Source organism: Pseudomonas laurylsulfativorans, assembly GCF_002906155.1.
In the GTDB taxonomy this organism is placed as follows: Bacteria; Pseudomonadota; Gammaproteobacteria; order Pseudomonadales; family Pseudomonadaceae; genus Aquipseudomonas; species Aquipseudomonas laurylsulfativorans.
In genome coordinates this window covers 1-113,283 of record NZ_MUJK01000010.1, presented here as the reverse complement: position 1 = coordinate 113,283, position 113,283 = coordinate 1, and the positions used below count along the sequence as shown (strand labels likewise).

The window sequence follows — 113,283 nt, the reverse complement described above, 5'->3', positions numbered from 1 at the left end:
TGGCCACATACAACGCGCTGTCTGCCCGTCGCAACAGGCTGTCGGCAGACTCGCCGGGCAACAGGGTCGAACAGCCGAGGCTGACCGTCAGCAAGATCGTATGACCATCGGCCAGGTACTCTTCAGACTGGACTGCAAATCGCAGTCGCTCACCGACCATGGCCGCGGCCTCGCGACAGGTATTCGACAGCAGGATCAGGAATTCTTCACCGCCATAGCGGAACACCATGTCGACGTTACGCAGCTGGTTTTTGATCGAAGCAGCGACTGCCTGGAGCACGTCATCGCCAGTGCTGTGGCCATGAGTGTCATTGACTTGCTTGAAATGATCGATGTCCAGCATCAGCACCGATAACGGTTGCAGGTGGCGCCGGGACAGTTCGATTTCCCTTTGCAGCGTCTGGTCCATGGCAATGCGGTTACCGGTGCCCGTCAGTGGGTCGCGCAGTGCACTTTGGGTGGCGGTACGGTAAAGCAGCGCGTTGCGCATCGGGAACAGCAGCGCGGCCAGCAGTGATTCGAGATTGCCCTGTTCCTGTTCGCTGAAACGCTGATTGCGGCGGAAAATCAACTCACCCAGGTGTTCGCCTTCGTGGCTGAGGCTGTAACTGATGGAATGGTGGCCGCGCTGGCCGAACTCCAGGCGCAGATCACTGCTCTTGTGCAGGTAGCACAAGGCGTCCAACGGCACCATTCGCTGAATCTCGCGATAGAACGTCCCAAGAATGCGTTGCGGCTCCAGACTGGTTTGCAGCTGCAGGCTCAGTTGCTGGCGCAATTGCGCAAGACTGACAGGCCTTTCCAGAAGGGGAGGCTGCTGACCAAAGCCCAGGCGCTGCAATTTGGCGCTATCGAAGTCAATTGCGTTGGTCTGGGAAGGTGGTTTCATTAGGCGTGCGCCCCTAAGCAGTAAGGCTGTCTTACAAGCAGGGTGAGAGCGGCTTAGGGCTGCGCGTCGTACTGGTCCGTCAGTCCCGTAGGACATTTCGTACAAGTTTAATCTGCTTTGTAGAAGATGAGTAATTACTGTACTCGAGCTTCACCCGGTCTGCTTTCACGCCTGCGTGTCTGAGCAAACTTAGAGCGAAAGTCATGCCATTCGGTTCATATGATAAAAAACAGAGCTAAATCAATGGGTTGTTGTTTGTCTGCTACCTGCAGGGCACAGCGTGTGACGTTTGTTTGACAGGTGTCTGTTGCGAATTGGAGTGCCGCGGCGGGAAGCCGGCGCGGCACGGAAAAAGCGACGTACGGTCGTTACTGCGCGTTGAACGCTTGGCCATTGATACCGGTGCTGTCCGGGCCCATCAGGTAAAGGTAGACCGGCATGATCTCCTCGGGCGTCGGGTTGTTCAGTGGATTTTCACCCGGGTAAGCCTGGGCGCGCATGCTGGTGCGGGTGGCACCCGGGTTGATGCTGTTGGAGCGTACCGGGGCCACGGTATCGACTTCGTCAGCCAGGGTTTGCATCAGGCCTTCAGTGGCGAATTTGGAGACGCCGTAGGCGCCCCAGTACGCACGACCCTTGCGGCCGACGCTGCTGGAAGTGAAGACCACCGAGGCGTCCTGCGACAGCTTGAGCAGCGGCAACAGGGTGCTGGTGAGCATGAACATGGCGTTGACGTTGACTTGCATGACCCGCATGAAGTTTTCGCCGGAAAGCTGCTCGATCGGCGTGCGTGGGCCGATGATCGACGCATTGTGCAGCAGGCCGTCGAGATGCCCGAATTCGGTTTCGATCATCGCCGCCAGCTCATCGTATTGATGGGGTAGGGCGGTTTCGAGGTTGAACGGAATCACCGCCGGTTGTGGATGGCCGGCGGCTTCGATTTCGTCGTAGACCTGGGACAGGTTGGCTTCTGTCTTGCCCAGCAGCAGCACGGTTGCGCCGTGGGCCGCGTAGGTTTTCGCCGCGGCGGCGCCGATGCCGCGTCCTGCGCCGGTAACCAGAATGACCCGATCCTTGAGCAGTTCGGGGCGGGCGGAATAATCAAACATAAAAAACCTCAACAAATCAGAAGACAGGCGCTGCCCCTGTTGGAGCGAGTTCGCTCGCGATGGTCGTCAACGATTACACGTAAAGCCTGGCACCCAGCGGAGTTCTCAGGTTTTTCGCGAGCAAGTTCGCTCCCACAAAAAAGCGATTCGACTTAGCAACTGCAAAGCGCGCTATCGAGCACCTTGCGCAACTCCAACGGATGGTCGACCACCACATCCGCGCCCCAATGCCGCGGGTTATCGTCCGGGTGGATGTAGCCAAAGGTCACCGCAGCCGTCTTGGTGCCGGCATCGCGGCCCGATTCGATGTCGCGCAAGTCATCGCCTACGAACAGCACGCTGGCTGGATCCAGGTCGAGCATCTTGCAGGCCAGGATCAGCGGCTCCGGATCCGGTTTGCTGTTTTTTACATGATCCGGGCAGATCAGCAGCGCCGAACGCTCGGCCAGCCCCAACTGTTGCATGATCGGTTCGGCGAAGCGCAGCGGCTTGTTGGTGACCACGCCCCAGATCAGGTTGGCTTTTTCGATATCGGCAAGCAATTCAGCCATGCCGTCGAACAGCTTGCTGTGAACCGCGCAACCGACGAGGTAGCGCTCCAGGAATTCCAGGCGCAACTCCTCGAACCCAGGCGATTCCGGGTCCATGGCGAAGGTCACTGCGACCATTGCCCGGGCGCCGCCGGAAATTTCGTCGCGGATGTGTTTGTCGTTCATCGGTGGCAAGCCGCGGTCGGCACGCATCGCCTGACAGATCGCAATGAAGTCCGGCGCGGTGTCGAGCAGGGTGCCGTCCATGTCGAAAAGAACTGCTCTGATTGGCATCGGCTTACTCCTCGCGCAGGGTCTGGATCATGTAGTTGACGTCCACGTCGCTGGCCAGCTTGTAGTGCTTGGTCAGCGGGTTGTAGGTCAGGCCGATGATGTCCTTGACGGTCAGGCCGGCCATGCGGCTCCAGGCGCCGAGTTCGGAAGGGCGGATGAATTTCTTGAAGTCGTGGGTGCCGCGCGGCAGCAGCTTCATGATGTATTCGGCGCCGACGATGGCGAACAGGTACGCCTTCGGGTTGCGGTTGATGGTCGATAAGAACACCTGGCCGCCGGGCTTGACCATGCGGAAGCAGGCACGGATGACCGACGACGGGTCCGGCACGTGTTCAAGCATTTCCAGGCAGGTGACCACGTCGAACTGCTCGGGCATTTCCTCGGCCAGGGCTTCGGCGGTGATCTGCCGGTATTCGACGCTCACGCCCGACTCCAACTGATGCAACTGGGCAACCGCCAGCGGCGCTTCGCCCATGTCGATACCCATGACGGTCGCGCCGCGTTGGGCCATGGCTTCGCTGAGGATGCCGCCGCCGCAACCGACGTCGAGGACCTTTTTGCCTGCCAGGTTGACCCGTTCGTCAATCCAGTTGACCCGCAGCGGGTTGATGTCGTGCAGCGGTTTGAATTCGCTTTCGCGGTCCCACCAGCGATGGGCCAGGGCCTCGAATTTGGCGATTTCGGCGTAGTCGACGTTGCTCATGGTTTTAAGTCCTCTAAAACTTGAAAAATCCTGTTGCCCCGGAATGCGTTCCAGGGTGCTTACGATTCGGTACGGCCGCTGATGCGCTGGCCCCAAGCCCTCGCGACAGTGCCAAGCTGTTGTTCATCCAGGCGTGTCAGGCGGCGGTCGTCGAGCAGTTGCTTGCCAGCAACCCAAAGGTGTTTCACGCAGTCCCGGCCGGTGGCGTATATAAGCTGCGAAACCGGGTCGTAGACCGGTTGCTGGGCCAGGCCGGAAAGGTCGAAAGCCACCATGTCCGCCGCCTTGCCGATTTCCAGTGAGCCGACGTCGGCCTCGATACCCAGCGCCCGGGCCCCGTTGAGGGTGGCCATGCGCAAGGCGCGATGGGCATCCAGCGCGGTGGCCGAGCCGGCGACGGCTTTTGCCAGCAAGGCCGCGGTGCGGGTTTCGCCCAGCAGGTCCAGGTCATTGTTGCTGGCCGCGCCATCGGTGCCGACTGCGACATTGACCCCGGCCTCCCACAAGCGCTCGACCGGGCAGAACCCGCTGGCCAACTTCAGATTCGATTCCGGGCAATGAATCACATTGCTGTTGCTTTCTACCAGCAGTGCCAGGTCTTCCTCGCTGATCTGGGTCATGTGAACCGCCTGGAAGCGCGGCCCCAGCAAGCCCAGGCGCGCCAGGCGGGCCAGCGGGCGTTCACCGCGCTGTTCGACCGATTGCTGCACTTCGAAGGCGGTTTCATGCACATGCATGTGGATCGAGGCGTCCAGTTCCTCGGCGATCACCCGGATTTTTTCCAGGTTTTCGTCGCCTACGGTATAGGGTGCATGGGGGCCGAAGGTGATTTTGATGCGCTCGTGGTGCTTGAGATCGCCAAACAGCTCAACGCCCTGACGAATGGCTTCGTCCGCAGTGGCGGCCCCCGGAATAGGAAAATCGAGGATCGGAATCGCGATCTGCGCACGAATACCGCTGTTGTGCACGCGCTCGCTGGCAACCTTCGGGAAGAAGTACATGTCAGAGAAGCAGGTGATGCCGCCTTTGATTTGCTCGGCAATCGCAAGGTCAGTGCCGTCGCGCACGAAGTCCTCGTCGACCCACTTGGCTTCGGCGGGCCAGATGTGGTTTTCCAGCCAGGTCATCAATGGCAGATCGTCGGCCAGGCCACGGAACAGAGTCATTGCCGCATGTCCGTGGGCATTGATCAGGCCAGGACTGAGCAGCATGTCGGGCAGTTCGCGGATTTCGGTTGCGTTAAGCTTCAGCGCGGCGGAACGTGGCCCGATAAACACGATGCGTCCATCACGGATGCCCACGCCATGTTCTTTGAGGACAACACCAGCGGGTTCGACGGGTACCAGCCAGGTCGGCAGCAATAACAGGTCGAGCGCAGCGGCAGTGTTCGGCATCGAGGGTTGGTTCCAGTGCTTTTGTAAAGGATGGCGAAGTATACCCGAGCGTCTTCGCGGGGGGATCGCTATAATCGACGGCTTTTGTTCATGAGTGCGGGGTGTGGGATGCGCGATCGACTGTTGGCTGCGGAGAAGGTGAAGGCCATCGATTGGCGTGATGGTGCTCTCCATCTGCTGGATCAGCGTGTTTTGCCATTCGAGGAAACCTGGATTGCCTACACCAGCGCTGCTGGCGTGGCCGAGGCCATTCGCTCAATGGTGGTGCGTGGCGCGCCGGCCATCGGCATCAGCGCCGCTTATGGCATCGTGCTCGCGGCCCGTGCCCGGATTGCCGAAGGTGGTGACTGGTACGCTGCGCTGGAAGAGGATTTCATGCTGTTGGCCGACTCCCGTCCTACCGCGGTCAACCTGTTCTGGGCGCTGGGCCGAATGCACGACCGGCTTGATCGCCTGAAAGACAATGCCGATCCGCTGGAAGTGCTGGAGGCCGAGGCCATCGCCATTCACGAAAGTGATCGCGAGGCCAACCTGACCATGGCGCAGTTGGGTGTCGACCTGATCCGCAAACATCAGGGCAACGCCCAGGCGATCCTGACCCACTGCAACACCGGCGCGCTGGCTACGGGCGGCTTCGGTACGGCGCTGGGAGTGATTCGTGGCGCATTCATCGAGGGCATGGTCGAGCGGGTCTATGTCGACGAAACCCGCCCATGGCTGCAGGGCTCGCGACTGACCGCGTGGGAGCTGGCCAATGAAGGCATTCCCGTGACCCTCAATGTCGATTCCGCCGCGGCGCATATCATGAAGACCAAGGGCCCTACCTGGGTCATCGTCGGCGCGGACCGCATCACCGCCAATGGCGACGTGGCCAACAAGATCGGTACCTATCAACTGGCAGTCAACGCCATGCACCACGGCGTGCGCTTCATGGTGGTGGCGCCGAGTTCGACCATCGACATGAACCTGGCCAGTGGCGATGACATTCCGATTGAAGAGCGCGATGGTCGCGAGTTGCTGGAGGTTGGTGGCAAGCGCGTCGGGGCCGACGTCGATGCTTTCAACCCGGTGTTCGACGTGACGCCGGCGGACCTTATCGATGCGATCGTCACCGAAAAAGGCATCGTCGAGCGCCCGGACACGGCGAAGATGGCGCAGTTGATGTGCCGCAAGCGCCTGCATTGACGGTCACTGGCGCCTACCAGATTGCCTTCGCGGGCAAGCCCGCTCCCACAGGTTTTGTGAACACCCTAAAACCCTGTGGGAGCGGGCTTGCCCGCGAAGAGGCCCTGAAAGCCAATGAATCAGCCAGATCCTGCCCCAAATTCCTCATTCAAAACGGCTCTAAGCCCCTCTCGTCCCCTTCAAGCCTGTCATCGGTCAACTAACTACTCTCCATGCGCATCTGGGGGATAGGTGCGTGGCGGCTCTTGTGATAACATCCGGCGGTTTCCAGGGTTGCCCGAAGTGGTGACCCGTACTGCGCAGATCCATGGCATAACTTGTTGATTTGTCGTAAGTCGGTGCATGGCACTCAGCCTGTATCGGCGAGCTTCGTTGGTCCCATATGGATATGACGAAGTTTCACCAGAAAAAGGAATCAGGCTTCTCATGGGCGAACTGGCCAAAGAAATCCTCCCGGTCAATATCGAAGACGAGCTGAAGCAGTCCTACCTCGACTACGCGATGAGCGTAATTGTCGGGCGGGCACTGCCGGATGCGCGCGATGGCCTCAAGCCCGTGCACCGTCGCGTACTGTTCGCGATGAGCGAGCTGGGCAACGACTTCAACAAGCCGTACAAGAAATCTGCCCGTGTTGTCGGCGACGTGATCGGTAAGTATCACCCGCACGGTGATACCGCGGTGTACGACACCATCGTCCGCATGGCTCAGCCTTTCTCCCTGCGCTACCTGTTGGTAGACGGTCAGGGCAACTTCGGTTCGGTCGACGGCGACAACGCTGCGGCCATGCGATACACCGAAGTGCGCATGACCAAGCTGGCGCACGAGCTGCTGGCTGACCTGCACAAAGAAACCGTGGACTGGGTGCCGAACTACGACGGCACCGAAATGATCCCGGCGGTCATGCCGACCCGCATCCCGAACCTGCTGGTCAACGGCTCCAGCGGTATCGCCGTGGGCATGGCGACCAACATTCCGCCGCACAACCTCGGTGAAGTCATCGACGGTTGCCTGGCGCTCATCGACAACCCTGAGCTGACCGTCGATGAACTGATGCAATACATCCCTGGTCCGGACTTCCCGACGGCGGCGATCATCAATGGTCGCGCCGGCATCATCGAAGCCTACCGCACCGGTCGTGGCCGCATTTACATGCGCGCCCGCTCGATGATCGAAGACATCGACAAGGTCGGTGGTCGTCAGCAGATCGTCATTACCGAACTCCCTTATCAGCTGAACAAGGCGCGTCTGATCGAGAAGATCGCCGAACTGGTCAAGGAGAAGAAGCTCGAAGGCATCACCGAACTGCGCGACGAGTCCGACAAGGACGGTATGCGCGTGGTGATCGAGTTGCGTCGCGGCGAAGTGCCTGAGGTGATCCTCAACAACCTCTACGCCCAGACCCAGCTGCAAGCAGTATTCGGTATCAACATCGTCGCGCTGATCGACGGCCGTCCGCGGATCCTGAACCTCAAGGACCTGCTGGAAGCCTTCGTTCGTCACCGTCGCGAAGTGGTAACCCGTCGTACCGTGTTCGAACTGCGCAAGGCGCGCGAGCGTGGTCATATCCTTGAAGGTCAAGCGGTTGCCCTGTCGAACATCGACCCGGTCATCGCCCTGATCAAGGCCTCGCCAACGCCGTCGGAAGCCAAGGAAGCGCTGGTCAGCACCCCTTGGGAATCCTCCGCTGTGGTAGCGATGGTGGAGCGTGCCGGCGCCGATTCGTGCCGCCCGGAAAACCTCGATCCGCAATACGGTCTGCGCGACGGCAAGTACTTCCTGTCGCCAGAACAGGCGCAAGCCATTCTGGAATTGCGTCTGCACCGTCTGACTGGTCTGGAACACGAAAAACTGCTGGCTGAGTATCAAGAGATCCTCAACCAGATCGGCGAGCTGATCCGCATCCTCAACAGCGCCACGCGCCTGATGGAAGTGATCCGCGAAGAGCTGGAAGTGATCCGTGCCGAGTACGGTGACGTGCGTCGTACCGAGATCCTCGATGCCCGTCTCGACCTGACCCTGGGCGACATGATCCCGGAAGAAGAGCGTGTCGTGACCATTTCCCACGGTGGCTACGCCAAGACCCAGCCGCTGGCTGCGTACCAGGCTCAGCGTCGTGGCGGTAAAGGCAAGTCGGCGACTGGCGTCAAGGATGAGGACTACATCGCTCACCTGCTGGTTGCCAACAGCCACACCACGCTGCTGCTGTTCTCCAGCAAGGGCAAGGTGTACTGGCTGAAAACCTACGAAATCCCTGAAGCGTCCCGCGCTGCCCGTGGTCGTCCGCTGGTCAACCTGCTACCGCTGGATGACGGTGAGTACATCACCACCATGCTGCCGGTCGAGGAATACACCGAAGGTCACTACATCTTCATGGCCACCGCCAACGGCACCGTGAAGAAGACCCCGCTGGAATCCTTCAGTCGTCAACGCAGCGTCGGCCTGATCGCGCTGGAGCTGGACGAAGGCGACGTGCTGATTTCCGCGGCCATCACCGATGGCGAGCGTGAAGTCATGCTGTTCTCCGATGGCGGCAAGGTTACCCGCTTCAAGGAATCCGACGTTCGCGCCATGGGCCGTACCGCCCGCGGTGTGCGCGGCATGCGTCTGCCAGAAGGCCAGAAGCTGATTTCCATGCTGATCCCGGAGGAAGGCAGCCAGATCCTCACCGCTTCCGAGCGTGGTTTCGGCAAGCGCACGGCGATCACCGAGTTTCCTGAGTACAAGCGTGGCGGTCAGGGCGTTATCGCCATGGTCAGCAACGAGCGTAACGGCCGTCTGGTCGGTGCGGTTCAGGTGCTCGACGGCGAGGAGATCATGCTGATTTCCGACCAGGGTACCCTGGTGCGTACTCGTGTCGACGAAGTGTCCAGTCTGGGTCGTAACACCCAGGGCGTGACCCTGATCAAACTGGCCAACGATGAAACGCTGGTCGGGCTGGAGCGGGTTCAGGAGCCTTCGGAAGTCGAGGGTGAAGAGCTGGAAGGCGAAGAAGGGGCTGAGTTCGAGGCGCACGTCGTGAACGACGATGCTGTCGAAGACCAGCAACTCGACGCTGCCGCTGACGAAGAACCACAAGAGTAAGTGGACAAACAGGGGGCGGATGAAAATTCGCCCCCTTGTTATTTGTCCCTTTGGAAATAACGATGCACCCCCCTGTAGGAGCGAGCCTGCTCGCGATGGTCGTCAACGATAACGCGGGAAGTCTGGTATCCCGGGGCGTTCTCGGGTTTTTCGCGAGCAGGCTCGCTCCTACAGGATATTGATCGATTTTGCGTTATTGCGTGATACCACCAAATCAGAGCGAGATTGGATGTGAGCAAGAGAGCCTATAACTTCTGTGCCGGTCCTGCGGCGCTTCCCGAAGCTGTCCTGCAGCGCGCCCAGGGTGAACTCCTCGACTGGCACGGCAAGGGTCTGTCGGTCATGGAAATGAGCCATCGCAGTGATGAGTTCGTGTCCATCGCCACCAAGGCCGAGCAGGATCTGCGTGATCTGCTGAATATCCCCTCGAACTATAAAGTGCTGTTTCTGCAAGGTGGCGCCAGCCAGCAATTTGCTCAGATTCCTCTGAACCTGTTGCCGGAAAACGGCTCGGCCGACTATATCGACACCGGTATCTGGTCGCAGAAAGCCATCGAAGAAGCTTCGCGTTACGGCCACGTCAACGTTGCCGGCACCGCCAAGCCTTATGACTATTTCGCCATTCCCGGCCAGAACGAATGGAAGCTGTCGAAAGACGCGGCCTACGTCCACTACGCGCCGAACGAAACCATTGGCGGCCTGGAATTCCAATGGATTCCCGAGACCGGTGATGTTCCGCTGGTCGCCGATATGTCCTCGGACATCCTGTCGCGCCCGGTGGATGTTTCCCGCTTCGGAATGATCTACGCCGGTGCCCAGAAAAACATCGGCCCGAGTGGTATCGTCGTCAACATCGTTCGCGAAGACCTGTTGGGCAAGGCCCGTTCCCTGTGCCCGACCATGCTTGACTACAAGGTCGCGGCCGATAACGGTTCGATGTACAACACCCCGCCGACCCTGGCCTGGTACTTGTCCGGCCTGGTGTTCGAGTGGCTGAAAGAGCAGGGCGGCGTCGAGGCCATCGGCAAGCTCAACGAAGTCAAGCAGCGCACACTGTACAGCTTCATCGATGCCAGCGGCCTGTACAGCAACCCGATCAACAAGTCGGACCGCTCGTGGATGAACGTGCCATTCCGCCTGGCGGATGATCGTCTGGACAAGCCGTTCCTGGCCGGTGCCGACGAGCGTGGCCTGTTGAACCTCAAGGGGCACCGTTCCGTGGGCGGCATGCGCGCCTCCATCTATAACGCCGTCGACATCAACGCCGTCAATGCGCTGATTTCGTACATGGCAGAGTTCGAGAAGGAACACGGCTAATGTCTGAGCAAGAACTCAAGGCACTGCGCCTGCGCATTGATGCCCTGGACGAAAAGGTCCTGGAGCTGATCAGTGAGCGTGCGCGCTGCGCCCAGGAAGTCGCGCGAGTAAAGATGGCCTCGCTGGCCGAAGGCGAAGTGCCGGTGTTCTATCGTCCTGAGCGCGAAGCTCAGGTGCTCAAGCGTGTGATGGAGCGTAACCAGGGGCCATTGGGCAACGAAGAGATGGCGCGGTTGTTCCGCGAAATCATGTCCTCGTGCCTGGCGCTCGAGCAGCCACTGAAAGTGGCTTATCTCGGCCCTGAAGGTACCTTCACTCAGGCGGCGGCCATGAAGCACTTCGGCCACGCGGTGATCAGCAAGCCGATGGCAGCGATCGACGAAGTGTTCCGTGAAGTGGCGGCGGGGGCGGTGAATTTTGGCGTGGTGCCGGTGGAGAACTCTACCGAAGGCGCGGTCAACCACACCCTCGACAGCTTCCTCGAGCACGACATGGTGATCTGCGGTGAAGTCGAGCTGCGTATCCACCATCACCTGTTGGTCGGTGAAAACACCAAGACCGACAGCATCAGCCGCATCTATTCCCACGCCCAGTCACTGGCCCAGTGCCGCAAGTGGCTGGACGCCCATTACCCGAATGTCGAGCGCGTGGCGGTGTCCAGCAACGCCGAAGCGGCCAAACGGGTCAAGGGTGAGTGGAATTCGGCGGCGATTGCCGGCGATATGGCGGCCGGCCTGTACGGCCTGACCCGATTGGCCGAGAAGATCGAGGACCGCCCGGATAACTCCACGCGATTCCTGATGATCGGTAATCAGGAAGTGCCGCCGACCGGCGACGACAAGACTTCGATCATCGTCTCGATGAGCAACAAGCCGGGTGCGCTTCATGAACTGTTGGTGCCGTTCCACGACAATGGCATCGACCTGACGCGGATCGAGACTCGCCCGTCGCGCAGCGGTAAATGGACCTATGTGTTCTTCATCGACTTCGTCGGCCACCACCGCGACCCGCTGGTCAAAGGTGTGCTGGAAAAGATCAGTCAGGAAGCAGTGGCACTCAAAGTGCTGGGTTCCTACCCGAAAGCAGTTCTCTAAGGGGCGGTAGCAAATGAGTGGCAATTTCCTCGCTCTGGCACAGCCGGGCGTGCAACAACTTTCGCCTTACGTTCCGGGCAAGCCCGTGGACGAACTGGCGCGTGAGCTGGATCTCGATCCAGCCAGCATCATCAAGCTGGCGAGCAACGAAAACCCGCTGGGTCCTGGTCCCAAGGCGCTGGCGGCCATTCGCGATGCGCTGGCCGAGCTGACCCGCTATCCGGACGGCAACGGCTTTGCGCTCAAGTCGCTGCTGGCCGAGCAGTGCCGTGTCGAGCTGAATCAAGTGACGCTGGGCAATGGTTCCAACGACATCCTGGAACTGGTCGCGCGTGCCTATCTGGCGCCAGGCCTGAATGCCGTGTTCAGTGAGCATGCATTCGCTGTCTACCCGATTGCCACTCAGGCCGTGGGTGCGCAGGCCAAGGTAGTGCCAGCCAAGGATTGGGGGCATGACCTGCCCGCCATGCTGGCAGCCATCGATGCCAATACCCGTGTGGTCTTCATCGCGAACCCGAACAACCCTACCGGTACCTGGTTCAATGCCGAGGCATTGGACGAATTCCTGCAGGATGTTCCGGAGCATGTGCTGGTCGTGCTGGATGAGGCCTACATCGAATATGCCGAAGGCAGCGACCTTCCGGATGGCCTGGACTTCCTGGCGGCTTATCCAAACCTGCTGGTGTCGCGTACCTTCTCCAAGGCTTATGGCCTGGCATCGTTGCGTGTCGGTTACGGTCTGTCGACTCCGGTGGTCGCAGACGTGCTGAACCGCGTACGCCAGCCATTCAACGTCAACAGCCTGGCCCTGGCCGCTGCCTGTGCGGCGTTGAAGGACGAAGAGTACCTGGCGCAAAGCCGGCAGTTGAACGAGTCCGGCATGCAGCAGCTGGAAGCCGGTTTCCGTGCGCTGGGACTGGGCTGGATTGCGTCCAAGGGCAATTTCATCTGCGTCGATCTCGGTCAGGTTGCAGCCCCGGTGTTCCAGGGCTTGCTGCGCGAAGGTGTGATCGTGCGTCCGGTGGCCAACTACGGCATGCCGAATCACCTGCGCGTCACCATCGGTCTGCCGGCGGAGAACAGCCGCTTCCTTGAGGCGCTGACCAAGGTTCTGGCTCGTGGTTGATGTCACTGCACTGCAATCTGCTGAACCTATGATCGGTCGCCTGGTGGTGGTCGGTCTCGGGTTGATCGGCGGTTCGTTTGCCAAGGGCTTGCGTGAAAGCGGCGTGTGCCGCGAAGTGGTCGGAGTCGATCTCGATCCACAATCGCGCAAGCTGGCGGTTGAGTTGGGTGTGGTGGATCGCTGTGAAGACGACTTGGTGGCTGCATGTCAGGGCGCTGACGTGATTCAGCTGGCCGTGCCGATTCTGGCCATGGAGAAAGTGCTCGCGCGTTTGGCGAGCATGGATCTGGGGCAAGCGATCCTGACCGATGTCGGCAGCGCCAAAGGCAATGTGGTACGTGCGGCAACCGAGGCGTTCGGCGGCATGCCGGCGCGATTTGTGCCGGGTCATCCGATTGCCGGTTCCGAGCAGAGTGGCGTGGAAGCCTCCAACGCCGAGCTGTTCCGTCGCCACAAAGTGATCCTCACGCCGCTGGATCAGACCGATCCGGCAGCTCTCGCGGTGGTCGACCGTTTGTGGCGCGAATTGGGCGCCGATGTGGAGCACATGCAGGTCGAGCGTCACGACGAAGTATTGGCGGCGACCAGTCATCTGCCGCACTTGCTGGCGTTCGGTTTGGTCGATTCTCTGGCCAAGCGCAATGAAAATCTTGAGATCTTCCGTTACGCTGCGGGCGGTTTCCGCGATTTCACAAGAATCGCCGGTAGCGACCCGGTCATGTGGCACGACATCTTCCTCGCCAACCGCGAAGCTGTCCTGCGCACACTCGATACATTTCGCAGCGATCTCGACGCCTTGCGCGACGCGGTCGATGCAGGGGATGGGCACCAATTGTTGGGCGTTTTCACTCGCGCCCGGGTTGCCCGCGAGCATTTCAGTAAAATCCTGGCCCGCAGGGCCTATGTGGACGCTATGAATTCCAACGATCTGATTTTCCTGGCTCAACCTGGTGGCCGCCTGTCCGGTCGGATTCGCGTACCGGGTGACAAATCGATTTCCCACCGTTCGATCATGCTCGGCTCCCTGGCTGAAGGCGTTACCGAAGTCGAAGGCTTCCTCGAGGGTGAAGATGCCCTGGCGACCTTGCAGGCTTTCCGTGACATGGGCGTCGTGATCGAAGGTCCGCACCACGGTCGCGTGACCATTCACGGCGTTGGCCTGCATGGCCTGAAGCCGGCGCCGGGCCCAATCTATCTGGGCAACTCCGGTACTTCGATGCGTCTGCTGTCCGGCCTTTTGGCGGCGCAGGACTTCGACAGCACCTTGACCGGCGACGCCTCGCTGTCCAAGCGTCCGATGAATCGCGTGGCCAATCCATTGCGTGAAATGGGTGCCGTGATCGAAACCGCCGCTGAAGGCCGTCCACCGATGACCATTCGTGGTGGTCACAAGCTCAAGGGGCTGACCTACACCATGCCGATGGCCAGTGCTCAGGTTAAGTCCTGCCTGCTGTTGGCCGGCCTGTATGCCGAAGGCAAGACCACGGTTACCGAGCCTGCTCCGACCCGCGACCATACCGAGCGCATGCTGCGCGGCTTCGGCTACCCGGTAGCGGTCAACGGCGCAACCGCATCGGTCGAGTCTGGCAGCAAGCTGACTGCAACCCACATTGAAGTCCCGGGTGATATTTCGTCTTCGGCGTTCTTCCTGGTGGCGGCTTCGATCGCCGAAGGTTCGGAGCTGGTGCTGGAGCACGTCGGCATCAACCCGACTCGTACCGGTGTGATCGATATCCTGCGCCTGATGGGTGCCGACATCACTCTGGAAAACCAGCGTGAAGTGGGTGGCGAGCCAGTGGCTGATCTGCGCGTACGGGCAGCTAAACTCAAAGGTATCGAGATTCCGCAAGAGCTGGTTCCGCTGGCCATTGACGAATTCCCGGTGCTGTTCGTGGCAGCTGCCTGCGCCGAAGGGCGCACCGTGCTGACCGGCGCCGAAGAGCTGCGGGTCAAGGAGTCGGATCGTATCCAGGTCATGGCTGACGGTCTGCTGGCGCTGGGCGTCAAGTGTGAGCCAACCCCGGATGGCATCATCATCGACGGCGGCCAGATCGGCGGCGGTGAAGTGCACGGTCATGGTGATCACCGTATCGCCATGGCGTTCAGCGTTGCTTCGCTGCGCGCCAGTGCGCCGATCCGCATTCATGATTGCGCCAACGTCGCGACGTCGTTCCCGAACTTCCTGGCGCTGTGCGCGCAGGTCGGCATTCGTGTGGCACAAGAGGCACAGTCGTGAACAACATTGCACCGGTCATCACCATCGATGGGCCAAGCGGTTCGGGCAAGGGCACGGTAGCCGGGATTCTGGCTAGGCGCCTGGGCTGGAACCTGCTCGATTCCGGTGCGTTGTACCGATTGCTGGCCTTCGCCGCGCATAACCACGGTGTCGACCTGACCAATGAAGAGCTGCTGAAGAAACTCGCCGCTCATCTGGATGTGCAGTTCATCGCGGCGACGGACGGTCAGTTGCAGCGCATCATCCTGGAAGGTGATGAAGTCAGCGATGTCATTCGCACCGAAAGCGTCGGTTCCGGCGCTTCCCAGGTGGCTGCATTGCCCGCTGTACGCGAGGCGCTACTGCAGCGCCAGCGAGCCTTTCAGGAAGCGCCGGGACTTGTGGCGGATGGTCGCGACATGGGCACGGTGGTTTTCCCTGACGCGCCGCTGAAGATTTTTCTGACCGCCAGCGCCGAGGAACGGGCACGCCGTCGATATTTGCAGTTGAAGGGCAAAGTCGAGGGTGTTAGTCTGTCGAGTCTGCTAGATGAGATACGTGCGCGCGATGAGCGTGACACCCAGCGAGCGGTAGCCCCGCTCAAACCGGCGGCTGACGCCATACAGCTGGATTCCACGGAATTATCCATCGAGCAGGTGCTCGAACGCATCATGAGCGAGATCGCCATTCGCGATATCGCCGGGTGACCAAGAAGGCCGCAGGGGACCAGTCATAGTCCTGCGGTGGCTTCTTTTAAATGAAACTAACCCACACCGTCTGGGGTGTGGAGATGGGCGTTTTCTTCGCCCTCATCAACAGGAATTAAAATGAGCGAAAGCTTTGCGGAACTCTTTGAAGAAAGCCTAAAAACCCTGAATCTTCAGGCAGGCTCCATCATCACCGGTGTTATCGTTGATATCGATTACCAAGCTCGCTGGGTAACCGTTCACGCTGGCCTGAAGTCTGAAGCACTCATCCCGCTTGAGCAGTTCTACAACGACGCTGGCGAACTGAACATCAACGTCGGTGACGAAGTTCACGTTGCTCTGGACTCGGTTGAAGACGGCTTTGGTGAAACCAAGCTGTCCCGTGAAAAAGCCAAGCGCGCTGAATGCTGGATTGTTCTGGAAGCAGCCTTCGCAGCCGAAGAAGTGGTCAAGGGCGTTATCAACGGTAAGGTTAAAGGCGGCTTCACTGTCGACGTTAACGGCATCCGTGCGTTCCTGCCAGGTTCTCTGGTTGACGTCCGTCCAGTGCGCGACACCACGCACCTGGAAGGCAAAGAGCTGGAATTCAAGGTCATCAAGCTGGACCAGAAGCGCAACAACGTTGTCGTTTCCCGTCGTAGCGTCCTGGAAGCCGAGAACTCCGCCGAGCGCGAAGCTCTGCTGGAATCCCTGCAGGAAGGCCAACAAGTCAAAGGTATCGTCAAGAACCTCACCGATTACGGCGCATTCGTCGATCTGGGTGGCGTCGATGGCCTGCTGCACATTACCGACATGGCTTGGAAGCGTATCAAGCATCCTTCCGAAATCGTCAACGTTGGCGACGAGATCGATGTCAAGGTTCTGAAGTACGATCGCGAGCGCAATCGTGTTTCCCTGGGCCTGAAGCAACTGGGTGAAGATCCATGGGTTGCTATCAAAGCCCGTTACCCAGAAAGCACTCGCGTTACCGCTCGTGTAACCAACCTGACCGACTACGGCTGCTTCGCTGAGCTGGAAGAAGGCGTTGAAGGTCTGGTACACGTTTCCGAAATGGACTGGACCAACAAGAACATCCACCCTTCGAAAGTCGTACAAGTCGGCGACGAAGTGGAAGTTATGGTTCTGGACATCGACGAAGAGCGTCGTCGTATCTCCCTGGGCATCAAGCAGTGCAAATCTAACCCATGGGAAGATTTCTCTGGCCAGTTCAACAAGGGCGATAAAATCTCCGGCACCATCAAGTCGATCACCGATTTCGGTATCTTCATTGGTCTGGACGGCGGCATCGACGGTCTGGTTCACCTGTCCGACATCTCCTGGAACGAAGTGGGCGAAGAAGCCGTTCGCCGCTTCAAGAAGGGCGACGAGCTGGACACCGTTATCCTGTCGGTTGACCCAGAGCGCGAGCGCATCTCCCTGGGTATCAAGCAACTGGAAAGCGATCCGTTCTCCGAATACGTTCAAGAGAACGACAAAGGCGCCATCGTTAAAGGCATCGTGAAGGAAGTTGACGCTAAAGGCGCCATCATCACTCTGGCCGACGATATCGAAGCGACTCTGAAAGCCTCCGAAATCAGCCGTGATCGCGTTGAAGACGCGCGCAACGTTCTGAAAGAAGGCGAAGAAGTAGAAGCCAAGATCATCAGCGTTGACCGCAAGAGCCGTGTAATTCAGCTCTCGATCAAGTCGAAAGACGTTGAAGACGAGAAAGAAGCAATTCAGAGCCTGCGCGACAAGCCAGTAGCTACTGATGCTCCTGTGGCCACCACTCTGGGTGACCTGCTGCGTGCACAAATGGAAAAACAGAACTAAGTTCTGATTTTCTGTAAAAAAGGGCGACTTCGGTCGCCCTTTTTTGTGCCTGGAATTTGGTGTGTGAGGCGCGCTCGGGTTTGCTTGCTCGGGTCGTGAACCAAAAACGCCGAAAAAATGTCTGATTGTTTAATCGGATCAAACGCTTATTTGCAGCTAGTCTTTAGACTGAGACAAATGATCGCCCGGTAGGCTTTCTGGCAAAAGGAAGTGAATGAACAAGCTCATTGTCGTAGTAGCAGTATTGGCACTAGCGGGTTGTACCACCAACGCCAAAACTCACGCCGTACGCGGGGTCAATGGCATAGAGGTCGATTGTTCGGGCCTCGGTTCGAAATGGGATAAGTGTTATAAGCGCGCGGCTAAGGAGTGTAGGGGGGCGAGCTACAAAGTTGTGGCGAGATCTGATGATGTCAAGGAAGAAGAGGAAAGCTACCTTTTTGGATTCAATCCGGCGGGTTTCCTGACGCGCACTATGTTGGTGGTTTGCCGATGAGATTGTGATCGCTCAGATGCCTGTCGCCTTCCAGGAATCAAGCATTCTGGTGTGGTGGAATAGATGGTAAAACTCGGGCTGTTCAAAATCGCGCCGGCGTGCTAAAACCTTGGAAGCGCTGACCTAGCTGCTTGAAAAAGAAGGGAAAAATATGACGAAGTCGGAGTTGATCGAACGAATTGTCACCCATCAAGGGCTGCTCTCATCCAAGGATGTTGAGCTGGCCATCAAGACCATGCTTGAGCAAATGTCCCAATGTCTGGCTACCGGGGATCGTATCGAGATCCGGGGGTTTGGCAGCTTCTCTCTGCATTACCGCGCTCCAAGGGTTGGGCGTAACCCGAAAACCGGCCAGTCTGTCAGTCTCGACGGCAAATTCGTCCCGCATTTCAAGCCGGGTAAAGAACTGCGTGACCGTGTAAATGAGGATGAGGAGGGTGTAGGTGGCGATGAGTTGGCTAGATAAGAGTCGCATCAAGCGAATCATGATCACTGGGCTTGTCTTGTTAATTTCAATTACATGCCTGCTCTTCGTGCTGGAAAACCAACAGCTTGTCGTCGTTTCCTTCTTCGGTTTTTCGTCACCCCAGCTACACATTTCGATGTTCGGAGTTGCTTCGTTTCTGGTGGGAATGATCTTTGGTGGGGGGATTGTGCTGGCTTATTTCTTGGGGAAGAGGCGCGGGCGATAGGCTGGGCATTGGTTTTCGCCTGGGGTTTTCAATGTACGCGTCCGAGGAAGTAGTTAAGTATTTTGTGTGAGTTGAGAAAGGAGTGTTGTCGTTTCCTCCTTATCTGCCTGGATCTACATTGATTATTCTCAAGTAGTCTAGCTTATGGGTTGGCATAACCGCTGAAGTGAAAAAGGCTAACAATATATGCGTGTTGATTCAAAAAAAGATAACGGGCTAGAAGATTTTGAGTTTCAAAGGTTCGTTCGTGCGATTTTTCGTCAAAAACTTATTGTTATCGGTTTTACTGTTTTAGGTGCTGCTCTCGCAGCGAGCTATGCTTTCCTTACTTCTCCCGTGTATGAGGCGAAGGTGTTTGTGATACCGCCGTCTCAGAGTGATATATCAAACTTCAACTACGGTCGAATGAAAGATTCAGAGTTGGTTCCTTACACAGTTAAGGATGTCTACGATATTTACACGCGATATTTGCAGGCGGAGTCACTCCGTCTAGACTTTTTTAGCAAGATTTATGTGCCGAGTTTGTCCTCGGAAGAGCAAAAAAAATCCAGGGATGCCCTGTATTCGCATTTTTCTGAGGTGCTGCGTGTGGTTCCGCCACTTAAGGAGGGCTCTGACAGGTATTCGGTTGTCGTACAGGCTACCAATCCTGGGAAGGCTAAAGAGTGGGTTACTGAATATGTTATCCAGGCTGGTCAATTGGCCAAGAATGAAATGATCAAGAACGTTTCAATTGAGTCTGAGGTCCGGGCTCGTAATTTGGAACAGCAAATAAGTTCCGCCAGGGAGAAAAGCACCAAGGCCAGAGAGGATTCGATTGTCAGATTGAGTGAGGCGCTGCGGATCGCTGAGTCAATCGGACTGGAGAAGCCGCCTGCGATCACGGTGAGTCAGTCAGTCATTGCGGGTGGGGAGGCTGGTCAGCTTACGTACATGCGTGGCTCGAAAGCGCTAAAGGCTGAAATTGAAAGTCTGCAGGCTCGTGAGTCCGATGACCCTTTTACGGATCGCTTGCGTGATCTTCAAGATCGATTCAATTTCTTCAAGGGCCTGAAAACAGAGCCGGCGTTGGTGTCCGTCTATCGGCAAGACGGGGTGGTGGAGTTGCCGGATAATCCAGTGAAACCTAACAAGGCCCTGGTCCTTGTATTGGGTGTTATTGCTGGCCTGATCACAGGCATTGCTTTCGTATTGTTTCGTGGGTTGTTTGTCGTGAAGCCGGAATAGCTGAATTTCGGTTCTTTGTTTGATGTGCATAAATAGTGTGTCGCCCAGGGAGGGGCGGTTTCTATCTTTTGGATGGGGGTTGTTTGGCTGTTTAGTCGGAATGGATCGTTTTCTTGTTGAAATATTGATCCCAGAGGTCTTGCTGGTGTCGGTTTCGACAAGATTTTTTTCAAGGGTGAACCCGTTTTTTCAGATTTCGCATGTTTTTTCATGTGCTGGCTTGAGTGATGGCTCGATATTGTGGTAAGTCGGTTGCGATCGAGAGTTGGCAATCGCGTTGCGGCGGCTTTGCCTTGCGGCTGTGGCTCTGAATGTGTGCAAGAGGGAGGGGAGGGCGCTCGAGCTGTTCCTTGGCTTTCTGAAAATTGTTATGGCTCCCTTAGGCGCTTTCGGTATAATTTCTAATTTACGCAGCCGTGATATTTGTTTCTAAAGCGCTAAATTAGGCGTGCATTTTACGATCGACTTAATATTGATGAATGGCAAGGGAAAACAATGCTTAAACTCGAAGATGTGAAGTTGGCCATAGTGGGTCTCGGTTATGTGGGCTTGCCGCTGGCGGTTGAGTTTGGCAAAAAAATGCAAGTCGTCGGATTTGATATCAGTAAGCGTCGAATCGAAGCGCTGAAAGCTGGCCATGACGCTACTCTAGAAGTGTCAGACTCCGAGTTGAGTTCTGCGTCGGGTTTAAGTTTCAGTTCTGCACTGGAAGAGTTGTCAGCCTGCAATATATATATTGTTACCGTTCCAACCCCGATTGATGAACATAAGAGACCGGACTTGTCTCCTTTGGTTAAAGCCAGTGAGTCGATTGGCCGTGTTTTGAAAAAGGGCGATATCGTTATTTATGAGTCGACGGTCTATCCTGGCGCTACCGAGGAAGACTGTGTTCCTGTGCTGGAAAAAGTATCTGGGCTGAAGTTTAATGTTGATTTTTATGCGGGTTATAGCCCTGAGCGGATAAATCCTGGCGATAAAGAGCATCGTGTTACCACCATCAAAAAAGTAACTGCCGGATCCACTCCAGAGGTCGCTGATCTGGTCGATGCTTTGTATAATACAATCATTGTTGCCGGAACTCATAAGGCCAAGAGTATTAAAGTTGCCGAAGCGGCAAAGGTTATTGAGAATACTCAGCGTGACTTGAATATTGCTCTGATCAATGAATTGGCACTTATTTTCAATAAAATGGGTATCGATACTCAGGCAGTTCTGGAAGCAGCGGGGACGAAGTGGAACTTCTTGCCTTTCCGTCCGGGTTTGGTTGGCGGTCACTGCATCGGTGTAGACCCCTATTACTTGACTCACAAAGCACAGTCCATCGGTTATCATCCTGAGATCATTTTAGCGGGTCGTCGCTTGAATGACAGTATGGGAGCCTATGTAGTATCTCAACTTGTCAAGGCAATGCTGAAACGCAAGATTCATGTTGATGGTGCTCGCGTCTTGATCATGGGATTGACGTTCAAAGAGAACTGCCCGGACCTGCGTAATACTAAGATCATCGATATTGTGAATGAACTCGCTGAGTTCAATATTGTTGTGGATGTTTATGATCCGTGGGTAGATGCGGCGGAAGCGATGCATGAATACTCAATCACTCCTATCGGCCAGCCACAGGTTAATTCTTACGACGGTATCATTCTGGCTGTCGCACACAATGAATTCTCTGCGATGGGGGCTGAGAAAATTCGGAGCCTGGGTAAGGCGGAACACGTTCTCTATGATCTCAAGTACCTACTTGATGCCTCTCAATCAGATCTGCGTCTCTGAACATCAGGGTCTGTAAAGACCCTGATTCGTTACTGCCAGAAAAACCAACTCGAGAATTACATGATCCGTTTCGAAGAAGTTAAAGCTGAAATTCAACAATCCCCAAAGGTTTGGTTGGTTACGGGGGTGGCCGGATTTATTGGCTCCAATTTATTGGAGACACTGTTGCAATTAGATCAGCGGGTTGTAGGTCTTGATAACTTTGCAACAGGGCATCAGCGTAATCTCGATGAAGTGCAATCGGTAGTGAGTCCTGAGCAATGGGCGCGCTTCGTACTGGTAAATGGTGATATCAGAAGCATTGACGATTGCAAGAGTGCAATGACGTTCCGTGGGGATATCAATACTCCGGTGGACTACGTTTTGCATCAGGCAGCATTAGGCTCTGTTCCTCGCTCCATCAATGATCCTATTACAACGAATAGCACCAATATCGACGGTTTTCTGAATATGTTGGTTGCGGCGAAGGATGCGAAAGTAAAAAGTTTTACTTATGCTGCTTCTAGTTCTACCTACGGCGATCACCCTGGACTTCCCAAGGTTGAAGGTGTGATTGGCAAGCCGCTGTCCCCTTATGCAGTCACCAAGTATGTAAACGAATTGTATGCTGAGGTTTTTTCCAGTACATATGGTTTCAATACCATAGGACTTCGCTATTTTAACGTCTTTGGCAAGCGCCAGGATCCTAATGGTGCCTATGCAGCCGTGATTCCTAAGTGGACGGCGGCCATGATCAATAACGAAGAGGTTTTCGTGAATGGTGATGGTGAAACCAGTCGGGACTTCTGTTTCGTAGAGAACGCAGTTCAAGCCAATATTCTGGCTGCCTGTGCCGATCCGGAAGCAAAAAATAATGTTTACAACGTCGCCGTTGGTGACAGGACTACATTGAATCAGGTTTTTGCCTGTATCAAGGATGCCTTGGCTCGCGTTGATGTCAAGTCTACTTCGGATATGGTTTATCGAGATTTTCGTGCTGGTGACGTAAGGCACTCGCAAGCGAATATTGATAAGGCAAAAAATCTGTTGGGCTACCAACCGCTTTTCAATGTTGGTGAGGGTATGCTGAAAGCGGCAGACTGGTATGTCTCGTTCTTTGCAAGAAGTTAAGACTAGTGATTAAAGAGATCTGCGCAATCACTGTCCTTGCAAACAAACTTTGCATGTTTTTGTTGTTGTTCAGTTTGGCGCGAATTTTAGGTGTCGAACTGTACGGGGTATTCTCATACCATTATGCGATTATAACAGGTATCGCGACGGTGGTAGGGGAGTGCCTGAGCGTGGCGTTGAGTCGTTACGCCGTCCTGAATGCCGAAAAAGTAAACTACAAGACTTCCTTGGGGCTCATGTCATGGGGTGGCATCATAGTAGGTGCCCTCTGTGTCATCGTGTTTTTGATTTTTCCGGCACCTGATTCTTCTTACGAAGTGAACTCTGGATACTTGCTGATCGGAGCATTTTTTCTAGGTTTTGCTTGTGTTTGCAATTTGACTATAACCGGGTTGATGTTTTCCCTTAATACCTCAGGGAAGTGGGCAGCGGCGTTGGCTGCCCATGGTCTGCTTGGATTGCTGCTGGTGGTTTCCATTGCGAAGATTGGAGGGGAAATAGAGGGAGTAATTCTAACGCTCGCAATTTGTACGCTAATCGCTCCTGCATTTGGTTTCTTTACAATAAATAAAAATAAGTTCAGTCATGAGGGCAAGGAGGGACGAGAAACCTCTTCTTTTCAACAAATGGTGGCTTTGCTTTCGCGCTCAGGGGCTCCGGCTATTGCCGGTAGTATGCTTCTCGGGGCACCTGTTCATATTGTTTGTCTAATGATATTTGCCAACTCGAGCTTGAACGTTTCTGAGGTTGGCTACTTTAACCTGTTTTTTCTTTTTTATATTCTGGTAACCGTACTGCCAAGTTCACTTACATCCTATGCGATTGTAAGGCTGGCAGGGCGCGGGAATAGTGCCAGCAAGTTGTACTTGATGCTCGGTCTATCAATTTCAGTTTGCTTGCCTGTGTTCCTGGTCTTAACGCAGGGCTACTGGTTGTGTTTGCTCGGTAGTAGCTTTTGCAGCAAAAATGATCTTCTGGCTTACGCAGTGGTGGCGGGTGGCATCGGACTTACGACTACAATTGTCACTCAAATATTGCATAGTAAAAACATGACCCGGGTTGTTTTTCTTGGTAGTTGTGTTTATGCGTTTGTTTATTTGTCGATGACGGTAGTGGCAGGAATGAAGGGCGATATGTTAGCGGTCGACCTTTTCAGGTCCTTTGTTTTGGCGTTGGCCACTCAAATTGTTGTGCTAACGGTCCTGGGTGGCCGTAAGCTGGTGCAGTGACAGGTGTATTGGGTATGAGCGTTGTTTATGCAGGGCTCATTTCTCAAAGTGATATTGGGGCCAGTATTGAGTCTGGTTTACGCTTCGGTTGCTTTGTTTTTGTTGGTCAGGGTTAATGGTTATATTACTGGTTTCGACGTGCTTGCTGGTTTTACTGACGCAATGTCTCCTGTGCCTGATATCAAAAAAATATCTCGTTGCGCTGTACGCCGTTTGCTATTCGGTACCTTTTTTTGGCCTTATCAGTTGTCTGTGGGGTGAAACCGTTACGCTTTGGCCCATTGGGGACTATGCTTTTTATCTGGATGATATTTTAGTATTCCGACTTTCGCTGGTCTGGTTCCTTGGTGTTGCTGGGGGATTCATTGGCTATTTATTGTCATTGCTGGTTCCAGCCAGAAGTTTGGACTCGCAGCGGGAAACTTTTTTCTCTGCGTTGGACTTCAAACTAGCGGGTGCGATCTTCCTTGGACTGTCCGTCTTCTTTATCAGCTTCAGGCTTGTGAACGCAAACGCACTGCTTGAGAGTTTCGCGGGTGTCGAGTCGGTGGTGGTTTTTTCCATCATTGCGATCCTTGCCTTGGCGTTTTCCTACCCATCCAGATGGATGTTCTTTGTGTCTGGCGCACTAGTAATTTCTTATTGTGTTGCCAACGCTATGACAGGAGATCGCGATTTTGTTGTCCTGGTTGTCGCTTCAGTTCTGGGACTGTTGTTTCGCTATAACCAATATATCAAGTTGAAGGCTCTATTGTTCGTTGCTGTATTCATGGCCCTTCTGCTCGTCAGTGGTGTTGTTGTTTCGATGAGCCGAATGGACGTGGACTTAACCTCAGATAATATTACGCAGTATTTATTGTTCAACTCCTGGAATGCAATAATTTTGCCGCTTGTCCAGCAGTTAACCAGTTTCTGGGATGGGGAGCACCTACGTTACGGTCAGACCTACCTCGACATGTTTCTTTCGTTGGCACCATCGCCTATCTATACGGCTTTGGGTATGGAGAAGCCCATTATGGTGGATAATCCTGCCCTCTGGTATTACATTACCGGGCTCGGCGGGATCCACGTTTCTGGTGTGGCTTTTGAGAATTTCGGATTGTTTGGTGTTTTCCTCAATGGATTCATCAGTGTCTGTTTCTTGCGATTGATCGACTCGCGCTGCCGCGAGGATGATTTTTTGCGAATTTTCTTGTACATGCTGTGTGCTGCGTCGGTTATGCACTGGGTTTGGTACGGCGAAATATACTTGCTGAACTCATTGGTTTTTTATGTGATGGCGCTAGGATTATTCTTCACGATGAAGCTCGTTCGGGTTTTGAAGTGAGCTTTAATATTTTCACTGGATTGAGAGAGTAGGTATGTGCGGAATTGCGGGAGTTGTCGGGTGGAAGCTGGATCAGCAAGGTGCCGTTGCCGTTGGCAAGATGGTGGATGCGCTGATACATCGTGGGCCCGACGATGGAGCAGTTTGGTCAGATGCCGATAGTGGAGTTTCGCTGGGGCACCGGCGGCTTTCGATCCTGGAACTGTCGGTACACGGAAGTCAGCCAATGGTTTCCGATGACGAGCGGTTCATCATTGTTTTCAATGGTGAAATATATAATTTTAACGAGTTGCGCGAGAAGCTGATTGCGTCAGGTTTGACGCGTGTTTGGCGCGGGCACTCTGATACAGAAGTGTTGCTGGCTGCGCTCTGTGCGTGGGGGGTGCAAAAAACCCTTGAAAATCTGGTGGGCATGTTTGCCTTTGCGGTCTGGGATAAAGTTTCCAAAACGATAACCCTGGCCAGAGACCGAATGGGTGAAAAACCACTCTATTACGGTATTGTGGGTGACCGTTTTGTCTTCTCCTCCGAATTGAAGGCGATCAAGGCAGCCTTTGGAAGCAATCTGCGAATTGATCGTCATGCGCTATCGAAGTTCGTCAGATATGGCTACGTTCCGGCTCCGGAGTCTATCTATGAAGGCATTAAAAAGTTGGAGCCAGCGCATTATTTGAAAGTTGACTCGCTTTCTAGTGCGCTTGATCCCGTTTCCTACTGGTCGTTGCCGCAAGCTGGAGAGTTAAAGTACGATCTGTCGCAGGCTAGCGATAAGGAAGTTGTAGACCTTGTCGGTCAAAAATTGTCTGCTGCGGTAAAGTCGCAAATGATCGCCGATGTCCCACTTGGTGCGTTTTTGTCGGGCGGTGTCGATTCAAGCTTGATCGTTTCGTTGATGCAATCGCAAAGCTCTACCAGTATCAACACTTACACGATCGGCTTTAATGAGCCTGAATTTGATGAGGCTCCTTACGCCAAAGCTATCGCTAAGCACTTGGGGACTAACCATACCGAGTTTTATCTGGGGGCGGACGATGCTGTTTCCATAATTCCGCATTTGCCGGAAATATACGACGAGCCTTTTGCCGACTCCTCTCAGATCCCTACAATCCTGGTCTCCAGGATGACAAAACAGCATGTATCCGTAGCTTTGTCCGGTGACGGTGGCGATGAGCTTTTTGCCGGGTATCCCCGCTATCAGATTACCGCAGGACTATGGGAGCGCATTAAAAAGCTGCCGCTGCCGGCACGCCAGATCATGGCCTATTCACTTCGCTCACTTTCGTCCAAAGGGTGGGACAACGTCTGTTCGATTTTGCCGGGCAGCCTTCGAACCAAGGTTAATGGTCGACGTATCTACAGAATGTCCGAGCTTTTGGGCTCTGAAAATCTGGAGCAGATGTATACCGGTTTGATGTCTCAGTGGCAGTCGACCGACAATGTGGTCCTGGGTATCGATGCTCAACATCAAGGTGTTGCGTCCTGGGAATCGGCAGTGGATTACGTCGAGGAAATGCGTCGCTGGGATGTCTCTCAGTATTTGCCTGATGATTTGCTGGTTAAAGTGGATCGAGGCGCGATGAGCGCCAGCCTGGAAACCCGCGCGCCATTGCTGGATCATAGAGTTGCAGAGCTCGCGTTTTCCTTGTCCTCAGACCAACTGATAAAAAATGGTGTGGGGAAATGGCCACTTCGCGAGCTTCTTAAGCGATATGTTCCTACTTCATTCTTTGACAGGCCGAAGGCGGGCTTCTCTATTCCATTGGCACAATGGCTGCGTGGGCCGCTGAAAGAATGGGCAGAGGAGCTGTTAACGGAGGAGCGGCTCAAGAGAGAGGGCTACTTCGATTGTCAGAAAATTCGCTCGGCATGGCTCCAGCATCAGAACGGAACATACGATCGTAGTCTTCATTTGTGGAATATTCTAATGTTCCAATCCTGGCTCGATAAAAATAGCCACTAATTTAGATTGAGCAAAAGGTTTTCCATGAAGATAGTTTTCAACGCGCTCTCTGCCCGTCTTGGTGGAGGTCAGACATATCTGATTAATCTGTTTCAGTTCGTACCTGACAACGCGGACCTTGAGATTCTGGTTTTCGCCCCGGCGTCACTCAAACTGCCGGATCATCCGCGGATCAAACGGGTCGAACCAGCCTGGCCCACAGAAAATCCGATTGTGAGAGCCGTGTGGGAACGGTGGGTGCTGCCCGGTATTTTGAAGGCTGAGAAGGCTGACGTCCTGTTTTGTCCCGGTGGCGTAGTGGGCACTTCTGTGCCCGCGGGTTGCAAAGTCGCGACAATGTTCAGGAACATGATTCCATTTGATTTGCGTGTACGCAAAAGCATACCGCTCGGGTTGCAGCGTCTGAGAAATTGGTTGTTGAATCGTATTATGCTCAAGAGCATGCGCGAAGCGGATTTGACGATATTCATTTCAAATTACGCACGCAGTGTCATTGAGTCTCTAACCAATATCAAGAATGCTGTTACGATTCCTCACGGAATTGGCTCGGTATTTCGGACTCACAGTGATTCTGCTGTTCCTCGGCCGGAGTTTTTGCCAGTTGGCGAATATGTTTTATATGTGTCGAGATTTGATGTTTACAAGCATCATTATGAAGTAGTTAGTGCTTACGCAGAGCTGCCAAATGAGCTTCGTGCCAGGTTTCCCCTAGTTCTTGTGGGCGAGACAAACCTGCCTGAAGCCGAGCGAGTCAAGACGCTGGTTTCTACACTAGGCCTCAAAGACCAAGTGCTGCTGTTGGGCGCTATTCCCTATCAGAGTCTACCTCCACTTTATCATCACGCCTATCTGAATCTCTTTGCCTCATCGTGCGAGAACTGCCCTAATATTCTTCTCGAGGCGCTTGCCTCTGGCAGGCCGATGGTATGCTCAAGCGTTATGCCGATGCCGGAATTTGGAGCGGAAGCAGCACTTTATTTTTCTCCGTTTGATTCAAAAGATATAAAAAATGTGCTGTCTGAGGCGTTAACAAGTCCAGCGCTTTTAGAGAAGCTTTCCGTTGCGGCGGCGACGCAGAGCGATAAGTTTGATTGGGAAAAAACCTCAAGAAAAACATGGTCAGAGTTGCTGGCATTGGCCGTGAGCCGCAAAAAGGGTGTTTGATAAATGAAGGTTCTTGTGGTGTCGCAATATTTTTGGCCAGAGTCTTTTATTATCAATGACTTGGTAAAAACTTTATCTGCCCAGGGCCACACCGTAAAGGTTCTTACCGGAAAGCCCAATTACCCGGATGGCGTAGTTTTTAACGGCTACAGTGCTTCCGGGCCTCAGGAAGAAAAGTTCGAGTCTTCTGTCAGTGTTTTCCGTGCACCGCTTAGACCTCGTGGCGCTTCAGGTGCAAAGAACCTCGTGTTGAACTATTTGTCATTTATCCTAAATGGCTTGAAGCACTACCCACGCGCAGTAAAAGGGGAGGCTTATGATGCGGTTTTTGTATTTGCGCCATCTCCAATTACATCGGTTATCCCGGCGATTTACTTGAAGTGGAAGCTCAAGAGTCATCTGGTTGTATGGGTACAGGATCTCTGGCCGGAAAGTTTGAGTGCGACCGGGTTCATCAAGAACAAAGCAATATTGCGCGTTGTGGGCTGGCTGGTGAAAGGTATTTACGCCTTCGTCGATACGCTTCTTGTTCAGTCGAGGGCGTTTCGAGAGCCGGTCGCCCGTTATGCCAACCCCGGCAAAGTTGTGTATTACCCCAACTCCTATCAGGACGTGCCGCCGAGTTTAGAAGAGACCCGGATACCGGCACCCTTGCTCGCGGAGCTCGACAATCATTTCTGTCTGGTTTTTGCCGGAAATCTGGGGACCGCACAGTCGGTCGAAACCCTGGTTGAGGTAGCTGACAAGCTTCGCCATTTGTCGCAACTCAGGATTGTGTTGGTCGGTAGTGGCAGTATGTTGAGCTGGATCGAAAGCCAGAAGAAATCCCGTAGTTTGGACAACCTCATTCTTGCCGGACGCTTCGCGGCTACTGAAATGCCGCATTTTTTCAGTCGTGCCGAGGGCTTGTTGGTGACGTTGAAGCAGGATGAGGCGTTCTCCTATACCATCCCTAGCAAAGTTCAGGCTTACCTGGCAGCGGGGAGGCCGATCATCGCCGCGCTGGACGGGGAGGGCGCGCGCGTAATTCAAGAAGCGGGAGCCGGTCTGACCACTGCGGCGCAAGACGCCGAAGGTATGGCCAACTGCATCGAGCAACTTTTCCGCATGACTTTGGACGAACGGGAGTCGTTGGGACAGGCAGGTCGGGCGTACTACCTCGAGCATTTCGAGATGGAGCGGCAAAGCCAGCGTTTGGTCGAAATCCTCAGTAGCAGGATCAATGAATTAAAAGGTAGCTCAAAATGAAAGTTCTTGTGTTAGGGGTCACCGGAATGCTGGGTAGCACAGTGTTCAGGCAATTCCATGGAAACCCGCACTTCGAGGTGTGGGGCACTTTGCGCAATCCGGGTGGCGCAAAATACTTTTCTGAGGACTTGCACAGTTCGTTGATCAGTAATGTCGACGTGCTTGACCAGGATTCACTGGTTTCGGTTCTGGCACGGGTCAAGCCAGATGTCGTCATCAACTGCGTCGGGCTGATCAAACAATTGGCTGACGCCAAGGATCCCCTTTCCGCACTGCCTATCAACGCCATGTTGCCGCATCGCATTGCCAAGTTGTGCGCGTTGTCCGGTTCTCGCCTGATTCATATCAGCACTGATTGCGTGTTTTCTGGCCGTAAAGGCATGTACGCCGAGGAGGATATCTCCGATGCAGAGGATCTCTACGGCAAGTCCAAGTACATCGGTGAGCTTCACACGGACCAGAATGCCGTTACGCTGCGGACCTCCATCATTGGTCACGAGCTGGGCAGCCAGTACTCGCTGGTGGACTGGTTCCTGTCCCAGGACGGGCCGGTCAAGGGTTATGAGAAGGCGATTTTTTCGGGGCTTCCTACCGTAGAGCTGGCACGTGTCATTCGCGATTACGTGATTCCGAATCCACAGCTCCACGGCCTGTATCATGTTTCGGTCGCTCCGATTGACAAGTTGTCTCTTCTGAAGCTGGTAGCGGAAGTTTACGAAAAAGAAATCGATATCATCGCGGACAGTCAAGTGTCTATAGATCGCTCGCTGGACTCCTCGAAGTTTCAGGCGGCAACCGGTTACGTTCCACCGTCGTGGTTGGAATTGGTTAAGTCGATGCGCGCGCTGCGTTGATCATTAAACTCAATTAGGTTTGGGAAGGTAGTTATGTTCGATAATAAAGTTTTGATGATCACGGGCGGTACGGGCTCGTTTGGCCATACGGTGTTGAAGCGTTTTCTGGATACCGATGTAAAAGAGATTCGCGTATTCAGCCGTGACGAGAAGAAGCAGGAAGATATGCGCATCGCTTTGTCGAACGACAAAGTGAAGTTCTACATCGGTGACGTGCGTGATCGCGATAGCCTTGATCAGGCGATGGTGGGGGTGGATTACATTTTCCACGCCGCAGCCCTGAAGCAGGTACCTTCCTGCGAGTTTTACCCAATGGAAGCCGTGCGTACCAACGTCATGGGTACCGAAAACGTTTTGAATGCGGCCATTGCTTCGGGCGTGCAACGCGTTGTTGTACTCAGTACCGACAAGGCTGTTTACCCGATCAATGCCATGGGTATTTCCAAGGCAATGGCAGAAAAACTGATGGTTGCCAAATCGCGGATGATTCCGGCGACAGGTCCGGTGATCTGCGCAACCCGCTACGGCAACGTCATGGCGTCGCGCGGTTCGGTGATCCCGTTGTTCATCAATCAGCTGCAGAAAGGCGAGCCGCTGACCGTCACCGACCCGAACATGACACGCTTCCTGATGTCGCTCGAGGATTCCGTTGACCTGGTTCTGCACGCGTTCGAACATGCCGAGCAAGGTGATATTTTCGTCCAGAAAGCACCGGCCTCGACAGTGGCGGACCTGGCCCAGGCGCTCAAGGAACTGTTTGTTCGCGACAATGCCGTCAAGGTCATTGGTACCCGTCACGGCGAAAAACTCTACGAGTCGCTGATCTCCCGTGAAGAAATGGCCAAAGCCGAAGACATGGGACGCTACTACCGTATTCCTTCGGACAATCGTGACCTTAACTACAAGAAGTTTTTTGTTGAGGGTGAGCAGGAGATCTCCGATCTCGACGACTACACCTCTCACAACACAGAGCGTCTCGATGTAGAAGGCGTGAAGAAAGTTCTGTTGAATCTGGAATACATTCAGGAGCAACTTGATGCTTAAGGTCATGACGCTGGTCGGTACGCGACCAGAACTTATCAAGATGAGCCGCGTCATTGCCGAGCTTGATAAGCAGGTTAATCATGTGTTGGTTCACTCGGGTCAGAACTACGACTTCGAATTGAATCAGGTTTTTTTTGATGATCTCGAAATTCGTAAGCCTGATTACTTCCTGGGTGCCGCTGGCGATACCGCCGCCAAGACCATCGCCGAAGTGATTTCAAAGGCGGATGAAGTGTTTGAGGCCGAAAAGCCTGATGCACTGCTCCTCTATGGCGATACCAATACCTGTCTGGCCGTCATTGCCGCCAAGCGCCGCAAGATCCCGGTATTCCACATGGAAGCCGGTAACCGCTGTTTTGATCAGCGCGTCCCTGAAGAACTGAATCGCAAGGTGCTCGATCACCTCAGCGATATCAATATGGTCCTGACCGAGCATGCCCGGCGTTACCTGATCGCTGAAGGGATTCGTCCTGAAACCATTATCAAGACCGGTTCGCACATGGAGGAGGTGCTCGACTATTACATGCCGAAAATCCTTACCTCCGACGTGCTGGCGCGAGAAGGCCTGGAGCAGGACAAGTTCTTCATCATCAGTGCTCACCGTGAGGAAAACGTAGATACGCCGGACAACCTGCGCGATTTGCTCAAAACGTTGCGAGCCCTGGCCGACAAGTACCAGTACCCGATCATCGTTTCCACGCATCCTCGTACCCGTAAGCGTCTGGAAGCGATCGGTGAGTCGCTGGACCACCCTCTGATTCGTTTCTCGAAGCCATTTGGTCTGCTCGACTACATCAAGTTGCAGATGTCGGCGTTCTGCGTGTTGTCCGATAGCGGCACCATCACTGAGGAAGCCTCTCTTCTGAATCTGCCTGCCATTACCATTCGTAATGCGCACGAGCGTCCGGAAGGGATGGATGAAGGCACTCTCATCATGAGTGGCCTGAAAGTGGAGGGCGTTCTGGATGCCGTACGTGTGGTTACCAGCCAGCATGATCGTAGCCAGCGCGTTATCCCGGTCGTCAGGGATTACCAGGCGGGTCCGGTTTCGAAGCAGGTAGTTCGGGTTGTGTTGAGTTACACCGACTACATCAATCGTACTGTCTGGTCGAAATCCTGAGCGTCGTCGAGGTTTGAAAAATGCGTGTTTTATTGACAGGTGCTACGGGGTTCGTTGGTCGCGCAGTACTGGGTCGTTTGGCGGCCTCTGACGATCTGGAACCGGTGGCAGCCATTCGTGGGCACGCCTTGCCTGACTGTCCGTCGCGCGTTACTACCATTCGAACCGCCGGGCTCAGTGCTGATACCGATTGGTCGCAGGCGCTGGATCAGGTGGAGGTTGTCATTCATGGCGCGGCTCGCGTTCACGTCATGAATGACACCGAGTCCGATCCGCTGGAGGCGTTTCGCAAGGTGAATGTCGAGGGCACGCTAAGCCTCGCTCGGCAGGCAGCCTCGTTGGGTGTTCGTCGCTTTGTGTTCATCAGTTCGATCAAGGTGAATGGCGAAGGTACGCCGCTCAATCAGCCTTACTTCGCCGACGCGACACCCGCGCCTGGCGATCCGTACGGCGTTTCGAAAATGGAGGCCGAACAAGGGCTGCGCGAAATTGCGAGCGTCTCGGGGATGGAAGTGGTGATCATCCGTCCGGTGCTGGTTTATGGCCCGGGTGTCAGAGCCAACTTTCTGAACATGATGCGTTGGCTGGACAAGGGAATCCCCTTGCCATTCGGCGCTATCCATAATCGGCGCAGCTTGGTCGCGCTCGAGAATCTTGCGGATTTGATCGTGACCTGCATTCGTCATCCGGCCGCCGCCAATCAGACCTTTCTCGTCAGCGATGGGGAGGATTTGTCCACCACACAATTGTTGACGCGGATGGCACAGGCATTGGGTAAGCCTGCACGCCTGTTGCCTGTGCCAAGCGTGCTGCTTGAACGAGGGGCGCAGCTTCTGGGCAAGCAGGCTTTGTCGCAACGACTGTGCGGTTCCTTGCAAGTCGATATCAGTAAAACTCGAGAATTGCTGGGCTGGACTCCGCCAGTCAGCGTCGATGAGGCGCTTGTGTCGGCTGCCAACTACTACAAGGAAAGGCAGCGCTAAGCTGGCTTATGACAATGCCAGTCCAATTGCAGAAGTGATTGTGGCTGTTTCAGGAAGTTGACCTTTGAACACAATATGGTTGTTGGCGTTGGTGGTGGGTGTTTCATTTTTGGGCACCGGTGCATTGCGTAAATACGCGTTGGCACGCAGCCTGATCGATGTTCCTAATGCACGTAGCTCACATTCCGTCCCGACCCCTCGGGGTGGTGGTGTGGCTATCGTCCTGAGCTTTCTGATTGCGCTGCCTGTCCTGGCCTGGACCGATGCCGTCGCCTGGCCGATGGCGCTGGCTCTGTTGGGGGCTGGCGGCTGGATCGCAATCATTGGTTTTCTTGACGATCACGGGCATATTGCCGCGCGTTGGCGCCTGCTTGCGCATTTCGGTGGCGCCCTCTGGGCATTGTTCTGGATTGGGGGGATGGCGCCGATCAACCTGTTCGGTCACGAGTTCAGTCTCGGCTGGTTCGGATATGTCATCGCAGCGTTTTATCTGGTCTGGATGCTTAACCTCTACAACTTCATGGATGGTATTGATGGCTTGGCCAGCCTCGAGGCGATTTGTGCCTGTGTCGGTGCTTGTCTGGTCTACTGGATTGCAGGCCACGTCAGCCTTGCCATCGCTCCGCTTGTATTGGCCGCGGCCGTTTTGGGTTTCCTTATCTGGAATTTCCCGCCGGCGAAGATTTTCATGGGCGACGCCGGCAGTGGTTTCCTGGGTATCGTGCTGGCGGTGATGTCGCTTTATGCAGCCTGGACCAATCCCCTGTTTCTCTGGGCCTGGCTCATTTTGTTGGGCGTCTTTATTGTTGATGCAACCTTTACCCTCATTCGTCGGCTATTGCGAGGGGATAAGGTTTATGAAGCCCATCGCAGCCATGGATACCAGTATGCTTCACGAAAGTTTGGCAGCCATCGGGTGGTCACGCTGGCAATAGCTGCGATCAATTTGTTGTGGTTAGTACCTGTGGCTATATTGGTCGTCATGCAATATCTCGATGGCGTGGCAGGGCTGGTCCTGGCCTACGTGCCACTCGTTTTGCTGGCTTTCAAGTTTCACGCAGGCGAGTTGGAAATTGCCGGCAAGGCGTGATGGACGCATTGGTTTTTGAGTATTGCTTTGTCGGTAAGTGAGTTACCGAGAGCTGTAGTTGCTGTATCAATGCTAGGAGCTTCGAGAGGTGCTTAGAGGGTTTATGGATAAGATTCGGGCAAAGTTGTTAAGTCTGCCAAGACGACATAAACGCATTCTGCAGGTCCTGACTGATATTTCGTTGGTCTGGTTTGCCCTGTGGATGGCGTTTGTCGTGCGTCTCGGGCTGGACGAGTTGGTCAACCCGTTCACTCAACACGTCTGGCTTTTTGTCAGTGCACCTGTCATCGCCATTCCTCTTTTCATCCGCTTTGGCATGTACCGTGCCGTCATGCGTTACTTTGGAAATGACGCGCTCATCGCCATTATCAAGGCGGTGACACTGTCGTCCTTGATACTTGGCGTTGTGGTGTACTGGTACAGCAATCATCAAAATGTGGTTCCGCGCTCGATCATTTTCAACTATTGGTGGTTGAGCCTGATCATGATCGGCGGGCTGCGCCTGGCCATGCGTCAGTACTTTATGGGTGACTGGTTCAGTGCTGCACAGCATGTCCCGTTCACGAGCCGGGATGACGGTCTGCCGAAAGTGGCTATTTACGGCGCGGGGGCGGCGGGTAATCAACTCGTTGCTGCCTTGCGGATGGGGCGCGTCATGCGGCCTGTGGCTTTTATCGATGACGATTGCGGAATAGCCGACCGGGTGATTTCCGGATTGCAGGTGTACAAGCCCAAGCACATCCAGCAGATGATCGATAACACGGGCGCTCAGGAAATACTCCTGGCCATTCCTTCGTCCAACCGTGGACGCCGTCGTGAGATTCTCGGGTTTCTTGAAGGTTTTCCGCTGCACGTTCGAAGCGTCCCGGGTTTTATGGACCTGGCCAGTGGCCGGGTCAAGGTCGATGATATCCAGGAAGTAGACATTGCCGACCTGCTCGGGCGTGACGCAGTCCCGGCCCAGGCTGATTTACTCGAACATTGCATCACGGGACAGTCGGTGTTGGTCACCGGAGCCGGGGGCTCCATTGGCTCCGAGCTTTGCCGGCAAATTCTGACGCTGCGCCCGACAACGCTTCTACTGTTTGAACACAGTGAGTTCAATCTTTACTCCATCTTGTCCGAACTGGAGCAGCGGGTCGCTCGAGAGTCGCTGTCTATCCGTCTTTTGCCGATTCTTGGGTCGGTTCGTAACCCGGACAAGTTGCTGGATGTCATGAAAACCTGGCGAGTAGACACGGTGTATCACGCCGCCGCCTACAAGCATGTCCCCATGGTCGAACACAACATTGCCGAAGGTGTGCTCAATAATGTGATAGGCACGCTTAATACGGCCCAGGCCGCACTTCAGGCCGGAGTGGCCAACTTCGTCTTGATTTCGACGGACAAGGCCGTGCGACCAACCAATGTCATGGGTAGCACCAAGCGCCTTGCCGAGTTGACGTTGCAAGCGCTGAGTCGTGAGTTGGCTCCGGTATTGTTCGGCGATACGAGCAATGTTTCGCGTGTGAACAAAACGCGTTTCACGATGGTGCGTTTTGGTAACGTCCTGGGGTCGTCGGGTTCGGTGATTCCTTTGTTTCACAAACAGATCAAGTCGGGTGGTCCACTGACCGTTACGCACCCGAAGATCACTCGATACTTCATGACCATCCCCGAAGCGGCGCAGCTGGTGATTCAAGCGGGCTCCATGGGGCAGGGTGGTGATGTTTTCGTCCTCGACATGGGCGAACCCGTGAGGATCGTCGAGCTGGCCGAGAAGATGATCCATTTGTCCGGCCTGAGCGTCCGATCGGAAAAGAACCTGCATGGCGATATCGCTATCGAGTTCACCGGGCTGCGCCCGGGTGAAAAGCTTTACGAAGAGCTGCTGATTGGTGACAACGTGGCGGCCACTCAGCACCCGATGATCATGACGGCCAACGAAGATCATCTGTCTTGGGATGTGCTGAAGGTCAAGCTGAGCGAGTTGCTTGCTGCGGTGGACCAGGACGACTATGCGCGCGTCCGTCAGTTGTTGCGCGACACGGTCAGCGGTTATACCCCCGACGGTGAGATAGTTGACTGGATCTACCAGCAGCGCCGCCTGGAACCCTGATTGTTTCATATCCGGTAACGTACACATTTTTGACAGTCCACTGCCATAGCCTAAGTTTGGAGAGCAGCTTCGGAAAAGCTGCTTTCTCAAACGACGGCATGGAGCTTCACTAATGCGTACAAGCAGTTTCCATTCTCTGGTTTTCGCCCTTCTCACCAGCCTCTCTCTTACGGCAACCGCGGTACCTGTCAACGCACCCGAGGTGAAGAATGCACCTTTGGTGCAGGATGTAGCCGCCATGGCGCAATCCGGAAAAGTCGATCTCAATAGTGCTGATGCACCTACGCTGCAGCGTGAACTAGCTGGAGTGGGTGAGGCCAAAGCCAAAGCGATTGTTGCTTATCGTGAAAGTAATGGTGCGTTTGCGTCAGTTGACGAATTGCTGGAAGTGAGGGGTATAGGCAAGGCGATTCTGGATAGAAACCGCGACAGGATCGAAGTGAACTGAAGTGTGATAAAAACGACAAAGGCCGATCATTGATCGGCCTTTTTCTTTAGAGAAACTAATGCCCGATGGGCTGATCACCCGAACTCAGGCAAACAACATGTCGGTATTGCTCAGCAAGGTCGTCTGGCCGAGCAGCGTGATATTGCCACCGTGAGCGCCATCGCCCGCGGTGTCGAAAGTCACAACCAGCCCATTGTCTTGCAGCGTTTGTGTCACAGCCTTGGTAGAAGCCGTCCAGCCATAGATATACAGGGTGTCTTCACCTTGTTTGAAGTCCTGGATGGTGTCTGAGCCCGAGCCCGCGTTGAATACGAAGACGTCCCGCCCCTTGCCACCAATCAGCAAGTCGTTGCCGGTGCCGCCGACAATGAAGTCGCCGCCGTTTCCTCCAGCCAATACGTCGTTGCCATCTTGGCCGTACAGCGAGCAGCTCGCATCCGAGTGAGACTGGATGACGTCATTGCCACTGTTTAACCCGGTGGTACTGCCAGCCAGTTCCGCGCCAAGCGTGCCGATATAGAGGATTTTGTCTGCCGCATTACCGCCATGGATTTTTTCGGCATACCCCGAGCCAGGGTTGGCAGCGACGGTCGTCGTATTAAAGCCTTTGAGCGGGTCAGCGTTGAAAACAAATGTAGCGTCTTTGGCGGTGAGCAGTGTCGTACGGCCTTCAATCAACATCCCGCCATCAAAACGTGAGTCGCCATCTGTGTCATAGCGAAGATAGACGCCGTCCGAGGTCAGCTTCTGGTCGACCCGGAAGTTGAACTCTTTTTCTGAAATTTGCGTACGACCGGTACCGCCGGTACCGCTAACGCCGAGGAAAACCAGCTGGTCGGCACCTACGCCGAAACTGTCGATGGTGTCGTTGAAGCCGTCGCCCTTCGAAAACGCGTACTGGTCTGCACCGTAACCGCCAGACATGTAGTCATCACCAGTGCCACCGACCAGAAGATCTGCCAATTGCCCGCCAATCAGGATGTCATTGCCCTGATTACCGTAAAGTTGGCCGCCGGAAAAGCGTAGCGCGAGCGTGTCATCACCCGCTCCACCGACGAGCGTGGCGAACACCGGGCTGAGTGAACTGCCGTCATATGAAACGAAGTCAGCGCTCGAAGTGCCGGTGATCGTGGCTCTCCCGTTGTTGGTGACGGCGTTGCTATCGGTAAAGTGCGTGGAGGTCAGATCGTTGACACCGCCGTCTACGGTATAGTCAAAGACTCCGCTCAGAGAGTTGGCAATGCTGGCCAGTAACGTATCGCTCAGACTGTCGTTGCTGGTGTAGAGCTTATGCTCTGTAGTAATAATTTGCGCAGCGTAGAGATTAGCCAGGCGCAAAGCTTCTGCGCCTGTCTCTGACCATCCGGATTCACTGGCATTATGAGGAATGAAATTTTCAATATCGTCTGCGTTCATCATGTCTTTGACACCGACACGCTCGCCCGTGCGAACGTCGGTGTAATAGACGTTATAGTCCGCGTCCTGAATTTCCCATTTGTTGGTAGTTGTATTAAAAATTTCAAGGTACGTATGTCCCTGAAAGAACCCCTGGGAGTCTGAATACGTCCAGATGGTGCGTTTTTGCAGGCCAAGCTCCGCGCAGAGGCCGCTGAATACGTTAACCATATTGCCGCACAGAAGTTCTGCGCGTTCTGCAGTCGGGTCGCCTGTGACGGTTTTGTAAATTTGCTCGGCGGTATAGAAGGGGTCATTGCCGTGGGCAACCCACCAGGCGCCATCCGAGTGAGTTGTATTGGTGGCCAATAGTTCGCGGGCGACGTCTTGCAGCAACGCGCCGGTTGCAGTCGCTTCTTCACGGACGATATCGGCGAGTAAAGAAAAATAATTGATCAAAAGTGACTCCATATTAATTGGGTGGCCGCTCCCGATATCCGAATCGTTCTGCAAACGGCGTTGCTGGCCAAAATTTCACATATGTTACAGTTTCTTGGCCGGCATGTTAAAGAACCATTATCAACTATAGCGGAATTATAAATCGTCAGAGAGTAAGGGCCAGCGCTGCTCGTCGCTTGGATTGCAACGCCAGGATGCTGGCGATTTCATTCTGCGAGCGGTGCTCCGGTGGTACACTCGCGCGCCCCGCAATCCCCGATCAACACATTAGGTTGTCAGTTCCGAGATGATACGCAGTGCACCCGAAAACAGCTTGCAAGTAGCCCTGAGGGCCTGCAGGGACAGTTTCATGTCGGTGGGTTTTTTCAGCCTGTTCATCAACGCTCTGATGTTGGTCCCGACCTTCTACATGCTCCAGGTCTATGGACGGGTAGTCACGGGCGGCAGCCTGACGACACTGGCCATGTTGACCATTATTCTGACCTTTCTGCTCGTGACCATGGGCCTGCTGGAGTGGGTACGCTCGCGGATCATGGTTCGTGTCAGTACCAGGCTCGACGTGTTGCTTGGCCGGGATGTCTACCGGGCGAGTTTCAAGCGGGCTCTGGACAGCGGTGGACAGGACGCATCGGCCCAGTCGCTGAGCGATCTGACCGGGCTGCGCCAATTCATGTCCGGGAACGGTCTGTTCGCGTTTTTTGATGCGCCGTGGCTGCCGATCTATGTCGCGGTGCTGTTCCTGTTTCACCCCTGGTATGGCTGGACGGCAATCGGTTGTGCGGTGATTTTGCTGGCGTTGGCCTATATCAATGAGCAATCCACGGGCAAAGTCCTGGCAGAGGCCAATAAAGAGAGCATTGGCGCGACGCTGCAAACCAACAAGAATTTGCGCAACGCCGAAGTGATCGAATCCATGGGCATGCTTGACTCCCTCATGTCACGCTGGAGTCTGCGGCACAAGAAAGTACTGCTGTTGCAATCCCGAGCCAGTGATCGCAGCGGGATCATTACGTCGATCTCAAAAACTTTCCGTCTGCTTGTGCAATCACTGATTCTCGGTCTTGGCGCTTATCTGGCGGTCAGCCATGAGATCAACCCCGGGCTGGTGATCGCAGGTTCCGTGCTGTTGGGTCGAGCACTGGCCCCGCTGGACTTGATGATCGGCAGCTGGAAAGGATTCATCGCTGCCCGTTCACAATACGCGCGACTGAACAGCATTCTCGACCAGCAAAATGCCGAACCCGAGCGTATGCAATTGCCCGCTCCAATCGGTCATGTGACGGTGGAAAACCTGACCCTGGGGGCTCCCGGTGCAAGGACTCCGATCATTAAAGGCATCGGTTTCAACGCACCGGCAGGCGCAATGATCGGTGTCGTTGGCCCAAGTGCCTCGGGCAAATCCACGCTCGCCAAGGCCTTGGTGGGCGTGTGGAAGCCACAGCATGGCGTAGTCCGTCTGGATGCTGCCGATATTGCCAATTGGGACAAAAGCCAATTGGGACCGCACCTCGGGTATTTGCCGCAAGACATTGAATTGTTCGAAGGCACTATCAGCGACAACATCGCGCGTTTTGGTGTCGTAGATCCGGAAAAAGTGGTGCTGGCGGCCAGGACCGCAAGTGTCCACGAAATGATTCTGATGCTGCCCAATGGCTACGACACGGTCATCGGCGAAGGGGGCATCAATCTATCGGGGGGGCAACGGCAGCGTATCGGGTTGGCCCGGGCAATCTATGGCAGCCCGCGGCTTATCGTGCTCGATGAGCCGAACGCTCACCTGGACGAGGTCGGCGAGCGCGCGCTGGCGTTGGCGTTGCAGCAGATAAAACTTACCGGGGCAACGGTTTTCGTGATCGCCCACCGGACTTCGATTCTGGCCCAACTCGACCGCTTGCTGGTGATGAACGCCGGCACGATCAGTTTGTATGGCCCGCGGGATCAGGTCCTTGCGCAACTCAATGCGCATCAATTGCCCGCCCAGCAAAAGCCTGGCGCACGGGCAGGTACAGACGTCGCTTCGACCGAAGTTTGACAGGAAGCTATCGATGAACCGCACGCTCACTACTCCTGCCGATACTTTTGCAGATCTGCCCACGTCCGACAGATCCGTACGCCGTAAAGGATTTCTCATTGTCTTCGTGACGTTCGGCCTGTTTGGCGGATGGGCGGCATTTGCTCCGCTCGACGGCGCGGCTTACGCGCCGGGCGTCGTTACCGTGCAAACGTATCGCAAGACGGTGCAGCATCTGGAGGGCGGCATCGTCAAGGACCTGCTTGCCCATGATGGCGATGTCGTGAAAAAGGGTGACCCGATCATCGTGCTTGATGACGCTCAACTGCGATCCGAGTACGAGATGACCCGCAGCCAGTTAATCGCTGCCAGGACAATGGAGGCGCGCTTGCTTGCCGAGCGGGATGACCTGCCGGCGATCGCATTCCCGAATGATCTCAATTCCGACAGTCAGCGCAGTTCCGAGGCGCGTTACGGCGAGACTCAGGTGTTCAACGCACGGCGTAGCTCGCGACTTGGACAAATTGCAGTCCTGCAAGAACGTATTGGCCAGTTGAATCAGCAAATAAAGGGAACCGACACCATGATCGGTACCAAGACCAATTTGCAGGAATCCTATAGCGGCGAAATTGCCGAATTGAAAGAGTTGCTGGCTCAGGGTTTTGTCGACAAACAGCGGATGCTGGAGCAGGCGCGCAAGTTGGATTTGCTCAAGTCTGAAGTGGCGGATCACCGCTCGACAAACATCAAGACCAGGTTGCAGATCAACGAAACCCAGTTGCAGATCCTGCAGATCGACAAGGACTTTAATGCCGACGTTACCAAGCAGTTGGCAGAGACCCAGACCAAGGCCTACGACTTGCAGGAAAAAGCCTCGGCGCTGGAGGATCGCCTGAGCAGGGTGGTTATCCGCGCTCCGGAAGACGGGATGGTGATTGGCATGACGGTTCACACCATCGGTGGCGTTGTGCGCCCCGCAACCCCGTTGCTGGATATCGTTCCATCGGTTTCCGACCTGGTGGTCGAGGCGCAGGTCTCGCCCAATGACATCGATCGAATCGCTATCGGCAAGTTGGCGGACATTCGCTTCAACGCCTTCAACACGGCCACGACACCCGTCATCGAAGGTCGGGTGACGAGTGTATCCGGCGACCGCTTGATCAACGAGAAAACCAGTGCGCCGTATTACCTGGCCCGAATCAGTGTGACTCAGGAAGGGGCGCGCAAGCTGGGTGATCGCAAGCTGTTGGCGGGTATGCCGGCAGACGTATTGATCAACACCGGAGAGCGCACCATGCTGCAGTACTTGATGCAGCCGGCACGTAACGTTATCGCCCAGTCGATGATCGAGGAGTGATTGTGCGTCTGTTTCCCTGCCTGGTGTTGGGTTCGATGGCATTGCCTGTCCACGCCACCGAAGCGCCCGTCGCCGGGTCCTCTATCACGACACCGCCAACGGCATCGGTCAGTAAGCAGAACTACTCGGTTGACTTGATGCAGTTGTACCGCGAGTCACGCCTGGAAGATCCTCGGGTGATCGCTTCTTACTCCAAGGCTCAATCCGGGGTCGAACAGCAAACCCAGGCATTTGGCAGTCTGTTGCCCTCGGTGACGGCTAACGCCGGTTTCAACCGGATCAAACAAACCAACCTTCAAATCGACGAGGCCTACAACAGCCGCAATTACTCGGTTGGGCTGACCCAGCCTTTGTATAACAAGGCTGCCTGGGAAAACTACCAGCACTTCAAAAGCCTGGCAAAGCAGGCGGACTCCGAATCGAAGGAGGCTCAGGCCGAGGCCACGGTGGATCTTGCGCAGCGTTACTTCGCTGCACTGGCTGCCGATGATGAACTTGAATTGGTGCAGGCCGAGCGCAGGGCTACCCAGAAAAACCTCGATAGGGTCAGTGCGCTCTACAGCAAACAGCTGGCAATGGTTACCGACATGCTGGATCTCCAGGCTCGAGTCGATTCACTGGCGGCCCAGGAAGTCGATGCGCGTAACCAGTCCAGCCTGAGCCGTGTTGCGTTGTCGGAAATTATCGGACGGCCGGTCAAAGAGAAGCTGAGCCGTGTGCGTAATGACGTCGAATTGAAGGTGTCCGCCGAAAGCCTGGACAGTTGGGTGAATTTGGCGATTGCCGATAATCCGGCGATCAAGGCCAGTGAGAATGCTCAGGAGGCTGCCGAGGCTGCCCTGCGCGCCGGTAAGGGCGGGCACTATCCCACGGTCAACTTGAACCTGAGCGCTCAACAGACTAACGAGGGTTACAACAATTCGTTGGCGCCGCAGACCGACAGCTATGTCGCGGGGGTGGGGGTACAGATTCCGATCTATAGCGGTGGCGCGACGTCCGCGCGGGTAAGGCAGTTGTATCAGGATCAGCTCACCGCAGAACAACAATTGGTGGCGACACGTCGTCAGGTGGTCAAGGAAACGACCAACGCGTATTTGACTGCTGACTCAAGCGTGGAAAAAATTCATGCCAATCGCAATGCACTGGCTTCGGCCGAACAATCGCGCATTGCAGCAGAAAAGGCATTCACCTACGGCGTGGTTAATGCCGTGGATGTATTGACGGCGGTGCAGAACGAGTTCACAGCGCGTCGCGATCTGCTCAAGACTCAGTACGACTTTATAACCAACCTTTTTATCCTGAATCGCTGGGCCGGTAAGTTATCGGAAGAAAGTGTCGAGAACGTCAATGTCTGGTTGAGTGGGAATGATCAAGCGATCACTTCACCAGAGACGCTGCGAAAATAAGTTGTCGCCCGTTAACCCTTCTTTGCTTATGGCGTTTTCGACAAGTTAAGTCGTTTAGCAAGCAATGTAGTTTTTGAGGGGATAAAGGCAGACACTGAAGCGATAGGGCAAGTCGAGCTGCGCTTGCAGAGCAAACGCAGCACTCGACAATCAACGACGAGATGGATGCATTGAAAGCAGGGCGCGACGAAGAATGGCGACGCCCACGCCGAGGATGAATCCAAAGATCAGACCAAATCCGACGATCAGGGCTTTCTTCGGTTTAACAGGTGCTTGAGGTGCTGTCGCATCTTTATCAACCTGAACCAGGTTGAATTGATCGAAGTTTACACTCAGCTGTTTCAAGTGAGTCAACTCTCCGCGAATATCTGCGAAGTCCTTGAGGAACAACTCAGGATGATCCCGCTCTTTGAGCAGTACCGCTTCGCGGTTGGTAGCCAGCAGGTTGAGTTCTTTTTGAATCTCATCAATACGCGGCTCGGTGAAGTCATCGGAATTACGAGTTACCAGAGTGGCGCGTTCTGCTTCCAGTGCCGCCTGTCCAAGGAAGTACAGCGGTATTTTCTGATTGTTGACTTCCGTGCGGATCATGTTGCCCTGATGTGACTGCTCTCCATCTCCCAGCGCCGAGGGCGTGGTGGGTTTTACAATGCCAAGTTTCTTGGCGATGACGATGGCTTCATCAAGCTCTTTGATGCGGTTTTGTCTGCGGCTTTGCAGTTGTTGACGCAGTGCTTTGAGTTCGTCTTGAAGCATTTGTTTTTTTAACTTGTCTTTTTCCAACAAGTTGGCGATTTTTGAGTCTTTTTCCGCCTCATAGGCTGACTTTTTTGACTCTAGCTTCTTTTCCACATTCTCGATGCGGTTGGCAATCAGTGTTTTCAAGTTTGCAGCGACTTTTTCTTTTTCGACTTTAACGACGAATTCGGTAAAGGCTTTCAAGATGCCTACACCATCTACACCCTGAGGGTATCTGAGGCTAAGGCCAATGGCTTCAGTAAGGCTGGAGCTTTTCTTAGGGTCAACTTTTTCAAGCGAAAATGCTTTTTCGTTGAACTTTTCAAATGTTGATTCAATGGATTGCCCAGGTGCCTGCAATGGCGCAAGGAACTGTGGATTGGCCTGGAAGAATTTTAGGCGGACATCATAAGACTGCATTGATGAGCCGATGTTATTCAACGCATCATTTGGCCGAATTTTGTAAAGTCCGGATTCATTGAGTTCATCCAGGTCTGCCAGTGGCACAGGCCGAACAAAAGTTTCAACTTCATATTCCGGTGTTGCCAGTAGGGCATAAGAAATAGCGGCAGTAACAGTCAGTGCAGTAAACAGTAAAACAATCGCCCGTTGGCTCCAGAGGCTACCAATAAGCTCCTTTACTTCAGCAACTTCGTGTCCTGGGGTATTAATTGTATTTACTGGAATGTTCATCACGCGCTCTGAAAGTTTGGACAGACGCTCCAAAGTGTTTCTGGAAAATTATCGTCATCCAGGTTGGAAAAAATTTACATCTGGTAAAATTTTTTGGATTTTCCTGCATTTGTTACCAAACAGCAAGGGTGAGAAAGGGTCGCAGATGTGAGCACAGGAGGTTCGGGCGGCGCTTCGATTCCTTCCTGGACTGGTTCGAAGCATGCGACTCCTGTCCCGCGGTTACCGTTGAAAGCGCTCTGTTTACCCACCCCTCCCTTTATCGGTCGGCCTGCAAGACCGTTCATTCCATCGGCCAGGCTCGGCGCGGTTTCGTGTTCATTCAGGGTCTACTCTCATTCTGGCCGGGCCGCCGATGAGAGTCTGCCGTTTCTCGGGAATAAAAAATTACGGCTATCATATTGAGTTTAAATTATGCATATAATATAAACGGTCTGCGCCGAAGTGTTTTGGCGTCAGGCGACTTTCATCATCCTTCAGGAGCACCGTCATGAATTCAGTTCAGTCCCAAGGTACGGCCCTCGTCACTGGCGCTTCTTCCGGTATCGGGGCGGTTTATGCGGAGCGCTTGGCAGCCCGTGGTTTTGATTTGTTGCTGGTGGCTCGCGACGAGCAGAGACTGGAGGCGGCAGCGAGCAAGCTACGCTCGGAGCATGGGGTCAAGGTTGAAGTGCTGAAGGCGGATCTGACCCAGAAGGCAGACGTGCTGCAACTCGAACAGCGCTTACGCAGCGACTCGAGCATCAGTCTGTTGCTCAATAACGCCGGCGTAGCGGCGGACGGACTCTTGGCCAATGCTGATACCGATCAACTGGAGCGAATGATTCAGTTGAATATCACCGCTGTCACGCGGTTGGCCTCGGCGGCTGCGGCCAGTTTTACCAAGGCCGGGCGCGGCACGATCATCAATATTGCATCGGTGGTGGCGTTGTTTCCCGAGCGTTTCAACGCGACGTACAGCGCAAGCAAGGCCTATGTTTTGAGCCTGACTCAATCATTGAACGCGGAACTGGACGGCACCGGGGTGAAGATCCAGGCAGTGCTGCCCGGGGTGACACGCACCGAGATCTGGGAGCGTTCTGGCATCGATGCGTCTCAGATTCCCGCGGACATGGTGATGGAGGCGGGTGAGATGGTCGATGCTGCATTGTCGGGGCTCGATCAGGGTGAATTGATCACCATTCCTTCGTTGCCTGATGCGGCGGATTGGGATGCGTTCGTGGCGGCGCGTCATGTGATGGCGCCTAACCTTTCCAAAAGCAAGGCCGCTGCCCGTTATCGGTAAGCGCCATCAACCGGCTTGAGGTGTGTGTGGTATGAGTGATCGTCGCGTGGTTGTAACAGGTATGGGCCTGGTGTCACCGCTTGGGAGCGGTGTCGAGGCGGTCTGGGAGCGGCTGCTGGCCGGGCGTTCCGGGCTGCGCAATCTGCCGGATGAGGTGGTTGCCGATCTGCCGGCCAAGGTCGGCGGTTCGGTGCCTGCGCTGGCGGAAGATCCGCAGGCCGGGTTCGATCCGGATCGGGCAACCCCACCCAAGGAACAGAAGAAAATGGACCGCTTCATTCTGTTCGCCATGGAGGCTGCGCGTCAGGCACTTGAGCAGGCGGGCTGGCAAGCGCTGGACGCCAATGCCCAAGAGCGCACGGCTACCATCATCGGTTCCGGAGTGGGGGGGTTCGGCGCGATTGCCGACGCGGTGCGCACCACCGATAGCCGTGGCCCGAGACGTTTGTCTCCATTCACTATCCCTTCATTTCTGGTCAACCTCGCGGCAGGTCATGTGTCGATCCAGCATGGCTTCAAGGGGCCATTGGGTGCACCGGTCACGGCATGCGCTGCCGGAGTTCAGGCGATTGGCGACGCGGCGCGGCTGATTCGTACGGGTGAGGCGGATATTGCCGTGTGCGGCGGCGCGGAAGCAGCGATCGATCGGGTCAGCCTTGCCGGGTTCGCGGCTGCTCGCGCTTTGTCCAGCGCTTACAACGAAACGCCAGAGCGTGCTTCGCGACCTTTCGACAGCGGCCGCGACGGTTTTGTCATGGGTGAAGGGGCCGGGCTGCTGGTCATCGAGTCTCTGGACCATGCGCTGGCGCGCGGCGCTCAACCACTGGCGGAGCTGGTTGGCTACGGCACCAGCGCCGATGCCTATCACCTGACCGCCGGCCCCGAGGATGGCAGCGGTGCGCGGCGAGCGATGTCGTTGGCATTGGCACAAGCAGGTGTTTCGCCGGCTCAGGTCCAGCATCTGAATGCTCATGCAACCTCAACTCCGGTGGGGGATTTGGGGGAGCTGGCGGCGATCAAGGCATTGTTCGGGGCGAAAAATGGCATTGCTGTGACATCCACCAAGTCGGCGACCGGGCATTTACTCGGCGCAGCGGGTGGGCTCGAAGCGATCTTTACGCTGCTGGCGATCCGCGACCAGATCGTGCCGGCGACGCTCAATTTCGAGAACCCGGACCCTGCCTCTGAAGGCGTGGACATCGTTCATGGCAGTGCGCGGCCGATGGCTATCGAGTACGCGTTGTCCAACGGCTTCGGATTTGGCGGGGTCAATGCCAGTGTGCTGTTCAAGCGTTGGCAGGGTTAATCTTGTGAGTGTTTGAGGTGTTCGCGTGTGACGTCGAGAATCCGTTGGGCAAACTCGGCGTCTGCAACGCTGCGCGATAACAGCAAGGCGCCGACCAGCGTCGACATGATGACAATGCTGCGGTCGGCGGTTTGCTCTCCGTCAAGGGTGCGCTGGATCTGATCGAGTCGTGCCTGGAGTACGACATCGCTGGTTGGGCTCGGTTGACCGCGCAGCCCCAGTTCCGAAGAGATGGTCAACAGCGGACAGCCCTCGTGAGGCGAGGTTTGATGCCATTCGGACAGGTAGGTGTCGATGAAGGCTTCGAGTGGGTGTTCCTCTGCGAAGATTTGCGCGCACAACTCGTCGACCTGTACGCCAGCCTCTTGCAATGCTTTTTCCACCAGTTCGTCTTTGGACTTGAAGTGCGAGTAGAAGCCACCGTGGGTCAAGCCCAGTGCTTTCATCAGGGGTTGCAGCCCGGTCGCGCCGATACCGTCGCGTCGAAATCGCGCTGAAGCTTCCTTGATTATGCGTTGGTGGGTCTGGGCTTTATGGTCCTGCGAGTAACGCATCTGATATCTCCGCATCAATGCGGCCCATATTAACCAATGAAAATTGCATGGTGACTGTACTTCTACTTCTAAAGAACATGCAGATGATTCGATATGGGTGCAAAGCGGCATGATTTCAGGCGCTTTTCACGTAAAAACAAACCCCGCCGTTCAGGGCGGGGTTTTCAGTCAGCGGTCCTGCGCTTCCTTGGCGTCCATTTCCGCATTGCGTTCGGCGACGCGCTTACGTTGCTCTTCGGTCAGTTCGACCTTGTTGGCGGTGTCGCGCAGCATCATCAGACCACCAACGATCGAGCCGATGGCAACGACCAGAATCAACCAGGCATACCAGGGCATAGGACTCTCCTTGAAAAAGCAGGCGGTTCGGCAAGGGTCGCCAACCGATCGTGCATACCACTTTGAGTGATGGGGGTTAATCGCAGTTCCATCGCTATCACCCCCATTCTATGCCTGTTGTTCAAGGTTCACTCGAGCGCTTTCAAAGTCCGGTCAGCATCGCATCCGCCGGTGCGTCGGCGCGCAATTTCGCGGTGAGTGTGAAGTACACGAAACCAGCCGCCATGAAGCCCAGGAAGATCAGACCGATCAAGGTGTTGAACCAGGCCATCGCCACCAGGCACACCACCGCCAGCATCAATGCAATGAATGGCACCAGCGGGTAGCAGGGGGCGCGGAAGGTACGCTCCAGGTTTGGCTCTGTTTTACGCAGTTTGAACAGGCTGAGCATGCTCATGATGTACATCACGATGGCGCCGAACACGGCCATGGTGATCATGGCGGCGGTCAGCGTCATGCCGCCGAGGTTGATCAGGCCGTCGCTGTAGATGGCTGCGATACCGATCAAGCCACCGGCGATGATCGCCCGGTGCGGGGTTTGAAAACGCGACAATCTGGCCAGGGACGCCGGCAGGTAACCGGCCCGGGCGAGGGCGAAGAACTGTCGCGAGTAGCCGAGGATGATCCCGTGGAAACTCGCCACCAGACCGAACAGGCCAATCCATACCAGCATGTGCAGCCAGCCGGAGCTTTCGCCTACCACGGTTTTCATCGCCTGCGGCAGAGGGTCGTTGATGTTCGACAGGGTGCGCCAGTCGCCGACGCCACCGGCGAAGAACATCACGCCCATCGCCAGTAGCACCAGGGTCAGAATACCGCTGATGTAGGCCTTGGGGATCGTGCGTTTCGGGTCCTTGGCTTCTTCGGCGGCCATGGCTGCGCCTTCGATGGCGAGGAAAAACCAGATGGCAAAGGGGATCGCCGCGAACATCCCGGCAATCGCCGGGGCGCCGAACACGTCGGAGCCGGCCCAGCCATTGAGCGCGAAGTTGCTGAAGCTGAAGGCCGGAGCGACTACGCCCATGAACACCAGCAATTCAGCGACCGCCAACACGCAGACCACCAGCTCGAAGGTCGCCGCCAGCTTCACGCCGAGGATGTTGAGGCCCATGAACACGATATAGGCACCCACTGCCGCGTGTTTCGGGTCCAGGGCAGGGAACTGGACATTGAGGTAGGCGCCGATGGCCAAGGCAATCGCCGGTGGGGCGAAAACGAATTCGATCAGGGTCGCCAGCCCGGCGATCAAACCGCCTTTTTCGCCAAAGGCGCGACGGCTGTAGGCAAAGGGGCCACCGGCGTGAGGAATGGCGGTGGTCAGCTCGGTGAAACTGAAGATGAAACAGGTGTACATGGTGGCGACCATGAACGAGGTCACCAGGAAGCCCAGTGTCCCGGCCACGCCCCAGCCATAACTCCAGCCGAAATACTCCCCGGATATCACCAGCCCGACCGCGATGCCCCATAGATGCAATGTGCCCAGCGTGGGTTTGAGTTGTGTGTTCATGCGTTTGCTCCCTGAGTGGTTTGGAAAGCTCAGGGGAGGGCTGTGCAGCGGACGTGCCATTTTGCGATGGTACGTCGTAATGGCTGGAAAGCTGTCGTATCGGGGATGATCGCTACTGGATACGCGAATTTTTTGCCTCAGTCAGGGGCGCTGTTGCTACTGATGCCGCTTTCGCGAGCAAGCCCGCATACCCGCTACCCTACGCCGTTGCGACGCGCAGATTTGGTGTTTCAATGCCGGTGCGGGTAGCGGTTGATACTCAGGATTGTTCAGTCAGGCACTCGCGCAGCGCTGCTTGCCAGTCAGGTTGACTGACGCCCCAGTCGCGCTGCAAGCGACTGCAATCGAGTCGCGAGTTGAGCGGCCTGGCGGCGGGAGTGGGGTAGTCGCTGGACGGGATCGCAAGCAGGTCGGCGCAGGGCTTGCCCTGTTGTCGCAGTGCTTCGCCAATTGCCTGGGCGAAGCCAAACCAGGAGGTCTCACCTTGAGCGGTCAGGTGATAAGTACCCCAGTTGGCCACTTCGTTCGCCTGCCAGTGTTCAATCAAGGCAAGGGTGCTGTTGGCGATTGTGCCGGCCCAGGTCGGTGCTCCGATTTGATCGGCGACTACACGTAACTCCGGTTTCTCTTGCAGCAAACGTTGCATCGTCAGCAGAAAGTTACGGCCATGGGTTGAATAGACCCAACTGGTACGCAGGATCAGGTGTCTGCCTTGCACGTCCCTGATGGCCTGCTCACCGGCCAGCTTGCTCTTGCCGTACACCCCGAGCGGGTTGGGCGTGTCGTCCTCGTTGTAAGGCGCAGCTTTCGTCCCGTCGAATACATAGTCCGTGGAGTAATGGATCAACGGGATGTCGAGATCCAGTGCCTCTTCGGCAAGTATGCCGGGAGCTACAGCGTTAATGGCAAAGGCTGATTGCGGCTCGTTTTCTGCCAGATCAACCGCCGTATGGGCCGCGGCGTTGATAATCAGATCAGGCCGGACGTTTTGCACCTGACGGCGAATCTGATCGGGTTGCGCGAGATCGAGCTGGTCGCGACCCAATACGATCAGTTCGCCAACAGCCCCCAGTCGCCGTTGCAACTCATGTGAAACCTGACCATGCCGGCCATTGATGAGTACTTTCATGGGCGAAGTCCGATCTCCTTACCGGGCAAATCGGGCGTGCACAGGTTCATTGCTCTTCCCCTGCCAGTTTGGCCAGGTACTGGCCATATCCGGTCTTGCCGAAGTACCGGGCGCGCTCGAGCAACTGCTCGCGGTCGATCCAGCCATTTTCATAGGCTATCTCTTCGAGACAGGCGACTTTGAGGCCTTGGCGGTGTTCGATGGTTTGCACGTATTGAGAGGCTTCGAGCAAGCTGTCGTGGGTGCCGGTGTCGAGCCAGGCGAAGCCTCGACCAAAACGCTCGACCTGCAGATCGCCACGTTGCAGATAGGCATTGTTGACGTCGGTGATTTCCAGTTCGCCGCGTGGCGAAGGTTTCACCGCCTTGGCGATCTCGATCACATCGTTGTCATAGAAATACAGGCCGGTAACGGCATAACTGGATTTCGGCTTTTTCGGTTTTTCTTCAATGGATAGCGCACGGCCTTCGCTGTCGAAGTCGATGACGCCGAAGCGCTCGGGGTCTTTGACCCAATAACCGAACACGGTGGCGCCGGATGAGCGTTTTGCCGCGTTCTGCAATTGTTCGCCAAAGTGCTGACCGTGGAAGATGTTGTCGCCCAGGATCAGGCACACAGGGTCATCGCCAATGAACTCTTCGCCAATCAGGAAAGCCTGGGCCAGACCGTCCGGAGATGGCTGCTCGGCAAAGCTGAAATTCACTCCGAACTGGCTGCCGTCACCCAGCAGATTGCGATACTGAGGCAGATCCTGCGGGGTGGAAATCAGCAGGATATCCTTGATGCCGGCCAGCATCAGCACCGAGATCGGATAGTAGATCATGGGTTTGTCGTAGACCGGCAACAGCTGTTTCGACACGCCGAGTGTAATCGGGTGCAGGCGCGTGCCCGAGCCACCCGCCAAAACGATACCTTTCATCATGCGAGCAGCTCCTTGGGATTGATGGCGCCAAGGCGTTCACCTTGATAGCTGCCGTCTTGGACGCGGCGGCACCACTCCATGTTGTCCAGGTACCATTGAACGGTTTTGCGCAGGCCGGTCTCGAACGTCTCTTCGGGCACCCAGCCCAGTTCGCGTTCAATCTTGCTGGCGTCGATTGCGTAGCGTAAGTCATGTCCAGGACGATCCTGGACGAATGTGATCAGGTCGGCGTAATGCGCAACGCCCTCAGGCTTTTGCGGTGCCAATTCTTCAAGAAGGGCACAGATGCCACGCACCACGTCGATGTTCTTTTGTTCGTTGTGCCCGCCGATGTTGTAAGTCTCGCCGACGGTGCCTGTGGTCACCACCTTGAGCAGTGCCCGGGCGTGATCTTCGACGAACAGCCAGTCGCGCACTTGCAGGCCATTGCCATACACCGGCAGAGGCTTGCCGGCCAAGGCATTGAGGATGACCAGCGGAATCAGTTTCTCGGGGAAGTGGAACGGCCCGTAATTGTTCGAGCAATTGGTCAGCAGTACTGGCAGGCCATAGGTTCGCTGCCAGGCGCGGACCAGGTGGTCGGACGCTGCCTTGCTGGCGGAGTAGGGGGAACTCGGCGCGTAGGGCGTGGTTTCCGTAAACAGGTCGTCGACACCGTGCAGGTCGCCGTAAACCTCGTCAGTGGAAATGTGATGAAAGCGGAAGACGCTTTTCTCGGGCTCCGGCAGGGTTTGCCAATAGGCGCGGGCGGCTTCGAGCAGGCTGTAGGTGCCGACGATGTTGGTCTGGATGAATTCCGATGGCCCGTCGATGGAACGATCGACGTGGGACTCTGCTGCCAGGTGCATGATCGCGTGAGGCTGGAAACGCGCCAGCACGGCGCTGACGGTCGCCTGGTCAACAATATCGGCTTGAACGAACTCGTAGCGAGTGTCGTTGGCAATGCTGGTCAGCGATTCGAGATTGCCGGCATACGTCAGTTTGTCCAGGTTGAGCACTTCATGCCCGGTGTGTTGGATCAGCTCGCGAACAAGGGCCGAGCCTATGAAACCGGCTCCGCCGGTAATAAGGATACGCACGTTGGGCCAGCCTTTTTTCAGTAATGCGAATGGCGGTAGCTTGCAGGCGCGAGCGGGGAGGTGCAAGAGTTCTTGACCCCATTGGGTTGCGTCGCGCCAATCAGGCTGGATTATCCATGACTTGCCGCCTTCACTCACTATTCTCGCGCACAATTTAGATATCTACGTACGTCACTCCGGGTTTTTCCACACCCAAGCGCCTCACTGCTGCCTGTAACCCCAGCGTAAGCCCACTCTTTACGCTTTCTTTATGCCCCGCGCACACCCTCGGTCTCGTTCCTTTACAGCCTCCTTTCCGACAATGACTCCACACGCGGCAATACGCCGTAACACGGAGAACTTCCATGAGCGTTCTGGACGGGGTGTCGCTGCTGCTGGCAGTGGGGCTGTTCATTTATCTGTTGGTTGCGCTGCTGCGCGCGGACCGGAACTAGGAGCGGCTATGCACAGTTATGACTATTGGCTGATCCTCGGGTTTTTCGCCCTGGTATTGGTCCCTGCGCCGTTTCTCGGGCGCTTCTACTACAAGGTGATGGAAGGACAGCGCACCTGGCTGACGCCGATTCTCGGCCCGGTCGAACGCGGTTGTTATCGTCTGGCCGGCGTCGATCCGCAGGCCGAACAGAGCTGGCAGAGGTACACACTGGCCTTGCTCGCCTTCAACCTCGCGGGTTTCCTGCTGCTGTTCGTCATCCTCCTGTTCCAGGACCACTTGCCGCTGAACCCGCAAAACCTGCCAGGTATGGAGTGGACGCAGGCGTTCAATACCGCTGTCAGCTTCATGACCAACACCAACTGGCAGTCCTACAGCGGCGAAGCATCGTTGAGCTACCTGAGCCAGATGGTCGGCCTCACCGTGCAGAACTTCGTCAGCGCCGCCACCGGCCTGGCGGTACTGGTTGCGCTGTGCCGAGGCATTGGCCGCAAGTCGACCAACAGCCTCGGTAACTTCTGGGTCGACATGACCCGCGCCACCCTCTACGGCCTGCTGCCGCTGTGCCTGTTGCTGGCGCTCTATCTGGTCTGGCAGGGCGTGCCGCAAACCTTCGCGCAATACGTGAATGCGGTGACCCTGCAGGGCGTTGACCAAGTGATTCCGCTCGGTCCGGCTGCCAGCCAGATTGCGATCAAGCAACTGGGCACCAACGGTGGCGGTTTCTTCGGCGTGAACTCGGCGCATCCGTTTGAGAACCCGACGGCATGGAGCAACCTGTTCGAAGTGACCTCGATCATTCTGATCCCCGTTGCGCTGGTCTTCACCTTTGGCCACTACGTGAAAGACCTGCGCCAGAGTCGCGCGATCATCGCCTGCATGCTGGCGCTGTTCCTGATCGGCGGCGCAACCTCTCTGTGGGCTGAATATCAATCGAACCCGGCACTGAACAACGTTGCCGTCGAGCAGACTGCGCCGCTGGAAGGCAAGGAAGCGCGCTTTGGCACCACTGCCACGGTGCTGTGGTCGGTGACCACCACGGCCGCGTCCAACGGTTCGGTGAACGGCATGCACGACAGCCTCAACCCGCTGAGCGGCATGGTGGCGCTGGTCAACATGATGGTCGGCGAAGTGATCTTCGGCGGCGTCGGTGCCGGGCTCTACGGCATGTTGCTCAACGTGCTGATCGCAGTATTCCTGGCTGGCCTGATGATCGGCCGCACCCCGGAATACCTCGGCAAGAAACTGCAGGCCAAAGAAGTGCAATTGCTGGTAGTGACCCTCATGGTCATGCCGATTGGCGTACTGGTACTCGGCGCGATCGCCGCCAGCCTGCCTGGTCCGGTGGCCGCCGTGAGCAACCCTGGCGCCCATGGTTTCAGTCAGTTGCTCTACGCCTACACCTCAGCCAGTGCCAACAACGGTTCGGCCTTCGGTGGCTTCGGTGCCAACACTCCGTTTCACAACCTGATGTTGGGCCTGGGCATGTTGATCGGTCGCTTCGGCTACATCCTCCCGGTTCTGGCCCTGGCCGGCAGCCTGGCGATGAAGAAAACCGCGCCGATCGGGCAGAACAGCTTCCCGACCCACGGCCCGCTGTTCGTGACCCTGCTGACCGTGACCATCTTGTTGGTGGGTGGCCTGACCTTCCTGCCGACCTTGGCACTGGGTCCTATTGCTGAACACCTGAGTATGGGCTTCTAAGGAGCTGATGATGAATATGCCCGCAACCAAACCGGTCGCCGTCAAGGCACCGGAGCAACCGAAAACCGCGATCTCGGCCCTGTGGCGCCCGGCGCTGGTGCAAGCCTTCGTCAAGCTCGACCCACGGCAATTGCAGCGTGCGCCGGTGATGCTGGTGGTCGAACTGACCGCGATCCTGACCACCGTACTGTGCTTCATTCCCGACGCGGCGGTGCCGACCTTCGTCGCCGCGCAAATCGCTGTGTGGCTGTGGTTCACCGTGCTGTTCGCCAACTTCGCTGAAGCCTTGGCTGAAGGTCGCGGCAAGGCCCGCGCCGACAGCCTCAAGGCCGGCAGCGAAGGTTTGAGCGCACGGCGCAAAACCAGCAACGGCAGCTTCCAGGTGGTGCCCGCCGCCAGCTTGCGCAAAGGCGATGTGGTGCGCGTTGAAGCGGGGGAGATGATCCCCGGTGACGGCGAAGTGATCGAAGGCATCGCGGCGGTCAACGAAGCAGCGATTACCGGTGAATCGGCGCCGGTGATTCGCGAGTCCGGCGGCGACCGCTCGGCCGTTACCGGCAACACTCGGCTGGTGTCCGACTGGCTGCTGGTGAAGATTACCGCCAACCCTGGCGAGTCGACCCTGGACCGAATGATCGCCCTGGTCGAAGGCGCCAAACGCCAGAAAACCCCGAACGAAGTGGCGCTCGACATCCTGCTGATCGGCCTGACCCTGATCTTCTTGCTGGTGGTCGTCACCCTGCAACCGTTCGCCCACTTCGCCAACGGCAGCCTGCCGCTGGTGTTCCTGGTGGCGCTGTTGGTCACGTTGATTCCGACCACCATCGGCGGCCTGTTGTCGGCCATCGGTATCGCCGGCATGGATCGCCTGGTGCGCCTGAACGTGATCGCCAAGTCCGGTCGTGCGGTGGAGGCGGCGGGGGACGTGCATGTCTTGCTGCTGGACAAGACCGGCACCATCACCTTCGGTAACCGTCGCTGCACCGCGGTCTATGCCGCACCGGGCGTCACTGCCAAGGAACTGGCTGAAGGTGCGTTGTTTGCCTCGCTGGCCGACGACACAGCGGAAGGCAAGTCGATCGTCGAGTACCTGCGCGGCACCCATCCGCAACCGGAGCCGTCCGCTGAAGTGCTGACAGCCGTGCCATTCAGTGCCGAAACCCGCTTGTCCGGTGTCGACTATCAGGGCCGTGTGTACCGCAAAGGCGCGGTGGATTCGTTACTGGCCTTCGTCGGCCTGAAACGCGCTGACCTGGCGCCGGCCTTGTCCCGTGAAATCGACAAGATCGCCCAAAGCGGCGGCACCCCGCTGCTGGTGTGTGCCGACGGCAAGCTGCTCGGCGCGATTCACCTCAAGGACGTGGTCAAGCCCGGCATCCGCGAGCGCTTCGCCGAGCTGCGCAAGCTGGGGATCCGCACCGTCATGGTCACCGGCGACAACCCGTTGACCGCTGCCGCCATCGCCGCCGAGGCGGGTGTGGATGACGTGCTGGCCGAAGCCACGCCGGAGAAAAAACTGGCGCGCATTCGTCACGAGCAAAACGATGGTCGCCTGGTCGCGATGTGCGGCGACGGCGCCAATGACGCCCCGGCATTGGCCCAGGCGGACGTCGGCATGGCGATGAACGACGGTACGCAAGCGGCACGTGAGGCGGCGAACATGGTCGACCTCGATAGTGACCCGACCAAGTTGCTGGACGTGGTGCAGATCGGCAAGGAATTGCTGGTCACCCGTGGTGCGCTGACGACCTTTTCCATCGCCAACGACGTGGCCAAGTACTTCGCGATCCTGCCGGCGTTGTTCGCCGCGATCTACCCGCAACTGGGCGTGCTCAACGTGATGCACCTGAGCAGTCCGCAGAGTGCGATTCTCTCGGCGATCGTGTTCAACGCCTTGATCATTGTGGTGTTGATCCCCTTGGCATTGCGCGGTGTGCGCGTGCAGGCGGCGAGTGCGGCGGCGTTGCTGCGGCGCAACCTGCTGATCTACGGCCTGGGCGGGATCCTGGTGCCGTTCGTGGGCATCAAGGCCATCGACATGCTGTTGACGGCGTTGCATCTGGTTTGACCTGACACCCCCACTGTAGGAGCGAGCTTGCTCGCGAAGGTGGTTAACGATAACGCGCCCTTTCTGACAAAGCGCGGTGCCTTCAGATCCATCGCGAGCAAGCTCGCTCCTACAGTTGTTTTTGTGAATTCGAGGATTTTGAAATGTCCACATTGATACGCCCGGCCCTGAGCCTGCTGGTCCTGATGACGCTGATCACCGGCGTTGCTTATCCACTGGTGGTCACCGGCGTGGCGCAGGTCGCGTTCCCGGATCAGGCCAACGGCAGCCTGGTGCGCGATGCCGAGGGCAAGGTCCGCGGCTCATCGCTGATCGCCCAGGATTTCGTCGGCGATGCCTGGTTCCATCCGCGTCCTTCGGCCGGTGCCTTTGCCACCGTGTCGAGCAGTGCCAGCAACCTGTCGCCGAGCAACCCGGCGCTGGCCACGCGGGTGATCGACGATGCCAATAAATTGCGGGTGCCAGGGCAGGGGCCGGTTCCTTTGGCGTTGGTCACTACGTCCGGCAGCGGTCTCGATCCGCACTTGCCACCGGCGGCGATTGCCTATCAACTGGCGCGTGTTGCGGCGGCGCGCAACCTGCCGGTAGCGACACTGCAACAACTGCTGGACGCGCATATCGAGCAGCCATTGGTAGGTCCGCCGGTGGTGAATGTGCTGGAGTTGAATCTGGCGCTGGAAAAACTTTAGGTCCATGGCGCTGCCATTCGCGAGCAAGCCCGCTCCCACACTGGATAAATGTCGTACACATAGTGTGTGGCCACTGAAGATCTTATGTAGGAGCGGGCTTGCTCGCGAAAGCGATAGAACGGCCACCCATCACCTTCAAGAAAAAAGAGATCCCCAGACATGAGCAACTCCGGCCGCGCCGACGCGCTGTTAGCAGACCTGCCCCGCGATGGTCGTGGACGGCTCAAAGTGTTTCTCGGTGCCGCGCCGGGGGTCGGCAAGACCTACGCCATGTTGCAAGCGGCCCACACCCAGTTGCGCCAGGGGGTGAAAGTCATTGCCGGTGTCGTTGAAACCCATGGCCGGGCCGAAACCGAAGCCCTGCTCGGCGGCTTGCCGCAGCAGCCGTTGGTGCGCTCGGAATACCGTGGCGTGTTGCTCGAAGAAATGGACCTCGACGGTCTGATCAAAGCCAAACCGAAATTGGTGTTGGTCGACGAGCTGGCGCACACCAACGCCCCCGGCAGCCGTCACGAAAAACGCTGGCAGGATATTCAGGAGTTGCTCGCCGCCGGCATTGACGTGTACACCACGGTCAACGTCCAGCATCTGGAAAGCCTCAACGACCAGGTGCGCGGCATCACTGGCGTGCAGGTTCGCGAAACCCTGCCGGACTGGGTGTTGCAGGAAGCCTACGAACTGCTGCTGATCGACTTGCCGCCACGGGAGTTGCTCGAGCGTTTGCGCGACGGCAAGGTCTATGTGCCTGAGCAGGCGCGGGCGGCCATCGATGCGTTCTTCTCCCAGACCAACCTCACGGCCCTGCGCGAACTGGCAATGCAAACCGCGGCGGCTCAGGTCGATAACGATCTGGCCCAAGGGTATCGCCAGTTGGGGCAAGCGGCGCCAGCGGTGCGTGGGCGATTGCTGGTGGGAGTGGACGGCGATGCCCAGGCTGAACGTCTGGTACGGCATGCCAGTCGAGTGGCCCAGCGGCGGCACCTGCCCTGGAGTCTGGTGCATGTGGACAACGGTCGCGTGCGTGACGAACAGTCGCGCCTGCGCCTGCAAAGCGCCCAGCAACTGGCCGAGCGCCTGGGCGGCGAAGTGGTGTTGCTGCGCGCCGGTGAAGTGGCGAAAACCCTGATCCAACATGCCGCCGAGCGTCGTGCCAGCCTGGTGCTGGTCGGTCAGTCCCGACCGAGATTGCGCCGGCGCCTGTTCGGTGGCGGGCTGGCGGCACGGCTGCTGCGCAATGCGCGTGGACTGGAAATCAACGTCCTCGATAGTGATCACCAACAGCATCAACCCCATCAACGATCGATGCAGTCGCTGGTCTGGTTCGACTACGCATTGGCCGTGATCGCGACGGTTCTGGCCAGTGCCCTGGCCTGGGCCGTGGCGAGTGTATTGCCGTTGCCGAACATCTCGCTGGTGTTCCTCGCCGCCGTGCTGCTGGTGGCGGTGCGCAGCAGTCTCGGGCCGGCGTTGGCCTGTGCGGCGCTGTCGTTTCTGACCTATGACTTTCTGTTCATTCCACCGAATTTCTCTTTCAGTATCCAGCGCGAAGAAGACGTGCTGACTTTACTGTTCTTTCTGTTGATGGCAGCCCTCACCGGCAATCTCGCGGCGCGTCAGCGGCGACAATTGCAGGCCCTGCGCGACACCCAGGAAGAGACCACCGAATTGCTCGACCTGTCACGCAAACTCACCGCCGCCACTGACCGCCAGGCCGTGGTCAGCGCGGCTGCCCAACACCTCAACGGTTGGAGCGACGTGCAACTGTGCCTGCTCAATCGCGACGGGCAAAACGGCTGGAAAGTTGAAACCGGTGGCCCGCTGGAGTTCACCGAAGCCGAACGCGCCGCGGCCGATTGGGCCTGGCAGCACGATCAACCCGCGGGTGCGGGCACCGGCACCTTGCCGTTCGGCCGCTGGTGGTGGTGGCCATTATCGGTGGAGGACGGTCCGCTGGCGTTGCTTGGCGTTTGCGCCAAGGAAGGCCAGACCCTGAGCGGCCAGCGCCGTCGCTTGTTGACCGCGCTGAGCCAGCCGCTGGCCCAGGCGCTGGCCCGGGCGCAACTGGCCGATGATCTGGAAGCGGCGCGGCTGCATGGCGAAACCGAGCAGTTGCGCAGTGCCTTGCTGGCTTCGGTTTCCCACGATTTGCGTACGCCGCTGACGTCCATGCGCGGCAGTATCGACAGCCTGCTGGCCCTGGGTGAAGCGATCCCGCTGGAGGATCGCCGCGAACTGCTTGAAGGCACTCGCGATGAAGCCGAGCGCCTCGACCGCTATATTCAAAACCTGCTCGACATGACCCGCCTCGGCCACGGTGCCCTGAAGCTGGCGCGGGACTGGGTGTCGCCGGCCGATATCGTCGGCAGTGCGCTCAATCGCCTGCGCGCGGTACTTGCGTCGCTGCAGGTCAGCACCGAAGTACCGGCGGATTTGCCGCTGCTGTACGTCCACGCCGCACTGATCGAACAGGCACTGATCAACGTGATGGAAAACGCCGCGCGGTTTTCGCCACCCCGCGGGCGTTTGCAAGTGCGCGCCGGGGCCGATGACGGTGAGCTGTTTTTCTCTGTCAGCGATGAGGGGCCGGGGATTCCGGAGGCGGAACGGGAGAAGATCTTCGACATGTTCTACACCGCGGCGCGGGGTGATCGTGGCGGGCAGGGGACCGGATTGGGGCTGGCGATCTGTCAGGGCATGGTCGGTGCCCATGGCGGACGTATCAGCGTCGCCGACGGCATCGAGGGGCGTGGCACCTGCATCACATTGCACCTGCCGCTACAGGCTCAGCCGGGATACGAAAGTGAAGCCTGATCGTGCTTGCGCTACTCTCTTGCCACTTCTTTGTGTTGATGTGAATTCATGAGCCAGACCACGACCATTTTGGTCATCGACGACGAACCGCAGATCCGTAAATTCCTGCGCATCAGCCTCGCTTCCCAGGGCTACAAGGTGCTGGAGGCCGGCACGGGCAGTGAGGGATTGGCACAAGCTGCGTTGAGCAAACCGGACTTGCTGGTGCTCGACCTTGGCCTGCCGGACATGGACGGCCAACAGGTACTGCGTGATTTTCGCGAGTGGTCGACGGTGCCGGTATTGGTGCTCTCGGTGCGGGCCAGTGAAGGGCAGAAGGTCGAAGCCCTGGATGGCGGTGCCAATGACTACGTGACCAAGCCGTTCGGCATTCAGGAGTTCCTGGCACGGATTCGTGCGTTGCTGCGCCAGGCGTCCGTGGGGGAAGCCCAGCCAGCGGCACTGAGTTTCGGTCCGTTGACCGTCGACCTGGCGTATCGCCGGGTGTTGCTCGACGGTGCGGAAGTTGCGCTGACCCGCAAGGAGTACGCCGTGCTGGCGCAACTGGCACGGCATCCCGGGCGGGTGATCACCCAGCAGCAATTACTCAAGGACATCTGGGGGCCGACGCACACCGAAGACACTCACTACCTGCGCATCGTCGTCGGGCACCTGCGCCAGAAGCTGGCGGATGACCCAACCCAACCCAGGTTCATCGTCACCGAGGCGGGGGTGGGGTATCGGTTGTTGAGTGAGTAGTTTTGAAAATTTGTGGTGACTGATCTGGCGCTTTCGCGGGCAAGCCCGTACACAATGACCGCGTCGGTCACCAATCATGTATACGACGCGAACCCTGTGGGAGCGAGCCTGCTCGCGAAGAGGCCCTGATAGTCACCCGAGAACTTTCAGACAGTCAGTTCTGCTCACTCTCATAGCGATCCAGCGTATCCCGCGCAATCTCCCTTCCTAGCGCGATCAGCTCCGGCGCCTTGTAGAACTCGAAAAACCGGCACACGCGTTTGGGCACGTTGATGAGGATGTCGGGCGGATACCCGGCAATCTTGTACTGCGCCAGCGACGTCTGCATCACCTCGAAACTCTGGTTGATCAAATCCAGCAGGGACGCCGGCCCGACGTTGTCGATGATGAACGAACCAGTGGCGGAGCGGGGCGCGCCACTGGCTTCGGGAGCGGCCGCGGGTTGCTGCGCTTCGGGCTCGGCGGATTCGATCCACGGATTGAACGCCGCGCCTTCGGCCCTCAGGGCTTCCTGCTCCAGGATCAACAATTGCTCGGCCTGTTTGCGGCGGAACGGCATCTTTGAGCCAAGGGAGTTGATCAGGCTGTCGAAGCGGGTCTTGAAGGCGGCGGGACGCTGGATGACCGGCAGTTGATAGTGGCGCTGGTTGGTGGAGTTGAGGTTGACCGCGATGATCAAATCGCAATGGCTCGACACCACCGGCACGATCGGCAGCGGGTTGAGTATGCCGCCATCGACCAGCATGCGGTTGCCTTGCATCACTGGGGTAAACAGGCTGGGAATCGCTGCCGAGGCGCGCATGGCCTGGTGCAGGCAGCCTTCCTGGAACCAGATTTCCTGCTGGTTGGTCAGGTCGGCGGCGACGGCGGTATAGGGGATACGCAAGTCTTCGATGTTGATCTCGCCGACGATCTTGCGGATCTGCCCGAACACCTTCTCGCCACGAATCGCCCCCAGACGAAAACTGACGTCCACCAGACGCAACACGTCGAGATAGTCCAGGCTCTCGATCCAGTCGCGGTAATCATTGAGTTTGCCGGCGGCGTAGATCCCGCCCACCACCGCGCCCATGGAGCACCCGGCGATACAGGCAATGTCATAGCCGCGCCGTTCGATCTCCTCGATGACCCCAATATGTGCATAACCCCGGGCTCCACCCGAGCCCAATACCAGTGCGACACGCTTTTTCATGGATCGCCCTCGTTTGAATGGTTCAACAATGCACCTATCGAGGGCCATGCTTCAATCGCCATGGTCGTTCGATGAGGCAAGAGCGTCGTATTTTCGATACTCCATGGCGGCACACGGTTATTCTCGTCAGCGCTATAGTTTGCACAGCGGACCAACGGCACTTTTCAGGTGCCACACCGTCTTACTTGCATGACTGTTGACCTATCTTTGAGGAGTGAGTGATGAAAGCCTGGATCTGCGTGCCATTGATTGCCCTGGCGCTCGCCGGCTGTGCCGGCAAAACCGCTTATCGCGACAGTTGCGGTAGTAACCTGGATGCGGCATGGCATGAACTGGACCTGGCCAAAGCCGAGGGTTTCGCCGGGACCGTCAGCTACTCCAAGGCACTGTCGCTGTTGACCGCGGCCAAGACTCAGCAGCAATTCGAGGGGTTCGAGGGCTGCACCAACAAGGCCGAGAAGGCCCGTTTCTATATTCGTGAGTCGCGTGCGGGGCGTTGAAAACACTGCTACTCCTGTAGGAGCCGACTTGCCGGCGATAGGCTCTCGAATGTTACCGTGACCTGATATCGCAATCGCTGGCAAGCCAGCGCCTACGGGTGATGCATGGCACTGTTTTACGGAGTAAACCCCCATGATCGATCGGCTGGTGGCTCGTGTTCTGGGCCTGGAAATTCGTCTGCTGGCCTGTCAGGCCCGCTTGAAAGAGCATACTGACCCCGAAGCGTTACACGATCTGCGCACAACCATGCGGCGGTTACGTAGCCTGTTGCGACCTTTGCGCGGATTGCCCGGCGTCGAGCAACTGGAAGCGGCTGCCTCGCGGGTGGGCGATCTGACCACACCGTTACGTGATCGCGAAGTGCTGGCGGCGTACCTGCTCCAGCACCACCAACCCCAGGCCGCTCAACGGCGCATGGCGCAGATGGCCGAGGCCTACCCGGCGGTGGCGGCCAGCCCTGAACTTGCGCAGTTGCTGATTGTTCTCGATGCTTTTCCGCGCTTTCTGCGCGCAGCCCAGCGCCAGCGCTTGCTCAAGGATTTGCGCAAGCGCATCGAAAAGCGTCTGGGCAAACAATGGAAAACACTCGACGCGGCACTGCACGACCCGGCCCACGACCGTCATCAGCTACGTCTGCTGATCAAGCGCGTACGCTATGGCATCGATGCTTACCCCGAACTGGATCGATTGCCGAAAGCGGCCATGCCCCGGTTGAAGTCGGCCCAGGGCGCGCTTGGCGATTGGCACGATTGTGTGCAATGGCTGGCCATGGCTGAACAGGAAGCGGATTTGCAGCCCTGTGTTGCCGTGTGGGAAGCCACCATGGCCGAGGCTGAACAACGAGCGGACCGGGTGCTGGAAAAACTCAGCAAGGCCTGTTTTAAATCCTGAAAACACCGCAGCTCCTGTAGGAGCTGGCTTGCCAGCGATGATCGTTAACGATAACGCGTGTAACCCGGATAAACGCGGCGCACTTGAGTCCATCGCCGGCAAGCCGGCTCCTACAGTTCCCCGGGAGGTCCGGTCTGCTCCTGCAGAGTCTTGGGTTCGGCTCATCTGTCAGTCAATTTGGCTGGAATGGGTGCTGTATGGCCCCCTCCGGCTGGGTAAGATCCCTTCATCTTTTTTCGATCCCAGAGGTCTTCATGCGCTTTTCTGAACTGCTCGACGCTGTCCGTAGCCAGCCGATGGAGCTTTCTATCCCGGCCTCATGGGCCCAGGGGCGCGCCAGTTTCGGTGGCCTGGTGGCCGCGTTGCAGTACGAAGCCATGCGTGCCCGGGTGCCGGCGGATCGTCCGGTGCGCTCGCTGGCAATCACCTTTGTCGGCCCGGTCGAACCCCTGGTTCCGGTCAGTTTTGAGGTCGATGTATTGCGTGAAGGCAAGGCGGTCAGCCAGGTGCTGGGCCGGGTGATGCAGAAGGGGCAGGTGGTGACCCTGATCCAGGGCAGTTTTGGTGCCTCGCGCCCTTCGGAAGTAGCAGTGTCCGCTGAACCGGCGCCTGAAATGAAGCACTGGGACGAGTGCCAGGAATTGCCTTTTGTCGAAGGCATTATCCCGGAGTTCATGCGGCATCTGGCGATGCGCTGGAGTGTCGGCGGCTTGCCGTTCAGTGGTAGCACATCCCGGCAAATGGGCGGCTGGGTACGCTTGCGTGGCGATGTGAAAGAAGAGGCCATCAGCGAGGCGCATATCCTCGCGCTGGTGGACGCCTGGCCCCCGGCCCTGATGCCGTTTCTGAAAAAGCCGGCGATGGGCAGCACGCTGACCTGGACCATCGAATTCGTGCAGCCGCTGCTGGAATTGAACACCCTGAACTGGTGCAAATACCTCGTTGAGACCGAGCACGCCGCCGACGGTTACGGGCATGCCGCCGCAAAAATGTGGAGCGCGGATGGCCGCTTGATCGCCATGAGCCGGCAGACGGTGACGGTGTTTGCCTGATCAGTGACGGCGGTGACGCTCACGCCAGGCGCGCCACCAGCCACCACTGAGAAAGAACCGTGGAAACGTCAGGAACTGTTCGACCAACAAGCGCGATATCGCATCCTTGCGGTCACTGAAAGGTTCGGAGGCTTGCGTCTCCAGGCTGTGGCCGTGGCGTTGCAAGGCCAGCGCCGCAATCACGCCGATCACGCCGATGGCGATGTTCGAAAGGGTCAGGCTGAACACCCCGGACACAATCAACAGAGCCGCGACGATGAACAGTGGTACCGCGATCAGGTGCAACACCAGATTGGTCGGGTGCTGATGATTGCCCGGGTACGCTCGCCATTGCCAGGCGGGAAGGTTGGGGTGACGTTTGCCCATGATGCTGATCCTCGATCCATGTTGAACACATGTAGGAAGAATAGGCCTGGACATTGCTGGCGGCGAATCAAGGCTGGCTATCGACGCGATAGGTGTCATGGTCAACATTGATGTCGCCAGTTCTGGCCTCATCGCGGGCAAGCCCGCTCCCACATTTTGACCGCATTCTTATGAACGTACGCGCTCATCTGTAGGAGTGGGCTTGCCCGCGATGAGGCGCTCAAAGCTTCAGCTGTCGGATGGCCTTGCTCAACTCCCCGGCCAGCGCCGCCAGCTCATTGCTGGTGGTCGCCGAGGTCACTGTCTGCCGCACCGTGTTCTCGGTCACGTCACGGATACTCACCACCGCGCGGTTCATCTCTTCCGCCACCTGACTCTGCTGCTCGGCCGCCACCGCGATCTGCGTGTTGCTTTCACGCATCTGCGCCACCGCGCCGGTGATCTCGGCCAATGCGGCCCCGGCCTCCTGCGCCTGTTGCACGCAGTCGTCGGCCTTGAACGAGCTCTCCTGCATGAAGTCCACGGCGTCCCGTGTTCCGGCCTGCAATGCCGAGACCATGAGGGTGATTTCGTCCGTGGAGGCCTGCACGCGTTTGGCGAGGTTGCGCACTTCATCGGCAACTACCGCAAAGCCGCGACCCATCTCGCCGGCCCGGGCCGCTTCGATGGCGGCGTTCAGTGCGAGCAGGTTGGTCTGCTCGGCGATGCTGTGAATCACGTTGACCACGCCGTTGATCTTTTGGCTGTCCTCGGCCAGACGCTGAATCATCTCGGCGGTCTGCTGAACGCCGGTGGACAGTCCGGCAATCGACCGTTGCACCCGCGTCACTACCTCCTGCCCGCTGCCGGCCAGCGTATCGGCCGATTGCGAAAGGTCACGGGTGGCGCCGGCGTGTTGGGCGATGTGATAGACCGTGGCGGTCATTTCATTGATCGCCGTGGCTGCCTGATCGGTTTCGCTCTGTTGACCGAGCATGCCGTGGCGCACTTCATTCATGCTGGCCGCCAGTCGCGCGGCGCCGTCATCCAGTTGCCGGGCGGTGCTGGCGACGGTGTTGACCACCCTTTGATAACCGGCCTGCATGGCGTTGAAGGCATTGGCCATCTGCCCGACTTCGTCGCTGCAAGCCAACGGCACTCGAGCCGACAGGTCGCCGGTTTTCTCCACGTGCAGCATGACGTCTTTCAAGGTGTTGAGTTGGCTGAGCAGAAAACGGATCAACAACTGCGAGGCGCCGAGCATGGCCAGCATCAGGATGAGTACGGCCACCGCGTAGTTGGCAAAACGTTCGTTGAACACCTGGCTCAGGCTTGGACCGTGGGCGATGACTGCAACCTGCTGACCATCCGTGCGCGTAAACACTTCAGCGCCCATCAGCGGGTTGTCACCGAACAGCGGCATCGCGTTGATCTCGACCCAGCCGTTTGCATCGACGAGTTCGAGCATGGGCTGTCCATTCAGCGACGGCGCCTGTCCGCGATCGAATGTCAGAAGGTTGTCGGCCTTGGGTAGAGGCTGCCCGGCAGGCCAGTCGACCAGCAATCGCGCTTGTGCCTGAGTCGAGGCTTGGGACGCATGAACGCGGGCCTGTTGTTCGAGGTGTACGGCGTACAGCACCAACAGCAGGGTAGTGACGAAGGCGACGGCATTGACCGCCCAGAATTTGTATTTCAGCGAGATATTGCTAAGCCAGGCACCCATGGAGGTCTTCTCTGATAGCGGAAACAGTTTTGGCAAGGTGCCAGTATTGTGCCGCTACTCAGAAATTCGAACTTTGATACAAGTCAATGTGTGCGAGCCTGCTCGCGAAAGCGGTCTGTCATTCAACTTGATGCTGGCAGACACAACGCCTTCGCGAGCAGGCTCGCTCCCACAAGGGATTTGTGGCTAATGGTGGATTGATGGCAACCCGTAGAACGCCCGTGCGCAGTCTGTCGTGTGTGCCGCCAGGTCCTCCTGGCTTTCCCCGCGATGCAGGGCGACTTCGCGCAATACTTCGGTCAGGTACGCCGGCTCGTTTCGCCCGTTTTTCGGCTTGGGGCGCAGGCTGCGCGGCAGCAGGTACGGCGCATCGCTTTCGAGCATCAGGCGTCCGCGCTTGATCTCCTTGACCAGCGGATGCAGATGCGTGCCCCGCCGCTCGTCGCAGATCCAGCCGGTAATGCCGATATGCAAGTCCAGGTCGAGGTAGCTGAACAGTGCTTTCTGTTCCCCAGTGAAGCAGTGCACAACGGCGGCCGGCAGGCGGTCGCGGAAGTCGCGCAGGATTTCCAGCAATCGCTGGTTGGCGTCGCGCTCGTGCAGAAATACCGGCAACTGCAATTCAACGGCCAGGGCCAAATGTTCTTCGAGGACCTTTTCCTGCTGCGGGCGCGGCGAGAAGTCACGGTTGAAATCCAGCCCGCATTCGCCCACGGCCACCACATTCGGCTCCTTGAGCAAGCTGCGCAAACGTCGGGCGCTGTCAGCGTTCCAGTCACTGGCGCAGTGAGGGTGAATACCGGCGGTAGCGAACAGGCGCTGAGTGCTTTCGTCCAGCTGCTGGCACAGCTCAAGGGCCTGTTCACTGCCCTCGACACTGGTACCGGTCAGCACCAGTTGGCATACGCCGGCCGCGTAGGCGCGGTCGAGTACGGCCTGGTGTTTGTCGGCAAAACTGGCGTTGGTCAGGTTGACGCCGATATCGATGAGTTGCATGGTGCTACCTCGGCCCAAAGGCCGGAAAGCATATCAGAGCCGTGGATTTATAAGAAAAGCCAAGAACTACAACGGGTTAACGCTGTCTCTTGAGCCGCGGGGCGGGCCGGGTTGGTAGTTTTGCCATCATTGTGCCAGTCTTTCGCACCTTGCCAGCGCTTTGGGCGCTCTGTTTTTGTCGCCGCGCTTGATGCTATTCGTCATTGAAGCGGGCCTCATATTCTTTCCGGAGAGTGGATGATTCGTCCCTCGGTTTTGCTACTGCTGTGTTGTTCGCTGCTGCTGCCGATGTCGGCGGTCGCGCGTCTGCCCGGGCCGCTGCAAGCCGTACCGGCCAGCAAGGTGCGCGACCTTGCCGAAATTCGCAGCAGCCGTGTGCTGCGGGTGTTGGTCAACCAGAGCCGCAACAGTTCCGGCGAAGTCCAGGGGCAGGCGATCGGGGTTGAATACCATCGCCTGAGAGCATTCGAGCAATACCTTAACGGCCATGCCCGTGACGGTCAGGAAATCACCCTCAAGATCATTCCCAAGGCCAAGGATCAACTGCTCGGTGCATTGCAGCGCGGGGAGGGTGATCTGGTGGCGCCAGGCGAGTTGCTCGATCTGCAACCGGGCTTCGCCGTCAGCACCAGTGAGCCGATTGCCAGCAACATCCCGTTGGTCCTGGTGGGCATCAAGGGCGAACGCCGCTACACCAGGCTTGAACAGCTTTCCGGCAAGACCCTGGCGTTACCCGCCGGCAGCGCCGCCGGGGATGCCGTCAGCCAGATCAATCAAAAGCTTGCCCTGCACAAACTGCCACCGGTCACAATCGAATGGGTCGATCCGAGTCTTGCCGTCGAGGATGTACTGGAGATGGTGCAGGGCGGGATCTTCCACCTGACCATCGTCGAGCAGCCGATCGCCGAACGCTGGGGCAAGATCCTGCCCAAGCTGCGTTTCGACAAGCAGGTACTCATCAGTGATCCGGGAGAGGAGTTCTGGTTCGTGCGCCGTGATGCCTCGATGCTGCGGGCTAGCATTGATCGCTTCCTCACCGGTTACAAAAAGCCGTCGGATCAGGACGCCGCATTCCTGCGGATTTATCGGCGTCTCTATCAAGTGCACTATCCACTGGCCAAGGCGGACCGCCAGCGTCTGGAAAAACTTCGCCCGGTGCTGCAGAAACACGCCGATGCCCAGGGCATGGACTGGCTGAACCTGGCGGCGCTGGCCTTCAAGGAGTCAGGCCTGCAACCCGCCGCCCGCAGTGGCGGTGGCCCGACCGGCCTGATGCAGATCACGCCTTCTGCGGCGCAACGGGTGGGGGTCAATAGTATTCAGGACGTTGACGGCAATGTGCAGGCCGGGGCCAAGTACCTGGCGATGATCCGGCGCAAGTTTTTTGCCAGCCCGAAACTCAACGAGCGCGAACGCATGGCTTTCGTGCTGGCGGCCTACAACATCGGGCCAGAGCGGGTGCAGGGCATGCGCGCCGAAGCCCGGCGGCGAGGGTTGAATCCCAACCAGTGGTTCTTCCAGGTCGAACGCGTGGCCATGGAGCAAGTGGGTATGGGGCCGGTCAGCTATGTTAATAGCGTGAACAAGTATTACCTGGCGTTCGACCGGGAGCGGGAGTCGTTGGAGCCCCAGGGGCAAAAAGTTGCCTCGCGCAAATGATCAACTAATCTGATTGTTATGGCGGGGTTTTTGCGCTTTTAATATGTGAATTACTGATTAATATGGCGGCCAACCAACACACACTTACAAGGAATGAAACAGCATGAGCACTCTGATCAACAAGGTACTGTCTACCCGCGCTGGCTACGGCCTGACGGTTCTGCGCATCGTTGTCGGTATTGTCTTCGCCGCCCACGGCTCGCAGAAACTCTTCGGAGCATTCGGTGGTTATGGCCTGGCGGGAACCGCGCAGTACATGGAAAGCCTCGGACTGACTCCGGGTTACCTGATGGCGACACTGGCGGGCGGCACCGAGTTCTTCGCCGGCCTGGCCCTGATCATCGGCCTGCTGGTTCGCCCGGCCGCGCTGGGCCTGGCCTTCCTGTCGCTGGTTGCGATTTTCTCGGTGCACATCGGCAACGGACTGTTCATGGCCAACAACGGTTATGAATTCGCCCTGGCTTTGCTCGGCGGCAGTATCGCGGTATTGATCGAAGGTGCGGGCAAACTCTCGGCGGACCGTGTCATCGCCGGCTGACCGCTCTGGCTCAACGAAAAGGCCCGCATTGTGCGGGCCTTTTTTGTTGCGCGTCATTCTTGACACTGTCCAGTCAGCTTCTCTAGGATGTTGCCCATGCGCCGATTTAAACAGCTACTTGCGGGGCGCCAGGTGACTCATCCAGTTGCCGATAGAAGCCAGAACAGGCTTCGAAATACCGCTAAAGCGCTGGTTCGGTGTTGCCTCTCACCTGCCATGCAGACTTTTGAGGCAGAGACACGACACAATGAATGCACTAAACCCCGTTGTACGTCCCGCGCCGATCACGGCACATCTTACCCAGCGCAATCCAAAAATCCTGCTTGGCGGCAAACATCAGCCGACGCTCTTGCGTTATCTCGATGGCTGGCCACGTCGTACCGGCGGCCCCGCTGCCTTCCTGATCCAGTTTGTCGAAGACGGTGAGTCGCTCGCCCGTTTTGCCAACGACAGTTTCGATCTGGCGGTGATTCAATCCCCCAGTCTCGAAGACGCGCCTGAAGTGATCAGGCAGCTGACCCGTGTTGCCCGGCAAGGGCTGATTACTCGCCGTTGAGTTTCACGGGTAGTCGATCGCCACGATATACACACACTGCTCACCGGTTGGTGTCTGGACCCGCACTTCGGCGTCCAGTGCCTTGCCGATCAGTGCGCGGGCCAGCGGTGAATCAATGCTGATCAGGCCCTGTTTGAGGTCCAGTTCATCCGGCCCGACTATGCGGTAGCGCGACTCCTTGCCGTCCTCGTCCTCAATCGTGACCCAGGCGCCGAAATAAACCTTGTTCGGATCGCTGGGTTTTTCGCTGACGACTTTGAGCGCCTCCAGGCGTTTGGTGAGAAAACGCACGCGACTGTCGATTTCTCGCAACATCTTTTTGCCGTAGGTGTATTCGGCGTTCTCCGAGCGATCACCCTGGGCCGCGGCTTCGCTGACTGCCTGGGTAACCTGAGGTCGACGTACATGCCACAGCTCATGAAACTCGGCGCGCATCCGCGCTTCACCTTCTGGGGTGATCAGCGCGGTGCCGGCGGTGCGGGGAGGGCGGTAACGGCTCATGGCAACTTCTTGTGGAGGAGACGGCTGGAGTCTATCAACCCTCGCGCAGGACTGTCAGCGGGCTTGCGTTCAATGCCCGACGGGTGCCGTACACCCCGGCTCCACCGATCAGCACGGCACCCACCAATGGCAGCAGCAACAGCCATGGATGCGGATGCCACGGCAGGTCAAAGGCGTAGCGGTAGAGCACCAGACTCACCAATTCCGATCCCAATGCCGCTAGTAAACCACTGACTGCGCCGAGCAAGCCGAACTCGATCCGCCGCGCCTTGACCAGCAATTGCCGTTCTGCGCCCAGTGCGCGCAGCAGCGCACCCTGGCGAATGCGTTCATCCAGCGTCGCTTGCAGGCCGGAAAACAGCACCGCCATCCCCGCCGCCAATACGAACAACAACACATACTCCACCGCCAGGGTGACTTGGGCGAGGATGCTGCGCAGTTGTTCCAGCAAGGCTTCGACCTGCAGGATCGTCACTGCCGGGAAGGTGCGGGACAGGTCGACGATCTGTTGGTCATGACCCGGTGCCAGATAGAAACTGGTCAGGTAAGTCGCCGGCAGATCCTTCAGGGTGCCGGGCTGGAAGATCATGAAGAAGTTCGGCTGGAAGTTGTCCCAGTTGATCTCCCGCAGGCTGGTGACTTTCGCCTCGCGATTGACCCCGCCAACGCTGAAAACCATATGGTCGCCAAGCTTGAGTTTCAGGCTTTCGGCGACCTTGCCTTCTACCGACACGCCGGGTACATCGTCTGGCGTTTGATCGTTCCACCAATTGCCCGCCGTGAGCTTGTTGCCCGCCGGCAGGTCCGCCGCCCAGGTCAGGCTCAAGTCGCGCTGGATTGCCCGATCACCGGCCGACTCTTTGGTAACGATTTGCTGCACCGGATCACCGTTGATGCTGATCAGGCGCCCCGGCACCACCGGGTATAACGGTGCCGACTTCGCCGACACAGCGATCAGGTGATCGGTGAAGGACTGTTTATCCGCGGGGAGGATGTTCAGGGCAAAGTAATTGGGGGCATTTTTCGGCAATTGGTTCTGCCAGGTATCCAGCAACTCGCCGCGCAGCAACGCAATCAGCGCCATTGACAGCAGAATCAGGCCAAACGCCAGGGACTGGCCCGCGGCAGCGAGCGGATGACGCAGCAATTGGCCGAGTCCCAGGCGCCAGGGCAGGGATGCACGTGCGAGCATGCGCCGCAGACTCTTCAACAGCAGCAGCAACAAACCGCCCAGCACCAGCGCTGCAATTACGCCGCCGCCAAGCAGGGCAAAGGTCAGTACCAGGTCCAGGCTCAGACGCCACATGATCAAGCCGAGGGCGCCCAGCGCTGCGCCGTAGACCATCCAGGTGCTGGATGGGATCGGTAGCATGTCCCGACGCAATACACGTAATGGCGGAACCCGGCCCAGTGCCGCCAGCGGCGGCAAGGCGAAACCGGCCAGCGCGACCAGTCCGGTGCCGATCCCGGCAATGGCCGGAAACAACCCGCCCGGAGGCACGTCAGTCGGCAACAAGTCATGCAGCAGGGCAAACAAACCCAGCTGTGCGAGCCAGCCGAGGAGGGCGCCGCTGATGCTGGCCAGAAGACCAAGCACGGTCAGTTGCAGGCTGAACAACAGCAGGGTTTCCCGGCGTGACAGCCCAAGGCAACGCAGCAAGGCACTTGCATCGAATCGGCGGGTGGCGAAGCGGGTCGCCGATAGCGCCACCGCCACGCCGGACAGCAACACCGCCACTAGACTGGCCATGTTCAAGTAGCGCTCTGCCTTGCCAAGGGCACCGCCGATTTGCCGATTGCCATCGCGGGCATCCTGCAAGCGTTGGTTGGCGGCAAGCCCAGGCTTGATCAGTTGGCGATAGGTTTCCAGCGCCTGGGCGTTGCCGCGCCAGAGTTCGCGATAGCTGACCCGGCTGCCGGGTTGCACCACGCCGGTCGCCGAGAGGTCGCTGAGGTTGATCAGCACGCGGGGCGTCAGGCTATAGAAGTTGCCGGCGCGGTCGGGCTCATACGTCAGCACTCGCGCCAGCTTCAGGGTTTTCATGCCCACGTCGATGCTGTCGCCAATCTTCAAGTCCAGCGCCGTCAGCAGGCGAGCCTCGACCCAGGCTTCACCGGGTTTCGGTCCGCCGCCAGCTGTTTCTGTGGCGAATGGGGCGGGTGCGCTTTTCAGTTCGCCGCGCAGCGGGTAGGTGTCATCGGTCGCCTTGATACTGGATAACTGGATGCCGTTGTCGGTGGCAATGACGCTGGAAAATTCCACCACCTGCGCATGTTCCAGTCCCAGTTCGACGCCGCTTCTTATCTGTTCGGCGCGCGCAGGCGAACTGCCTTCGAGCAGCAGGTCGGCACCGAGAAATTCGGTGGCGCGCAGCATCATGGCGCCGTTCAGGCGCGCGCCAAAGTAGCCGATGGCGGTGCTGGCGGCCACGGCCACCAGCAAGGCAAAAAACAACACGCGCAATTCACCGGCGCGGGCGTCGCGCAGCAATTGGCGGATGGCGAGGCTGAACAGGCGCAACAGCGGCAGACGTGCCATCAAGGCTCCAGGGGGGCGACCAGCAGGCCGGCTTCAAGACGGATCAGGCGCCGGCAGCGATGGGCCAGGCGTTCATCGTGAGTCACTAGCACCAGGGTCGTGCCGCGCTCCTTGTTGAGGTCGAACAGCAAGTCGCTGATGCGCTCGCCGGTGTGGCTGTCGAGGTTGCCGGTCGGTTCGTCGGCGAACAGCACGTCGGGTTCGGCGGCGAACGCGCGGGCAATCGCCACGCGTTGTTGCTCGCCCCCGGAGAGCTGGCGCGGAGAGTGAGTCAGGCGTTGGCCCAACCCCACACGTTGCAGTAGTTCTGTGGCGCGTTCGCGGGCGTCTTTGCGGCCATCGAGCTCCAGTGGCAGCATGACGTTTTCCAGGGCATTGAGGCTATCGAGTAACTGGAATGACTGGAACACAAAACCCACGTGCTCGGCACGGATGCGCGCACGCTGGTCTTCATCGAGGTTGCTCAGGCCTTGCCCGGCGAGAATGACTTCGCCGCTGCTTGGCAGGTCGAGGCCGGCGAGCAGGCCCAGCAGGGTGGATTTGCCAGAACCCGATGCGCCGACGATGGCCAGGCTATCGCCCTGGTTCAGTTCCAGGCTGAGTTGGTGCAGGATGGTCAGTTCACCTTCCGCGCTGGGAACCACTTTGCTAAGGTCCTTCGCGATGAGAATGCTTGCGCCCATGGAGAGTCCGATGCGTGTTTGGTTTTTGAGTGCTGGCCTGGCCTTGATGTGCATGGCCCAAAACGCAGCGGCGGGTACAGTCCTGATCGTTGGCGATAGTATCAGCGCCGGTTTCGGGCTGGATACCCGGTTGGGGTGGGTGTCACTGCTTGAGCAACGGCTCAAGCGCGAAGGTTTCGACGATAAAGTGATCAATGCGTCCATCAGTGGCGATACCAGCGCTGGAGGCCAGGCGCGCCTGCCGACGCTGCTTGCAGAGCATAAGCCGCAAGTGGTGATCCTTGAGCTGGGTGGCAATGACGGCCTGCGCGGCTTGCTGCCAACTCAATTGCAACAAAATCTTGCTTCGATGATCCAGCAATCGCAGGAGGCGGGGGCCAAGGTGCTGCTTTTGGGTATGCGCTTACCGCCAAATTACGGTGTTCGCTACACGACTGCTTTCGCTGAAGTGTTCCCCAAAGTAGCCAAAGAGAATGACATTCCCTTGGTGCCTTTCTTGCTGGAGGGCATAGGTGGCGTGCCTTCCATGGTTCAGAGTGATGGAATTCACCCTACTGCTGAAGCTCAGTCTCGGCTACTGGATAACGTGTGGCCGATGCTGAAGCCGCTGCTTTGAAGTAATCCCTGAGAGGTCAGGAAGACCCGATTGTAGGGAGCCGTCGCAGGGCCTGTCCAGAGCTTTTGTAACAGCTTTGGCCCACCTTTGTCCCATCGTTTAGGGGTACTTATCGCCTGCCTGCGAGGGGGCCCTATGGCGCCTGCGCGAGGGCGCACGGGGGAACCTGAGCCTGTTGATGCAATGAGGAGGTCATTCCCAGATTTTCTGTATTTTCTCGTTAAGGCCCCTTGAAAAGCCCATGCAGCCGGGTGACGGTAGTTACCGCCCAACAAGGCCAGATGGACAGCCACACAGACCAGATAGGCAGCCTGTAGCCGTCCATTGGGATTCTCCTTAAGGTTATTTCTTGCGGCGCTCAGCGGCCTTTCTACGGGCTCTCTCAGCGATAGCGGTATTGATCTCCTGCGCCTTACCTTGGAGCCACGCAAGGCCCTTGGCAGTGACCCGGAAACCATCGTCATTGCCATAGCTCACTGAGCAGGACTTGAAGAAGCCCCCAGCGAATCCCGTAGCGGACGGCTTGAGGATCGTCTTGTACTCGGTCGGGTGATCCTTGGAGATGAAGCGTTGGATGTGGACCAGATACTGTTTAGCCAGTTGAGGCTTGGTCACCCCAGCCATTCGACAGGCTTCATTCCAAGGGACACCGTTACCGGCCAATCGGCGATCTACGAGATCAACCTTAGGGATGGCCTTTGCGAGCTTGGTGTCTGCCTCAGCGGCTGCGAGGAGAGCCATACGGGCGCTCAGAATGGAGTCGTTGCGCATTGTCACGAAGGCATGAACAACCATCAGATAGAAGTCAGGTGAGACCCACATGGCGTAAGCGATGGTCCCGGCCTCGGTTGCCCAAGTGCCTGGATTAGCGCCACCATGAGCAAGATGGAAATTTCCACTATGGTCGAGAGCAGTTCGGATCTCGTTGTTCCATTGGCCCGGTCGCTTAGCATCAGCAAGGCTCAAGGTCTGATGGATCTCATTGAGGCTCCACAGGCCATCAGTGTTTGGCTTGAAGGTGTGCCCCTCGATAGCGATAGGCAGCAGAGTGTCGGTGGTGTTGTTCATGTCCATTGTCGATTTCCTTTTGGTAGCGCCCTTCAGATCGCACCCACAGCCGGTCATCCAGACCCCGACAAAGGGAACCGGCGTGGCATGAAAGGCGCTATCAGAAGAACTGGATTGGTTGATTGCCCAGCGACGGGCAAATAGGTTGGTCATTAATTGAACCCGGCCCAGATTTGGGCTGAGTTAGCTCCAACCGATCTCACGTTGGGTCGGCTTTACGGGGCTCTTTTGGGTAAGCGGTCAGCGTGATGCGTGCAATCATCGGGAAGGCCACAGCCTCGATCTGGAGACCATCAGCGATCAGCTTGACCGGAACCTTGCCGTTAGTGACCACATCCATCACAGCCATGATCTCGATGTTCCAGCACTGATGATCTTCATCAAAACCTTCCTCCTTACCGGACGTCCTCATGGATCCTTCAAATTGGTCGAACTGGTCTCCAAAGGTTTATCTTCTATACATGCGGCGGTAATTCAATCGCTCCCAAAGTCCGAAGGTCGTGATGCAACTTGGCTAACTCATCGGTGCTTGGCTGGGTCAGTTCGTCGACGTCTTCCCAGTCGTGGTTACCGGGCTCGTGGATTTCCTCCATGTTGAGAATCAGCGATTTGGGCTTGGCCTTCATCATGTGCGGGATGATTAGTTCGATTGCCTTGACGTATCTTTGTGCGTGTCTTTCCGCTATGCGCAAAGTCTGGCAGACAGATTCCGACGTCACCTTTTCGAGGTACTCAAGGATGATCACGAGATTCCGAACTGACAACGGCATGGATTTCCCGCCAGTACTGGTTCCCCGGTCATGCCAGTCCAGCCGTGCGATGCCCTCAAAAATGTCCATAGCGAACAAGGGATAACGACCATAGTTGGTGGTTGGACCGATGAGTAAATAGAAAGGATTGGCGATTGACTTGGGCGGTCTGCCTCGGTTGTTGGGGGGGATTTCTTTGGATGGCTTGGGCTTGGGTTTGATCTGGATGCGCCCCGTTCGAGCTGCAATTAGGGCATCGGCTCGGGCTGCAATTCGATGGTCCAGGACACCAAGCTGGTTGGGCGTGAGTAGCGTGATGGTCATGACTGGCCCCTCCTGTTGGCTGATCAACAAGCGGGAGTGCCTGTTGCCAATAGTGAGGGTTTTTGCAAGCCCGGCAGGGGGCCGCATGAGAGGTGCAAGCGGCACCCCATCCCATCGCATTACCTGAGGTGGAATCGTCGTGTGGTAAGCGTTTTAGGAGGTCGATTTTTCGGGTGATTGGAGGAAAGACCGCGCTGGGTGGTCATGTAAAGCTCGGAACGATGGATATAGTGAGGGTTTTTCGAAGCCTGTCAGATTGAGCAGGTTAGATGCAGCTGCGCCCCCCCACCCTCAGCATTGCCTGGGGGAGGATCGTCGGCTGACAAGAGTTACACGAGGTCGATTTTCCTGGCTGTCAGCTCAGGACTTTGGAAGCAGCTACGCTGGTCTCCTCAACGGTCAAGCATTCCCGAAAAGCGCCTGCGCGAACGCTACGGGTAAGCCCGCTGCTTGCATCGAGGACGCTGTGCGGTTTAATGATCTGAGACCAAAGTCAGAATGGGATTAGGTGCTTGCTGTAGCCGAATTTAACACCTGATGCGAAAAAGCCCCCGCATTCTCGCTGTTTTTTGCAGCTCTGGCACTCAGGCGCGTACTCATTCTTCCAGTCGCTGATTGATTTGCGGTAGTAGGGTTGGATATCCGGATTCACCAAGCACAGCTGATGGTTATAGACCGAGATATTCATGCCGTACTTGGCCAGAATACCAACCGATTTGCTGAGCGTGTCTTTGTACTCGACTGGGTCGATCCATAGCTCATCGAGATTAGCCCTGGTGAAGCCCATCATCTCAAGGCCCATCAGCGCTACATGGTCAACAAACAGCAGATTACGTGCGATGAACTCACACAGCTCAGGTAGGCGCTGCACCGATAGCTTGTGAATGACGACTCGGATCTCAACCTTCTGGCCCAAGCGCTTCAGATTGAGAATGCCCTGAATGGTTTCATCGAATGCGCCTTGGGCCTGGACGATGTAGTCATGCAGTGTTGGGTCGTCTGAGTAGACAGGGATGCCGATCATCGCGTCGGGCAATTCAATCTGCGCATACTTTTCAGCAAACGCTGGGTCCTTGAAGCTGCGCCCGTTCGAGAGAATGTGGATTGCAGTTCTTGGCAGGTAGCTTTTTGTCAGGCTGATGATCTTAAGGAAACGCTCGCGATTGGTTGTCGGCTCCCCGCCGGTAAAGACCAATTCTGGGGTGTTCTTTGGAATTAGCGGGATCAGATTTTCCGCTTCATCGAGCAGCCATGAATCATCAGCAGCCTTAGGAGGTTGTGAGCACATTAGGCAGTAATGATTGCACTGTTCAGTGATCAGAATGCTGTTGTTCGGAGACGATGCCCGAAATAGTACGCGAATAGTCTGACGATCTGCTGAAAGCCTGACTATGTCACCATCACCGATGTAGCTGTAGTCATTCGGTAGGAGAGAGTAATCAGAATCGGAAGGCAGCACCTCAACCAACTCACGATGTTTCTCAAGCAGAAGGTAATGCGCGAATCCTCGGGGGATCTGGCGATCAGAAACCAGATAGGCCATTTCTCGTCGCAAAACTTCAGGCAGATTCCGGCTGGTCGCCACCTTGAGCAGGGTGAGGTCCTTGTGAACATCAACCGCGTGGATACGGATAATCTTTCCGCCAAGCTTCAGCATCGGTTGGCCCATCCCATAAAAATCCGTTTCGTTTGCTCATCGCTTTCCATCAGCTCAATGAGATGCTTGAAAATCGCCATATTTCGCTTGCAAAAAGAAGACTCAGGTTTTCTTGCAACCACGTCCTTATGGATGGCGTGATGGTAGACGGGCTCGGCGCCGCAGTAAGGCTCAAATGCACAGTCAGAGCACATTGGGGCGCTTAAAGTGAACGAATTCTCCAGTGCATCCAGAAGCTGATCAGAGAGGATGATTTCCTCATAGGACTGCTCAAGAATGTTGCCAAGCCGAAACGTATGATCACCCATTTCGGCAAGCATTCGGCTTTCATCTGAGGCGTAGATCGAACCGTCGTAGTTGAACACGATTGCTGCTATGCCAGCACCGGCAGGGTTCATCAAATCAACAAACCCAGGGTCCTCTGATGTCAGCATCTTCGTCAGCACAATCGAGGAGTACTGCTCTACAAATCGTATGCCGGACTTGTTCAGCTCGATGATGTACTCAAGACCTTCCTTGTAAAATTCCAGCCAGCGCTCCGTGTCATACGACATGAATTTCTTGGTCTTGATCGCAAAGCCGTAAGGCGAGAGCGTACGCAAGAAAATGCCATCAAAGCCCAAGCGCAAATATTCATCAATGATGCCACGTGCGCGTGGCAGGCTCTTATCTGTAGTTGTCATTAAGGCTGACACTTGGTCATAGCCGAGGGCTGCACGGGCCTTTTTCAAGCCTTCCTCGAAACGCTGGTGACTATCTCGGCCTGGCCGTGGGCGATTTGCATTATGCAGATCCATTGGCCCGTCCAGCGAAGATGAAAGCACAATGTTGTGGTGCTTACAGAATTCGAGCATGTCATCGGTCAGGAGCGACAGTGTGGTCGCGATGACGAACCGTAGGTCTCGCCTTTCCTTGAGGTTGCGCTTTTTTGCCTCAAGAACAACATACCTCACCATCTCGAAGTTCAGCAGTGGTTCGCCACCCTGAAATTCAATTTTGATCGCCGGATTCGGTGACTTAAAAACGAAATCCAACGACTTGTCTGCCATTTCCGTGGTCATGTCGAATTCGCCTTTGCTTTCCGACTGCCTTGATACCTGGCAGTACGGACAGCTGTGGTCACAGCGAAGGGTCACCACAAAGATATGTAGATTCGTGAACTGGGCCAGCCTGGACAGCCGCGTGCGTATTTTGAGCGCCAAGAGCTGTAGTGGCGCTTGCTCATTGGTGAAGCGAATGAATTGCTTGGACCGGAGCGTAGGGATCAGCTCTGATGAGAGTGGAAGCGTCTTGCTAATGATCGGCTCAAGTAACTGCGATGGTATGACGTGAAACTCGCCTGCCATGTTGGTGATGACGTACTCGTCGTCATTCAGGCGGTCAAACTTGAAGGGCAGCAACTCGTAAGGACGTTGCTGCGCGTATAGCTCAAGCTTTTGGAATTTACTCACTAATCAGCCCGGTTTTTGAAAAGGCCAGTCCAAGGATCAAATTTTTGATCGGCTGCGTCTCAGTGCTCAGTTGGTGGCGCAATTGGTAGTCGAGCACATCCTTCTTGAATTCTTGAACGGCAGATAGGAAGGACGACTCGTCAACGCCGATATTCGAGGACAAGGCGCAGATAAATTGCCCCTCATCGGTTGCGATATCAACCGTCAGGGCATTCATCGAACGATAAGCGGCTTTCTGCAAAACCGGTGCCTCGTAGAGCCGCTCATCAAAAACGAGCTTATGTGAGTAAGCCATCAGGAGCCTGAAGTGTGAGAGGAGTGCGAGGAGTGCGAAGCATGGGAGCTGTGGGAGGTGTGGTAAGCCATCAACTGCCCTTGGTCCCCGCGCTTGAGAACAAAAGCGAACTGATCATTGCCACCGCGAACTGAAAGGTTTTCGCTCGGGGCTTCAGCTTGGAATGTGTTCGTAGTCTCGGTGCTGGGTTCGATAACTTCATGGGTGGCTACCGCTGAAGCTTGTTCGGTAGCTACCGCAGCAGCGAGAGTGGCCATCGGTACGAGAAAGGAGCGTTTTTTCATCACGGGATATCCCTATCGCTTTTGGGGGTTTGCGGTGAGTCTCGCTGACGCATATCCATGATGTCAATGTGGAATCGACTGATGGCTATTTACTCATCCATAACCCGACAGCAGACACTCTTCTCAGTTTTGGCTTGCTTAAAGCAATAGGCTATAAGCCGAGTGCTCTGGAAAGAATGTCGCTATCAATATCTCGCTGGCTCACCCCTCAAGCTACGATTTGAGCACCTTGGTCAGTTCCTCCGCGAGCTTCCCTACAGGTATGGCTGAACCATAGGTCCCGAAGGTGACGGTGCGCGATGAGTGCCCAGTGATGGCCTGAGCGTAAGCCACAGCAACCCCTTCAGCTTGCAGCGAGGACGCCATGAAGTGCCTCAGTGAGTGAAGTGTCTGGGTTTCCTCACGGGTCTCCCCGAGGATTGTCTTCATGAGAATGCCAAGGTTTTTGCTGGCCTTCACTGGGTTGACGCCATGGTCAGAGGGTAGGGCGCCCGCTTCGACAGCCTTGAGGAACTCCTTCAGGTCAAACGTGCTGAATGCGCCGTCGATCAGGGGAATGGTCCGGTCACTGTGCTTGTTCTTGATTGACTTGTTGGGACCATCTTCATTGATGTGAATGCACCAGAGGCCATCGACCTGCTTGATGTCCTTCTTGGTCAAATATGCGATCTCCCCAACACGAGCCCCAGTGATTGCCAAAAGGGATAGGCCCCAGCGTTCCCATGAGTCGGCTGGCAGTTCTGCCGAATGGTTCATGAGGGCGACTACTTGATCCTTGCTGAAGCCTTCACGTTTGCTATCGGTCCCCTTGGTCAACTTGAGATTCGAGGTGTAGGCCTTGGTCAGGTAGTCGTTGTTCACGGCCCAGTCCATGACGGTCATCATTTTGGTGAGGATGTTGTTCACGGTTGAGTGTTGACGACCCACCAGCAAGGCCGTCCTGATTGCCACCATGTGGTCCCGATTGTGGGTCCTGAGGTCAGTCAATCCGGTTTCCTCAAAGGCGCCCTTGATGGCCTTGTAGTTGACCAACATGCTCGCCTTGGTTGTCTCCTTGATGTTGACGCTGTGTTCGGTCAGGTACTGGTTGGACAGGTAGTCCCACGTTAGGGGGCCTCCGGACGGGAATACAGATAGAGACGCAGGCAGGGGAGTTGGCGTGCCACAAGATTCGCCTTTCAGGTCCCTAACGATATCGACCAGCTTCCCCGGCCTGCCCTCCAAGCGCTCTTGAGCGGCCTCAAGGATCTCCAATGCCTTGCTCACAGCCCTTTGCTGATTGACGCTCAGCGGTAGCTTGGCGCTGGCCTCACGTAGGGCGACATGGTGTTCATCGTGGATCATCTCATAGGCCACCAGCGAGCTATCCCCATGGGCCATCGTCAGGTAGGACTCAGCGATGTCTATTAGACGCTCACGGAGTTCGTCCCAAGTGGCCTCAGGGTTGTCGAAGTGGTACGCCTTGAGGGTCTGGAGGATTTCTTGGGAGATGGTCATTGCGGTGGCCTTGTCGGTGGTCCTGAGCGATAGCGTGAAGAAGCCCTTAGTGCTGCCTTGAGGTCGGAGCCGAAGGTAATAGCGACCAGACCGACGATAGTGGTACGGCTTGGCGAGGGCGGTTTGTAACAGGTTTGTCCCACTTTGAGGATGCTGAGTGGTAGTCATTAGTCGGAACCCTTGAGTTTATTGGGTTCCTGTCCTCAGGTCGGGATTGCAACAAAATCTTGCCTCGATGATCGACAGCTCCCGGGCCAGCGGTGCCAAGGTGTTGTTGCTCGGCATGCAGCTGCCACCCAATTATGGCGTTCGCTACACAAAGGCCTTCGCCGAGGTCTACAGCAACCTGGCCGACGAGAAAAAGATCCCGCTGGTGCCGTTTTTCCTCGACGGCGTGGGCGGCCATCCGGACTTGATGCAGGCCGACGGCATACACCCGGCGGCCGGGGCTCAGGACAAGTTGCTGGAAAATGTCTGGCCTACTCTAAAACCGCTGTTATGACACTTTTCTAGAAGCAGGCTTTCGGCTAAGGTGGCGCCCCCGATTTGGAGCCCCCGATGCCGCGTCCCGCCTGGTCACTATTTGCCTACCAACTGATCGAGCCTGACGAACAGCTGGATCTGTTCGCCTGCCAGGAAGTGCGGGTGCATCTGGTGACCCGTCAACTGGAACTGGGTGGCTCGGCGGACCGTACCTTGTGTGGCAGTCTGTTGCCGGCGCAACCGCGCTGGTCGAGTGTTGATCGCCGGGTGTTTCAGGATCAGCGGTTGTGTTCGTTGTGTCGGGCCATTCTTGAATCGCAGAAGCGCGGTACTTCGCCGATATGGCCGGAACTGCGCTTTGAGCTTTGATCTGTCGGGAATCCAGGCAGCTTGAGAGCCGGCTTGTCTTTTTTTGATCGTGTACATATCCGTTGCTGCAGAAGCGGATCTTTACAGCAGCAAAAAATACCTCGCCCAACAAGCAGTCTTCGCGAGCAGGCTCGCTCTCACACGGGATCGAGGACAATCGAAAATCACCTTGTAATGCCTGCAATCGGGCGCTCTCCCCGAAATAACGGACAGCGGTGTACAATCGCGTTCTTATACCCTCAGTTGATCATGCGAAGGATTTTCCGGATGTTGCCGCGCTTTCCTGCCGTCACCCGCTGCCTGACTCTTGCCGCCCTTTTTGTGGCTGGCCCCGTTGCAGCATTGGAGTTTCCCCTGCCGCCACCCGGTGAAGACATCATCGGCCAGGTGCAGGTGATCAAGGCCAAATACGAAGACACCTTCGCCGACCTTGGTACCGCCTACGATCTGGGCTACACGGAAATGGTCGCGGCCAACCCGGGTGTCGATGCCTGGTTGCCGGGCGCCGGCACTGAAATCATCCTGCCAACCCGCTTCATCCTGCCGCCAGGCCCGCGTGAAGGCATTGTGATCAACCTGGCCGAGTACCGCCTCTACTACTATCCGAAAGGCAAGAACGTGGTGTACACGTTCCCGCTGGGTATCGGTCGGGAAGGCTGGGGCTCGCCGATTGCTCACACCAGCATCACCGCCAAGACACCTAACCCGACCTGGACGCCTCCGGCGTCGATCAAGGCCGAGCACGCAGCAGACGGTGATCCGCTGCCAAACGTTGTGCCGGCCGGCCCTGACAACCCTCTGGGGCCGTTCAAGTTCACCCTGGGCACACCGGGTTACCTGATCCACGGTTCGAACAAGAAGTTCGGTATTGGCATGCGCACCAGCCACGGCTGCTTCCGCATGTTCAACAACAACGTGCTGGAAATGGCAGGCATGGTGCCGGTCGGTACGTCGGTACGGATCATCAACGACCCGTACAAGTTTGGCATCAGTGGCGGCAAGGTCTATCTGGAGGCGCATACGCCGCTGGACGACAAGGGCAACCCGTCGGTGGTCGACAAGCACACTGCGGTCATCAATGCGATGCTCAAGCGTGAAGACATCACCAACAACCTGCGCATGAACTGGGATGTGGTGCGTGATGTGGTCGCCGCTGAAGACGGCCTGCCGGTTGAAATCGCTGTGCCGAGCAACGGCGTCGCACCGATGGTGTCGAGCACCCCGATCGACCCGATGCAGTAACATTTGCAAAGAGCCCGTCGACGCAGACCGCGTCGACGGGTTTTTTACTGCCTGGAGAAACGCCGGGCAATAAAAAAGCCGACCCAAAAAATGGATCGGCTTGATAACAATCCCGAAGGACTATTACTTGCGGCTAGCTTTGTCCAGCATGCGCAGAGCACGCTCGTTAGCTTCGTCAGCAGTCTGTTGTGCTTTTTGAGCAGCAGCCAGAGCTTCATCAGCTTTACGGTAAGCTTCGTCTGCACGAGCCTGGGAGCGAGCAGCTGCGTCTTCAGTAGCGGTCAGACGTGCTTCGGTTTCTTTCGATGCGCTGCTGCAACCGGTAGCCAGAACTGCGGCCAGAGCCAGAGCAGAGAATTTCAGAACGTTGTTCATCGTGTTCCCCTTCAAGGACTTTCTATTAAGTAGCTATCTCCTCCGATTGAGGAAATAGCCGGCGTACATACTACCCATTACTTGTAGTAAGTAAAACTGACGTGACGCAAGAAGCAAAAAAAATTGTAGGCGTTGATTCTTTTTCGAGCAACTTTTAACTGAACTGATTAAAAAGTATCCAGCTGCAAGGCCCGTGGCTGAGCGAGCTCACGAAAAAAAGTTCCTTCGGCGCAGCGCTCTTCTTCCCAGTCTGGCTAATGTCCGCCTATATGGATTCGTCTACACTTTTGTTCGGCTTTTGCGTAGCACCTCTCAATATCTTTCTCGATGTTCAGGTGACTTTAACAACGGGCGCTCGTCTTAAGTCTCAACATCCGGCAATGTTCAGGCTATCGACCCGGAGTGATCTTCGGTCGAGCCATTCCTGCGTGATCCGGAGCAGCACCCGCCAACCTGCATGATGACGAGCGCACCTTGAGCATTTCTGTCAATGGTGCCTACTATTTGTACGTGCTCGGTAGCGCGAGATCGGTGCAGCTCTTCTCGGTGTCCATTCAGGCACGGGGTGGCGTAGATGTTCCTTCGCCGGAAAAACATCGGTAAGGTAGGGGTCGGAATTCCAGACCCGCGAGGAGTAGTGATGAGCGAGGCGTTGTCCATCCACCATGACCAGGCTGGTCATCAGTTCGAGACCAATGTGGACGGTCATCGTGCCTATCTGACCTATATGGATCTGGGGAAGCAGACCCTGGATATCTATCGCACCTTCGTGCCCAATGCATTGCGTGGTCGCGGTATTGCGGCAGCCTTGACCGAGAAGGCGCTGGAGTACGCTGACGAAATGGGCTACACCGTCATTCCATCGTGCTCCTACGTCGAGCGCTACATGGAGCGTCACCAGCGGCATGCGGCCAAGCTGAGTCAGTGACCTTCGATAAAACGAACGCATAAAAAAACGCCGGGTTTAGCCCGGCGTTTTTTTATGTGCGCTTTTTATGCGGCCAATCAGGTGATCAGCTGCGATCGCGTTTAGGCAGCACATCCTTGAGCTTGGCGTGCATGCTGCGCAAGGTGTTTTCGGTTGCGGTCCAGTCGATGCAGGCGTCTGTGATCGATACGCCGTATTGCAGGTCGGCGAGGTCTTTCGGGATCGACTGGGCACCCCAGTTCAGGTGGCTTTCAACCATCAGGCCGATGATCGACTTGTTGCCTTCGAGGATCTGGTTGGCGACGTTTTCCATCACCAGCGGTTGCAGGGCCGGATCCTTGTTGGAGTTGGCGTGGCTGCAATCGACCATGATGTTCGGCTTGATCTTCGCCTTGTTCAGCGCCTGCTCGCAGAGCGCAACGCTGACCGAATCGTAGTTCGGCTTGCCGTTGCCGCCACGCAGCACCACGTGGCCGTACGCATTGCCCTTGGTGGTCACGATCGACACGCCACCTTCCTGGTTGATGCCCAGGAAGCGGTGCGGGCTGGAAACCGACTGCAGGGCGTTGATCGCCACGGTCAGGCCGCCATCGGTGCCGTTCTTGAAGCCGACGGCCGAGGACAGGCCGGACGCCATTTCACGGTGAGTCTGGGATTCGGTGGTTCGAGCACCAATGGCCGACCAACTGATCAGGTCCTGCAGGTATTGCGGGGAGATCGGGTCGAGGGCCTCGGTGGCGGTTGGCAGGCCTTTTTCGGCCAGGTCCAGCAGCAGCTGGCGACCGATGTGCAAGCCGTCCTGGATCTTGAACGAGTCGTCCAGGTACGGGTCGTTGATCAGGCCTTTCCAGCCGACGGTGGTACGTGGCTTCTCGAAATACACGCGCATGACCAGATACAGGGTATCGGACACTTCGGCAGCGAGAACCTTCAGGCGCTCGGCATACTCGTGGGCGGCCTTGATGTCGTGGATCGAGCAAGGCCCGATGACGACGAACAGGCGGTGGTCGGTGCCATCCAGAATGTTGCGAATGACTTCGCGGCCCTTGGTGACGGTGCGCAGTGCGGCGTCGCTCAGGGGAATATCGCGCTTGAGCTGATCAGGAGTGATCAGTGTCTCGTTGGAGGCGACGTTTAGGTCGTTGATCGGTAAATCAGCCATCGTTTACTCGTCAGGTCACGGGTGCCGGCCGCCAGCGAACCCGCGCGGCGGAGCACAGCAAATTAAGCGCGTCGGGGAGCCGAACCTTAGCGCGTTACACCGTGGCTCGACAATGGGCAGACACCGGTTTAACGGCCATTCGCAGTGAGTTTCCCCATCGTGAGCGTTAAAGCCGACGGGAATGCCGCTAATCGGGCACAGACTCGGCAAAAGCCTTCTGCACCGTTTCGTGAGAGAACTCGTCGGCATGCTCCTGAACCCATTCGAGGGCCAGGGCCTGGATGTCCTGCAAGTCGTCGTGGGTCTCGTGCAGGCGGCAGTAGCGTTCGATCTGGCACACCTGCTCGCCCATTCGGGCGCTGAACAGCGTTTGTTCATCAACGAAGGCGATGCCCACCAGATAACCGCGTTTGCGCCGCAGGCACCAGGCCACATAGCCTAGAAAGCGCATATCCGGGTTCACGGTCGGCATGCGTACTTCCAGCGCAGTGCCGTGGCGCCATGCGCGGTGATAATTGCAAGCCATGCCACCGAGGCTGATAGTGTGCAGCTGTCGTCGCGAAATACAATCAGGTTTCAGCAACGTTAATTCGACGGGCACATCGTCAGGGTGAGGAATAAAACGTCCCATGAACACAGACTCCATGTGTCGGCCATCTGACATTGTTTCCCCCAGTATAGTGGTCGAATTGGAACTAACCGATTTTGACGCCGACCAACGGCTGCTGGCGATGAGCGGCGTATCACTGGTTGTTTTCACCAGTGTCGGCTGCGCCAGTTGCCGTTTTGCCCGCGAGCAATTGCCGACACTCGACCTGGCAATCGATCGACTGTGCTGGATCGATGCCGGCAACAACGGCGGGGTGGTCGAGCGTTATCAGGTCTTTCACTTGCCGACGCTGTTTGTCGTTCGCGACGGCGAATTCTTCGGAGCACTGAAATCGCGCCTGACCGACACCGAGCTCAATCGGGCCGTGCGCCAGGCGCTGAGTCGAACAGCAGAGGAGTTGCCATGATGGGGACAGTTGCCAGGCCGACAATCGGCATTATCGGGACCGGTGCGATCGGCGGTTTCTACGGGGTGATGCTGGCGCGTGCCGGTTTTGATGTGCACTTTCTGCTGCGCAGCGAGTTTTCCGCCGTGGCCGAGCACGGGTTGCAAGTCTATAGCGCGCCCCACGGTGCGCTGAAGTTGAATCCGGTGCAGGCGTACTCGAACGCTGAAGACATGCCGCCCTGCGACTGGCTGCTGGTGGGCGCGAAAACCACCAGCAATGCCGACCTGGCACCCGCGATCCTGCAAGCGGCGGCACCGAACGCCAAGGTGCTGTTGTTGCAAAACGGCCTGGACGTCGAAGACAGCCTGCGTGAGTTGCTCCCCGATTCGCTGCATGTGCTCGGCGGGCTCTGCTACATCTGCGTCCATCGCGAGGCGCCGGGCGTCATCACCCATCAGGCGCTGGGCGCGGTGCATGTCGGTTATCACAGCGGTCCCGCCGTCGATGGACCGACACGCGCTGCGATTGTCGAAGAAGGTGTCGGCCTGTTCCGCAGCGCGGGCCTCGACTCCCAGGCGATGGCGAATTTGCATCAGGCGCGCTGGCAAAAACTGGTCTGGAATATCCCTTACAACGGTCTCTCGGTTTTGCTGGGGGCGAGCACCACACCGTTGATGGCCGATGCCGACAGCCGCGAGCTGATCAAGGCGCTGATGGCTGAAGTGGTGCAAGGCGCTATTGCCTGTGGGCATGACGTGCCGGCAGGGTATGCCGAGCACTTGTTCATGGTGACCGAAAAAATGCCCGACTACTGGCCGAGCATGTATCACGACTTCCTGCACAAGCGGCCGCTGGAACTGACCGCGATCTACGCCCGGCCACTGGCGGCAGCCAAGGCTGCGAGATATGAAATGCCGCGCATCGAGGCCTTGTATCGTAGCTTGAGTTTCATTGATCGACGCAACACCTGAGTCGACCTACCTGAGGGGGAAGGGCATGCCAAAGGCAATTGACGACAAGCTGGTGCTGGCGATTTCTTCGCGGGCCCTGTTCGACCTGAGCGAAAGCCACAAGGTCTATCTGTCGAGCGGCGTCGAAGCCTACCGGCAATATCAGATCGAACACGAAGACGAAATTCTCGAGCCCGGCGATGCCTTCCCGTTGGTGCAGAAACTCCTGAACCTCAACAACAGCCTCGGCCGCGCCCGGGTCGAGGTGATTCTGGTGTCGCGCAACAGCGCCGACACCGGGTTGCGGGTGTTCAACTCGATTGATCACTACGGACTGGCGATTTCCCGTGCGGCGTTTGTCGGCGGGCGCAGTCCGTATCCCTACCTCAAGGCCTTTGGCTGTGATCTGTTTCTCTCGACCCATGCCGAAGACGTACGCAATGCACTGGACGCCGGGTTCGCCGCGGCGACCATTCTGTCGGGCGGTGCCAGCCGTGCCGCCAGTGACGAATTGCGCATCGCCTTCGACGGAGACGCCGTGCTGTTTTCCGATGAGTCGGAGCGCATTTATCAGGCTGACGGTCTGGAAGCGTTCCAGGCCAGTGAGCGTGAAGCTGCCCGTGAGCCGTTGCGCGGTGGGCCGTTCAAGGGCTTTCTCGCGGCCCTCAACCTGTTGCAGCGTGAGTTTCCAGAGGACGCCTGTCCGATCCGTACCGCGCTGGTCACGGCGCGATCGGCGCCCGCCCATGAACGGGTGATTCGCACGTTGCGCGAATGGGACATCCGTCTCGACGAGTCGCTTTTCCTCGGCGGCCTGACCAAGTCAGCCTTTCTCGAAGCCTTCGCGGCCGATGTGTTTTTCGACGATCAGGCCGGCCACTGCGAATTGGCCCGTGAAGTCGTCGCCACCGGTCATGTGCCCCATGGCATAAGCAACGAGCAAAAGGTTTAAGCCCGCCGTTCAATGTGTTGCGCCGGACGTCGCAGTCGCCAAGGCACTGCTAAGCTGAATCAAATCTCCGCCATGTTGGCAGTCGAGGAGGTCATATGATTCGTTCGATGCTGTACGCCACTGACCTTGGCCTGTACGCGCCCGTGGTGATGCAGCATGCCCTGGAGCTGGCCCGGACTTTCAATGCCAGTTTGTATGTCGTGCATGCGGTTGAACCCATGGGGTTGTTTGCCGAATCGGTGCTGCAAAGTTATCTCGATGAGCAGGCACTGAATGAGTTTCACAGCCAGGGTCTGAATACAGTGATTGCCAGTATCGAGCAGCGGGTGCTCGACAGTTTTCGTGAGGAGTTGGGGGAAGAGGGCGAGCACGACCTGGAGCGAATTCAGGCTGTACGGGTGCTGCAAGGGGATCCGTCGCAGGTGATTCTGGATCAGGCGCAGAAACTCTCCGTGGATTTATTGATCGTAGGTAGTCACAGCCATGGTGCTGGTGCGGAAACGCCTCTGGGGCGAACCGCCGCCCGTGTGTTGCAACTGTCCAAGGTGCCGGTCTATCTGGTGCCGCTGGTGCAACGTCGCCGCCAAGGGGATCGCTAGAACACGAATAGTGGCAATCTGATAAAAAAGTTCTAGATTTATTCTTCGTGCCATTAATATAGTTATATATCGTCGCTGATGCCCGTGGCGTCTACCTGCTTTGAGGGATTCATATGAAGCTTCAACAATTGCGCTACATCTGGGAAGTGGCGCACCACGACCTCAACGTTTCCGCTACAGCCCAAAGTCTTTACACCTCTCAACCGGGCATCAGTAAACAGATCCGTCTGCTTGAGGATGAACTGGGCGTCGAGGTTTTCGCCCGCAGCGGCAAGCACCTGACCCGCGTTACTCCGGCCGGCGAGCGCATCATCACCACCGCCGGCGAGATTCTGCGCAAGGTTGAAAGCATCAAGCAGATCGCTCAGGAATTCTCCAACGAGAAGAAAGGCACCCTGTCGATTGCCACCACTCACACCCAGGCGCGCTATGCGTTGCCGCCGGTGATCAGCAATTTCATCAAGCAATACCCGGATGTTGCCCTGCACATGCACCAGGGGTCGCCGATGCAAATCGCCGAAATGGCGGCTGATGGCACCGTGGATTTCGCCATTGCCACCGAAGCGCTCGAGTTGTTCGGCGATTTGGTGATGATGCCGTGCTACCGCTGGAACCGCTGCGTGGTCGTGCCCCAGGGCCACCCGCTGACCAAGTTGTCGAAACTGACCCTCGAAGCGCTGGCCGAATACCCGATCGTGACGTACGTATTCGGTTTTACCGGCCGCTCGAAACTCGACGAAGCCTTCAGCCATCGCGGCCTGACGCCGAAAGTAGTGTTCACTGCTGCCGACGCCGACGTGATCAAGACCTATGTTCGCCTGGGCCTGGGCGTGGGCATCGTGGCGAAAATGGCCGTCGACAGTAAACTCGATAGCGACCTGGTGGTGCTTGATGCCAGTGAGTTGTTCGAGTCCAGCGTGACCAAGATCGGCTTCCGCCGCGGCACCTTCCTGCGTGGCTTCATGTGCGACTTCATCGAGAAGTTCGCGCCGCACCTGACCCGCGAAGTCATGGCCAAGGCCATTCAATGCCACAACAAGCAGGAACTGGAAGAACTGTTCGAAGGTGTCGAACTGCCCGTTCACTGATAGCGTTTCCCGCCGGTCAAATCACCTCGGTGACAGCGAACTGTTGCCGAGCGCCCGCCACCAGAATCTCCACCTCATCACCCTCGAACTTGCCCAGCAGGCTTTTGCCCAGCGGTGAGCGCGGGCTGATGACGGTAATCAGTTGCCCCACCAGGTCGACCTTCAGCCCGGCTGCATCGGGGGCGAGAAACAGCCATTGTTCGCGGCCCTTTTCGTCCTCGAGCCCGAGCAGCGCGCCCACTTCGATGCCCCGCTGATCGTCATACGGACGCAGTGCGAGGTTTTGGCAAAGGACCAAGGACTGACGAATTTCCTCGACCCGTCTGGCTTGTCCGGCCGCGAGATACGAAGCCTCCAGCCCCAGGGTGTCGTACTTGTTTTCGGCGATGTTTTCTTCGTGGGTTGCCGTTTCGTATGCGGTTTGCGCGGCCCGTTCGGCGATGTCGAGATCGATCCGCAGCTTGTCGAGAATCAGTTGGTGGACGGTGTGCTTATTCATGATCAATCGCAGAAATGCAGGACGTTGGCGCGGCTTTTTTCGCTGTGTGCAGTGCGGTCCTGCTGCAGCCAGAACTGACAGCTTGGGTTGGACAGATTGCGACTGCTGCTGCGTGCCTGATCGAGGCGTTGCTGCTGCTCGTTCTTGCGCAGGTTTTCTTCGTATTGCTCGAACAGCGGGCTTTGTGGCGGGATGTCCGGTATCGGTTGTGCTGCCACGGGCGGTTTGGCCAGTTGTTCTACGGCCGCTGTGACGGGGGCCAGTTGCTCGCTGAAAAGCAGGCGCGAGACGAGCCAGCAGGTCAGCACAATGGCAATGAATCCCAGCCACATGCCGAGGGCGATACTGCCGGTCAGTTGCAGGGCGTTGAGGCTGATTGGAAAGGATCGGCGCGGCGTGGGACGGTGGGGCATGCTTGCCTCCTGGCGAAAGGTCACTGGCGAGTGGTGATTGTCGCATGAAGAATAATCGCCGTCGGCTCTTCTGCGCGGGGTAATTTATGCGGACAATCGGCGCCTTTGCCAACGGGAGCCTGCAATGCCTGAAATGAAAACCCGCTGGGATATTTTTTGCACCGTGGTCGACAACTTCGGCGACATCGGTGTCACCTGGCGACTGGCCCGGCAACTGGTGGCCGAGCATGGACTGGCGGTGCGTCTTTGGGTTGATGATCTGCGAGCGTTCGAGCGTATATGTCCGGAAATCGACACTGGCGCTGCGCAGCAACGCCAGCAAGACGTCGACGTGCGTCAATGGCCAGTCGAGTGGCAGCCGACGCAAGCCGCCGATGTGGTGATTGCCGCTTTTGCCTGCCAGTTGCCAAGCGCCTATATGGACGCCATGACCGAGCGGGAGCAGCCACCGCTGTGGATGAACCTGGATTACCTGAGCGCCGAGGACTGGGTGACCGGCTGCCACGGTTTGCCCTCGGTGAAATACAAAAGCGTGCAGAAGTTCTTTTTCTTCCCGGGGTTCCAGAAGGGCACTGGCGGGTTGTTGCGTGAGCGCGGGTTGCTTGAGCGTCGTCGGCAGTTTCAGCAAAACCCGCAAGCTCAAAGAGAATTCCTGCACGGTCTAGGGATTGATCGGGCCCCCGGCGCTCAGTTGATCTCATTGTTTGCCTATGAAAACACCGGGCTGGCCAGTTGGCTCGATACGATGGCCAGCGATTCGACCGCCACTCATCTGCTGGTGCCGGAAGGGCGGATTCTGGGCGATGTGGAACATTGGCTCGGTGTGCAGGGTCTGGCGGCTGGTGCGGTGTATGTACGTGATGCCCTGACCGTGCAAGTGCTGCCGTTCGTCCGCCAGGATCAATACGATTTGTTGCTGTGGTGCTGCGATTTCAACGCGGTGCGCGGCGAAGATTCCTTCGTGCGCGCTCAATGGGCGGGTCGGCCATTTCTCTGGCACATCTACCAGCAGGAGGAAGACATCCACCTGGACAAGCTCGAAGCCTTTCTCGAACTCTATGTGAAGGGGCTTTCGGACCCTGCGCGGGAGGCGATCAGCGGTCTTTGGCGGGCGTGGAACGCCGGTGAAAAAATGCCCGACCACTGGCAATCCACCCGTAAATACTGGCCAGAGCTGGAAAAACACGCCGAGGCGTGGTGTCTGGAACAGGCCTTGCAGGCCGATCTTGCCACGGCGCTGGTACAGTTTTATGGAAATTGGATATGATACGCGGCCTAGATTTTTGTAAATCCCATCCAAATTCGGATATTCGCAATGAAAACTGGTAAAGAACTCAAACCCGGTACCGTGATCCGTATCGACAACGATCCTTGGCTGGTTCAGAAAGCTGAATTCACCAAGTCCGGTCGTAACAGCGCGATCATGAAGACCAAGCTGAAGAACCTGCTGACCGGCTACAAGACCGAAACCGTATACGGTGCGGACGACAAGCTGGACGACGTGATCCTCGACCGTAAAGAAGCGACCCTGTCCTTCATCAGCGGCGACTCCTACACGTTCATGGACACCACCGACTACACCATGTACGAGCTGAACGCCGAAGACATCGAAAGCGTTCTGCCATTCGTGGAAGAAGGCATGACCGACGTTTGCGAAGCCGTATTCTTCGAAGGCCGTCTGGTTTCCGTAGAGCTGCCGACCACCATCGTGCGTCAGGTTGACTACACCGAAGGTTCCGCTCGCGGCGACACTTCCGGCAAGGTAATGAAGCCTGCCAAACTGAAGAACGGTACCGAGCTGTCGGTTGCTGACTTCATCGAAATCGGCGACATGATCGAGATCGATACCCGCGAAGGCGGTTCCTACAAAGGCCGTGCCAAATAAGCACTGCTTGAGGAATGAAAAAGCCCGACCATTGAGTCGGGCTTTTTTGTGCCTGTTGTAACACCTGTTCCCGCGTGGTGGCCCGGAAATTCATCCCCCCTGTAGGAGCCGGCTTGCCGGCGATGGCGTATTCGAGACCGCTATCGCCGGCAAGCCGGGCTCCTACAGGATGAGTGTTACTTCTTCAGGTGTTCCTTGAGCTCCTGCGAAGCCTGCAGCATCGCCGAGCGCACCGCTGGCACCTGGCTCACCACGTTAAGCAAACCGTAGTCGTGGATCATGCCGTTGTAGCGAACCGAGGTCACCGGCACACCGGCCTCGTCCAGTTTACGGGCGTAGGCTTCGCCTTCGTCGCGCAGCACGTCGGCACCGGCGGTCTGTACCAGCGCTGGAGGCAATCCTTTCAACTGGGCGGTGGTCGCACGCAGGGGCGAGGCGTAGATCTCGTTACGCTGATTGGCGTCGGTGGTGTAGTTGTCCCAGAACCACTTCATCATGTTTTTGGTGAGGAAGTGCCCTTCGGCGAACTGGTTGTAGGACGCCGTTTCGAAGTTGGCATCAGTCACCGGCCACAACAGCACCTGGAACCTGATCGCCGGTGTGCCCTTGTCCTTGGCCATCAGCGCAACCACTGCCGCCATATTGCCGCCGACACTGTTGCCGGCTACCGCCAGGCGCTTGCCATCGACGTTGATCTCCTTACCATGCTCGGCCACCCATTGGGTTGCGGCGTAAGCCTGGTTGATCGCTACCGGGTAATGCGCTTCCGGCGACGGCGTGTAGTTCACGAAGACGGCCGCTGCACCCGAACCCGTCACCAGGTCACGCACCAGCCGCTCGTGGGTCGGGAAGTCCCCCAACACCCAGCCACCGCCGTGGAAGAACATGAACACGGGCAGCTCGCCCTTGACCCCGGCTGGCCGGACGATGGTCAGGCTGATCGGCTGGCCATCCACTTTGATGGTCTTCTGGCTGACATCGGCTTTTGGCAGCGTCAGCTTCACCCCGGCCTGCGCGCCTACCAGAACGCCGCGGGCCTCGGCGGGCGTCATTTGTTCCATCGGCTTGCCGGTACCGGCGTTCAGAACGTCGAGGAATGCCTGGGTGTTGTGTTCAACCCCGGTTCCTGCAGACGCGTTGCTGATGGACAAGGCAAGAAGGGTACCGGTCAAGACTTTGCTGAAAGTGTTCATGTTCGTTTCCTGTTCGGACCTGGGTAGTCAGCGCTTAGACGGTTACGTGCAGACGCACATCGACGTTGCCACGGGTGGCGTTGGAGTACGGGCAGACCTGGTGGGCCGCATCGACCAATGCTTGTGCGTCGGCCTGTTCAAGACCCGGCAGGCTGATGTGCAGGTCGATATCCAGACCGAAGCCGCCAGGGATCTGGCCGATGCCGACATGGGCGGTGATCGAAGCGTCGTTGGGAATGCTGCGCTTGGTCTGGCTGGCCACGAATTTCAGGGCGCCGATGAAGCAGGCGGAGTAACCGGCGGCGAACAGTTGCTCAGGGTTGGTGGCTGCACCGCCAGCACCGCCGAGTTCTTTCGGCGTCGCGAGCTTGACGTCGAGGATGTTGTCGCTGGAAACCGCACGACCGTCACGACCACCGGTGGAAGTTGCGATTGCGGTGTAGAGAGTTTGCATGGTGAAAGCCTCGTTCAGGGTTTTTATATTTGCGCTAAATGTTTGCGCGCTAAGTAATTGCGAGGTGAATGTATCGCGCAAATATTTAGCGCGCAAGATAAAACAAAATAATTTTGCCTGGACGGACGAACGGTTGAACAGGGTGGGCTGGAACTATCGAGTTAGAGCGACTGGAGGGTTTGAGAGGGGGGAGCACAGCACAAAACAACATTGGTTTTTTGGTGGTGTTGAAATTACAGACTGTCTTGCAGGTGGTGCCGCAGCGCTTGCAGCTCTGCTTGCAGGTTTTGCAGACGCTCCAGGGTCATCCCGCTGGTGCCGAGGATGCATTGAGGAATGTCCCGGGCCTTGTCGCGCAAGGCCCGGCCTTGTTCGGTGAGTTCGACGATTACCACCCGCTCATCCTCGCGGCTGCGGGTACGGCTGAGCAGGCCTTCGGCTTCCAGGCGCTTGAGCAGCGGCGTCAACGAGCCCGGATCGGTCAGCAATCGCGTGCTGATTTCACCTACGGTCAAACCATCCCGCTCCCACAACACCATCATCGCCAGGTATTGCGGGTAGGTCAGGCCCAGCGCTTGCAGCAAGGGTTTGTAGACCTTGGTCATCATCAGCGAAGTGGAATGCAGGGCGAAGCAGGCCTGGTTATCCAGCAGCAGGTTGTCGCAGTTGTCCGGGGTGTTGCGCTCGGTGGTCATGTTGAAGCCTTGATCTGTGATCTCTGGAATCTAGCGGGCGAATCTTTAATGCGCCAGATAATTTTGATCAGTGCCGTTGCAAATGGGTTTGCAGCAGCAGATCCCAGGGCGGCACCGGGCTGAAGCGGGTTTTCAGGTACTCCAGCAGTAAACGACTGCGAGAGTTGGGTTGTTGTTCCAGGCGCAAGGCATAGATGCCGGCGTTTTCCGGTTTCGGCAGGCCGCTGTCGCAGAACAGCGGCAGCAATTCACCGCGCAACAGGTACTCGCTGGCCAGCCAGGTCGGCAGGTGCGCGATACCCAGCCCGGCCAATGCGCCGCTTACCAGCGCCTCGGCATTGTTGGCGCTCATGCGGACCCGCGCCGGCCGGTGCAACTGCATTTGCCCGTCCTGCTCGAAGCGCCAGGCGAAGAGCGGGGCCAGGCCGTCCCAGTCGAGCCCGTCGTGTTCACTCAGTTGTGACGGATCGGTCGGTACGCCGCGTCGCCACAAATAATCGGGGCTGGCGCAGGCGACGCGCACGATGCTCGCCAGTGAAGTGGCCACCAACCGGGTGTCGGCCAATTGCCCGGCGCGCAGCACCAGGTCAACCTTGCCGAGGTTCTGGCCCTGCATGTCGACAAAGCTGTCGATCAGGTGCAGTTGCACATCGAGTCCCGGATAGAGCATGAGGAAGTCGGCAATCACCGGTGCCAAGTGCCGGCGCCCAAAGGCTGCTGGCGCATCGATACGGATCAGACCTTCCGGCGCGCTACTCAAAGACACTGCCTCGGCCCGGGCCAGGCGCAACTCGGCGACGATCCGCCGTGCTCGTTCGGCAAAGGCCAATCCCGCCGGGGTGGCGCGTACCGCATGAGTGCTGCGGATGAACAACTGACTGGCGACCGCGTTTTCCAGGTTGTCGATACGCCGTGCCACGGCAGAAGGGGTCAGCGGATGGCGGCGCGAGGCGGCGGAAAAACTGCCGGTTTCCAGCACGTCGAGAAACAAAACCAGTTGGTCGGTCAGTTGATTGGGGTTCATGGCGGGGTTTGTGCTTGTGCGAATTTGGCACAGCCATTGTGCGTTGCTGTGCGTTTCCGCGCCAGCAGCAACTGCGTAGGATCAAAGGCCTGACGGCAACGGGGAAAATGCAGTGATTGAGTTTTTGATGTATCTGGTGTTCGGCGCTGCCTTGGGCACGCTTGGCGGATTGTTTGGTATCGGCGGCGGCCTGATTGCCATTCCGCTGTTGGGTGTGCTGTTCGGGCTCGATCAGCAGATTGCCCAGGGCACGGCGTTGGTGATGGTGGTGCCGAATGTGATGCTGGCGCTGTGGCGCTACCATCAGCGCAACCGGATCGAACTGCGCCACGCGTTACCGCTGGCCGTCATGGGGTTCTGCTTCGCCTGGCTCGGATCGATCTGGGCGGTAGGCATCGATGCGCAAACCATGCGTATAGGCTTTGTCGCGTTTCTAATCGCACTGTCGATGTACAACCTTGTTCGCATGTTCGCCGCCAGTGCCCCGGCGGCCTCGCAGATGAACTACTCGTGGCCCTGGCTGGGCGTGCTTGGCGCTGCATCAGGCGTAGTGGGCGGGTTGTTCGGCGTGGGGGGCGCGGTGGTGGCGACACCGGTGCTGACCAGTCTGTTCGGCACCAGCCAGGTGGTTGCGCAGGGGTTGTCGTTGGCGCTGGCCTTGCCGAGCACGGGGGTGACGCTGGTGACTTATGCTGTGCACCATCAGGTCGACTGGGTGATCGGCTTGCCCTTGGCGGTCGGTGGGCTGATGAGCATCAGTTGGGGCGTGAAGGTTGCCCACGCATTGCCGGAGCGGCTGCTGCGCGGGCTGTTTTGCGGGTTCCTGGTGTTCTGTGCGGTGATGCTCGCCTTCAAAGTTTGAAACCTTCAATGATGTGTTCGGCCAGGCACTCAGTGATCGGTGACGGGTTATGCAGGTTGCGCACGAGCATGATGCTGGCCTCTGGCAGTAGCGGCAGATCTTCGGCCTCGCCGAGGATGCGCATGTCCGCGGTAATCAGGCTTTCAAGCTGCGCAGTGACCGCCAGCCCGGCGCTCACCACCGCCATGATTGCCGACAGGCTGTCGCTGTTGTACGCCACCCGGTAATCGCGCCCCTGGGCATCCAGGGCATTGCAGGCCCACTGGCGGCAGAAGCAATCACTGTTGAACATTGCCAGTGGCAGCGGCGTCTGCTCGTGGGCGCTGTAGCATTGCGCCTCGGCCCAGACGAAGCGCTCCTTGCGCAACAACTGGCCGATTTCGCTGCCCGGTTCGCGGGTCACGATGGACAGGTCCAGGTCCTGGCGCATCAACAGTTGTTTTGATGATTCGCAGTGCACTTCGATCTGGATCAGCGGGTAGGACTGGGCAAACCGCCGCAGGATCCCTGGCAGGAACCGCATCACATAATCGTCCGGGGTACCGATGCGCACCGAGCCGACCATATCGGGTTCGCGCAGGGTGTTGAACACTTCGCTGTGCAACTTGAGGATTCGCCGCGCATAGCCCAGCAATACCTGGCCTTCGGCCGTCAGTCGCACCTGCCGTCCGTCACGCTGAAACAACTGACGCTGCAGCACGTCTTCTTCCAGTCGCTTCATCTGCATGCTGACGGCTGACTGGGTGCGGTTGACCAGTTCGCCGGCGCGCGTAAAGCCGCCCTGGTCGGCGATGGCGACGAAGGTGCGCAGCACTTCGGTATCGATGCTCGGGTAGGCTGACATCCATCAATCTCCGAGATATGTGACATCAGAAACATTCGTTGGATTGATCTTAGACCCGGGACGAGACTGGAGCCATCCAAACGGAGGGCAACAAGATGAAAGGTCAACACGAGTTCCATGGCGCAGAAAAACACTCGATTCACCTGATATCCGATCTGCTGCACAAGGTCGGCCGCTGGTACGAACTGCATCGCGAGCGCGAACTGCTGGCGAGCTTGAGCGACGAAGCACTCAAGGACATCGGCATGAGCCGTGCGGATGTGGAGAACGAGTCGATCAAGCCGTTCTGGAGCGACCCGATGCATAAATGACCCAATTGATAAATGATGAATGCCACGCTACACAAACCCCTTACCGGTGAGGTAGGTTGCGAGCAGACAAGGAGATGCCCATGCCCGCAACGTTGTCCTTTACCCTCAAACAGGCTCGGCGTCTGGCGCTGTCCACCCAAGGGTTCAACGGGCGGCAGCCGCCAGCGACGATCAAGGCGGTTGCGCTCAACCGACTGATCGAACGGCTGGGCATTTTGCAGATCGATTCGGTCAATGCATTGGTGCGTTCGCACTACCTTCCGCTGTTTTCCCGCCTCGGTAACTACTCTTCCGGTTTGCTCGACCAGGCTGCCTGGAGTCAGGGCCGCCGACGAACATTATTTGAGTATTGGGGCCATGAAGCCTCGCTGCTTCCCCTTTCCATGTACCCGTTGATGCGTTGGCGCATGCAGCGTGCGAGTCGTGGCGAAGACATCTATCAGCAATTGGCGCGTTTTGGGCGTGAACAGCAAGACACGATTCGTCGGGTGCTGGCTTCGGTTGAGGAGCAGGGCGCGCTTGGCGCCGGGAGCTTGTCGACTCGTCAGGAGCGGGCCGGGCCTTGGTGGGACTGGAGCGCGGAAAAGCATGCGCTGGAGTGGTTGTTCGCTGCCGGCGAAGTGACCGTTGCCGGACGGCGCGGATTTGAAAGGCTCTACGATTTGCCGGAACGGGTGATTCCCTCCGCGATACTCGCACAGCCCGTCCTGTGTGAGGGCGACGCCCAGCGTGGCCTGTTGCGGCATGCTGCTACGGCCTTGGGTGTCGGTACGGAGAAGGACTTGCGTGACTATTTTCGCTTGAGCCCCGCGGACAGTCGTCCACGTTTGGCCGAGTTGGTCGAGGCCGGTGAATTACTGATCTGCGAAGTCCAGGGCTGGCGACAGCCGGCCTATTGTCTGCCTGAGCCTAAAGTGCCGCGCAAAGTCGCGGCCAGTGCCTTGCTCTCACCGTTCGATTCGCTGATCTGGGAGCGCAGCCGGACCGAGCGGCTGTTTGATTTCCGTTATCGGCTGGAGATCTACACGCCACAGGACAAGCGCGTTTACGGCTATTACGTCCTGCCGTTTTTGCACAACGAACGGATTGCCGCGCGGGTCGATCTGCGCGCCGAGCGGGCGACCGGCCGTTTGGCGGTGCATGCAGTGCATGAAGAAGAGACGGGGCTGGACGACGATGGGATGCTGGCGTTGGCGCTCAATCTGCGGCAGATGGCGGATTGGCTGGGGTTGGCGCAGGTACAGTTGAATTGCCCTAGGGCGAGTGCTGCGCGGTTGCGGGTGGCATTGGCGCAGATTGAGGGTGATTGAGCCTGCGATAGGCTTCATGCTATTTACCGCCGAACCTGCTTCAGTGTCTCGGCAATCAAAAACGCCAGCTCCAGCGACTGATCGGCATTCATCCGCGGGTCGCAATGGGTATGGTAGCGATCCGACAAGCCATCCTCGGTGATCGGTCGTGCACCACCGATGCACTCGGTCACGTTCTGCCCGGTCATCTCAATGTGAATGCCACCGGCATAACTGCCTTCGGCTTCGTGTACTTGGAAGAACTGCTTCACCTCGCCGAGAATCTGCGCGAAGTCGCGGGTCTTGTAGCCGCTGCTGGCCTTGATGGTGTTGCCGTGCATCGGGTCGGAACTCCACAGCACCTGCTTGCCTTCGCGCTGGACGGCACGGATCAGTTGCGGCAAGTGATCGCCGACCTTGTTCGCGCCCATCCGTGCGATCAGGTTCAGGCGGCCCGGGTCGTTGTCCGGATTGAGCACGTCAATCAGTCGAATCAGGTCGTCGGGGTTCATGCTCGGGCCAACCTTGACCCCGATCGGGTTGTTCACCCCACGCAGGAATTCGACGTGGGCGCCGTCGAGCTGGCGGGTGCGGTCGCCGATCCACAGCATGTGGGCCGAGCAGTCGTAGTAATCGTTGGTCAGGCTGTCGCGACGCACGAAAGCTTCTTCGTAGTTGAGCAGCAGCGCCTCGTGGGCGGTGAAGAAACTGGTTTCGCGTAGCTGCGGCGAACTGTCCATGCCGCAGGCGCGCATGAACGCCAGGGTTTCATCGATGCGATCGGCCAGGTGGCTGTATTTTTCCGCCAGCGCCGAGTTGGCAATGAAATCCAGGTTCCACTTGTGTACCTGATGCAGGTCGGCAAAACCGCCCTGGGCGAACGCGCGTAACAGGTTCAGGGTGGCAGTGGACTGGTGATAGGACTGCAGCAGGCGCTCCGGATCCGGCACGCGGCTTTTTTCGTCGAAACCGATGCCATTGACGATGTCGCCGCGGTAGGCGGGCAGGGTCACGCCATCGATGGTTTCGTCGTTGGCCGAGCGCGGCTTGGCGAACTGCCCGGCCATGCGCCCGACCTTGACCACCGGGCAACCGGCGGCAAAAGTCATCACGATCGCCATCTGCAGCAACACCTTGAAGGTGTCGCGGATTTTCGCGGCGGAGAATTCGGCGAAGCTTTCGGCGCAATCGCCACCCTGCAACAGAAACGCGCGGCCCTGGGTCACCTCGGCAAACTGACGGCGTAACTCCCGGGCTTCACCGGCAAACACCAGCGGCGGATAGCTGGCCAGGGTCTGCTCGACCTGCTGCAAATGCGCAGCGTCGGGGTATTGGGGTTGTTGCTGGATCGGCAGGGCGCGCCAGCTGTCAGGGCTCCAGGGTTGGCTCATCACGGTCTCTAGTGTTTTCGCTTGGACGTCCATGTTATCAGCAAATTAGTGCGTGACCTGTTCCCGTTGCTTCGTTGACAATCTCGCCTTTGCCGCTTTCTACACGCGGTGTTATTGCGTTGCCGGCCCCGGTGACGATCAGGAGATGAAATGACTGAGGAGCGCGTCGAGCATCTGCTCGCCGAGGTGCAGGACGAGTTCGGTGTGATTCGTGTGCTGGAAGTGGCCGATTACCGTTTTCTCGAGTTCGGTGATGCCATCGAGCAAAGCTGCGTGTTCACGGCCGATCCGAGCTGGCTCGAATACGACTACACCCGGGCGATGCTGATCGGTGCGCTGTGCCACGAGCAGCCGGAAAGTGCGCTGTTTCTCGGCCTCGGTGCCGGGACGCTGACCCAGGCCTGCCTCAAGTTCCTGCCGCTGGAAGATGTCGAAGCCATCGAGCTGCGCCCGGACGTACCGCGCCTGGCCATTGAGTACCTGGGGCTGGATGACGATCCGCGCCTGTACATCCGAGTTGGCGATGCGCTGGAGTTGCTGGACACCGCCGAATCGGCCGACCTGATTTTCGTCGACCTTTATACCGACGTCGGACCGGGAGTCGGGCATCTGGCCTGGAGTTTTCTGGAAAACTGCCAGAAGCGATTGAATCCAGGTGGCTGGCTGGTGATCAATCAGTGGGCTACCGACGATGGCAAACCCTTGGGCGCCGCGTTGTTGCGTGGTTTGTACCACCGACATTACTGGGAGCTGCCGGTGAAGGAGGGCAATGTGATTCTGATCGTGCCGTCGGAACTGGATCAAGAACTCGACATGGGCGCCCTGATCGCCCGCGCCGAAGCGCTGGCGCCGCGGTTGGGGTATTCGCTGGATTCCTTGATCAAGGCGATTCGCCCGGCTACCTGAGTTGTCTCTGATGGCCCCTTCGCGAGCAAGCTCGCACACAGGGACTTGTGGACACCGAAGACCCACTGTAGGAGCGAGCTTGCTCGCGATGGCTTTCTAACTGGCAATACAGGGTTAAATCCCTTTGAAAACCCCGGGCCGCCGCTCCACCATCGACCGCACACCCTCCTTGACATCCTCGCTAGCCATCAACTTCTTGACCAGCGACGGCAACGCCTGTGCCGCCGCAGTTTCCCCTTCATAGCGGGCCTGTCGCGCGGACATCAGCGTCGCCTGCACACCAAGCGGTGCCTGACGGGCGATCCGCTCGGCCAGTTCAATCGCCCGGGGCAGCAAGTCCTCGCTGGCCATGACCTCCTGCACTAGACCCAGATGCAAGGCGTCACGGGCGTCGAACTCATCACCGGTCAACAACCAGCGCATGGCATTACCCCAACCGGAAACCTGATGCAGGCGCAGGGTGGCGCCGCCGAACGGAAAGAGCCCGCGTTGCACTTCCATCTGCGCGAACCGGGTATTGCTGGCGCACAAGTTAATGTCGGCGGCCAGCATCAATTCGATGCCGACGGTCAGGCAATAGCCTTGGGCGGCGACGATCACCGGTTTGCTGACCCTGGGACCTGCGAACACTCCCCACGGATCACAGCCGCCGGGTGGAACCTGCCAGCCATCTGCCAGTGTGACGCTGGCATTGACCAGATCGAGTCCGGCGGTGAAGTGCTCGCCATGAGCGAACACCACCGCCACGCGCGCCTCGCTATCGGCCTCGAATTCGCCATAGGCCAGACTCAAGGCATTGATCAGGTCGAGATCGAAGGCATTGCGCTTGGCCACCCGATCCAGACCGATCATGAACACATGGCCATGCCGTTCGCGGCTGACTCGACTGGAGCAGGGCAGATTCATGGAGCGATCCTCGGGGGTGGGAAAGGCGTGCCAGACCGGCGGTCTGCACAGCAAAAGGTGAACCGTTTTAGCGCCGTCACCCGCAAGGCCGGGCCTTTGAAAAATAGACGGCTGATCGATTATTCGCAAAGCCTGTGACACAACGGTGTATCCGGTGGATTTCCGATAAAAAAAGCTCCCTTTTTGGGCGAATTCCGGTATAGTGCGCGCCGGCCTTTAACCGGGCCGCGTTTAGGTAGCGCAATTCCCCGAAGCCAGCTTCGGCTGCTCGTCCGCCCAGCGGACTCTTCCTTGACGATTCTTTTCATTCATTCGTTTTCGCAAATCCCCGCCGACAAAGCTGCCAGGGCGACTCTTGAGTCTCAACACGGCACGCGCAGCTTTGGAGCATGGGTCTTTGCGGATGCACTTAGAGGCAGACCCATGACCCAGGAATCCGGCGGCTTCGCCGCTTTTAATCTTAATCCGAATATTCTTGCAGCCGTCACCGCGACTGGCTACGAAGAGCCATCGGCTATTCAGCAGCAATCGATCCCGATCATCATGGCCGGTCACGACATGATTGGTCAGGCGCAAACCGGTACGGGTAAAACCGCTGCGTTCGCCCTGCCGATCCTGCATCGCATCGATCCTGCAAAGCGCGAACCGCAAGCCCTGATCCTGGCCCCAACTCGTGAGTTGGCGCTACAAGTTGCAACCGCTTTCGAAACTTATGCCAAGCAAATGCCGGGCGTAACTGTTGTGGCTGTCTACGGCGGCGCGCCGATGGGCCCACAGCTGAAAGCAATCCGTAATGGCGCACAGATCGTTGTCGCCACTCCGGGCCGTCTGTGCGACCACTTGCGTCGCGACGAAAAAGTACTGGCGACCGTGAACCACCTGGTTCTCGACGAAGCCGACGAAATGCTCAAGCTGGGCTTCATGGACGACCTGGAAGTTATCTTCAAGGCTCTGCCTGCAACCCGTCAGACCGTATTGTTCTCGGCCACCTTGCCGCAGTCGATCCGTGCCATTGCCGAACGCCACCTGCGCGATCCGCAACACGTGAAGATCCAGACCAAGACCCAGACCGTTACCGCGATCGAACAGGCTCACCTGTTGGTTCACGCTGACCAGAAGACCTCCGCCGTTCTCAGCTTGCTGGAAGTGGAAGATTTCGACGCCCTGATCATGTTCGTGCGCACCAAGCAAGCGACCCTGGATTTGGCCAGTGCCCTGGAAGCCAAAGGCTACAAAGCCGCCGCGCTGAACGGTGACATCGCCCAGAACCAGCGTGAGCGCGTGATCGACTCCCTCAAGGATGGCCGTCTGGACATCGTTGTGGCGACCGACGTTGCCGCTCGTGGCCTGGACGTTCCGCGCATCACTCACGTGTTCAACGTTGACATGCCGTACGACCCAGAGTCCTACGTTCACCGTATCGGCCGTACCGGCCGTGCCGGTCGCGAAGGTCGTGCACTGCTGCTGGTGACTCCGCGTGAGCGCCGCATGCTGCAAGTGATCGAGCGTGTAACCGGTCAAAAGGTTGCTGAAGTTCGCCTGCCGGACGCTCAAGCTGTTCTCGATGCGCGCATCAAGAAACTGACCAACAGCCTGTCGCCGCTGGTGGCCGATGCCGAATCGACCCATGGTGATCTGCTGGATCGCCTGACTGCCGACATCGGTTGCACCCCGCGTGCCCTGGCCGCAGCCCTTCTGCGCAAGGCAACCAACGCTCAAGCGCTGACCCTGGCTGCAATCGAGAAAGAACGTCCACTGGTGCCAAACAACGCACCGCGTGGCGATCGTCCAGAGCGTTCCGGTGATCGTCCTGAGCGTGGTGACCGTGAGCGTCGTGCTCCGATGCCACTGGGCGAAGGCCGTGCACGTTGCCGTACCGCGCTGGGCGCGCGTGACGGTATCGCTGCCAAGAACCTGCTGGGCGCCATCCTCAATGAAGGTGGTCTGGCACGTGAAGCGATCGGTCGCATCCAGGTGCGTGACAGCTTCAGCCTCGTCGAGCTGCCGGAAGATGGTCTTGAGAAGTTGCTGACCAAGCTGAAGGACACTCGCGTTGCTGGCAAACAGTTGAAGCTGCGTCGCTACCGCGAAGATTGATCCGCTCTCGGGCTGATTGATCGAACATAAAAAATCCCCGACTGGTTCGGGGATTTTTTTGCCTGCTGATTTGTGTTCGGCGTTTGAGTTGTGTCGCTGGCCTTCGCGAGCAAGTCGAAGGCCGCGACGCGGTCTGCCTGTCAGCCGAAGCGGTAGATGTCCATGCCCAGTGCGCCCATGGTGAACCCTTGGTGGGCAACGCTGAATTGCCCACCGGCAGCGCGGGCAAAGTACAGCGGCAACAAGTGTTCATCGCTGGGATGATTACGCACGGCATTCGGTGCTTGCGCGCGATAGTCATGCAGGGCGGCTTCGTCGTTCGCTGCGAGTTTCTCGATCATCCAGTCGCGAAACACCAGGGCCCAGGGCTCAACGCTCTCGGGGCCGGCATGCCAGTCGAGTTCCCGCAGGTTGTGAGTGATGCTGCCGGAGCCGATCAGCAAGGCGCCGTGCTCGCGCAGGCTGGCCAGTGCGTGGCCAACGCGGGTCTGCAGGGCAGGGCCGCCACGAGTCGGCAGAGATACCTGCACAATCGGGATATCCGCTTGCGGATACATCAATGACAACGGTACCCAGACGCCATGGTCGAAAGGCCGGTTGCTGTCGATACGGACAGGTAGGCCATCGTCTTTCAATAATTGGCAAACCTCTGCGGCGAGTCGTGGATCGCCGGGAGCCGGGTACTGGACCTCGAACAGGGCTTTGGGGAAACCACCGAAATCGTGCCAGGTTTCCGGTTGTGGATTTGCGCTGACCAACAGCTCATTGCTTTCCCAGTGCGCAGACACAATCACGATGGCCTTGGGCTTCGGGATCTCGGCGGCCAGGCGGGCGAGTGCGGGGCCGCTGGCGCCGGGTTCCAGGGCGAGCATGGGGGAGCCGTGGGATATGTACAGACTGGGGAACATGAATGAGCTCCTGAGAGTTAAGATGCAACATCTTCAGTCAGATCATTAATCTAAATCTAATATAAGTTTTAGGGTGTTTTGATCGAATTTTCGGGGTTATTTATGCAACCGGAGTTTTGGCACAAGAAGTGGGCGTCGAATCAGATCGGCTTTCACCTGCCGCAAGTGAACCCTCATCTGAAGCGGTTCTGGCCAGCGTTAAGCCTTGAAGAAGGCGCGCGCGTGTTGGTGCCGCTATGTGGAAAAAGCCTGGATTTGCTATGGCTCGCCCATCAAGACCATGAGGTCTTGGGAGTCGAACTGTCTGAAAAAGCTGTCGAGGAGTTTTTCAGCGAACATGGCTTTGATCCGGCCGTCAGCGAGCAGGGGCCGTTCAAGGTTTATCGGGCAGGTTCCATTGAGCTGTGGTGCGGCGATTTCTTCGAGCTGACGGCAGGCGATGTTGCCGATTGCTCCGCGCTTTATGATCGCGCCGCGTTGATCGCGCTGCCGGCGGAAATGCGAGAGCGCTATGCCGCCCATCTGAAGCGGATCCTGCCAAAGGAGTCCCTTGGACTGCTGATTACGCTGGACTATGAACAGTCGCAAATGCCCGGCCCGCCGTTTGCTGTACTCGATGATGAGGTTCGGCGGTTGTTCGGAGACTCATGGGCGCTGAAGATCCTGGAGGATCAGGATGTGTTGAATGAGAGCGGGAAGTTTCTGGAGGCGGGTGTAACGCGGCTTGAGGAGCGTGTGTATCGTGTTTCCAGTCGGTAGGGTCGGTTAGCTGCACTGGCCCCTTCGCGAGCAAGCTCCCACATTTGACCGCGATCCCCTGTGGGAGCGGGCTTGCACCGCGAAGAGGCCCTAAAAAACACCGAAACATTCCAGCAGACAAAAAAAAGGCCCGCATCACTGCGGGCCTTTTGATTTGCTGAGAAGCCTGTTAGCCCCGGCGACGAGCCAGAGCGTCGATGCGCTCTTCCAGTGGCGGGTGGCTCATGAACATGCGAGCGAACCCTTGCTTGATGCCACCGTTGATGCCGAAGGCGTTCAGGGTGTCGGGCATGTGCACCGGCAGGCCTTGTTCGGCCCGCAGGCGTTGCAGGGCGCCAATCATCGCGGCGGTGCCGGCCAGGTTTGCACCAGCTTCGTCGGCACGGAATTCGCGCTTGCGCGAGAACCACATGACGATGGAGCTGGCCAGGATGCCCAGAACCAGTTCCGCGAAAATGGTTGCCACGTAGTAGGCAATGCCCTGGCCTTCTTCGTTCTTGAAGATCACCTTGTCGACGAAATTGCCGATGATCCGTGCGAAGAACATCACGAAGGTGTTCACCACGCCCTGGATCAGTGCCAGGGTAACCATGTCGCCATTGGCCACGTGGCCGATTTCGTGGGCGAGAACGGCTTTCACTTCATCCGGCGAGAAACGCTCGAGCAGGCCCTGGCTCACGGCGACCAGCGCGTCGTTCTTGTTCCAGCCGGTGGCGAAGGCGTTCGCCTCGTAGGCCGGGAAGATACCGACTTCGGGCATCTTGATCCCGGCCTCGCGGGACAGTTGCTCGACGGTTTGCAGCAGCCATTGCTCGTGACGGGTACGTGGCTGGGTGATGATCTGGGTGCTGGTGCTCATCTTCGCCATCCACTTGGAGATGAACAGCGAGAACAGCGAACCGGCGAAACCAAAGACCGCACAGAAAATCAGCAGCTGATTGAGGTTGAGGTCAACCCCATTGGCCGCCATGAACCCGTTGAAGCCGAAAAGGCTCAGGGTGATGCTGGCAATCAGCACGACCGCCAGGTTAGTGGCCAAGAACAGCAGGATGCGCATCATGGTTGTAGAAATCTCCTCATGCTTAAGATGTAGCGTACTGCGGGGTATATAAGGTGCTGCACCGGGGTATTCAACCGGGTGACTATTTCAAACTGTGTCCTACGGCAACAGTCTAGCTGCTTGCAGGGCTTTTCCGACGAGTTTGCGGGAAGTGTTTGTCAGTCAAATCATGTCGAAGACCCCCGCCTTTGTTAGGCGCGAGCGGGCAAAGCGTCATCCAGCAGTGGGCAAAGCGGCTGCCAAGGGTGGAATGCAAACAAGTGTTGCCGGATGAATCACCGTGCGACGTGCAAGAGTGTCGCACGGTGACTGGCCGCTTACTGGCGGTAGGACTTGAGGAAGCCGCCGATGCGTCCGATGGCCATCTCCAGGTCATCGACACGTGGCAAGGTCACGACGCGGAAGTGGTCCGGCCATGGCCAGTTGAATGCGGTGCCTTGAACCACCAACAGCTTTTCGGAAAGCAGCAGGTCGAGGACGAACTTTTCGTCGTTGTGGATCGGGCAGACCTTGGGGTCGATCCGCGGGAATGCATACAGCGCGCCCATCGGCTTGACGCAGCTCACGCCCGGAATATCGTTGAGCAATTCCCAGGTGCGGTTGCGCTGTTCCAGCAAACGGCCCGGCGGCAGCACCAGGTCATTGATGCTCTGATAGCCGCCCAGGGCGGTCTGGATCGCGTGCTGGCTCGGTACGTTGGCGCACAGGCGCATGTTCGCCAGCATGTCGATGCCTTCGATGTAGCTCTGGGCATGGTGCTTCGGACCGGAAATGGCGATCCAGCCAGAACGGAAGCCGGCCACGCGATAGGACTTGGACAGGCCGTTGAAGGTCAGGCACAGCAGGTCCGGCGCCAGGGAGGCGGTGCAGATGTGTACGGCATCATCGTAGAGGATCTTGTCGTAGATCTCGTCGGAGAACACCACCAGATTGTGCTGGCGGGCCAGTTCCAGCATGCCCAGCAGCACTTCCTTCGAATACACCGCGCCGGTCGGGTTGTTCGGGTTGATGATCACCAGCGCCTTGGTGTTCGGAGTGATCTTGGCCTTGATGTCGGCCAGGTCCGGCCACCAGTTGGCTTGCTCGTCGCACAGGTAGTGCACCGGGTTGCCGCCGGACAGGCTCACGGCTGCTGTCCACAGCGGATAGTCAGGCGCAGGCACCAGCACTTCGTCGCCATTGTTGAGCAGGGCCTGCATCGACATCACGATCAGTTCGGAAACGCCGTTGCCCAGATAGATGTCTTCAATGCCGACGCCTTCTACCTGTTTTTGCTGGTAGTACTGCATCACGGCCTTGCGTGCACTGAACAGGCCTTTGGAGTCGCTATAGCCCTGGGCGGTCGGCAGGTTGCGGATCACGTCCTGGAGGATTTCATCCGGTGCTTCGAAACCAAAGGGCGCCGGGTTGCCGATGTTCAGCTTGAGGATGCGATGGCCTTCCTCTTCCAGGCGCTTGGCGTGCTTGAGCACCGGGCCGCGAATGTCGTAGCAGACGTTGGCGAGCTTGTTCGATTTGCTGACCTGCATGGCGATGTGTTCCCGAAAATGAACGATCCAGACGGCGTTTGGGCAACCGTGCTGGGAATCCTGCGTATTCACACAGGCCTGACGCCTTGAGATGCAGCACCCATATTTCCGTTTGAATGCGCGTGGTCTGGCTGCCAGACTGGCGTTTGACGAGGCGCAATCATACGTGCCGCCCGATCCGTGGAAAAGGTACAGATCGGGCTTTTTCAGCTGCTGAGGTGTGATGATGGAAAAGTTGGAAAAAACCCTGGAAGAATGGAAGGCGATGCTCGATCCAGAGCAGTACAACGTTTGTCGTCTCAAGGGCACCGAACGACCGTTTTCCGGCAAGTACAACGCCACCAAGACCGACGGTATCTACCACTGCATCTGCTGCAACGAGCCGCTGTTCGACTCAACGACCAAGTTCGATTCCGGCTGCGGCTGGCCGAGCTTCTATGCGCCGATCGGCGACAGCGCCATGACCGAAATCCGTGATATCAGCCATGGCATGATCCGCACCGAAGTGGTCTGCGCCAAATGCGATGCGCACCTGGGGCACGTATTTCCTGATGGTCCGCCGCCGACGGGCCTGCGTTATTGCATCAACTCGGTGTGCCTGGACCTGGTGCCCCGCTCGTAATGCGAGCCCTGTAGGAGCTGGCTTGCCAGCGAAGAGGCCCTAAAGTGCAGCGGTGCACCAAAGGACGCCATTGCCGGCAAGCCGGCTCCTACATCTATGGTTACCCCCTTTTCTGCAATACTGTATTTGATGCGTGTTTGGCTTGCTTTCATCTATCCGGCGTCTGAGTGGGGGTGTCGCCCCGCGCCTCGATGAGAATCGATGCCCAACGACCCTAATTAGTTGAACGGCCTTACAGCCGTGTAGGAGCCCAGGGTTGTCGTCAGGCCGGTTGGCCGTTCACGTCATCAGTTATCCAGCATCGCAAAACCAGGTGGGTGGTGCTCGGGTGACAGCGGGGTCAGGCGTTCATCGCGGCTGGCCCCGCATCGAATTCAGTGTGATGTGCGGCTATCGCCCAGGCGATTCTTGCCAGCTTGTTGGCCAGTGCGCAGACCACGAGATTGGAGTGATGGCGGGAAGCTAATAGTTGGCGGACCCAGTCCGCCAAGGCGCCTTTCTGTCGTTCCAGTTGTATCAAGTACACACGGGCGCACTGGATGAGCAGGCGCCTCTGATTTCGATCGCCGCGTTTACTGATGCCGAGCAACACGGTTTTATCGCCCGTACCGTGCTGTTTGGGTACCAGCCCGATCGACGCCGCATAGCCTCGGCCGCATTTGAACTGTTTGCCATCGCCCAACTCGGCAGCCAAGGCGCTGGAGGTGATCGGGCCGACACACGGCATGGTCATCAAACGAGCCGCCAGATCATCTTCAGCTGCTTGGCATTCCACCTCCTTGTCCAGCGCTTTGACCTTCCCATCCAGATAGTTGAAGTGCTCATGCAACCCCATCAGAATTTTTTTGATGGAGCCGGAAAATGAACTCATCTCAAGCAATGCTGGAAGCTCTTTGATGGATTTGAAGCCGGGAGCCAGGCTGATACCCACCTCCAGCAGGGCTGCGTGAATCCGATTGACGGTGGCGGTACGGTCTTTGATGAACGACTCACGAACCGAATTGAGCATCGCCAGCGCCTGCTGAGCCTGGGTTTTGGGGTGCACGAAGCGCATTGTGGGCCGGGTCGCCGCCTCGCAGATCGCTTCGGCATCAGCGAAGTCGTTTTTGTTGCTCTTCACGTAAGGGCGTACCAGATGTGGCGCAATAAGCTTGGGCGTATGCCCCAGCTTGGCGACTTCCTGCGCCATGAAATGGGCGCCGCCACAGGCTTCCATCACGACGGTGCAGGGTTCCAGTTTCGCCAGATATTGGGTGAGTGCTGCGCGCGTAAACTTTCTGCGGTGAACCTCGTGGCCGCGATCATCTTGAGCATGAAGATGAAAGGAATGTTTTCCGAGGTCGATGGCGGCAATAGCTACGTTGTTCATGGCAATGATCTCCGATGAGCCCTCTGTGAAAGCTTAGTGGGCGATCACAGGGGGCAGCGGGGGGG

104 protein-coding genes and 1 pseudogene (1 of these 105 only partly in view) are annotated in these 113,283 nt (G+C 57.5%); 61 read left to right on the top strand and 44 right to left on the bottom strand.

All coding sequences use genetic code 11. The annotated features are described in order from the left end of the window. The 5 genes from B0D71_RS24550 to B0D71_RS24530 form a co-directional block, all read right to left on the bottom strand. A protein-coding gene (locus B0D71_RS24550; protein ID WP_103397013.1) for a GGDEF domain-containing protein crosses the window boundary here: on the bottom strand, positions 1-889 show its 5' portion. The gene continues 38 nt to the left of window position 1, outside the view; only the first 889 of its 927 coding nucleotides appear in the window; it begins with the start codon at positions 887-889; its stop codon lies beyond the left edge, outside the window. Between the two features lie 368 nt (positions 890-1,257). After that, the gene (locus tag B0D71_RS24545; protein WP_103397012.1) at positions 1,258-1,998 is read right to left on the bottom strand and encodes a YciK family oxidoreductase; all 741 of its coding nucleotides are present in this window, start codon (positions 1,996-1,998) and stop codon (positions 1,258-1,260) included. Positions 1,999-2,150: 152 nt separating this feature from the next. Then, the gene (mupP, locus tag B0D71_RS24540; RefSeq protein WP_007999922.1) at positions 2,151-2,822 is read right to left on the bottom strand and encodes an N-acetylmuramic acid 6-phosphate phosphatase MupP; all 672 of its coding nucleotides are present in this window, start codon (positions 2,820-2,822) and stop codon (positions 2,151-2,153) included. Between the two features lie 4 nt (positions 2,823-2,826). Further along, on the bottom strand, positions 2,827-3,525 hold the full coding sequence (ubiG, locus tag B0D71_RS24535) for a bifunctional 2-polyprenyl-6-hydroxyphenol methylase/3-demethylubiquinol 3-O-methyltransferase UbiG (RefSeq protein WP_103397011.1): 699 nt from the start codon (positions 3,523-3,525) through the stop codon (positions 2,827-2,829). Positions 3,526-3,584: 59 nt separating this feature from the next. Beyond that, positions 3,585-4,919, bottom strand: a complete 1,335-nt coding sequence (locus tag B0D71_RS24530; protein ID WP_103397010.1) for a TRZ/ATZ family hydrolase — start codon at positions 4,917-4,919, stop codon at positions 3,585-3,587. 108 nt (positions 4,920-5,027) lie between these two features. Here B0D71_RS24530 and mtnA point away from each other — a divergent pair, with 108 nt between their 5' ends. The 25 genes from mtnA (at position 5,028) to B0D71_RS24400 (ending at position 37,319) form a co-directional block, all read left to right on the top strand. Then, on the top strand, positions 5,028-6,104 hold the full coding sequence (gene mtnA / locus B0D71_RS24525; RefSeq protein WP_103397009.1) for an S-methyl-5-thioribose-1-phosphate isomerase: 1,077 nt from the start codon (positions 5,028-5,030) through the stop codon (positions 6,102-6,104). A gap of 426 nt (positions 6,105-6,530) precedes the next feature. Next, on the top strand, positions 6,531-9,185 hold the full coding sequence (gene gyrA / locus B0D71_RS24520; RefSeq protein ID WP_103397008.1) for a DNA gyrase subunit A: 2,655 nt from the start codon (positions 6,531-6,533) through the stop codon (positions 9,183-9,185). 231 nt (positions 9,186-9,416) lie between these two features. Continuing rightward, entirely contained in the window at positions 9,417-10,502 is a 1,086-nt protein-coding gene (gene serC / locus B0D71_RS24515) for a 3-phosphoserine/phosphohydroxythreonine transaminase (RefSeq protein WP_103397094.1), read from the top strand. Next, complete coding sequence (gene pheA, locus B0D71_RS24510; protein ID WP_007939916.1) at positions 10,502-11,596, top strand: prephenate dehydratase; 1,095 nt, start codon at positions 10,502-10,504, stop codon at positions 11,594-11,596. Before serC ends, pheA begins: the two co-directional genes overlap by 1 nt. Positions 11,597-11,609: 13 nt before the next feature. Continuing rightward, complete coding sequence (gene hisC, locus B0D71_RS24505; RefSeq protein WP_103397007.1) at positions 11,610-12,722, top strand: histidinol-phosphate transaminase; 1,113 nt, start codon at positions 11,610-11,612, stop codon at positions 12,720-12,722. 28 nt (positions 12,723-12,750) lie between these two features. Next, entirely contained in the window at positions 12,751-14,958 is a 2,208-nt protein-coding gene (locus B0D71_RS24500) for a bifunctional prephenate dehydrogenase/3-phosphoshikimate 1-carboxyvinyltransferase (RefSeq protein WP_240635735.1), read from the top strand. Further along, positions 14,955-15,644: a (d)CMP kinase gene (gene cmk, locus B0D71_RS24495; protein ID WP_103397005.1), complete on the top strand. Its 690-nt coding sequence runs from the start codon at positions 14,955-14,957 to the stop codon at positions 15,642-15,644. Before B0D71_RS24500 ends, cmk begins: the two co-directional genes overlap by 4 nt. Positions 15,645-15,764: 120 nt before the next feature. After that, positions 15,765-17,456 (top strand): 30S ribosomal protein S1, encoded by a 1,692-nt coding sequence (gene rpsA, locus B0D71_RS24490; RefSeq protein ID WP_007973639.1) that lies wholly within the window; start codon positions 15,765-15,767, stop codon positions 17,454-17,456. Positions 17,457-17,670: 214 nt separating this feature from the next. After that, a complete protein-coding gene (locus B0D71_RS24485; protein WP_103397004.1) occupies positions 17,671-17,952 on the top strand; it encodes a hypothetical protein in 282 nt (93 codons plus the stop codon). Between the two features lie 151 nt (positions 17,953-18,103). Continuing rightward, positions 18,104-18,418, top strand: a complete 315-nt coding sequence (gene ihfB, locus B0D71_RS24480) for an integration host factor subunit beta (protein WP_056727160.1) — start codon at positions 18,104-18,106, stop codon at positions 18,416-18,418. A 412-nt stretch (positions 18,419-18,830) separates the two neighbouring features. Next, a complete protein-coding gene (locus B0D71_RS24470) occupies positions 18,831-19,871 on the top strand; it encodes an LPS O-antigen chain length determinant protein WzzB (protein ID WP_103397002.1) in 1,041 nt (346 codons plus the stop codon). A 495-nt stretch (positions 19,872-20,366) separates the two neighbouring features. Then, the gene (tviB, locus tag B0D71_RS24465) at positions 20,367-21,644 is read left to right on the top strand and encodes a Vi polysaccharide biosynthesis UDP-N-acetylglucosamine C-6 dehydrogenase TviB (protein ID WP_103397001.1); all 1,278 of its coding nucleotides are present in this window, start codon (positions 20,367-20,369) and stop codon (positions 21,642-21,644) included. A gap of 60 nt (positions 21,645-21,704) precedes the next feature. After that, entirely contained in the window at positions 21,705-22,754 is a 1,050-nt protein-coding gene (locus B0D71_RS24460) for an NAD-dependent epimerase/dehydratase family protein (RefSeq protein WP_103397000.1), read from the top strand. Between the two features lie 5 nt (positions 22,755-22,759). Next, positions 22,760-23,983, top strand: a complete 1,224-nt coding sequence (locus B0D71_RS24455) for an oligosaccharide flippase family protein (RefSeq protein ID WP_103396999.1) — start codon at positions 22,760-22,762, stop codon at positions 23,981-23,983. Between the two features lie 142 nt (positions 23,984-24,125). Further along, positions 24,126-25,310, top strand: coding sequence for a hypothetical protein (locus B0D71_RS24450; RefSeq protein ID WP_133160954.1), 1,185 nt, complete (start codon positions 24,126-24,128; stop codon positions 25,308-25,310). Positions 25,311-25,344: 34 nt separating this feature from the next. Continuing rightward, positions 25,345-27,270, top strand: coding sequence for an asparagine synthase (glutamine-hydrolyzing) (gene asnB / locus B0D71_RS24445; protein ID WP_103396997.1), 1,926 nt, complete (start codon positions 25,345-25,347; stop codon positions 27,268-27,270). Positions 27,271-27,294: 24 nt separating this feature from the next. Then, a complete protein-coding gene (locus B0D71_RS24440; RefSeq protein ID WP_103396996.1) occupies positions 27,295-28,434 on the top strand; it encodes a glycosyltransferase family 4 protein in 1,140 nt (379 codons plus the stop codon). A 3-nt stretch (positions 28,435-28,437) separates the two neighbouring features. After that, positions 28,438-29,682, top strand: coding sequence for a glycosyltransferase family 4 protein (locus B0D71_RS24435; RefSeq protein WP_103396995.1), 1,245 nt, complete (start codon positions 28,438-28,440; stop codon positions 29,680-29,682). Beyond that, complete coding sequence (locus B0D71_RS24430) at positions 29,679-30,536, top strand: dTDP-4-dehydrorhamnose reductase family protein (RefSeq protein WP_103396994.1); 858 nt, start codon at positions 29,679-29,681, stop codon at positions 30,534-30,536. Before B0D71_RS24435 ends, B0D71_RS24430 begins: the two co-directional genes overlap by 4 nt. A 33-nt stretch (positions 30,537-30,569) precedes the next feature. Next, positions 30,570-31,580 (top strand): polysaccharide biosynthesis protein, encoded by a 1,011-nt coding sequence (locus B0D71_RS24425; RefSeq protein WP_103396993.1) that lies wholly within the window; start codon positions 30,570-30,572, stop codon positions 31,578-31,580. After that, positions 31,573-32,700: a non-hydrolyzing UDP-N-acetylglucosamine 2-epimerase gene (wecB, locus tag B0D71_RS24420; RefSeq protein WP_103396992.1), complete on the top strand. Its 1,128-nt coding sequence runs from the start codon at positions 31,573-31,575 to the stop codon at positions 32,698-32,700. Before B0D71_RS24425 ends, wecB begins: the two co-directional genes overlap by 8 nt. A gap of 20 nt (positions 32,701-32,720) precedes the next feature. Further along, positions 32,721-33,683, top strand: a complete 963-nt coding sequence (locus tag B0D71_RS24415; protein ID WP_103396991.1) for a UDP-glucose 4-epimerase family protein — start codon at positions 32,721-32,723, stop codon at positions 33,681-33,683. A 64-nt stretch (positions 33,684-33,747) separates the two neighbouring features. Next, entirely contained in the window at positions 33,748-34,773 is a 1,026-nt protein-coding gene (locus B0D71_RS24410; protein WP_103396990.1) for an MraY family glycosyltransferase, read from the top strand. 103 nt (positions 34,774-34,876) lie between these two features. Continuing rightward, positions 34,877-36,871 (top strand): polysaccharide biosynthesis protein, encoded by a 1,995-nt coding sequence (locus B0D71_RS24405; RefSeq protein ID WP_103396989.1) that lies wholly within the window; start codon positions 34,877-34,879, stop codon positions 36,869-36,871. Positions 36,872-36,983: 112 nt separating this feature from the next. Further along, positions 36,984-37,319: a ComEA family DNA-binding protein gene (locus B0D71_RS24400; RefSeq protein WP_103396988.1), complete on the top strand. Its 336-nt coding sequence runs from the start codon at positions 36,984-36,986 to the stop codon at positions 37,317-37,319. Positions 37,320-37,403: 84 nt separating this feature from the next. Here B0D71_RS24400 and B0D71_RS32125 read toward each other — a convergent pair whose 3' ends face one another. Continuing rightward, positions 37,404-39,173 (bottom strand): calcium-binding protein, encoded by a 1,770-nt coding sequence (locus B0D71_RS32125; protein ID WP_103396987.1) that lies wholly within the window; start codon positions 39,171-39,173, stop codon positions 37,404-37,406. A 289-nt stretch (positions 39,174-39,462) separates the two neighbouring features. On the opposite strand from B0D71_RS32125, the gene B0D71_RS24390 reads away from it, so the two are divergent. The 3 genes from B0D71_RS24390 to B0D71_RS24380 are packed head-to-tail and all read left to right on the top strand — an operon-like array spanning position 39,463 to position 43,947. Further along, positions 39,463-41,205, top strand: coding sequence for a type I secretion system permease/ATPase (locus tag B0D71_RS24390; protein ID WP_103397093.1), 1,743 nt, complete (start codon positions 39,463-39,465; stop codon positions 41,203-41,205). A 13-nt stretch (positions 41,206-41,218) separates the two neighbouring features. Further along, complete coding sequence (locus B0D71_RS24385; protein ID WP_103396986.1) at positions 41,219-42,541, top strand: HlyD family type I secretion periplasmic adaptor subunit; 1,323 nt, start codon at positions 41,219-41,221, stop codon at positions 42,539-42,541. 35 nt (positions 42,542-42,576) lie between these two features. After that, positions 42,577-43,947: a TolC family outer membrane protein gene (locus B0D71_RS24380; RefSeq protein WP_103397092.1), complete on the top strand. Its 1,371-nt coding sequence runs from the start codon at positions 42,577-42,579 to the stop codon at positions 43,945-43,947. A gap of 150 nt (positions 43,948-44,097) precedes the next feature. Here B0D71_RS24380 and B0D71_RS24375 read toward each other — a convergent pair whose 3' ends face one another. After that, complete coding sequence (locus tag B0D71_RS24375) at positions 44,098-45,378, bottom strand: GNVR domain-containing protein (protein WP_103396985.1); 1,281 nt, start codon at positions 45,376-45,378, stop codon at positions 44,098-44,100. A gap of 490 nt (positions 45,379-45,868) precedes the next feature. Here B0D71_RS24375 and B0D71_RS24370 point away from each other — a divergent pair, with 490 nt between their 5' ends. Next, the gene (locus B0D71_RS24370; RefSeq protein WP_103396984.1) at positions 45,869-46,663 is read left to right on the top strand and encodes an SDR family NAD(P)-dependent oxidoreductase; all 795 of its coding nucleotides are present in this window, start codon (positions 45,869-45,871) and stop codon (positions 46,661-46,663) included. A gap of 31 nt (positions 46,664-46,694) precedes the next feature. Then, positions 46,695-47,969, top strand: coding sequence for a beta-ketoacyl-ACP synthase II (gene fabF / locus B0D71_RS24365; RefSeq protein ID WP_103396983.1), 1,275 nt, complete (start codon positions 46,695-46,697; stop codon positions 47,967-47,969). Here the strand turns inward: fabF and B0D71_RS24360 are convergent. The 6 genes from B0D71_RS24360 to rfbB form a co-directional block, all read right to left on the bottom strand. After that, positions 47,966-48,523: a TetR/AcrR family transcriptional regulator gene (locus B0D71_RS24360; RefSeq protein ID WP_103396982.1), complete on the bottom strand. Its 558-nt coding sequence runs from the start codon at positions 48,521-48,523 to the stop codon at positions 47,966-47,968. The genes fabF and B0D71_RS24360 overlap by 4 nt on opposite strands. Positions 48,524-48,691: 168 nt before the next feature. Next, a complete protein-coding gene (locus B0D71_RS24355) occupies positions 48,692-48,859 on the bottom strand; it encodes a DUF2897 family protein (protein WP_079246726.1) in 168 nt (55 codons plus the stop codon). 142 nt (positions 48,860-49,001) lie between these two features. Continuing rightward, on the bottom strand, positions 49,002-50,366 hold the full coding sequence (eat, locus tag B0D71_RS24350; RefSeq protein ID WP_103396981.1) for an ethanolamine permease: 1,365 nt from the start codon (positions 50,364-50,366) through the stop codon (positions 49,002-49,004). A 259-nt stretch (positions 50,367-50,625) separates the two neighbouring features. Then, positions 50,626-51,495: a dTDP-4-dehydrorhamnose reductase gene (gene rfbD, locus B0D71_RS24345; protein WP_103396980.1), complete on the bottom strand. Its 870-nt coding sequence runs from the start codon at positions 51,493-51,495 to the stop codon at positions 50,626-50,628. Between the two features lie 46 nt (positions 51,496-51,541). Further along, positions 51,542-52,417: a glucose-1-phosphate thymidylyltransferase RfbA gene (rfbA, locus tag B0D71_RS24340; protein WP_103396979.1), complete on the bottom strand. Its 876-nt coding sequence runs from the start codon at positions 52,415-52,417 to the stop codon at positions 51,542-51,544. Further along, entirely contained in the window at positions 52,414-53,496 is a 1,083-nt protein-coding gene (rfbB, locus tag B0D71_RS24335; RefSeq protein ID WP_103396978.1) for a dTDP-glucose 4,6-dehydratase, read from the bottom strand. The genes rfbA and rfbB overlap by 4 nt, the downstream gene beginning before the upstream one ends. Before the next feature lie 344 nt (positions 53,497-53,840). Between rfbB and kdpF the strand changes: the two genes are divergently transcribed. The 6 genes from kdpF (at position 53,841) to B0D71_RS24305 (ending at position 61,939) form a co-directional block, all read left to right on the top strand. Then, entirely contained in the window at positions 53,841-53,930 is a 90-nt protein-coding gene (gene kdpF, locus B0D71_RS24330) for a K(+)-transporting ATPase subunit F (RefSeq protein WP_007899818.1), read from the top strand. An 8-nt stretch (positions 53,931-53,938) separates the two neighbouring features. After that, positions 53,939-55,633, top strand: a complete 1,695-nt coding sequence (gene kdpA / locus B0D71_RS24325; RefSeq protein WP_103396977.1) for a potassium-transporting ATPase subunit KdpA — start codon at positions 53,939-53,941, stop codon at positions 55,631-55,633. A gap of 10 nt (positions 55,634-55,643) precedes the next feature. Next, positions 55,644-57,701, top strand: a complete 2,058-nt coding sequence (gene kdpB, locus B0D71_RS24320) for a potassium-transporting ATPase subunit KdpB (RefSeq protein ID WP_103396976.1) — start codon at positions 55,644-55,646, stop codon at positions 57,699-57,701. A gap of 143 nt (positions 57,702-57,844) precedes the next feature. Then, on the top strand, positions 57,845-58,390 hold the full coding sequence (gene kdpC / locus B0D71_RS24315; protein WP_103396975.1) for a potassium-transporting ATPase subunit KdpC: 546 nt from the start codon (positions 57,845-57,847) through the stop codon (positions 58,388-58,390). Positions 58,391-58,549: 159 nt separating this feature from the next. After that, positions 58,550-61,201, top strand: a complete 2,652-nt coding sequence (locus B0D71_RS24310; RefSeq protein ID WP_103396974.1) for a sensor histidine kinase — start codon at positions 58,550-58,552, stop codon at positions 61,199-61,201. Between the two features lie 48 nt (positions 61,202-61,249). Beyond that, positions 61,250-61,939 carry a response regulator gene (locus B0D71_RS24305; protein ID WP_103396973.1) on the top strand — a complete coding sequence of 230 codons (690 nt, stop codon included), beginning with the start codon at positions 61,250-61,252 and terminating at the stop codon, positions 61,937-61,939. Positions 61,940-62,093: 154 nt separating this feature from the next. Here B0D71_RS24305 and B0D71_RS24300 read toward each other — a convergent pair whose 3' ends face one another. Further along, on the bottom strand, positions 62,094-63,131 hold the full coding sequence (locus tag B0D71_RS24300) for a patatin-like phospholipase family protein (protein ID WP_103396972.1): 1,038 nt from the start codon (positions 63,129-63,131) through the stop codon (positions 62,094-62,096). Positions 63,132-63,352: 221 nt separating this feature from the next. Here B0D71_RS24300 and B0D71_RS24295 point away from each other — a divergent pair, with 221 nt between their 5' ends. The 3 genes from B0D71_RS24295 (at position 63,353) to B0D71_RS24280 (ending at position 65,575) form a co-directional block, all read left to right on the top strand. Next, positions 63,353-63,631, top strand: a complete 279-nt coding sequence (locus B0D71_RS24295) for a hypothetical protein (RefSeq protein ID WP_103396971.1) — start codon at positions 63,353-63,355, stop codon at positions 63,629-63,631. Positions 63,632-63,764: 133 nt separating this feature from the next. Beyond that, positions 63,765-64,523, top strand: coding sequence for a CHAD domain-containing protein (locus tag B0D71_RS24290; RefSeq protein ID WP_103396970.1), 759 nt, complete (start codon positions 63,765-63,767; stop codon positions 64,521-64,523). Between the two features lie 254 nt (positions 64,524-64,777). Beyond that, entirely contained in the window at positions 64,778-65,575 is a 798-nt protein-coding gene (locus B0D71_RS24280; RefSeq protein WP_103396968.1) for an acyl-CoA thioesterase, read from the top strand. Here B0D71_RS24280 and B0D71_RS24275 read toward each other — a convergent pair whose 3' ends face one another. The 3 genes from B0D71_RS24275 to B0D71_RS24265 form a co-directional block, all read right to left on the bottom strand. Beyond that, positions 65,576-65,941, bottom strand: a complete 366-nt coding sequence (locus tag B0D71_RS24275; protein WP_103396967.1) for a terminase — start codon at positions 65,939-65,941, stop codon at positions 65,576-65,578. 220 nt (positions 65,942-66,161) lie between these two features. Then, entirely contained in the window at positions 66,162-67,643 is a 1,482-nt protein-coding gene (locus B0D71_RS24270) for a methyl-accepting chemotaxis protein (RefSeq protein ID WP_103396966.1), read from the bottom strand. 186 nt (positions 67,644-67,829) lie between these two features. Further along, entirely contained in the window at positions 67,830-68,639 is an 810-nt protein-coding gene (locus tag B0D71_RS24265; protein ID WP_103396965.1) for a TatD family hydrolase, read from the bottom strand. A gap of 237 nt (positions 68,640-68,876) precedes the next feature. Between B0D71_RS24265 and B0D71_RS24260 the strand changes: the two genes are divergently transcribed. The 3 genes from B0D71_RS24260 to B0D71_RS24250 all read left to right on the top strand — a co-directional run bounded on the left by B0D71_RS24260 (position 68,877) and on the right by B0D71_RS24250 (position 71,392). Then, positions 68,877-70,298 (top strand): MltF family protein, encoded by a 1,422-nt coding sequence (locus B0D71_RS24260; protein WP_103396964.1) that lies wholly within the window; start codon positions 68,877-68,879, stop codon positions 70,296-70,298. A 103-nt stretch (positions 70,299-70,401) separates the two neighbouring features. Continuing rightward, positions 70,402-70,836: a DoxX family protein gene (locus B0D71_RS24255; RefSeq protein ID WP_103396963.1), complete on the top strand. Its 435-nt coding sequence runs from the start codon at positions 70,402-70,404 to the stop codon at positions 70,834-70,836. Between the two features lie 247 nt (positions 70,837-71,083). Then, positions 71,084-71,392, top strand: coding sequence for a hypothetical protein (locus tag B0D71_RS24250; protein ID WP_093216517.1), 309 nt, complete (start codon positions 71,084-71,086; stop codon positions 71,390-71,392). A gap of 3 nt (positions 71,393-71,395) precedes the next feature. On the opposite strand, the gene greB is transcribed toward B0D71_RS24250, so the two are convergent. From greB to B0D71_RS24235, 3 genes are read right to left on the bottom strand one after another with little or no spacing between them, the layout of a single operon-like run. Continuing rightward, entirely contained in the window at positions 71,396-71,893 is a 498-nt protein-coding gene (gene greB / locus B0D71_RS24245) for a transcription elongation factor GreB (RefSeq protein WP_007973570.1), read from the bottom strand. A 34-nt stretch (positions 71,894-71,927) separates the two neighbouring features. Further along, positions 71,928-74,432, bottom strand: a complete 2,505-nt coding sequence (locus B0D71_RS24240; RefSeq protein ID WP_103396962.1) for an ABC transporter permease — start codon at positions 74,430-74,432, stop codon at positions 71,928-71,930. Next, complete coding sequence (locus B0D71_RS24235) at positions 74,432-75,115, bottom strand: ABC transporter ATP-binding protein (protein ID WP_103396961.1); 684 nt, start codon at positions 75,113-75,115, stop codon at positions 74,432-74,434. The genes B0D71_RS24240 and B0D71_RS24235 overlap by 1 nt, the downstream gene beginning before the upstream one ends. 10 nt (positions 75,116-75,125) lie before the next feature. Between B0D71_RS24235 and B0D71_RS24230 the strand changes: the two genes are divergently transcribed. After that, positions 75,126-75,731 carry an arylesterase gene (locus tag B0D71_RS24230; RefSeq protein WP_103396960.1) on the top strand — a complete coding sequence of 202 codons (606 nt, stop codon included), beginning with the start codon at positions 75,126-75,128 and terminating at the stop codon, positions 75,729-75,731. 342 nt (positions 75,732-76,073) lie between these two features. Here B0D71_RS24230 and B0D71_RS24225 read toward each other — a convergent pair whose 3' ends face one another. The 8 genes from B0D71_RS24225 to B0D71_RS24190 form a co-directional block, all read right to left on the bottom strand. After that, positions 76,074-76,952, bottom strand: coding sequence for a hypothetical protein (locus B0D71_RS24225; protein ID WP_205886036.1), 879 nt, complete (start codon positions 76,950-76,952; stop codon positions 76,074-76,076). A 46-nt stretch (positions 76,953-76,998) separates the two neighbouring features. Further along, positions 76,999-77,211 (bottom strand): hypothetical protein, encoded by a 213-nt coding sequence (locus B0D71_RS24220; RefSeq protein ID WP_103396959.1) that lies wholly within the window; start codon positions 77,209-77,211, stop codon positions 76,999-77,001. 43 nt (positions 77,212-77,254) lie between these two features. Then, entirely contained in the window at positions 77,255-77,872 is a 618-nt protein-coding gene (locus B0D71_RS24215) for a hypothetical protein (RefSeq protein WP_103396958.1), read from the bottom strand. Between the two features lie 493 nt (positions 77,873-78,365). After that, positions 78,366-79,529, bottom strand: a complete 1,164-nt coding sequence (hxsC, locus tag B0D71_RS24210; protein ID WP_103397090.1) for a His-Xaa-Ser system radical SAM maturase HxsC — start codon at positions 79,527-79,529, stop codon at positions 78,366-78,368. Further along, a complete protein-coding gene (gene hxsB, locus B0D71_RS24205; protein WP_103396957.1) occupies positions 79,523-80,980 on the bottom strand; it encodes a His-Xaa-Ser system radical SAM maturase HxsB in 1,458 nt (485 codons plus the stop codon). Before hxsB ends, hxsC begins: the two co-directional genes overlap by 7 nt. Continuing rightward, positions 80,973-81,275: a His-Xaa-Ser system protein HxsD gene (gene hxsD, locus B0D71_RS24200; RefSeq protein WP_103396956.1), complete on the bottom strand. Its 303-nt coding sequence runs from the start codon at positions 81,273-81,275 to the stop codon at positions 80,973-80,975. The genes hxsB and hxsD overlap by 8 nt, the downstream gene beginning before the upstream one ends. Beyond that, positions 81,275-81,559 carry a His-Xaa-Ser repeat protein HxsA2 gene (gene hxsA2, locus B0D71_RS32450; RefSeq protein WP_103396955.1) on the bottom strand — a complete coding sequence of 95 codons (285 nt, stop codon included), beginning with the start codon at positions 81,557-81,559 and terminating at the stop codon, positions 81,275-81,277. The genes hxsD and hxsA2 overlap by 1 nt, the downstream gene beginning before the upstream one ends. Before the next feature lie 213 nt (positions 81,560-81,772). Beyond that, the gene (locus B0D71_RS24190; RefSeq protein ID WP_103396954.1) at positions 81,773-83,224 is read right to left on the bottom strand and encodes a tyrosine-type recombinase/integrase; all 1,452 of its coding nucleotides are present in this window, start codon (positions 83,222-83,224) and stop codon (positions 81,773-81,775) included. 46 nt (positions 83,225-83,270) lie between these two features. On the opposite strand from B0D71_RS24190, the pseudogene B0D71_RS24185 reads away from it, so the two are divergent. From B0D71_RS24185 to B0D71_RS24175, 3 genes and pseudogenes are all read left to right on the top strand, one after another. Continuing rightward, positions 83,271-83,558 (top strand): annotated as a pseudogene (locus B0D71_RS24185) (SGNH/GDSL hydrolase family protein); the annotation flags it as partial. Between the two features lie 56 nt (positions 83,559-83,614). Continuing rightward, positions 83,615-83,908 carry a hypothetical protein gene (locus tag B0D71_RS24180; protein WP_003226812.1) on the top strand — a complete coding sequence of 98 codons (294 nt, stop codon included), beginning with the start codon at positions 83,615-83,617 and terminating at the stop codon, positions 83,906-83,908. A 267-nt stretch (positions 83,909-84,175) separates the two neighbouring features. Further along, positions 84,176-85,150 carry a L,D-transpeptidase family protein gene (locus B0D71_RS24175; protein WP_103396953.1) on the top strand — a complete coding sequence of 325 codons (975 nt, stop codon included), beginning with the start codon at positions 84,176-84,178 and terminating at the stop codon, positions 85,148-85,150. A 123-nt stretch (positions 85,151-85,273) separates the two neighbouring features. Here B0D71_RS24175 and oprI read toward each other — a convergent pair whose 3' ends face one another. Next, positions 85,274-85,525: an outer membrane lipoprotei OprI gene (gene oprI / locus B0D71_RS24170; protein WP_003199355.1), complete on the bottom strand. Its 252-nt coding sequence runs from the start codon at positions 85,523-85,525 to the stop codon at positions 85,274-85,276. 640 nt (positions 85,526-86,165) lie between these two features. Between oprI and B0D71_RS24165 the strand changes: the two genes are divergently transcribed. Beyond that, positions 86,166-86,453: a GNAT family N-acetyltransferase gene (locus tag B0D71_RS24165; RefSeq protein WP_007973562.1), complete on the top strand. Its 288-nt coding sequence runs from the start codon at positions 86,166-86,168 to the stop codon at positions 86,451-86,453. A gap of 85 nt (positions 86,454-86,538) precedes the next feature. Here B0D71_RS24165 and B0D71_RS24160 read toward each other — a convergent pair whose 3' ends face one another. Together B0D71_RS24160 and B0D71_RS24155 are read right to left on the bottom strand one after the other, a co-directional pair. After that, on the bottom strand, positions 86,539-87,615 hold the full coding sequence (locus tag B0D71_RS24160) for a 3-deoxy-7-phosphoheptulonate synthase (protein WP_103396952.1): 1,077 nt from the start codon (positions 87,613-87,615) through the stop codon (positions 86,539-86,541). A 187-nt stretch (positions 87,616-87,802) separates the two neighbouring features. Next, positions 87,803-88,246 carry a PilZ domain-containing protein gene (locus tag B0D71_RS24155; protein WP_103396951.1) on the bottom strand — a complete coding sequence of 148 codons (444 nt, stop codon included), beginning with the start codon at positions 88,244-88,246 and terminating at the stop codon, positions 87,803-87,805. On the opposite strand from B0D71_RS24155, the gene B0D71_RS24150 reads away from it, so the two are divergent. The 5 genes from B0D71_RS24150 to cysB all read left to right on the top strand — a co-directional run bounded on the left by B0D71_RS24150 (position 88,245) and on the right by cysB (position 92,202). Continuing rightward, positions 88,245-88,631, top strand: coding sequence for a thioredoxin family protein (locus tag B0D71_RS24150; protein ID WP_103396950.1), 387 nt, complete (start codon positions 88,245-88,247; stop codon positions 88,629-88,631). The genes B0D71_RS24155 and B0D71_RS24150 overlap by 2 nt on opposite strands. After that, a complete protein-coding gene (locus tag B0D71_RS24145) occupies positions 88,628-89,584 on the top strand; it encodes a putative 2-dehydropantoate 2-reductase (RefSeq protein ID WP_103396949.1) in 957 nt (318 codons plus the stop codon). The genes B0D71_RS24150 and B0D71_RS24145 overlap by 4 nt, the downstream gene beginning before the upstream one ends. Positions 89,585-89,609: 25 nt before the next feature. After that, positions 89,610-90,515: a 5'-nucleotidase gene (locus B0D71_RS24140; protein ID WP_103396948.1), complete on the top strand. Its 906-nt coding sequence runs from the start codon at positions 89,610-89,612 to the stop codon at positions 90,513-90,515. A gap of 95 nt (positions 90,516-90,610) precedes the next feature. After that, a complete protein-coding gene (locus B0D71_RS24135; protein WP_103396947.1) occupies positions 90,611-91,114 on the top strand; it encodes a universal stress protein in 504 nt (167 codons plus the stop codon). A gap of 113 nt (positions 91,115-91,227) precedes the next feature. Beyond that, positions 91,228-92,202, top strand: coding sequence for an HTH-type transcriptional regulator CysB (cysB, locus tag B0D71_RS24130; protein WP_046043380.1), 975 nt, complete (start codon positions 91,228-91,230; stop codon positions 92,200-92,202). A 16-nt stretch (positions 92,203-92,218) separates the two neighbouring features. Here cysB and B0D71_RS24125 read toward each other — a convergent pair whose 3' ends face one another. Together B0D71_RS24125 and B0D71_RS24120 are read right to left on the bottom strand one after the other, a co-directional pair. Beyond that, positions 92,219-92,701 (bottom strand): GreA/GreB family elongation factor, encoded by a 483-nt coding sequence (locus B0D71_RS24125; protein ID WP_103396946.1) that lies wholly within the window; start codon positions 92,699-92,701, stop codon positions 92,219-92,221. A gap of 2 nt (positions 92,702-92,703) precedes the next feature. Next, positions 92,704-93,114 carry a hypothetical protein gene (locus tag B0D71_RS24120; protein WP_103396945.1) on the bottom strand — a complete coding sequence of 137 codons (411 nt, stop codon included), beginning with the start codon at positions 93,112-93,114 and terminating at the stop codon, positions 92,704-92,706. A gap of 124 nt (positions 93,115-93,238) precedes the next feature. Here B0D71_RS24120 and earP point away from each other — a divergent pair, with 124 nt between their 5' ends. Both earP and B0D71_RS24110 read left to right on the top strand, forming a co-directional pair. After that, the gene (gene earP, locus B0D71_RS24115) at positions 93,239-94,381 is read left to right on the top strand and encodes an elongation factor P maturation arginine rhamnosyltransferase EarP (protein WP_103396944.1); all 1,143 of its coding nucleotides are present in this window, start codon (positions 93,239-93,241) and stop codon (positions 94,379-94,381) included. A gap of 48 nt (positions 94,382-94,429) precedes the next feature. After that, a complete protein-coding gene (locus tag B0D71_RS24110) occupies positions 94,430-94,999 on the top strand; it encodes an elongation factor P (RefSeq protein ID WP_007955690.1) in 570 nt (189 codons plus the stop codon). 176 nt (positions 95,000-95,175) lie between these two features. On the opposite strand, the gene B0D71_RS24105 is transcribed toward B0D71_RS24110, so the two are convergent. From B0D71_RS24105 to B0D71_RS24090, 4 genes are all read right to left on the bottom strand, one after another. Continuing rightward, positions 95,176-96,192 carry an alpha/beta hydrolase gene (locus B0D71_RS24105; RefSeq protein WP_103396943.1) on the bottom strand — a complete coding sequence of 339 codons (1,017 nt, stop codon included), beginning with the start codon at positions 96,190-96,192 and terminating at the stop codon, positions 95,176-95,178. A 34-nt stretch (positions 96,193-96,226) separates the two neighbouring features. Continuing rightward, the gene (locus B0D71_RS24100; RefSeq protein ID WP_046031808.1) at positions 96,227-96,646 is read right to left on the bottom strand and encodes an organic hydroperoxide resistance protein; all 420 of its coding nucleotides are present in this window, start codon (positions 96,644-96,646) and stop codon (positions 96,227-96,229) included. 233 nt (positions 96,647-96,879) lie between these two features. Then, positions 96,880-97,341 (bottom strand): MarR family winged helix-turn-helix transcriptional regulator, encoded by a 462-nt coding sequence (locus tag B0D71_RS24095; protein WP_103396942.1) that lies wholly within the window; start codon positions 97,339-97,341, stop codon positions 96,880-96,882. Between the two features lie 67 nt (positions 97,342-97,408). Next, positions 97,409-98,365 carry a LysR family transcriptional regulator gene (locus B0D71_RS24090; RefSeq protein WP_103396941.1) on the bottom strand — a complete coding sequence of 319 codons (957 nt, stop codon included), beginning with the start codon at positions 98,363-98,365 and terminating at the stop codon, positions 97,409-97,411. A gap of 127 nt (positions 98,366-98,492) precedes the next feature. Here B0D71_RS24090 and B0D71_RS24085 point away from each other — a divergent pair, with 127 nt between their 5' ends. Continuing rightward, positions 98,493-99,227: a sulfite exporter TauE/SafE family protein gene (locus tag B0D71_RS24085; protein WP_103396940.1), complete on the top strand. Its 735-nt coding sequence runs from the start codon at positions 98,493-98,495 to the stop codon at positions 99,225-99,227. Here B0D71_RS24085 and B0D71_RS24080 read toward each other — a convergent pair. Beyond that, positions 99,217-100,071 carry a LysR substrate-binding domain-containing protein gene (locus tag B0D71_RS24080; protein ID WP_103396939.1) on the bottom strand — a complete coding sequence of 285 codons (855 nt, stop codon included), beginning with the start codon at positions 100,069-100,071 and terminating at the stop codon, positions 99,217-99,219. The two genes, B0D71_RS24085 and B0D71_RS24080, sit on opposite strands and share 11 nt — an antisense overlap. Positions 100,072-100,166: 95 nt before the next feature. Here B0D71_RS24080 and B0D71_RS24075 point away from each other — a divergent pair, with 95 nt between their 5' ends. Both B0D71_RS24075 and B0D71_RS24070 read left to right on the top strand, forming a co-directional pair. Further along, the gene (locus B0D71_RS24075) at positions 100,167-100,382 is read left to right on the top strand and encodes a DUF1127 domain-containing protein (RefSeq protein ID WP_007973532.1); all 216 of its coding nucleotides are present in this window, start codon (positions 100,167-100,169) and stop codon (positions 100,380-100,382) included. 80 nt (positions 100,383-100,462) lie between these two features. Beyond that, complete coding sequence (locus B0D71_RS24070) at positions 100,463-101,692, top strand: winged helix-turn-helix domain-containing protein (RefSeq protein WP_103396938.1); 1,230 nt, start codon at positions 100,463-100,465, stop codon at positions 101,690-101,692. Positions 101,693-101,715: 23 nt separating this feature from the next. Here B0D71_RS24070 and B0D71_RS24065 read toward each other — a convergent pair whose 3' ends face one another. Beyond that, a complete protein-coding gene (locus B0D71_RS24065; protein ID WP_008017196.1) occupies positions 101,716-103,062 on the bottom strand; it encodes a class II 3-deoxy-7-phosphoheptulonate synthase in 1,347 nt (448 codons plus the stop codon). Between the two features lie 150 nt (positions 103,063-103,212). Here B0D71_RS24065 and B0D71_RS24060 point away from each other — a divergent pair, with 150 nt between their 5' ends. Beyond that, complete coding sequence (locus B0D71_RS24060) at positions 103,213-103,968, top strand: spermidine synthase (RefSeq protein WP_103396937.1); 756 nt, start codon at positions 103,213-103,215, stop codon at positions 103,966-103,968. Between the two features lie 114 nt (positions 103,969-104,082). On the opposite strand, the gene B0D71_RS24055 is transcribed toward B0D71_RS24060, so the two are convergent. After that, the gene (locus tag B0D71_RS24055; protein ID WP_103396936.1) at positions 104,083-104,874 is read right to left on the bottom strand and encodes a crotonase/enoyl-CoA hydratase family protein; all 792 of its coding nucleotides are present in this window, start codon (positions 104,872-104,874) and stop codon (positions 104,083-104,085) included. 423 nt (positions 104,875-105,297) lie between these two features. On the opposite strand from B0D71_RS24055, the gene B0D71_RS24045 reads away from it, so the two are divergent. Further along, positions 105,298-106,971: a DEAD/DEAH box helicase gene (locus tag B0D71_RS24045; protein WP_103396935.1), complete on the top strand. Its 1,674-nt coding sequence runs from the start codon at positions 105,298-105,300 to the stop codon at positions 106,969-106,971. Between the two features lie 140 nt (positions 106,972-107,111). Here the strand turns inward: B0D71_RS24045 and B0D71_RS24040 are convergent, their stop codons facing one another. Further along, positions 107,112-107,879, bottom strand: a complete 768-nt coding sequence (locus tag B0D71_RS24040; protein WP_103396934.1) for a DODA-type extradiol aromatic ring-opening family dioxygenase — start codon at positions 107,877-107,879, stop codon at positions 107,112-107,114. 102 nt (positions 107,880-107,981) lie between these two features. Between B0D71_RS24040 and B0D71_RS24035 the strand changes: the two genes are divergently transcribed. Continuing rightward, entirely contained in the window at positions 107,982-108,638 is a 657-nt protein-coding gene (locus B0D71_RS24035; protein ID WP_103396933.1) for a thiopurine S-methyltransferase, read from the top strand. 169 nt (positions 108,639-108,807) lie between these two features. Here the strand turns inward: B0D71_RS24035 and htpX are convergent, their stop codons facing one another. Continuing rightward, positions 108,808-109,698: a protease HtpX gene (htpX, locus tag B0D71_RS24030; RefSeq protein ID WP_095061105.1), complete on the bottom strand. Its 891-nt coding sequence runs from the start codon at positions 109,696-109,698 to the stop codon at positions 108,808-108,810. Between the two features lie 317 nt (positions 109,699-110,015). Then, the gene (locus B0D71_RS24025; RefSeq protein WP_008017190.1) at positions 110,016-111,227 is read right to left on the bottom strand and encodes a pyridoxal phosphate-dependent aminotransferase; all 1,212 of its coding nucleotides are present in this window, start codon (positions 111,225-111,227) and stop codon (positions 110,016-110,018) included. Between the two features lie 226 nt (positions 111,228-111,453). Between B0D71_RS24025 and msrB the strand changes: the two genes are divergently transcribed. Next, complete coding sequence (gene msrB / locus B0D71_RS24020; RefSeq protein ID WP_103397089.1) at positions 111,454-111,849, top strand: peptide-methionine (R)-S-oxide reductase MsrB; 396 nt, start codon at positions 111,454-111,456, stop codon at positions 111,847-111,849. 340 nt (positions 111,850-112,189) lie between these two features. Here the strand turns inward: msrB and B0D71_RS24015 are convergent, their stop codons facing one another. Beyond that, positions 112,190-113,218, bottom strand: a complete 1,029-nt coding sequence (locus B0D71_RS24015) for an IS110 family RNA-guided transposase (protein WP_103392895.1) — start codon at positions 113,216-113,218, stop codon at positions 112,190-112,192. Between the last annotated feature and the right edge of the window lie 65 nt (positions 113,219-113,283).

Excerpts from the sequence above, each read along its gene's own strand:
- B0D71_RS24545 (WP_103397012.1), bottom strand. The coding sequence starts at position 1,998 with ATGTTTGATTATTCCGCCCGCCCCGAACTGCTCAAGGATCGGGTCATT.
- mupP (WP_007999922.1), bottom strand. The coding sequence starts at position 2,822 with ATGCCAATCAGAGCAGTTCTTTTCGACATGGACGGCACCCTGCTCGAC.
- ubiG (WP_103397011.1), bottom strand. The coding sequence starts at position 3,525 with ATGAGCAACGTCGACTACGCCGAAATCGCCAAATTCGAGGCCCTGGCC.
- B0D71_RS24530 (WP_103397010.1), bottom strand. The coding sequence starts at position 4,919 with ATGCCGAACACTGCCGCTGCGCTCGACCTGTTATTGCTGCCGACCTGG.
- mtnA (WP_103397009.1), top strand. The coding sequence starts at position 5,028 with ATGCGCGATCGACTGTTGGCTGCGGAGAAGGTGAAGGCCATCGATTGG.
- gyrA (WP_103397008.1), top strand. The coding sequence starts at position 6,531 with ATGGGCGAACTGGCCAAAGAAATCCTCCCGGTCAATATCGAAGACGAG.
- pheA (WP_007939916.1), top strand. The coding sequence starts at position 10,502 with ATGTCTGAGCAAGAACTCAAGGCACTGCGCCTGCGCATTGATGCCCTG.
- hisC (WP_103397007.1), top strand. The coding sequence starts at position 11,610 with ATGAGTGGCAATTTCCTCGCTCTGGCACAGCCGGGCGTGCAACAACTT.
- B0D71_RS24500 (WP_240635735.1), top strand. The coding sequence starts at position 12,751 with ATGATCGGTCGCCTGGTGGTGGTCGGTCTCGGGTTGATCGGCGGTTCG.
- rpsA (WP_007973639.1), top strand. The coding sequence starts at position 15,765 with ATGAGCGAAAGCTTTGCGGAACTCTTTGAAGAAAGCCTAAAAACCCTG.
- B0D71_RS24485 (WP_103397004.1), top strand. The coding sequence starts at position 17,671 with ATGAACAAGCTCATTGTCGTAGTAGCAGTATTGGCACTAGCGGGTTGT.
- ihfB (WP_056727160.1), top strand. The coding sequence starts at position 18,104 with ATGACGAAGTCGGAGTTGATCGAACGAATTGTCACCCATCAAGGGCTG.
- B0D71_RS24470 (WP_103397002.1), top strand. The coding sequence starts at position 18,831 with ATGCGTGTTGATTCAAAAAAAGATAACGGGCTAGAAGATTTTGAGTTT.
- tviB (WP_103397001.1), top strand. The coding sequence starts at position 20,367 with ATGCTTAAACTCGAAGATGTGAAGTTGGCCATAGTGGGTCTCGGTTAT.
- B0D71_RS24460 (WP_103397000.1), top strand. The coding sequence starts at position 21,705 with ATGATCCGTTTCGAAGAAGTTAAAGCTGAAATTCAACAATCCCCAAAG.
- asnB (WP_103396997.1), top strand. The coding sequence starts at position 25,345 with ATGTGCGGAATTGCGGGAGTTGTCGGGTGGAAGCTGGATCAGCAAGGT.
- B0D71_RS24440 (WP_103396996.1), top strand. The coding sequence starts at position 27,295 with ATGAAGATAGTTTTCAACGCGCTCTCTGCCCGTCTTGGTGGAGGTCAG.
- B0D71_RS24435 (WP_103396995.1), top strand. The coding sequence starts at position 28,438 with ATGAAGGTTCTTGTGGTGTCGCAATATTTTTGGCCAGAGTCTTTTATT.
- B0D71_RS24430 (WP_103396994.1), top strand. The coding sequence starts at position 29,679 with ATGAAAGTTCTTGTGTTAGGGGTCACCGGAATGCTGGGTAGCACAGTG.
- B0D71_RS24425 (WP_103396993.1), top strand. The coding sequence starts at position 30,570 with ATGTTCGATAATAAAGTTTTGATGATCACGGGCGGTACGGGCTCGTTT.
- wecB (WP_103396992.1), top strand. The coding sequence starts at position 31,573 with ATGCTTAAGGTCATGACGCTGGTCGGTACGCGACCAGAACTTATCAAG.
- B0D71_RS24415 (WP_103396991.1), top strand. The coding sequence starts at position 32,721 with ATGCGTGTTTTATTGACAGGTGCTACGGGGTTCGTTGGTCGCGCAGTA.
- B0D71_RS24405 (WP_103396989.1), top strand. The coding sequence starts at position 34,877 with ATGGATAAGATTCGGGCAAAGTTGTTAAGTCTGCCAAGACGACATAAA.
- B0D71_RS24400 (WP_103396988.1), top strand. The coding sequence starts at position 36,984 with ATGCGTACAAGCAGTTTCCATTCTCTGGTTTTCGCCCTTCTCACCAGC.
- B0D71_RS24385 (WP_103396986.1), top strand. The coding sequence starts at position 41,219 with ATGAACCGCACGCTCACTACTCCTGCCGATACTTTTGCAGATCTGCCC.
- B0D71_RS24380 (WP_103397092.1), top strand. The coding sequence starts at position 42,577 with ATGGCATTGCCTGTCCACGCCACCGAAGCGCCCGTCGCCGGGTCCTCT.
- B0D71_RS24375 (WP_103396985.1), bottom strand. The coding sequence starts at position 45,378 with ATGAACATTCCAGTAAATACAATTAATACCCCAGGACACGAAGTTGCT.
- B0D71_RS24370 (WP_103396984.1), top strand. The coding sequence starts at position 45,869 with ATGAATTCAGTTCAGTCCCAAGGTACGGCCCTCGTCACTGGCGCTTCT.
- fabF (WP_103396983.1), top strand. The coding sequence starts at position 46,695 with ATGAGTGATCGTCGCGTGGTTGTAACAGGTATGGGCCTGGTGTCACCG.
- B0D71_RS24360 (WP_103396982.1), bottom strand. The coding sequence starts at position 48,523 with ATGCGTTACTCGCAGGACCATAAAGCCCAGACCCACCAACGCATAATC.
- B0D71_RS24355 (WP_079246726.1), bottom strand. The coding sequence starts at position 48,859 with ATGCCCTGGTATGCCTGGTTGATTCTGGTCGTTGCCATCGGCTCGATC.
- eat (WP_103396981.1), bottom strand. The coding sequence starts at position 50,366 with ATGAACACACAACTCAAACCCACGCTGGGCACATTGCATCTATGGGGC.
- rfbD (WP_103396980.1), bottom strand. The coding sequence starts at position 51,495 with ATGAAAGTACTCATCAATGGCCGGCATGGTCAGGTTTCACATGAGTTG.
- rfbA (WP_103396979.1), bottom strand. The coding sequence starts at position 52,417 with ATGATGAAAGGTATCGTTTTGGCGGGTGGCTCGGGCACGCGCCTGCAC.
- kdpF (WP_007899818.1), top strand. The coding sequence starts at position 53,841 with ATGAGCGTTCTGGACGGGGTGTCGCTGCTGCTGGCAGTGGGGCTGTTC.
- kdpA (WP_103396977.1), top strand. The coding sequence starts at position 53,939 with ATGCACAGTTATGACTATTGGCTGATCCTCGGGTTTTTCGCCCTGGTA.
- kdpB (WP_103396976.1), top strand. The coding sequence starts at position 55,644 with ATGAATATGCCCGCAACCAAACCGGTCGCCGTCAAGGCACCGGAGCAA.
- kdpC (WP_103396975.1), top strand. The coding sequence starts at position 57,845 with ATGTCCACATTGATACGCCCGGCCCTGAGCCTGCTGGTCCTGATGACG.
- B0D71_RS24310 (WP_103396974.1), top strand. The coding sequence starts at position 58,550 with ATGAGCAACTCCGGCCGCGCCGACGCGCTGTTAGCAGACCTGCCCCGC.
- B0D71_RS24305 (WP_103396973.1), top strand. The coding sequence starts at position 61,250 with ATGAGCCAGACCACGACCATTTTGGTCATCGACGACGAACCGCAGATC.
- B0D71_RS24300 (WP_103396972.1), bottom strand. The coding sequence starts at position 63,131 with ATGAAAAAGCGTGTCGCACTGGTATTGGGCTCGGGTGGAGCCCGGGGT.
- B0D71_RS24295 (WP_103396971.1), top strand. The coding sequence starts at position 63,353 with ATGAAAGCCTGGATCTGCGTGCCATTGATTGCCCTGGCGCTCGCCGGC.
- B0D71_RS24290 (WP_103396970.1), top strand. The coding sequence starts at position 63,765 with ATGATCGATCGGCTGGTGGCTCGTGTTCTGGGCCTGGAAATTCGTCTG.
- B0D71_RS24280 (WP_103396968.1), top strand. The coding sequence starts at position 64,778 with ATGCGCTTTTCTGAACTGCTCGACGCTGTCCGTAGCCAGCCGATGGAG.
- B0D71_RS24275 (WP_103396967.1), bottom strand. The coding sequence starts at position 65,941 with ATGGGCAAACGTCACCCCAACCTTCCCGCCTGGCAATGGCGAGCGTAC.
- B0D71_RS24270 (WP_103396966.1), bottom strand. The coding sequence starts at position 67,643 with ATGGGTGCCTGGCTTAGCAATATCTCGCTGAAATACAAATTCTGGGCG.
- B0D71_RS24265 (WP_103396965.1), bottom strand. The coding sequence starts at position 68,639 with ATGCAACTCATCGATATCGGCGTCAACCTGACCAACGCCAGTTTTGCC.
- B0D71_RS24260 (WP_103396964.1), top strand. The coding sequence starts at position 68,877 with ATGATTCGTCCCTCGGTTTTGCTACTGCTGTGTTGTTCGCTGCTGCTG.
- B0D71_RS24255 (WP_103396963.1), top strand. The coding sequence starts at position 70,402 with ATGAGCACTCTGATCAACAAGGTACTGTCTACCCGCGCTGGCTACGGC.
- B0D71_RS24250 (WP_093216517.1), top strand. The coding sequence starts at position 71,084 with ATGAATGCACTAAACCCCGTTGTACGTCCCGCGCCGATCACGGCACAT.
- greB (WP_007973570.1), bottom strand. The coding sequence starts at position 71,893 with ATGAGCCGTTACCGCCCTCCCCGCACCGCCGGCACCGCGCTGATCACC.
- B0D71_RS24240 (WP_103396962.1), bottom strand. The coding sequence starts at position 74,432 with ATGGCACGTCTGCCGCTGTTGCGCCTGTTCAGCCTCGCCATCCGCCAA.
- B0D71_RS24235 (WP_103396961.1), bottom strand. The coding sequence starts at position 75,115 with ATGGGCGCAAGCATTCTCATCGCGAAGGACCTTAGCAAAGTGGTTCCC.
- B0D71_RS24230 (WP_103396960.1), top strand. The coding sequence starts at position 75,126 with ATGCGTGTTTGGTTTTTGAGTGCTGGCCTGGCCTTGATGTGCATGGCC.
- B0D71_RS24225 (WP_205886036.1), bottom strand. The coding sequence starts at position 76,952 with ATGACCAACCTATTTGCCCGTCGCTGGGCAATCAACCAATCCAGTTCT.
- B0D71_RS24220 (WP_103396959.1), bottom strand. The coding sequence starts at position 77,211 with ATGAGGACGTCCGGTAAGGAGGAAGGTTTTGATGAAGATCATCAGTGC.
- B0D71_RS24215 (WP_103396958.1), bottom strand. The coding sequence starts at position 77,872 with ATGACCATCACGCTACTCACGCCCAACCAGCTTGGTGTCCTGGACCAT.
- hxsC (WP_103397090.1), bottom strand. The coding sequence starts at position 79,529 with ATGCTGAAGCTTGGCGGAAAGATTATCCGTATCCACGCGGTTGATGTT.
- hxsD (WP_103396956.1), bottom strand. The coding sequence starts at position 81,275 with ATGGCTTACTCACATAAGCTCGTTTTTGATGAGCGGCTCTACGAGGCA.
- hxsA2 (WP_103396955.1), bottom strand. The coding sequence starts at position 81,559 with ATGAAAAAACGCTCCTTTCTCGTACCGATGGCCACTCTCGCTGCTGCG.
- B0D71_RS24190 (WP_103396954.1), bottom strand. The coding sequence starts at position 83,224 with ATGACTACCACTCAGCATCCTCAAAGTGGGACAAACCTGTTACAAACC.
- B0D71_RS24180 (WP_003226812.1), top strand. The coding sequence starts at position 83,615 with ATGCCGCGTCCCGCCTGGTCACTATTTGCCTACCAACTGATCGAGCCT.
- B0D71_RS24175 (WP_103396953.1), top strand. The coding sequence starts at position 84,176 with ATGTTGCCGCGCTTTCCTGCCGTCACCCGCTGCCTGACTCTTGCCGCC.
- oprI (WP_003199355.1), bottom strand. The coding sequence starts at position 85,525 with ATGAACAACGTTCTGAAATTCTCTGCTCTGGCTCTGGCCGCAGTTCTG.
- B0D71_RS24165 (WP_007973562.1), top strand. The coding sequence starts at position 86,166 with ATGAGCGAGGCGTTGTCCATCCACCATGACCAGGCTGGTCATCAGTTC.
- B0D71_RS24160 (WP_103396952.1), bottom strand. The coding sequence starts at position 87,615 with ATGGCTGATTTACCGATCAACGACCTAAACGTCGCCTCCAACGAGACA.
- B0D71_RS24150 (WP_103396950.1), top strand. The coding sequence starts at position 88,245 with ATGAACACAGACTCCATGTGTCGGCCATCTGACATTGTTTCCCCCAGT.
- B0D71_RS24155 (WP_103396951.1), bottom strand. The coding sequence starts at position 88,246 with ATGGGACGTTTTATTCCTCACCCTGACGATGTGCCCGTCGAATTAACG.
- B0D71_RS24145 (WP_103396949.1), top strand. The coding sequence starts at position 88,628 with ATGATGGGGACAGTTGCCAGGCCGACAATCGGCATTATCGGGACCGGT.
- B0D71_RS24140 (WP_103396948.1), top strand. The coding sequence starts at position 89,610 with ATGCCAAAGGCAATTGACGACAAGCTGGTGCTGGCGATTTCTTCGCGG.
- B0D71_RS24135 (WP_103396947.1), top strand. The coding sequence starts at position 90,611 with ATGATTCGTTCGATGCTGTACGCCACTGACCTTGGCCTGTACGCGCCC.
- cysB (WP_046043380.1), top strand. The coding sequence starts at position 91,228 with ATGAAGCTTCAACAATTGCGCTACATCTGGGAAGTGGCGCACCACGAC.
- B0D71_RS24125 (WP_103396946.1), bottom strand. The coding sequence starts at position 92,701 with ATGAATAAGCACACCGTCCACCAACTGATTCTCGACAAGCTGCGGATC.
- B0D71_RS24120 (WP_103396945.1), bottom strand. The coding sequence starts at position 93,114 with ATGCCCCACCGTCCCACGCCGCGCCGATCCTTTCCAATCAGCCTCAAC.
- earP (WP_103396944.1), top strand. The coding sequence starts at position 93,239 with ATGCCTGAAATGAAAACCCGCTGGGATATTTTTTGCACCGTGGTCGAC.
- B0D71_RS24110 (WP_007955690.1), top strand. The coding sequence starts at position 94,430 with ATGAAAACTGGTAAAGAACTCAAACCCGGTACCGTGATCCGTATCGAC.
- B0D71_RS24105 (WP_103396943.1), bottom strand. The coding sequence starts at position 96,192 with ATGAACACTTTCAGCAAAGTCTTGACCGGTACCCTTCTTGCCTTGTCC.
- B0D71_RS24100 (WP_046031808.1), bottom strand. The coding sequence starts at position 96,646 with ATGCAAACTCTCTACACCGCAATCGCAACTTCCACCGGTGGTCGTGAC.
- B0D71_RS24095 (WP_103396942.1), bottom strand. The coding sequence starts at position 97,341 with ATGACCACCGAGCGCAACACCCCGGACAACTGCGACAACCTGCTGCTG.
- B0D71_RS24090 (WP_103396941.1), bottom strand. The coding sequence starts at position 98,365 with ATGAACCCCAATCAACTGACCGACCAACTGGTTTTGTTTCTCGACGTG.
- B0D71_RS24085 (WP_103396940.1), top strand. The coding sequence starts at position 98,493 with ATGTATCTGGTGTTCGGCGCTGCCTTGGGCACGCTTGGCGGATTGTTT.
- B0D71_RS24080 (WP_103396939.1), bottom strand. The coding sequence starts at position 100,071 with ATGTCAGCCTACCCGAGCATCGATACCGAAGTGCTGCGCACCTTCGTC.
- B0D71_RS24075 (WP_007973532.1), top strand. The coding sequence starts at position 100,167 with ATGAAAGGTCAACACGAGTTCCATGGCGCAGAAAAACACTCGATTCAC.
- B0D71_RS24070 (WP_103396938.1), top strand. The coding sequence starts at position 100,463 with ATGCCCGCAACGTTGTCCTTTACCCTCAAACAGGCTCGGCGTCTGGCG.
- B0D71_RS24065 (WP_008017196.1), bottom strand. The coding sequence starts at position 103,062 with ATGAGCCAACCCTGGAGCCCTGACAGCTGGCGCGCCCTGCCGATCCAG.
- B0D71_RS24060 (WP_103396937.1), top strand. The coding sequence starts at position 103,213 with ATGACTGAGGAGCGCGTCGAGCATCTGCTCGCCGAGGTGCAGGACGAG.
- B0D71_RS24055 (WP_103396936.1), bottom strand. The coding sequence starts at position 104,874 with ATGAATCTGCCCTGCTCCAGTCGAGTCAGCCGCGAACGGCATGGCCAT.
- B0D71_RS24045 (WP_103396935.1), top strand. The coding sequence starts at position 105,298 with ATGACCCAGGAATCCGGCGGCTTCGCCGCTTTTAATCTTAATCCGAAT.
- B0D71_RS24040 (WP_103396934.1), bottom strand. The coding sequence starts at position 107,879 with ATGTTCCCCAGTCTGTACATATCCCACGGCTCCCCCATGCTCGCCCTG.
- B0D71_RS24035 (WP_103396933.1), top strand. The coding sequence starts at position 107,982 with ATGCAACCGGAGTTTTGGCACAAGAAGTGGGCGTCGAATCAGATCGGC.
- htpX (WP_095061105.1), bottom strand. The coding sequence starts at position 109,698 with ATGATGCGCATCCTGCTGTTCTTGGCCACTAACCTGGCGGTCGTGCTG.
- B0D71_RS24025 (WP_008017190.1), bottom strand. The coding sequence starts at position 111,227 with ATGCAGGTCAGCAAATCGAACAAGCTCGCCAACGTCTGCTACGACATT.
- msrB (WP_103397089.1), top strand. The coding sequence starts at position 111,454 with ATGGAAAAGTTGGAAAAAACCCTGGAAGAATGGAAGGCGATGCTCGAT.
- B0D71_RS24015 (WP_103392895.1), bottom strand. The coding sequence starts at position 113,218 with ATGAACAACGTAGCTATTGCCGCCATCGACCTCGGAAAACATTCCTTT.